The organism is Amycolatopsis sp. NPDC047767, assembly GCF_040704195.1.
Taxonomy (GTDB): Bacteria; Actinomycetota; Actinomycetes; order Mycobacteriales; family Pseudonocardiaceae; genus Amycolatopsis.
In genome coordinates, this window is record NZ_JBEYSJ010000024.1 from 55635 (window position 1) to 140067 (window position 84433).

Sequence of the window (84433 nt, forward strand, 5' to 3'; positions counted from 1 at the left end):
GGGCTTGAGCGGGCCGCGAGTGTGCGGCTTGGCCAGGTTGTTTGTCTCGGGCAGGGCGGGAAAAGCGCGGTCCACCTGGGCTGAGCGGCTGGGCAGTGTGCGAGTGCGTGGCCCGATCCGGGTTGAGTGGCTTGAGCGGGCCGCGAGTGTGCGGCTTGGCCAGGTTGTTTGTCTCGGGCAGGGCGGGAAAAGCGCGGTCCACCTGGGTTGAGCGGCTGGGCAGGGTGCGACCGCGTAGCCGATCCGGGCGAGGGGCAAGCCGGAACGCTGCGAGTGTGCGGTCTGGCCAAAGTTGTCTGCCCCGGGCAAGGCGGGAAAGCGCGGTCCACCTGGGTTGAGCGGCTGGGCAGGGCGCGAGTTCGTGGCCGACCCGGGTTGAGTGACTTGAGCGGGGCGCGAGTGCGCGGCTTGGCCATGTTGTCTGCCCCGGGCAAGGCGGGAAAGCGCTGCCCACCTGGGTTTGAACAGCGCGGGCAGGGCGCGAGCGCGTAGCCGATCCGGGTCGAGTGACTTGAGCGGGGCGCGAGTGCGCGGCTTGGCCAAGTTGTTTGCCTCGGGCAGGGCGGGAAAGCGCTACCCACCCGGGTCGAGCAGCGTGGGCAAGGCGCGAGCGTGTAGCCGACCCGGGCCGAGGGGCGAGCCGGAACGCCGTGAGTGTGTGCGGCGCCGATCTCTACGATCGGTCCCATGCGTGCCGTGGTGATCGAGGAGTTCGGGGTAGTTCCCCAGGTGGTCGAGGTGCCCGATCCGGTGGTGCCGTCCGGTGGGGTGGTGATCGCGGTGGAGGCCACGGGGGTGTGCCGCAGTGATTGGCACACGTGGCAGGGCCACGACGAGGCCGTGAAGCTGCCGCACGTGGCCGGCCATGAGCTGGCGGGGCGGATCGCGGCGGTCGGGGCGGGTGTGCGCGGCTGGGAGGTCGGCGCGCGGGTGACCGTGCCGTTCGTGTGCGCGTGCGGGCGTTGTGCGCAGTGTGCGCGCGGTGACCAGCAGATCTGCGACGACGAGTTCCAGCCGGGCGCCACCCATTGGGGGTCGTTCGCGGAGCTCGTGGCGATCGAGCACGCGCAGGCCAACCTCGTGGCGCTGCCGGACGCGATGTCGGCGGCGGAGGCCGCGGCGCTCGGCTGCCGCTTCGGCACGGCGTTCCGCGCGGTGCTGCGGCAGGGCGGCGTGCGCGCCGGCCAGTGGGTTTCGGTCTACGGCTGCGGTGGCGTCGGGATCTCCGCGGTGCTGCTGGCCGCGGCGGCGGGCGCGAAGGTCGTGGCGGTGGACGTCTCGCCGGCCGCGCGGGCGCTCGCCGAGCGGTCGGGCGCGGTGCTGAGCGTGGACGCGGGTGCGTTCGACGGGCCGGAAGCGGTCGCGGAGCACGTCCGGTCGCTGACCGGCGGCGGCACCCACGTGTCGCTCGACTGCCTGGGCTCGCCGGCCACGTGCGCCGCGTCGGTCGGCAGCCTGCGCAAACGCGGCCGCCACGTGCAGGCGGGCCTGATGCCGCCCGCGCAGGGTGTCGCCCCGATCCCGATGCACCGCGTGATCGGCGGCGAGCTCGAGATCGTGGGCATCCACGGTCTGCAGGCCCACGAGTACCCGGAGCTGCTGAGCGTGGTCGAACGGTCGGGCATCGACCTGGCGGGCCTGATCGGCACGCGGATCGGCCTCGACGACGTGCCGGCCGCCCTGGCCGCGATGAACGACCCTGTGCCCGCGCGGGCCGGGGTCACCGTGGTCGAGATCAACGAGGTCGAGCTCGGGTGACGCAGCGTGATGAGCCTCGGCCGTCGTGTCATGTGTCCATCTTGTAGCTGATCGACACCTGGTCTGTGACACTCGAGTGTGGGAGTGTCAAGACGGCGGTCACGGCGAGGGGTACCGCCGCAGGAGCACCCGGCCAGACCCTTCGGGTGGTCCTGCGGTCTGCCGAACCCCACCGGTGCGGTGCGACAATCGCCTGCGATGGAACTTCTGCCACGTCCCCGTGTCGAACTCGCGCCTGGCGCGGTCCACGTCCCCGACTGGCTCGGCCTCGACGAACAGCGCTCGCTCGTCGAGGCCTGCCGCGGCTGGCGCGGCTACCGCCAGACCCGCCTGCCCAGCGGCGGCGTGATGTCGGTGCGCATGGTCTGCCTCGGCTGGCACTGGCTCCCGTACCGCTACTCCCGCACCCGCGAGGACGGCTCGCCGGTGGAACCGTTCCCGGCCTGGCTCGGCGACCTCGGCCGGCGCGCGGTGGCCGAGGCGTACGGCGACGGCACCGGTTACGACCCCGACGTCGCCCTCGTGAACTACTACGACGCCACGGCCAAAATGGGCCAGCACCAGGACAAGGACGAGCGCTCCCTCGAGCCCGTCGTGTCCCTGAGCCTGGGCGACACGTGCGTCTTCCGCTTCGGCAACACCGAGAACCGCAACCGCCCGTACACGGACCTCGAGCTGCGCTCCGGCGATCTGTTCGTCTTCGGCGGCCCCTCGCGGCTGGCGTACCACGGCGTGCCGCGCACCCTGCCCGGCACGGCCGACCCGGCATTGGGCCTGACCGGGCGGCTCAACCTGACGTTGCGGGTGTCGGGCTTGTGACCTCCAGCGCGAACCGCACCCGCTGACCGGGCCGCAGCTGCGCGGCCACGTCGAGGTCGGGTTCGCACACCACGGCGGGCACGGGATAACCGCCGGTCACGGGGTGGTCGGCGAGGAACAGGATCGGCACCCCCGACGGCGGCACCTGCAGCGCGCCCGGCACGGCGGCTTCCGGAGGGAGCTCGCCCGAACGCGCGCGATCGAGCGGCGGCCCGTCGAGCCGGACACCGACGCGGTCGAGGTCGGCGGTCACCGTGTATGCGGAAGTGACCAAAGTGGACAGTGCGGTCCGCGTGAACCAGTCGAGCCGCGGCCCCGGGGTGACGCGCAGTACCGGCTCTTCCGGAAGCCGGGCCAGCGGAGCCAGGTCGACGACCGGCCGCCCGGCGACGACATCGCCCACCGGCAGCGTCATCCCCGGCGCGAGCGGCGGCGGCCCGAGCCCACCCATGGTGTCCGTGGCCCGCGCCCCGAGCACCGGCTGCACGTCGAACCCGCCGCGGATGGCGACGTAGCACCGCAGGCCCCGCGTGGCCGTGCCCAGCACGAGCTCGTCGCCGGCCCGCAGCGCGACGGGTCCGTTCGGCGCGGCCGCCCGCTGCCCCGCCCTCACGTCCACCTCGGCTCCGGTCACGGCGACCAAAGCGGCTTCGGAGACCCGCAGCCGCAGCCCGCCGAGCGTCACCTCCAGCGCTGCGTGCGTCTCGGGATTGCCGACCAGCCGGTTCGCCAGCCGCAGCGACGAACGGTCCGCCGCCCCCGACCGCCCGACCCCGACGGCGGCGAGCCCGGGCCGGCCCAGGTCCTGAACGGTCGCGAACGGACCGGTCGCGAGCACTTCCACCTTCCCGGTCATCACACCGCCTCGAACCGCACGCGCGTGCCCGGCGTGAGCCGGTTGGGCGGGTCGAGCTCGACCTCCCACATCGACAACGATGTCGTCCCGACCAGGTGCCAGGCGCCGGGGGACGGGCGCGGATAAACGGCCGAGTACTCGCCCGCGATGGCGACCGAACCGGCGGGCACGCGGGTGCGCGGCACCGAACGCCGCGGCAGGTGCAACGCGGGATCCAGGCCCGTCAAGTAGGCGAAACCCGGCGCGAAGCCACAGAACGACACCACGTACGAAGCCGAGCTGTGCAACGACACGACCTCGCGCACCGACAACCCGGAAGCCTCCGCGACGTCCGCGAGATCCGCCCCGTCGTACCGCACCGGCACGGTAACCGAGTCCGCAGCGCCGCCGACAACATCCACAGTGGACATCGAAGACAACAACCGCGTCAACGAACCCACCTCCACCACCGCGGGATCGAACCGCACCAACAGCGTCCGAGCCGCCGGCACGAGCTCCACCACCCCGGCCGGCAGGTCCGCCGCCAACGCGGCCTGCAACCCGAGCACGTCCTGAGCCTCGACGAGAACCGCGGACCCGCCGTAGGGCAACACGGTCATCACACGAACGACTCCACCGTGATCCCCGCCTCCGTCAGCGAAGCCCGGATCCGCCGCGCGAGGTCGACGGCCCCGGGCGTATCACCGTGCACGCACAGGGAAACGGCCCGCAGGTCGAGCTTCCCGCCGTCCACGTCGATCACCGAGCCCGTCGTCGCCATGGCCGTGGCGCGCGCGGCGACCTCGTCGGCGTCGTGGAGCACCGCGCCCGGCAGCTTGCGTGACACGAGCCGGCCCTCCGGGGTGTACGCCCGGTCCGCGAACGCCTCCGCATACCCCGTGATCCCGGCCGCTGAAGCCGCGCGCAGCATCTCCGAGTCCGGCGGGCACAACAGCGCCAGCCCGGTCCCGAACTGCCGCACGCCCTCCACGAGCGCCGCCGCCTGCGCCGGATCCACCGCCGCCGTGTTGTACAGCGCCCCGTGCGCCTTGACGTACTTCACCGAAGATCCCGCCGCCCGGGCGAACGCGTCCAACGCGCCGATTTGGTACAGCACGTCGTCCGTGAGATCCGCCGGTGAGATGTCGAGGGCCCGCCGGCCGAAGCCGGCGAGGTCGCGGTAGCCCACGTGCGCCCCGATCGTCACGCCGCGCTCGGCCGCGCGGGCGCACACCCGCCGCATCACGCCGGGGTCGCCCGCGTGGAAGCCGCACGCGATGTTCGCACTGGTCACGATGTCGAGCATCGCCTCGTCGTCGCCCATCCGCCACGCGCCGAAACCTTCGCCGAGGTCGCTGTTCAGATCCATGTCACTCCCGTCTCGCGCTGGTCCGTCAAGAACATGTACCCCGGCGCGTGCGTGATGGCGAACGGCGGCCGCGAAGCCATCACCGCCGCCTGCGGGGTGACGCCGCAGGCCCAGAACACCGGCACGTCGCCGGGTTCCAGGTCCACGGCGTCGCCGAAGTCGGGCCGCGCCAGATCCGTGATGCCCAGCGCCGCCGGGTCGCCGACGTGCACCGGGGCGCCGGGCAGCGAGGGCGACGCCGACGTGATCCGCACGGCGTCGTCGAGCAGCTCGGCCGGGACCGGCCGCATCGTCACCACCAGCGGGCCGTGCAGCCGCCCGGCGGGCGTGCACGGCCGGTCCGTCACGTACATCGCCACTCCGCGCCCCTGCGTCAGGTTCCGCAGGGGCACCCCGCCCGCGACCAGCGGCGCTTCAAACGAGTACGTGCAGCCGATCGAGAACGCCACCATGTCGCTGCGCCACAGGCCGGTCGCGTCGGTGACCTCGCCGGTCAGCACCCCGTTGTGCCACACACGGTAGCGGGGCAGATCGGTGCGCAGGTCGGCGCCGGGCGCGAGCCGCGAGCTCGGGTCGCCGGGCCGGCTGACGTCGAGCACCGGGCAGGCGCGCGGGTTGCGCGCACAGAACAGCAGCACGTCGTCGGCCCAGTCCTGCGGCACGGCGATCAGGTTGGCCTGCGCGTAGCCGGCCGCCCAGCCCTCGGTGGGCCGCTCGGTGCCCGCGCGGAAGAGCGCGCGGGCCTCGGCGGGCGTCAGCGTGGCGGGGTCGCGGAAGGTGGTCACGACCCGATCCCGGTCAATTCCCGGCCACGGGTTTCGGGCAGGCCCAGCAACGCGAGCGCGGCGATGGCGTACCCGACGGCACCGAGCGCGATCGCGCCGCCCGCGCCCATGAACCCGACCACCGCGGGGAACGCGGCACCCACCGCACGCCCGAAGTTGTACGTGAAGCCCTGGCCCGTCGCCCGCACCTCGGTCGGGTACAGCTCCGCGAGGTACGCGCCGAAGCCGCTGAAGATCGCCGACGTCGAGAAGCCCAGCGGGAAGCTGATCAGCAGCATGAGCCCGTTGGCGCCGTAGGGCAGCTGCACGAACAGCACGATCAGCACCGCCGACAGCACGGAGAACAGCAGGAAGGTTCGCTTGCGCCCCAACAGATCCGTGAGGTATCCGCCGCAGACGTAGCCGATGAACGCGCCGGGGATCAGCAGCGCGAAGTACGCACCGGTGCCGACTACGGACAGGCCGCGGGCGGTCTTGAGGTACTGGGGCATCCAGGTGAACAGCGTGTAGTACCCGCCCTGCACACCGGTCGCGAGCAGCGCCGCGAAGAGCGTGGTGCGCAGTAGACCGGGGCGGAAGATGCCCGCGAGCGAACCCTTCGACTTGGTCTTCAATGTCTTCAGGCGCCGGTCGGTCACGTGCTCGGCGTCGGCCACCCGGCGGCGCACCCACAGCACGAGCAGCGCCGGCAGCACGCCGACCCAGAACAGCACGCGCCACGCGACGGCGTCGTCGAGCACGCTGAACAGCACCGTGTAGACGATCACCAGCAGGCCCCAGCCCACGGCCCACGCGCTCTGCACGAACGCGACGGTCCGGCCGCGGTAGCGCGCGGAGCAGTACTCGGCGACCAGCGCCGCGCCGACGGCCCACTCGCCGCCGAAACCGAGGCCCTGCAGGCCGCGGAACACCAGCAGCGTCTCGAAGTTCGGTGCGAAACCGCAGAGCACCGTGAAGACCGTGTACAGCGCGATGGTCAGCTGCAGCGTGCGGACGCGGCCGATGCGGTCGGCCAGCACGCCGGCGCCGATGCCGCCGATCGCGGAGACGACCAGCGTGGTCGTGCTGAGCAGGCCGGCCTCGCCGGACGAGATGCCGAAGTAGGCCGTGATCGCGGCCAGGCCGAACGGCAGCGTCTGGTAGTCGAAGGAGTCGAGCCCGTAACCGCCGAAGGCGGCGAAGAAGGCGCGCTTGCCCTTCGGCCCGAGGGAGCGGAACCACTCGAACGGCCGGGCCGCACTCGTGGTGCCTGCTGTCACGTTCGTGTTCATGGGTACCTCGCAGGGAGAGTTCTCATAGTGGCACGAGTCACATGGCAGTCACCGTACGGATCGTTCAACAATTCCACAAGTCTCTCATTTTATTGTTCTCAACCCTACGGCTACGCTGGGCGACGTGGTCACCGACGAGAGCCCGCTGGGCCTGGAAGCCGACCGCGGCCTGCTGAGCCGCACGAGCACCGCGGAACGCGTTGCCGGAGTGCTGCGCACGCGCATCTCCGAAGGCTTCTTCCTGCCCGGCGGCCGGCTGTCGGAGCAGGACATCGGCAACGCGCTGGGCGTCTCGCGCAACACGCTGCGCGAGTCTTTCCGCCTGCTCACGCACGAGCGGCTGCTCACCCACGAGCTCAACCGCGGCGTCTTCGTGCGCGTGCCGACGGTCGACGACGTGCGCGACATCTACCGCGTCCGCAAGCTCGTCGAGTGCGCCGCCGTCCGCGCGATCACCGAACGGCCGGCGTCCTACGACAAGATCGCGGCCACGGTCGCCGAGGGTCACCAAGCGGCCGAAACCGGCCGTTGGCAGGACCTCGGCACGGCGAACATCCGGTTCCACAGCGAGCTCGTCGCGTTGACCGGCAGCGAGCGCGTGGTCGAGCTGATGCAGGGCCTCACCGCCGAGCTGCGGCTGGTGTTCCACGTGATGGCCGACCCACGGCGATTCCACGAGCGGTACCTGCCGCGCAACCGCGAACTGCTCGGGCCGCTCGGAGAAGGCGACGGCGGGCGCGCGGAAAAGCTGCTCGCGGCCTACCTTTCCGACGCGGAGGCGCAGCTCGTCGAGGCGTACTCGGAACGTTCGGTGGGCGGCGTCGGTTTGTAGGCCGCGGCAGTGGTCCAAACCGGACCGCCTGCGGTTTCGCGACGGGGTGGGATCCGTGTCAGGGACCCGAAAATCGCCGTGACCCGACGGGAAAGTGTGTGCTGCGCCATGGAAAACGTTTGTCACGAGTTGCGTGTCCGCGACGCAGGAACGGCACTACTTCCGTCGCAAAAGGGATGAAGCACTTGCTTACATAGCGTGCTTCCGCGCGGATGGGCATCCGATTGTGGCCGTTCGGGCCGTCCGCAGTCTGGGTGGTGTCAAGATCGCGGACACCTGATTACCGTCTTCATCAGGCCGCGTGAAGCGAATGGCATCCCTGCCCCGGAACCCCCAGACGGGGCCAGGCGCCTACGCGAAGATCGAATCGGGATGGTCGCCCCCAGTGCCCGATCCGGCGTGCGTGGCCAGGAGATGGTGGAGATGGTGGAGCAACGGCGAACCGTGGTCCCCGGGGGGAGATCACGGTTCGCCGCTGCGTACTGCGCCGATCGGCCGGACCCGTACCTGCGGGTCAGTCCACTTCGGATCCTCAGCCGGCGTACCGGGCGAACACCTTGGTGTAGTCCCACGGCTGCTGCGAGACCTTCGAGCAGCTGTCGTCCGGACCACCCGTGCACGGCCGGTCGCGGTTGGCCGACCAGAACGTGAGCCGTGCCAGGTGGTGCTGGTTCGCGTAACCCAGGATGGTGGTGAAGTCCGCCACCGTCACCGTCTCGTTCTGGTCGGTGATGCCGTTCATGGACGAGATGCCCATGTGCCGGTAGGCGTTGTCGTCGGTGTAGCCGAAGGCGTTCTTGACGACGTTCTTCAGCCCCTCGGCCGCGCGCGTGGTGAGCGTGCCCATGTTCTGCCCGGCGCCGCCGAAGTCGAACGGCATGATGACCCAGCCGTCGGCGGCGAAGCCGGACTGCGCGGCGCGGTTGACCAGGCTCGAGTCCGGACCGCTGGTGCCGGTGCCGAACGTGACGTAGATCTTGATGCCCGGGTTGTTGGCACGCACGGTCTTCAGCGCGTCGACGGTGCGCTGCTGCACCGTCGGGTTGCTGTAGGCGTCGGCCTCGATGTCGATGTCGATCGCCTTGAGGCCGTAGGCGTTGATCACCTTCTGGTACGCCGACGCGAGCTCACCCGCGCTGCCGCACGAGGACTCCAGCTTGTTGCCGCTGTAGCCGCCGAACGACGGGATCACGTCGCCGCCCGCACCGCGCACGGTGTTGATCGTGCCCTGGTCCACGCCGCCGGTGAGCGCCCGTGCGCCGTCCCACTGCGGGTTGCAGTACCCGTTGGACAGCACGAACGCCAGCGTGAACCACTTGACGCCGGTCGCGTTCATGATCGTCGTCGGGTTCGGCGGCGCACCCCAGCCGTTGTAGATGTACGGGGCCACGGCCATCGCGCCGGCCGAGGGCGGCGGGGTCGTGTCGCCGCCGCCGGAAGGCGCGGTCCACTTCTGGTTGGCGGTGCCGGTGCACGTCCAGATCTGCAGCCGGGTGCCGTCGGCCGAGCTCTGGCCGGTGGCGTCGAGGCACTTGTTCGCGGCGGTGTTGACGATGTCGTGGGCGGCGGTGACCGTCCACTGCTGCGCACCGGTGCCGTTGCAGTCGTACAGCTGCACCTTGGCTCCGTCGGTGGTGGCCGCGGACGCCACGTCGAGGCACTTGCCGAGCGCCCGGATCGTGCCGTCGGAGCCGACGTTCCACTGCTGTGCCGTGGTTCCGTTGCAGCCGTAGAGCTGCACGGCGGAACCGTTGGCGCTGTTCGCGCCGGCGACGTCGACGCACTTGCCGCCGAGGCCGGTGATCTGCCCGGTCGCGGCCTGCGCGTTGGCCGGGATCAGGGTGACGGCGGAGGCGGCGAGCAGGCCGCCGAGCGCCGCGAGGACTCTTCTTCTCATCGGGGACTCCTGGGGAGGGTCAGGGTGCGGTCCACTTCTGGTTGGCCGCGCCGGTGCAGGTCCAGATCTGCGTGCGCGTGCCGTTGGCTGAGCTGTTGCCGGTGACGTCGAGGCACTTGTTCGCGGCGGTGTTCACGATGTCGCGGGACGAGTTCGCCGTCCATTGCTGCGCGCCGGTGCCGTTGCAGTCGTACAGCTGGACTTTCGCACCGTCCGTTGTGGACGCAGCGCTGACGTCAAGGCACTTGCCCAGTGCGCGGATCGTGCCGTCGGAGCCGATGGTCCACTGCTGCGCGCCCGTGCCGTTGCAGTCGTAGAGATCGACCGCGGTGCCGTTGGCGCTGTTGGCGCCCACGACGTCGAGGCACTTGCCGGCCAGCCCGGTGATCTGGCCGGTGCGGCCGGTCGGCGGCGTGGTGCCCCCGCCCGCCTGCGTGCCGTTCCACGTGAACGTGGCCGACGTGTGGCCCGGCAGCGTGTAGGTGAACGACTGCCCGCCCCAGTTCACGCGCACGCTCTGGTTGCCCGTGGTGGAGTTGTACGCGATGAGCGCCTTGGACCCGTCGGGGTTCTTCCAGGCGACGTTGCGCACGGCCGAGGTGTCGTTCGAATCGATCCGCACCGCGCCCGGCTTCACGAACTTGGTGAGGTGGCCCATCGTGTAGTACTCGACGGTGTAGTCGACCTGGCCGTTGCGACCGTCTCCATTGTGGACGGTGATGAGCCCGGTGCAGGTGCCACAGCCGCCGTTGTGCGGGTTGTGCGCCTGGTCGACCGCGAGGCTCCACTTCACGACCGAGCGGCTCCAGTTGCGCGTGTAGTCCACGATGTTGTTCATGTCCTCGGCCTGCTGGTTCCCGATCCAGGTGCCGCCGGAGTGCTCGGTCGAGTAGGAGTTCACGTTCGGGTACTTCGCGTGCACCGTCGACTGCTCGGAGACGTTGCCCTCGTACCCGTGCCAGGCGATGCCGCCGAAGTTCGGGTCGTTGCGCACGGCCGCGTCGTCCACCGTCGGCGCCGCGAACTCGTCGTACTTGTCGGGGTTCCAGTCCAGGGCCAGGACCTTGCTGGACAGCCCGGCCGAGTGCAGCGCCGGCAACAGGCTGTTCTTGGTGAAGAACGCCAGCCCCGAGCCGTTCCACTGCGCGGACGGGTAGCCCGGGCAGCAGGTCGGCTCGTTCTGCACCGACAGGTAGTCGATCGGCACGCCGGCGTTCTGGTAGGCCTGCACGTACTTCACGAAATACTGGGCGTAGGCGTTGTAGTACTGCGACTCGAGCCAGCCCTGGCTGTAGGAGTCGTTGTCCTTCATCCACGGCGGCGGGCTCCACGGCGAAGCCATCACCTTCAGCTGCGGGTTGAGCTGCTTGGCCTGCTTCGTCAGCGGCAGCACGTCCACCTGGTCGTGGGCGATGGAGAAGTGCTGCAGGTTCGGGTCGGTCTGCCCGGCGGGCATGTCGTCGTAGGTGTAGCTGGAGCGCGCCAGGTCCGACGCGCCCATGGGGTTGCGCAGGAAGTCGATGCCGATGCCGGCGTTGGGGTCGAACAGCTTCTGCATGACCTGGCTGCGGGTGCTCGCCGACAGCAGGTTGCTGGAGTTCATCAGGTAGGCCGCGCTGTCGGTGAACGACGCGCCCCCGCCCTCGAACTGCTGGTAGGTGGTGTTCTCGTTGACGTTGATCGTCTGCTGGCCGCTGCCGGTGCCGGCCGAGAACGTGATGGGCGTCTGCTGCTGCAGGCCGCGCGTCACATTCACGCCCTTGGCGTCGTCGGTCGTGGTCAGCCAGATGTTCACGGTCTCGTTCGCCGCTTGCGCGACCGGGACGGCCATTGTGGACAGTGTCAGGGCCGCCGCGCCGAGCAGCGGGAGCAGGTGGCGTTTGCGCATGCCTACGACACCGTCCACTTCTGGTTGGCGGTGGCCGCGCAGGTCCAGATCTGCAGGCGGGTGCCGTTGGCGGAGCTGTTGTCCGTGGCGTCGAGGCACTTACCGGAGGCGGCGTTCACGAGGTTGCCGGTCGAGTTCCTGCTCCAGCGCTGGACCGCGCCGCCGGTGCAGTCCCAGATCTGGGCCTTGGTGCCGTTGGCGGTGCCGGCGGCGTCGAGGCACTTGCCGAGTGCGCGGATCGTGCCGTCCGAGCCGACGGTCCACTGCTGCGCGGTGGTGCCGTTGCAGTCGTAGAGCTGCACGGCGGTGCCGTTGGCGCTGTTGGCCGCCGCGACGTCCACGCACTTGCCACCGAGGCCGGTGATCTGGCCGGCGCCACCCGTCGGCGGGTCCGTCTGGCCACCGCCGACCCAGCTGCTCGCCGACGACTCGCCGACGCTCACCGCGGTGTTGTGGTTCTCGATCGGGTTCACGTGCGTGTTGGGGAACACGACGTAGGTGACTGGTCCCTCGGTGCCGCCGGTGCTCGGGTCAGGGTCGATGCCCAGGCTCACGGCTGTGGCGTAGGAGGCCTCGCCGATGATGCTCGTCGGGCCGGTGTCACCCACGACCGCGTAGGTGACTTTGTTGTTGTAGATGACGGCGACCACCGAGCCACCGTCGATCCCGTACTGGCGATAGTCCCAAGTGGACGTTGGCTGCGGCAGCACGATGTAGGGCAGCTGCGCCGCGTTCAACGGCTGGTCGGTGGACGTGTGGAACGCCGTGTCGGGGTAGAAGCAGCAGTCGGTGCTCTCGTTGCACTGCGTCGTGCGCTGGCCGTCGCAGTCGATGTCCATGTCGGCCTTGAAGAACACGGCGCCACCGGCCTGACAGACGGGCACGGTGGCCGCACCGCCTTCGTCGTAGCTGTACTTGCCGTTGGAGATCTGCTGGCACGAGTTGGTCTTGGCGAGCAACTGCGCCGCGGTGGGCGCGGCGGCGGGTGCCGCGGGGGTTGTGGGTGCCGCGTTGGCTGAGGTTGCGGACAGGAAGGAAAGCGTCAGCAGGAAACAACCTGCCAACGCGACGAGGAATCGCCGCACGGTGGGGTTCTCCTTGGGGGGAAGGGAGATTGCGGTTGTCCACAGGCGAGGGTGAGCTGTGGATAACTTGACCCTCCGTGGCCGTTCGGCCACTTTTGGTCATACCTCGCCGGTAGAATGGGATGGGGACGCCCCCCTTGGGAGGGCGGGGGCTGTGTGTCGGGCGGTTGGGGGAATGGAGAAAAGCCCGGTGAGGACCAAGCCGGTGGGAAAGGGAGAGCCCGGTGGGGCCGAGCTCGCGTGGTGAGGTGCCCGGGTTGGCGGGCCGGTGTGGGGCGGATTGCTCGGCTGGCGACCGAGGCGGTGGTGCGGGGTTCTCGGTACGGAAAGGGAAAGCGTCGGTGGGACCGGGCTCGGTGGAGAAGGGGATGGCGGGGACCAGGTCGATAGGGAGCGGAGCTTTTGCTCGGCCGAAGCCAAGCCCGGTGAGGACCAAGCCGGTAGGGAGGGGAGAGCCCGGTGGGGACCAGGCGGATCGAGCGCGTTCGCGGACGCCCCGGCGGAAGCCTCGCGGGTGGAGGCGGGCCGGTGGGGATCCGGGGCGCCGGGGGTGCGATCCGGTCGGGATCGTGTCGCCCGGGCGAACGGGGGGAGCCGGTGGGGACCGGAGTGGAACACCGCGCGGGGCTGCCGGAGGAGGGAGAGGAGGCGAGCAGCCCCGCGCGGCGGCTTTCAGAGGACCGGGAACCCGTTGTGGCGCAACGGGTGTCGCCGGGGTCAGTGGATCAGGGGGCGGTCCACTTCTGGTTGGCCGTGCCCGTGCAGGTCCAGATCTGCAGGCGGGTGCCGTTGGCCGAGCTGTTGCCCGTGGCGTCGAGGCACTTGTTCGCGGCCGGGTTCACGATGTCGTGTGCGGCGGTGACGACCCATTGCTGCGCGCCGGAACCGTTGCAGTCGTAGAGCTGCACGGGAGTGCCGTCCGCCGTGCCCGCGGAGGTGACGTCCATGCACTTGCCGAGTGCCCGCAGGGTGCCGTCGCTGCCGGCGGTCCAGTTCTGCGCCGCGTTGCCGTTGCAGTCGGTGATCTGGATGGGCGTGCCGTTGGCGCTGTTGGCGCCCGCGACGTCCACGCACTTGCCGGCGATGCCGGTGATGCGGCCCGTGCTCCCGCTCGGCGGGGTGGTGCCGCCGCCGGTGCTGGTGGTCACGTGCACGTAGTCGACGACCAGCTGCTGCGGGAACTGCGTGCTGCCGTTGGGGTCGCCGGGCCAGTAGCCGCCCACGGCGAGGTTCATGATGATGAAGAAGTTGTGGTCGTAGACCCAGCGGTTGCCGTTGAGGTCGGCCGGGGTGCGGGTCTGGTAGACGTTGCCGTCGACCGACCAGACGATCTTGTTCGGCGACCAGTCCACGGCGTAGGTGTGGAAGTCGTCGGAGAAGTTCGGGCCGCTGTAGCCGGCGCCGATGCCGCCCGAGCCCGAGTAGCCGGGCCCGTGGATGGTGCCGTGCACGGTGTTGGGCTCGAAACCGACGTTCTCCATCACGTCGATCTCGCCGTCGGTCGGCCAGTTGCCGCCGCCGAGCATCCAGAACGCGGGCCACATGCCCTGGCCGCGCGGGAGCTTCATGCGGGTCTCGAAGTGGCCGTAGGCCTGGCTGAACTTGCCGGAGGTGTTGAGGCGCGCGGACGTGTACTCGCAGCGGCCGTACCAGCAGTTGTAGTTGCCGGGGTTCTCGCGCTTGGCCGTGATCACCAGGTGACCCTGGCCGTCGAGCGCGGCGTTGTTCGTGCCCGACGTGTAGTACTGGCGCTCGTGGTTGTTGACGTTGTCGCCGGTTTCGTAGTTCCACTTCGAACCGTCGGCCGGGCTGCCTGCGGGGCCGTTGAAGTCGTCGGTGAAGCTGGCCGCCGCCGCGGCTTCCCTGGGCGCGAAGACGGCGGGCGTCGCCTGCACGCCGACGGCGAGCAGCGAAGCGGCCGCGAAGAGCCCGGCCCAGCGGGAACGTCTCAGGGAATGTGAGATGGACATCGTTGTCACCTCTTCTTGCGGAGGGGACCGCGCTTTCACGCGCAGCACGAAAACGCGGTGGGGCGGAGGAGAGCACGGCGGGGGGACCGTGCGGTTCTCGGCCGAGCGCTTCGTGTCCACTCCGGAGGTGGACCGCAGGCGGGCGGCAGGGGTCGGACTAATCGGACTACTTTGTTGTGCCTGGCAACAAAGTAAAAGCAGTATGCATGGTCCGTACCACTGCGGCAATGGCGGATGTGAGAATTTTTTCAACCCGCCTTACTGATCCAACCAAAAGTAGGCCGACCCCCCACGCGGCGCGTAACTGTTGCTACGAAGGCATTCGGCCGCGACTGTGGTCGGGTTGGTAACGATCGGCACAGTAGGGCCGCCGGTGGCCACCCAGGTGATCGACGGGAGCGCCGACGATGATCACCGGCGCGCTTTCGCCCGGTCACCTGGGGTTCTCGTCGATGTTCGCCGGGTGACGACGGAAGGTCAGGCGGCGCCCGCGCCCGAGCGGATCGCGGGGGCCGGCTTGACCAGAAGTCGCGGATCGGCGCCCTGTTCCAGCAGGTCGGCGACGGGCAGGGTGGCGGCGCCCGTCGCGACGGCGTCGAGACCGAGGTACCCGAGCTGGATCGTGGTCTCGCCGAACGGGTGGCTCAGTGCGTGGGCCGACGCGGTGGAGCGGATCAGCGGCAGCAGGCGCTCGCCCAGCGCGAGACCGGCCCAGCCGCCGACGACGATGCGCTCGGGGTTGAACAGGTTGATCAGGTTCGCGATGCCGGCGCCGAGGTAGCCGGCCGTCTCCTCCAGGACCTTCTGCGCCGACTTCGAACGGTCGGCCGAGGCGAGGAGGGCGGCGAACTGGTCCTGCTCGGTCTCGCCGGGCACGGGCTTGCCGCGGGCCCGGCGGTAACGCGCGAGCACGGCCTCGGCGCCGATGTAGGCCTCGAGGCAGCCGTGCGAACCGCAGCGGCACGCCTGCCCGCCGTAGACGATCGTGGTGTGACCCCACTCGCCGGCGCTGCTGGTGGAGCCGCGGTAGGTGGCGCCGTCGGCGATCACGGCCGCGCCGACGCCCGAGCCGATGAGCACGATCACCGCGTGGCGCGCGCCGCGGCCGGCGCCGAACCACATCTCGGCCTGGCCCTGGGTTTTGGCGCCGTTGTCGACGAACACGGGCAGCTCGATGCCGGCCGCGCGCAGGTCGTCGGCCAGCGCGACGGAGTCCCAGCCGATGGTGGGCGCGTGCACCAGCACGCGTTCTCCCTGCTCGACCGTGCCGGGCACGCCGACGCCCACGCCGATCACGGCCGACTCCTCGGCCCCGGCGGACGCGATCACCTCGCGCAGCCCGGAGACGACGGCCGCGACGACCGTGGCCGGCTCGGTGCGCGCCGGTGACAGCTCGTGTTCGACCGTGGCCAGCCGCTGCATCGCGAGGTCGAACAGCTCCACGCGCACGCCCGTCTCGCCGATGTCGACACCCGCCACGTAGCCGTACGCCGGGTCCACGCGCAGCAGCACCCGCGGCCGTCCGCCGTCGGATTCGACCAGGCCGGCCTCGGTGATGAGCCGTTCCTCGCCGAGTTCGGCGGTCACGTTGCTGACCGTCGCCGCCGAAAGGCCGGTGAGCTGGCTCAGTTCGTGCCGCGACAGCGGGCCGTCGAAGTACAGTTTCGACAGCAGCAGGGAACGGTTGTGCCGCCGCAGATCGCGGACGGTCGTGCGCTTGGTCGCCATGTGACACCCATCTGGCCTCGAACTCTCCCGGCACCAGGATGCCTGATCACCGTAAGTTGTGGCCATGTATTAACTAGTGAACTAAGTCCCGAACATATGGTCGTCTGGCAGAATCCCCCAGGTGACGAGGGTGCTCCGGCAGACAACCCGTGACCTGAGGCGGCACAACCGAGCGGCGCTCCTGTCGTCGCTCTACCTGCGAGGGCCGGTCAGCCGGCTCGAACTCGTCGCCGAGTCCGGGCTCAGTCCCGCGACCGTGACGAACGTGGTCGCGGAGCTCATCGGCGACGGTGTGGTGGCCGAGGCCGGTTCCGTCGAGTCCGATGGTGGCAGGCCGCGCACGCTGCTGCGCGTCCGGCCCGAGTACGGGCAGGTCGTGGGCGTCGACGTCGGCGAGACCCACGTGCGGGCCGGGCTCTTCGACTGCGCGCTCGGGACGCTCGCGACGGTGCAGCACCCGCTCGCGGGCAGCAACCCTGACCCGGCGGAAGTCGTCGAGCTCGCGCGGGCCGGCGTCGCCGAGGTGCTGGCGGCGGGCGGCGCGTCCCGGGTTCTCGGCGTGGGCGTCGGCGTGCCGGGCGCGGTGCGCGACGGCGGCATCGTGCACGCCCCCACGCTCGGCTGGGCCGGCGTCGCCTTCGCCGACCTGCTGCGCGCTCACGCACAGTTCGCCGACGCGCCCCTGCACCTCGACAACCGCGCCCGCACGCTCGGCCAGGCCGAGATGTGGCTCGGCGCGGGCCGCGGAGCCGACCGCGCCGTGATCGCCCTGCTAGGCGTGGGCGTCGGCGCCGCCTTCGTCACGGACGGTGGGTCTTTTCCCGGCATCACGACCAGTGAGTGGGGTCACACCGTCGTGCAAGCCGCGGGCGCCCCGTGCCGCTGCGGTTCGCGCGGCTGCCTGGAGGCCTACGTCGGTACCGAGGCCGTGGTGCGGCGGTACGCCGAGACCCCGGGCGCGCAGCCCCTGCGCGGCGCGGACAGCGAGAGCCGGCTCGCCGAGCTCGTCGCCCTGGCCGAAGCCGAGGCAGCTGCTGCTCGGGGACTCGGCACCGGCGCACCTGGCGCGGATCTCGCTCCGGCGCCCGGGCGCTCCGGCGCCGCACTCGGCTTCGCTGCCGGTGGCCACGCCGGGTCGGCCACTTCGGCGTCGGGCACGCCTGCTCGTGGCCGCGGCTCGGCCGGTTTCCGACCCGCCGAAAGGTCTGGTCCACCTGCCGAAACACTCGCCGGCCCGGCGGCTCCCGGCCGCGGTCCGGCCGACCCGGGTGCCCTGGCCGAAAGGTCTGGTCCAGCTGCCGAAGCACTCGCCGCGACGGGTGAATACCTCGGCATCGGCATCGCGAATCTGATCAACCTCCTGGCGCCCGACCGGGTCGTGCTGGCAGGCTCGGCGGGAGCGATCATGGGCCCGGCGATCCTGCCGCACGTCCGTGACGCCGCTGCCCGGCACGCGCTCGGCTACCTCGCCGAGGCGACCGTGGTCGAGCTCGGGGAGCTGGGCCCGGAGGCCGTCGCGCTGGGTGCGGCGACGTTGCCGATCGCGGCGCTGCTGGCGTCGGGCGGGCGTTCAGCCGGCTGAATCTCCTTGCCCCGCAAGGAGATCGACAGTCGGACACCGAGCGTGAGCCTTTCTTTCAGTACTTAAACTTAGGCACAAAATGTTACCGCCGTGTTATTGACGTGACCCGAGTCACCCGGGTTGACTCCTCCTGTTGCGCGGCCGGACCGAGCTCTGAAGAGCACGGGCGGAATCCGTAGCACCAGGACCTAGGAGGACGAATGCGAGTGAAGCGTTCCGTCGTCGCAGCGCTCGTCGCCGTGGTGGCAGCCGCGGTGCTCGCCGCTTGCGGCGGCGGCTCGAGCAGCGCGGGTGGCGGCGGCAACGCCGCGGCCGTGCTGAACGTCGGCATGCCGAACGGCCCGCAGGCCGAGAACAACAACCCGTTCCTGGAGACCTCGGCGGCAGCGTCGCTCGGGTACCGCTACGTGATCTACGAGCCCCTCGTGATGCTCAACCGCGTGAAGCCGCAGGAAGCCGGCAAGCCGTGGCTGGCCACGAAGTGGGACTGGTCGGACAACTACAAGAAGCTGGTCCTGACCATCCGCGACGGAGTGAAGTTCTCCGACGGCACGCCGATGACCGGCGACGACGTGGCCTACACGTTCCAGCTGCTGCGCGACAACAAGGCCCTGAACATCGACTCGGTGCCCTACAAGGACATCTCCGCGAGCGGGAACCAGGTCACCCTGGGCTTCGACACCTCGCAGTTCGTGAACCAGGTCAAGATCCTGCAGACGATCGTGGTGCCCAAGCACATCTGGTCGCAGATCAAGGACCCGTCCACGGACCTCGTGAAGAACCCGGTGGGCACCGGTCCGTTCACGCTGAAGTCGTTCACCCCGCAGACGATCACCGTGAGCCAGCGCACCGGCTACTGGCAGCAGGCGCCGGCAGTCAAGGAGATCCGCTACACCTCCTACAACGACAACAACGCGCAGGTCGCCGCCCTCACCAGCGGTGCGGCCGAGTGGAGCTTCGTCTTCATCCCGAACTACAAGTCCGTCTACGTGAACAAGGACCCGCAGCACTACAAGCTGTGGTTCCCGGCCCAGCTCGCCGTGCACGGCCTGTGGTTCAACACGGAGAAGGCGCCGTGGAACAACGCGAAGCTGCGCCAGGCGGTCAACAAGGTCATCAACCGCGACGACATCTTCAACCAGGGTGAGGCCGGCTACTTCTACCCGAAGAACGACCAGGTCACCGGCATCCCGACGCCGGCGGGCGACTCGTTCATCGCGTCGCAGTACAAGGGCCAGACCGTGAAGGTCGACGTGCCGGGCGCCAAGTCGCTGCTCACCGGTGCGGGCTTCAAGTACAACGGCAACCAGCTCGTGGACCCGAGCGGCAAGCCGGTGACCCTCAAGCTCACGGTGCCCTCGGGCTGGTCGGACTACATCACCGACCTCGAGATCATCAAGGACAACCTGTCGCAGATCGGCATCACCGCCACCGTCGAGAAGATGAACCAGGACGCGTGGACGAAGTCGGTCGACACCGGTGACTTCGAGGGTCTGCTGCACTGGACCAACGACGGTGCCACGCCGTACGACATGTACCGCGACGTGATGGACGGCAACCGCTACAAGCCGACCGGCCAGGGCGGCATCAACGGCAACTACGGCCGCTTCAAGAACGACCAGGCGACGCAGGCGCTCGAGACCTACGCCAACGCCGCCGACGACGCGAGCCGCGCCACCGCGATGAACACGTTGCAGCAGATCATGATCGACCAGCAGCCGATGGTTCCGCTCATGGCGGCCAACTCCGGCGGCGAGTACAGCACGAAGAACTGGACGGGCTGGCCCGACGAAGCCAACCCGTACGGCCCCGCGCAGCCGACCCTGCGCAACGCGCTGGACATCGTCATGCACCTGAAGCCCGCGGCCTGATCCATGCCCGAGGACAACGCAGTGGCCACCCGGGAAGCCACCTCCGCCTCGCTCGAGGCGGGGGTGGCCTCCCCGGCCGGCGAGATCGAAACCGGGGCCTCGGACACGATCGTGCTCGAGGCCTCCGGGCTGACCAAGCACTTCCCCGTGCGCAAGCGCGGGCGCGAGGTGCTCACGAAGGGGCGCCGCAGTGTCCAGGCCGTCGACGACGTCGACCTGGTGCTGCGGCGCGGCCGCGTGACCGCGCTGGTGGGCGAGTCCGGCTCGGGCAAGTCGACCGTGGCGCGGCTGCTCGCCCAGCTCTACCCGCGCACGAGCGGCGACATCCGCCTGCACGGCAAGTCGACGACCGTGAAGGGCGGCAAGGCTTTCCGGGCCTACTGCCGCCGGGTCCAGATGATCTTCCAGGACCCGTTCGCGTCGCTGAACCCTGTGCACACCGTGCGCTACCACCTCACGCGGGCGTTGAAGATCCACGACCGCGCGGGTGCCGACCTGGAGCAGGCGCTGCACGAGCTGCTCACGCGGGTGCAGCTGACCCCGCCGGAGCGCTACGTCGACAAGTTCCCCCACGAGCTGTCCGGCGGCCAGCGCCAGCGCGTCGCGATCGCGCGGGCGCTGGGCGCGGACCCCGAGGCGCTGCTGGCCGACGAGCCGGTGTCCATGTTGGACGTCTCCATCCGCCTCGGCGTGCTGAACCTGTTGCGGGACCTGAAGGAACGCCTGCACCTCGCGATCCTCTACATCACCCACGACATCGCGTCGGCGCGTTACTTCGCCGACGAGACGCTGGTGATGTATGCCGGGCGCATGGTCGAGGGCGGCGACTCCGAGACCGTGACGCAGCAGCCAGCGCACCCGTACACGCGGCTGCTGATCGAATCGGCACCGGACCCCGACCGGCTCGACCCGGGCACGGAAGCCGCACCCGGCGAGGCGCCGAAGGAAAAGGGTTCCGGCGAACCGCCGAGCCTGATCGCGCCGCCGTCGGGCTGCCGGTTCCACCCGCGGTGTCCCGTGGCGATGGAACGCTGCAAAACCGACCTGCCGCCGCGGTTCGAGGTGGATGACGCTCCGGGCCACTGGGCCGCGTGCTGGCTGTACGACTCGGCGGTGCGCCCGTGAGGTACCTGCTCCAACGGCTCGGCTTCTACGTCTTCACCGCGTGGGCCGCCGTCACCATCAACTTCTTCATCCCGCGGCTGATCCCGGGTGACCCGGTGCAGTCGCTCATCACGAAGAACCAGGGCACGCTGTCGGCGGACGCGATCCAGTCGCTGTACGTCCTGTTCGGACTCGACAAGAACGAAAGCCTGATCACCCAGTACTTCCACTACTGGGCGCAGCTCTTCCGCGGCGACCTCGGGCTGTCGTTCACCTTCTTCCCCTCGCCCGTGTCCCAGGTGATCGGCGACAGTCTGCCGTGGACGATCATCCTCGTCGGGTTCACCACGGTGGTGGGCTTCCTGATCGGCACCGGGCTCGGCGTCGTCGCCGGGTGGCGGCGCGGGTCCTGGGTGGACGGTCTGCTGCCGGTGACGACGTTCCTGTCGTCCATCCCGTACTTCTGGCTCGGCCTGATCGCGATCACGCTGCTGGCCGGCCCGGGCAGCTTCTTCCCGGCGTCCGGCGGCTACGACCCGGGCCTGGTGCCCGGGTGGGGCGGCGACTTCATCGGCAGCGCGATCCAGCACAGCCTGCTGCCGGCGATCACGATCCTGATCAGCTCGATGGGCAGCTGGATCCTCGGCATGCGCAACATGATGGTCACCGTCGCATCGGAGGACTACATCACCGTCGCGCACGCCAAGGGCCTCAAGGAACGGCGCGTGATGGTGAGCTACGCGGCTCGCAACGCGCTGCTGCCGAGCGTGTCCGGTTTCGCGCTGGCGCTGGGCTTCATCGTGGGCGGCACCCTGCTGGTGGAGATCGTGTTCTCCTACCCCGGCGTCGGTTACGAGCTGTTCCAGGCCGTCGGTTCGCAGGACTACCCGCTGATGCAGGGCATCTTCCTCATCATCACGCTCTCGGTGCTCGTGGCGAACCTGCTCGCCGACGTCGCCTACCTCGTGCTCGACCCGCGCACCCGGAAGGAGGGCTGAGCCGTGGCACTTCCCGCAGCCGATCTCAAGGCGGTCGCACCGCTGCCGGCCGAGGCCGTCGCCGGGCCCGCCGCGAAACGCCGGCGCTTCCGGTTCCTGACCGGTGGCAAGACGGTCACCGGGCTCGTGGTGCTGGCCTTCTTCGTGGTCATCGCGATCATCGGGCCGTGGATCGCGCCGTTCGACCCGTCCGCGCGCAGCAACGACCTGCTCGAATCGCCTTCGGGCAAGCACTGGTTCGGCACCACGCACCTCGGCCAGGACATCTTCAGCCAGGTCATCGTGGGCACGCGCAGCGTGATGCTCGTGGGGCTCACCGCCGGCATCGTGGCGACGATCCTCGCCGTGATCGTCGGCGTCACCTCCGGATACCTCGGCGGGACGCCGGGCGAGGGCCTGTCGGCACTGTCCAATGTGTTCCTGGTGATCCCGGCGCTGCCGCTGATCATCATCATCGGCACGGCGCTGCCCAGCGGCGGCGACTACCTGGTGGCCGTGATCATCGGCTTCACCTCGTGGGCCTGGGGTGCGCGGATCCTGCGCGCGCAGACACTTTCGTTGCGCCGGCGGGAGTATGTCGAGGCGTCCCGCGCGAGCGGCGAGTCGACGTGGCGGATCATCTTCTTCGAGATCATGCCGAACCTCACCGCGGTGATCGCGTCGAGCTTCGTGGGCACGGTGGTGTTCGCGGTGATGTCGGAGATCACGCTGGCGTTCGTCGGCGTCTCCAGCTTCTCGGAGTGGAACTGGGGCACGATCCTGTTCTGGGCGCAGAGCCAGCAGGCGCTGGCGCAGGGTGCGTGGTGGTGGTTCGTGCCGGCGGGGCTCGCGATCGCGATCCTCGGCACCGCGTTGTCGCTGCTGAACTTCGGCATCGACGAGTTCGTGAGCCCGCGGCTGCGTTCGAGCGGCAAGACCAAGGCGAAGAACGCCGAGGGCAAGACGGTGCGCCTGCGCGTCGGCTTCACGCCCGTGCTCGGCCGGGAGAAGGAATGAACGAACCCGTACTCGAGATCAAGGGCCTGGACGTCGACTACGGCCTCGGCGCCGACGCCGTGCACGCGGTGCAGGGCGTGACGTTGACGTTGCACCGCGGCGAGGTGCTCGGCCTGGCCGGCGAAAGCGGTAGCGGAAAGTCCACTTTGGCCTACGGCCTGACCCGCCTGCTCCCGCCGCCCGGCGTGATCCGCGGTGGCAGCGTGGTTTACCACCCCGGCGACGGCGAGCCGTACGACGTGCTGAAGCTGACTCCCAAGCAGCTGCGCGACTTCCGCTGGGCCGAGACGTCCATCGTGTTCCAGGGCGCGATGAACTCGCTCAACCCGGTGCACAAGGTGTCGGTGCAGCTGATGGACGTGATCAAAGCCCACGATCCGCGCAGCACCAAGGTGGCCCGGCTCGCCCGCGCGCGCGAGCTGCTGCGCCTGGTGGGCATCGCGGCCGACCGGCTCGACGCCTACCCGCACCAGCTTTCCGGCGGCATGCGCCAGCGCGTGATGATCGCGATGGCGCTGGCGCTGGAACCGCGGGTGGTGATCATGGACGAGCCCACCACGGCGCTCGACGTGGTGATGCAGCGCCAGATCCTGGCGCAGCTCGTGGAACTGCGCGAGCGGCTGGGTTTTTCGGTCCTGTTCATCACCCACGACCTGTCGCTGCTGGTGGAGTTCTCCGACCGCATCGCGATCATGTACGGCGGCCGGATCGTGGAGCAGGCCCGCGGCGTGGACCTCTACCGCGACTCACTGCACCCGTACAGCGACGGCCTGCTGCACTCGTTCCCCGCGCTGCGCGGACCGCGGCGCGAGCTCACCGGTATTCCCGGTTCGCCGCCCGACCCGCGGTCGCTGCCGGTCGGGTGCGCGTTCTCGCCGCGCTGCCCGCACGCGTTCGACCGCTGCACCACCGAGGTGCCGGTGCTCGGCGTGCCCGCCGACCGTGACGATTCCGCGCGCACCGTGGCGTGCTGGCTGCACCCGGCCGACCCCGTCGCCGCCGTCAAGTCGTAGATAAGGAGACCCCTTGACCGAGACCACCGACGCTGCGACCCGCGAGCAGCAGGCGCTGATCGACTCGCTGCCGCCGGACTTCCGGTGGGGCGTGGCGACGGCCGCGTACCAGATCGAGGGCGCGGTGGCCGAAGACGGGCGCACACCGTCCATTTGGGACACTTTCTGCCGGGTCCCGTGGGCGATCGACAACAACGACAACGGCGACGTCGCGTGCGACCACTACCACCGCATGCCCGAGGACGTGGGACTCGTCAAGGAGCTCGGCGCCGACACCTACCGCTTCTCCGTCGCGTGGCCGCGGGTGCAGCCGCACGGCAAGGGCCCGGTGAACGAGGCCGGGATCGGGTTCTACGACCGGCTCGTGGACGAGCTGCTGGCCAAGGACCTCGCGCCGTGGCTCACGCTGTACCACTGGGACCTGCCCCAGGAGCTCGAAGACGCGGGCGGCTGGCCGGCGCGTGACACGGCCTACCGCTTCGCCGACTACTCGATGCTGGTGTTCGACCGGCTTTCCGACCGGGTGCGGCACTGGACCACGCTGAACGAGCCGTGGTGCTCCGCGATGCACGGGTACGTGCACGGCGTGATGGCCCCGGGCCGTCGCGACTTCGCGGCCGGGATGGAGGCCATCCACCACCTGCTGCTCGGCCACGGCCTGGCCACGCAGCGCATGCGTGAGGCCGCGCCCGAGGGCACGCAGTTCGGCATCACGCTCAACATGGGCACGTCCGACGCGGCGTCGGACAGCGAGCTCGACCGCGAGGCCGCGCGCAACGCCGACGGCATGGGCGTGCGCGTCTACCTCGACCCGCTGGTGCGTGGCTCTTACCCCGCGGATGTTGTCGAGGACATGGCCGTCCGTGGTGCCGCACTGCCCATTGAGGACGGTGACCTGGCGATCATCTCGACCCCGCTGGACTTCCTGGGCGTGAACTACTACTTCGGCCAGCAGTACTCCGGCGTCGACGAGCAGGGCCGCAGCGTCGGCGAGGACGGCTTCCCGGTGCAGCGCGCCGTGCCGTTCGGCGAGCCGACCACGGCGATGGGCTGGGAGATCCTGCCGGGCAAGTTCACCGAGCTGCTCACCCGCCTCGGCCGCGACTACCCCGGTTTGCCCATGTACATCACCGAAAACGGCTCCGCCTTCGACGACGCGCCCGACGCGTCCGGCTTCGTGCGCGACGAGGGCCGCACGGCGTACCTCGCTTCGCACCTGGCCGCGGTGGCCGCCGCGCGGTTGGAGGGGGTGGACATCCGGGGCTACTTCGCGTGGTCGCTGCTGGACAACTTCGAGTGGGCCTACGGCTACGCCAAGCGCTTCGGCCTGGTGCGCGTCGACTACGAGACGCAGGCACGCACGATCAAGCAGAGCGGGCTGTTCTACCGCGACACCGTTCGGCGGGTCCGCGGTTCCTGACTCACCCCGGGGGGTGACAAGAAGGGCGTCCGCGTTCGCGCGGGCGCCCTTCGGCTTTGCGCGAACTTCCTGTCGCGCGGCCGGGTTCCGGTGCCACGATGGCAGCGTCTCGCGTTAAGGAGCCGCACCGTGGACCAGACCCTGCTCGACGCCGAACACCGGCTCCAGGCCGCGCAGCTGGCCGGTGACGTCGCCGCTCTCGACGAACTGCTCGACGACCGGCTGACCTTCACGTTCGGTGAGGTGGTCGCCTCGAAGGCCGACGATCTGGCCGGTCACCGCGGTGGCAGCCAGGTCCTGTCCGAGCTCGTCGAGGAAGATCTGCGGGTGTTCTCCGAGGGGACGACCGGCGTCACGTGGTTCCTCGGCCGGCTGACGGGCTCGCTCGGCGGCGAGCCGTTCACCGCGCGGATGCGCTACACCCGCACCTGGCTGCGCACGGCGGACGGCTGGCGGGTGATCGCCGCGCACGCGAGTTACACGTGACTCAGGAACTTCGCGGCGAATGCGGACAGCTCGTCCAGCCGCTCCTGCGGATCGGCGCCGGCAGCGGAGACGACGACGCGAGTCACGCCTTCGGCGGCCAGCGCGTCGACCGCCTCCGGAGTCAGGTCCGTTGAGCCCCACCGCGTGTAGTCCGGCGCGGGGCGGCCCGACGCGGCCGCGGTCTCCCGGACGAGGTCGAACAGGGCGACGCGGTCCTCCGCGGTGAGGGACCCGCCGGGGAACCACCCGTCACCCCGGAGACCCGCTCGCCGCGCGGCCGCCCGGCTGGACCCGCCCACCCGAATCGGGATCGTCCCGACCGGCTTCGGGTAGCTGCACAACTCGTCGAATTCGACGAACTCTCCGTGATGGCTGACGCCTTCCGGCCCGCCTGTCCACAGTAGACGGAGGACGTCGAGGGCCTCGTCCGCCCGACGGCCCCGCGTCCGGTAGTCGACCCCGGCCGCCGAAGCCTCGTGTGGCAACGCGCCGACGCCCACGGTGACCAGCCGCAGCCGGCCACCGGACAGGACGTCGAGCGTGGCCAGGCGCTTCGCCAACGTGACCGGCTGGTGGTACGGCAGCAACAGCACTCCGGTCCCGAGCAGCAGCCGATCGGTGACCGCGGCGACGTGCGCGAGGCATTCGAGCGGGCCGGCGTACGGCAGCGTCGGCGGGATCTCCCACCCGCCGAGCTCGGCGCCCGGGCGCGACGCGAGGTGCTCGGGCAGGAGGAGGCCTTCGAAGCCGCACGCCTCCGCGTGGCGAGCGAAGGCGACGAGGCCCGCCAGCCCGTGGAACGCCGGGTTGTAGCTGACCGCGAACCGCATTCGTGCCTCCGCTCGAGTGGATGGCGGAGACGCTAAACGTTGCCGTGCGCGGCAAGGCAAGCCCGAAGATCACCCGGGCGAGGGTAAGGCTGTCCCCACCCCGCCGACGCCAGCGCACACCATGGTCGCGGCACCCCCGCCGGACCTACGTTCGGAGAGCATCAGGCGACGAGCGAGGGAGAGTGGCCATGACGGCGGGGACGGATCTGCGACCACCGCGGGTGCCGGCGCAGCAGCCGCGTACGACGAAGAAGCGCCGCCCGTGGATCGGGCTGCTGGGGCTGGTCGTGGTGGCCTTCCTGGCGTACTCGCTGCCGCCGTACCTCGCGCTCGACCCGGCGCAGTCGCGCGTCCCGGCGCCGGCCGGCTTCGGCGCGCACTACTGGTTCCTCGTGGGCCACGTGGTGTTCGGCTCGATCGCCATGATCTGCGCGGTCGTCCAGATCTGGCCGTGGATCCGCCGCCGCTTGCCGGTGCTGCACCGCTACGCCGGCCGCGCCTACGTCTTCGGCGGCGTGCTGCCTTCCGGCGTGATGGCCCTGACGATCGGCGCCGCCAGCCCCTTCGGCCCCGCCACGCGAGCCAGCGACGTCATGCTGGCGGTCATCTGGATCGGCTGCACCTGGGCCGGCTACCGCGCCGCCCGCGACCGCCGCTTCGGCGACCACCGGCGCTGGATGATCCGCAGCTTCGCGCTGACCATGTCGATCATCCTCAACCGCCTCATCTCACCGATCGCGATCATCATCCTGGAACCCCAGCTGCCCACCACCTTCGGCGGCAGCGAGACCGCGCTCATGCAGTCCGTCGCGGCCATCGCCGCGTGGGTCAGCTGGACAGTCGCCCTGGTCGGCGCCCAGCTGTGGCTGGAACGCAAACCGAAGAAGGCCGTCGCCGCCTAGGCCCGGCCCGCTCCACCCGACGAGGAACGCCGGCGAGGACGACTTTCTCGACCTCGCCGGCCGGCTCCGTCCCACACTCGACCTGGTCGTCCACTACTTCCCTTGGCCGTCCGATGTGGACGGGGCCGAGGTCGTCCACCGCGTCGACGCCTCCGCCGGCTCCGGTCGCGAGCTCGCCGCGTGGCCGGCCGAGCGGATCGTCGACCTCGTCGCCCGGGCGGCGCATCCGTCGGCGCAGGACGTGTTCCGGCCGGAGACCGCCTTGCACGCCATCCGCCTCACGGCCGACCTCGAACGGGCCGCCGGGTGCGCCGTCCTCACCGCGACGCAGGTCACGCTGTGGGCCGCCGCCCGCCTCGTCGGGTGGGGCCCGCTGCCGAGGGCGCCGGCCCATTTTCCCGTCCCGCGCCGGCGATCTCCGCCTAACGCGGCAGGTTCTCCGCGAACAGCCCCGCCAACGCGTCCCAGTGGCGCTCGGCGGCCGCGCGGTCGTAGGTGTCGTTGTCCGGCACCGCGAAGCCGTGCTTGGCGGGGTACGTCTCCAGCGTGTGCCGGACACCCGCGCTGACGAACGCCCCGCGCAGCCGGTCGAACTGCTCGGGCGGGAACGCGCTGTCGTTGTCCGCCGCTGCGACCAGCACGGACGCGCGCATCCGGCCGGCCAGCAGGTGCGGGCTGTCGGGGTCGTCGGCGGCGAGGTTGCCGCCGTGGAACGACGCGGCGGCCGCCACCCGCGTCGGGTGATGAGCTGCGGCCCACAGCGAGAACCGGCCACCCATGCAGTACCCGGTCGTCCCCACCAGCGAGCCCGCGACCTCACCGCGCCCCGCGAGGAAGTCGAGGTACGCGCCCGTGTCGCGCACCGCCATCTCCGCCGTCACGCTCTGCGCGAGTCGCGTCAGGCGTTCGCGTTCCTCGGGGACGGTGAACACGGTGGTGACGTCGAACGGCGTGTACGGCGTGCGGTAGTAGCCGTCCGGCAGGAGGACGACGTACCCGAGCGCGCAGAGCCGGTCGGCCATCTCGGCGAAGGTCTCGCGGACCCCGGCCGCGTCGGCATAAAGGATCACCGCGGGCCCTGCGCTCAGCGGCGTGTGCAGCGTGGCCGTGCAGAGGCCGTCCGGCGTGGTGATGGTGACCGCGATCCTCGACATGTCGCCGAAACTACCGGTCACGCGGGCGTCGCGGAGCCGGTATCGCGCTGAGCGGAAACTTCAGGACCGCAGCGACCTCGCGATGATCGTCCGCTGGATCTCCGACGCGCCCTCGTAGATGCGCGGCGCGCGGACCTCCCGGTACAGGTGCTCCAGCAGGTGCCCGCGACGCAGCGCCCGAGCGCCGTGCAGCTGCACCGCCGAGTCGACGACGTACTGCGCCGACTCCGTCGCGAACAGCTTCGCCATCGCCGCGCGGCCGGCCAGGCCCGTCTCGCCCGCGTCGTAGGCCGCGGCCGCGGCGTAGACGAGCAGCCGCGCCGCTTCCGTCCGTGTCGCCATTTCCGCCAGCGTGTGCGCGACGGTCTGCTGCTTCGCCAGCGGCCCGCCGAACGCGATGCGCTCGCCCGTGTACGCCACGGTCGCGTCGAGAGCGGCCTGCGCCATCCCCACCGCGAACGCCCCGACGCTCGGGCGGAACAGGTCCAGCGTCCGCATCGCGACGGCGAAACCGCGGTTCTCCTCGCCCAGTAGCTCGTCGCGGTGCACGCGTACGCCGTCGAACTCCAGCGTGCCGATCGGGTGCGGGCTCACCAGGTCGAGGTGCTCGCCGGTCAGGCCCGCGCGGTCGCCCGGCACCACGAACGCGCTCACGCCCCGCGAGCCGGCGTCCGGTGTCGTGCGGGCGAAAACCGTGTAGAAGTCGGCCTCGGGAGCGTTGGAGATCCACATCTTCTGCCCCGTGAGCCGCCAGCCGTCGCCGTCGGCCTCGGCCGCCAGCTGCAGCGCGGCCGCGTCGGAACCGGCGTCGGGCTCGGTGAGCGCGAACGCGGCCACCGCGTCGCCCGCCGCCACGGCCGGCAGCCAGCGCGCGACCTGTTCGTCCTTTCCGGACTGCAGCACCGGGTAACTTCCCAAGCCCTGCAACGCGAGCGCCGTCTCGGCCTCGGTGTTCACGGACGCCAGGGCTTCGCGCAGCAGGCACAGGTCGAACGCCGCGGCCTGGCGCGTCGGGTTTCCCGCCGAGACGCCGGGGAACAGCCGCGCCAGCAGGCCGTGCGAGCCCATCGCCTTGAGCAGCGGCCGGTTCACCGCGCCTTCCTCGCCGGCCTCGGCGAGCGGCCGCAGCTGCTCCGCGGCGATCGTTCGGACCGAGGCGGTGAAGGCCTGCTGTTCGGGCGTCAGTGCGAAGGCGTTCATCAGTCCCTTTCCGGTCGCCAGCGGGCGTGCGCGGTCTGGTGCCCGCCGGTGCGTACGAGTTCCAGCCGCGGCTCGGGCCCGTCGGTGCGGCCCGTCTGCGGCCGGCGCTTCCCGGCCGCCCACGGCTTCGGCCACGGCATCACGTAGTCCTGCTCCGCAGCCGCGTGCAACGTCCACTGTGGATCGTAGAGGTGCGTCCGCCCCAACGCGCACAGGTCGGCGCGGCCGGCGAGGATGAGCGCGTTCATGTCGTCGTACGAGGAGATCGCGCCGACGGCGATCACGGCGATGCCGTACTTGCGCCCCACCTCGTTGCGGATCCGGTCGGCGTAGGGCGTCTGGTAGCTGCGCCCGAACTTCGGCTTCTCCTCGCTCACGACCTGCCCGGTCGACACGTCGACCGCGGCGGCGCCGTGCTCGGCGAACGCGGCGGCGATGGCGACGGCGTCGTCGGCCTCGATCCCGCCGGCGGACCAGTCGTCGGCCGAGATGCGGACCGTCATCGGCCGCTCGGCCGGCCACACCGCGTGCACCGCGTCGAACACTTCCAGCGGGAACCGCAGCCGGTTCTCCAGCGAGCCGCCGTACTGGTCCGTCCGCTGGTTCGTGAGCGGCGAGATGAACGACGACAGCAGGTACCCGTGCGCGCAGTGCAATTCCAGCAGATCGAATCCGGCGCGAGCCGCCGAGCGCGCCGAAGCCACGAACTGCTCGCGGATCTCCGCCAGCTCCTCGACACTCAGCTCACGCGGCGTCTGGCTGTCTGGCCGGTACGGCAACGGCGACGGCCCGCAGACCTCCCAGTTGCCCTCCGGCAACGGGTCGTCCATGCCTTCCCACATCAGCTTCGTCGAGCCCTTGCGCCCGGAATGGCCCAGCTGCAGGCCGATCTTCGCCGGCGTGCTGCCGTGCACGAAGTCGACGATGCGCTTCCAGGCCTGCTCCTGCTCGTCGTTGTACAGCCCGGGGCAGCCCGGCGTGATCCGCGCCTCGGGCGACACGCAGATCATCTCCGTCATCACCAGGCCGGCACCACCGAGCGCCTTGCCGCCCAGGTGCACCAGGTGGAAGTCGCCGGGCACGCCGTCGACGGCCACGTACATGTCCATCGGCGACACGATCACGCGGTTGGGCAGCTCGAGCTCACCGATCTTCACGGGCTGGAACATCGGCGGCGCGGGTGCCGTGCCCAGCGAGCGCGCGAACCACTCGTCGAGCTCCGTGGCGAACTCCGGGTCACGCAGCTTCAGGTTGTCGTAGGTGACGCGGCGGCTGCGGGTGAGCAGGTTGAACGCGAACTGCTCCGGCGCCTGGTGCGTGTACTGGGCGAGGTTCTCGAACCACTCCAGGCTCGCCTGCGCCGCGCGCTGCGTCGACTCGACGACCGGCTTGCGCTCGGCCTCGTACGCCGCCAACGCCTTGGGCACGGTGTCCTGCTCGTGCAGGCACGCGACCAGCGCCAGCGCGTCCTCCATCGCCAGCTTCGTGCCGGAGCCGATGGAGAAGTGGGCGGTGTGCGCGGCGTCGCCGAGCAGCACCACGTTGTCGTGCACCCAGCTTTCGCAGCGCACGGTGCCGAAGGTGTTCCACTTCGAGTTGTTGGCCAGCACGTGGTGGTCGCCGAGGACGTCGGCGCACAGCTCGCGGATCAGCTCGATGGACTTCTCGTCGTTCTCGCCCGGCCCGAGGTCGGTGGCGGCGATGGGCGCGAACGCCTGCTGCCACACGTCCTCGTGAAGCTCGAGGATGAACGTGCTGCCGTCGCGGCCGTAGGGGTAGCCGTGGATCTGCATGATCCCGTGGGGCGTCTCGAGCACGTGGAACTTGAAGGCGTCGAAGACGAGGTCGGTGCCGAGCCAGATGTAGCGGCAGCGGCGCGCCTCGACCGTCGGGCGGAACGAGTCCGCGAAGCGCCGGCGGACACCCGAGTTGACGCCGTCGGAGGCGATCACGAGGTCGTAGTCGCGCGAGAGCTGCTCCGGGTCGGGGGCCTCGGTGCGGAAGCGCAGGTCGACGCCCAGCTCGCGGCAGCGTTCCTGCAGGATCGCGAGCAGGCGTTTGCGGCTCATCGCGGCGAAGCCGTGGCCGCCGGACGTGTGGACCTCGCCGCGGTAGTGCACGTCGATGTCGTCCCAGCGCGCGAACTCGCGGCTCATGGCCTCGTGAACCTGCGCGTCGGCGTGCTCGATGCCGCCGAGTGTCTCGTCGGAGAACACCACGCCGAACCCGAAGGTGTCGTCCGGCGCGTTGCGTTCCCACACCGTGATCTCGTGGCCGGGCCCGAGCTGCTTCGCGAGGGCGGCGAAGTACAGGCCCGCCGGGCCGCCGCCGAGAACCGATATCCGCACGAGAGCCAGGATATGTCGTCTGACATACGATCGTCAAGAACGCGATACATGAGCTAGGCTTCCGCGCCATGGAGCGCATCAACCCGCCCGAGCTGGGCCGCCCGTCCGGTTTCTCCCACGCCGTGTCCGCAACCGGACAGTTCGTGTTCCTCGCCGGACAGACCGCTCTCGACGCCGAGGGCAAGATCGTCGGCGACGGTGTGGTCGAGCAGTTCTCCCAGGCGCTGGGCAACCTGCTCACGGCCCTGCGCGCGGCCGGCGGCGAGCCCGCGGACCTGTGCAGCGTGACGATCTACATCGTCGACATGGACGACTACAAGGCCCACGCGCGCGAGATCGGCAAGGTCTGGAAGAGCCTCGCCGGCACCGAGTACCCCGCGATGGCCGGCATCGGCGTGAGCCGGCTGTGGGACGTCGAAGCGCTGGTGGAGGTGCAGGGGTTCGCGGTGCTCAGCCGCTGAGGACCTGCAGCAGGTACTCGCGGGCCGGGGCTTCGAGGCGTTCGTGGAGCGCGAAGAACACCTCGGCCGCGCGGATGCCGGACCAGTCGACGGGCAGCAGCTCGGCGGGCAGGCCCGGGTCGAGGTACGGCATGCGCCGCCACCCGGTGAGCACGCGCACGTAGTCGGCGAAGGCCTCGTTGCCGGGCACGGTGCGCCGGCGCTTCCAACGGTCGAGCACGGGGGCGTGCTCGTCGAGGAACGCCGTGTACAGCTCGTCGAGCTGGTCGAGGTCCCACCACTCGCGCACCTTGTCCTGTGCGTTTCCGAACGCCAGGTGTTCGGCTCGGAACAGGTCGGCGTAACTCGCGAGACCGAGCCGGGTGAGCGCCTCGGCCGTCACCTGGTGCAGGTGCGCCGGCGCGATCCACACACCCGACGACGCCGTGCCGAACCCGAGCCGGGCCAGCTGCGTGCGCAGGACGTGGCGCTTGTGGCGCTCGGTCTCGGGCACGGAGAACACGGCGAGCAGCCAGCCGTCGGCCAGCGTCGCGCGGTCTCGGCGGAAGATGCGTTCGTCGCCTTCGCGCAGGATCGCCAGGGCGGTGTCCGACAGCTCGTAGCCGGCGGTCCCGTCGCGCCGCACGGCGTCGAGGATGCTCCGGCGTTTGAGGCGCGAGATCGACGAGCGCACCGCCGGCTCGTCGACGCCGAGCGCCGCGAGCAGGTCGATGAGCGACGCCACGGACAGCCAGCCACCCTCGATGCGGTGGTAGAAGCCGTATACGGACACGATCAGCTGCCGAGGCTGGGCGGCACGCCCGGCGTCGAGCTCGGTTGACTCCGGTACGGCCGTCACCCGGTCACCATAACAACCGCGGGCCGTGACTGCGGGTACCATTTCTCCCGCGATGGTGAACCTGGGTGAAGCACCGCTGTTCGGCCGGTTGACCCGCCGAGGCCGGCTCATGGCGAAACGCACCTGCGACCGCAGGGGCCACGCGTTCGCCCTCGGCCGGTTCCTCTTCCGCACCCCCACCGCCTGGGAATACGCCGCCGCCGTGGCCTCCGGCAGCGACCCGGCCGCCCAGCGCTGGCTCGGCTGGCTCGCGGATTCGGTCATCGCCGAGCCCTTGCGCTCCGAAGCCCTCCGCGTGACACCCGGCACCGGCCCGGCCTGGACCTACCCGGATCCGCAGTCCGTCGACATCGTTGCCATCGACCTCCGGGAGAACCGCTGCGCCGGGCTGGTCAGCGTCCACGCAGGGGAGAACGGCGGCCCCGAGACGGGCGGCTACCTCGCGCCGGCCTACCGCGGCCGCGGCCTGGGGCGGGATCTGTTCACGGCGGGGCTGCTGCTGGCGCACTCGCACCTCGGGCTGCCACGGGTCCGGGCCGGCGCCGAGGTGGGCAACGTGGCGAGCGGGCGGTCGCTGGAGGCGGCGGGGATGCGCCGGGCGGCCGGGCCGCCTCGGTACACGCTGCCGAACGGGCGGGTGAGTGAGGCCTGGTGGTACCAGCACGATGTGCCACGGCCGCATCGGTGTGAGGGACCGCAGGCGGAGTGGTTGTCGGTTTGAGGTGACGGCCAGGGCCCGGCGGCTGGGAAACTTCGGCCCGCACCGACGTTTCGCGGCCCTACCGTCCCAGTCATGGATTCCCGCGAGCTCCTCACCGATGCCCCCGTGCCGCCCGTCGAAGTGAACATGGCCTGGCTGCGCGCGATGGTCGCGAGGTTCAGTAGTGGCGAGGACCACACCAGGCGGCGAAAGCTGGTCATCGAGGAACTCGCCAACGCAGAGCCGGAAACCCTGCGCCAGGCGGCAGCAGCGAAGCCCCACCAAGGGCCGGTGGCAACACTCGCCGAGGTGCTCGGATTCGACGTCGACCCGGCAGACGTCGACAAAGTGGCAAAGGCCTACCAGCCCCACTTCCCCCAGACCGCCGAGGCGGACAAAGCCGTGGCAAGGCTGGTCGAAGCCCTGGGCCGGCCCGACGAACGAACCGCCGCCAAAGTCGGCCTGCTGGTCCAAGCCGCCGCCACCGAGAGCCTGATCGAGAACCCCCAAGGCCCGCCCGTCCCCACCACTCGACGCTCGGTCGACGGCGCCGAAGTGATCGTCGACCTGAAAGACTTCCCCTTCGGCATCGGCCCCCACGCCTGCCCGGGAGAAGCCCACGCCAAGGCCCTCGCCGAAGGAGCCCTCAGCAGCACTCGCCAGTGAACCCCTGCGAGTAGGTCTTCAAAGTGTCGATCACCAGCGCCCGCTCGCCGGGCGACAGTGGCGCCAGCGCGCGTTCCCAAGCGCGGGCGCCCGGGGCCAGCCAGGCGTCGACGGCGGCGCGCTGGGAGGGGCTGATGCTGACGATCGTGCGGCGGCGGTCGGTGGGGTCTTCGGTGCGGGCGAGCACGCCCTGGCGGGAGAGGTCGCCGATCATGAGGCTGGCGGTGGTGGGGGCGATCTCGAGGCGGCCGGCGAGCTCGGTGACGGTCATGGGGCCGTCGAACAGCAGAATGGACAGCAGGCACAGGTGGCGCGGCGCCAACGTCAGGTCCGCGAGCTCGGGGGGCACCGGGGCGCGCTTGCCGCGGCCGGCCAGGCGGGGCATGAGCAGCAGCAGCTCGCGCACGCCGTCCTCGAGGCTCGGTCCGGTGGTCATCCCGCTCCTTCGACCAGAACCACGCAAACACCTTGTCGCGCAAGAGGATACCTCGCGTTGACATCAGTTTTGCAAACAAAGTAAGTTTGGTCGCAAAACCAAACTGGAGGGACCCACCCCATGTCGGACTGGAACCAGCAGATCATCGACGAGTTCCGCGCCAACGAGGGCAAGGTGGGCGGGATGTTCGAGGGCGCGAACATGATCCTGGTGACCCACACCGGCGCGAAGAGCGGCACGCAGCGCGTCGCGCCCCTGGTCTACACCACCGACGGCGACGGCCGGTACGTCATCGCCGCGTCCAAGGGCGGCGCGGACACCAACCCGGACTGGTACCACAACCTCGTGGCCAACCCGAAGGTCACGCTGGAGATCGGCACCGAGAAGTTCGACGCCACCGCCAAGCTGATCGAGGACCGCGCCGAGCGCGACCGCCTCTTCGCCGGCATGGTCAAGCACATGCCCGGGTTCGCCGACTACGAGAAGAAGACCACCCGCCTGATCCCGGTCTTCGTGCTCGAGCGCTGAGCAAACAGCTCAGACGCCGGCCGGCACCGGCTTCGCGTCGGCAGGAACCGCGGCCCGTGCGGCTTTGCGGGCCTGCCGGCGCGTGAGCAGCCGTTTGCCGGTCGCGATCATCGGCTGCTCGACCCAGCGGTGGATCAGGTCGGCGATCGCGAGGTCGACCAGGAACACCGTCACGGCCGTGACCAGCCGGTTGTGACCCAGCGCCGGCACGGCCTGCACCACCACGAAGTGCACCGGGCCCTGCAGCAGGTACAGCGAGTACGACCGCTCGCCGACGAACCGCATCGGCGCCGTCGACAGCAGCCAGCGCGCCGGGCCCGGTGACAGCAGCACGATCAGCAGCAGCATGGTGACCAGCGCGTACGCGAGCAGCACCAGCAGGTTCTGCCGCGTCGCGACCCACAGCGGGTCGAGGTTCGCGTGCAGCACGAGGAACCCCGCGACGATCGGGATCGCGGCCAGCGGGTGCGTGAACGGCCGCAGCACGGCGAAGCTGCGCCGGTAGTGCAGCAGGATCGCGAGCAGGCAGCCGCCGAGCAGGATGGCGTAGTGGATGCTGGAGCGGTAGACGGCGGTCGGCGAGAAGTCGAGCAGCCAGCCGCCCTCGGTGGTCAGCGGCACGAGCGCGAGCAGCACGGCCATCGCCGCCAGCACCAGCGCGAGCTTGCGCCGCGCGGCGCCGATGCCGATCGCGACCAGCAGGAACGGCCACACCAGGTAGAACTTCTCCTCGATGCCCAGCGTCCACGAGCCGGAGAAGAAGTTGTCCGAGCCGTTGCCGTGCGAGCCGGGGAAGAACTCGTTGAGGAACGTCAGATAGTACTTCAGCGCGTGCGGGAAGTCGCGCGCGAGGAACTCGCCGCGCAGCAGCACGAACGCGATGATCCCGCCGAGGATCACCAGGTACGGCGGCAGGATCCGGAACACGCGCCGCACGTAGAACCCGCTCAGCGAGATGCGTCCGGTGCGGTCCTGCTCGCGCAGCAGCAGCGTCGTGATCAGGAACCCCGACAGCACGAAGAAGATGTAGACGCCCACCCAGCCCGACGGCCACACGAACTCCGGCCCGGCGAAGTGGAAGAACACGACGATCGTCGCGGCGATGGCGCGCAGGCCGTCGAGGCCGGGGAACCTGCGCATGCCGAGGTACTCGTCATGGCTCATCGTTCGCAAGAAATCGACCCCAATCGCCTGGCTGCGGTGGGAGTATAGGTGGACGATCATGGGCACCCGCGCGGCGGGCCCACGCCCGTGACCTGCGATTACTCTGGGTGGTGGGTGCTGTGGCGCTGCTGGTGATCCTGGTCGGGGCTGTGCTCGTGGTGATCGGCGTCGCCGCCGCACTCGACCTCCGGGCCCGCCGCCGCGGCCGGCGCGCCGCCGAAGACGGCTGGGACGCGCTCAAGGAGACGCGCCGCGATTTCCACGCCGCCGAGGTCGCGCGCTACCAGAGCAGCGACCTCACTTGGCTCGACCGCGTCCGCCGGAACAAACGCTGACGGCCGGCGGACCCGAGCGGGATCCACCGGCCGTCTGCGAGAGAACTAGCAGCCCTCGCCGATCCGGCCGGCGTAGCGCTGCTTCCACGTCGAGTCGCCCTCGACCGTGATGACCACGTCGTAGTAGCCGTTCTCGGTCGGCCAGTTCACGATCGCCGGCAGCACGCCGAGCACCGTGACGGTCTTCGTCCCGCCGCTGAAGTCGTTCGCCGTCAGCTTGTAGTGCATCGGCTTGAGCAGGTTGTCGTTGTGCAGCGTGAAGCGCACGTGCTGCTCCCGCACCAGCAGCGTCGGCTGCAGCAGGTCGGCGTCCACGCGCGGGTCGTGCCCGGACGAGGTGACCTTGCCCGCGAACGAGCGCACGAAACCGTCGTTGGAGTAGATCGAGAACGCGTACTCGCCGCCGGTGGCGGAGGTGTCCCAGGTGTAGGACTGCGACTTGCGTTCGGTGACCGTGAACGGCGTGCTGGTGAACGGCTTGAGCTTGTCCGGGAAGACCTGGAAGCTCACGGCCTTGCCCTTGTCGCCGCCGGCCAGCGTCAGCTTCGCCGTGACGTGGCCCTTGTGGTCCTGCGTGACCGTGGCGTGCGGGTGGAAGTTCAGCGGCCGCGGCTTCATGTGGCCGGCCGCGACCTTCACCGGCTGCTCGGCCGTCGGGTCCGCGAACGTCGCCGGCCCGGTCTGCGGGTGGGCGAAGTCGAGCGCGCTCGTCAGGTCACCCGCGATCGAGCGGCGCCAGTCGCTGATGTTGGGGCAGGTGAACGGCTTGCCGAGGTGCGCCGCCCACTTCTCCAGGAACTTGATCGTCGACGTGTGGTCGAAGACCTCCGAAGCGACGTAGCCACCGCGCGACCACGGCGAGACGAGCAGCATCGGCACGCGCGGGCCGAAGCCGAGCGGGTACGAGCCGGTGTACTCGCCTTCGGTGCCGGCCTCGGGCCACGGCGGGAGCACGTGGTCGAACTTCCCGTCGTTCTCGTCGTAGTTGAGGATGAACAGCGTGTGGTTCCAGATGTCCGGGTTGCTCTGCAGGATCGAGAGCACCTCCTGGACGTAGCGCTCGCCGTGCAGCGTGTCGGCGTCCGGGTGCTCGGACCAGCCGTAGGGCGCGACGATCCACGAGACGGCCGGCAGCGGGTGCTCGGCGCCCGGCTGGCAGGCGTCGCGGAAGTCCTTGAGGACGGCCTGCAGGTTGGCGTCGGAGTCGTCGTTCGGGGTGGTCTTGCCGGCGTAGTAGGTGGCGTTGCCGCGCCAGATCAGGCCGGTGCCGGGCTGCAGCTTCGGGTCCAGCGGGCTGAGGCCGTTGGGCTCGAAGCCCTTGAAGTACTTGAGTTCGTTGTCGCCGTAGTCGCCGATCCACGAGCTGAGGTAGCCCTGGCGGCCGTTGCCGCTGTTGTCGGAGTAGAGACGCCAGTCGATGCCGGCCTGCTGCAGCTGCTCGGGCACGGTGATCCACGGGCGGCTGTAGTTCGACTCGTCGGTGTTGCCGGTCTCGGTGTTCGACGTACCGCTCCACAGATACTTGCGGTTCGGGTCGGTCGGGCCGAACTCGGAGCAGAAGTTCTGGTCGGCGATCGTGTACTGGGCCGCCACCGAGTGGTAGAAGCTCATGTAGCCGTCGCTGTGGTAGTTCATGCAGCTGGCGCCGTTGTGCTGCACCCACTGGTCCCAGCTGCGGTGCGCGACGTCGCCCCAGGCACCGTGGTCGTTGCCCCACATGCCGTCGTCGACCTTCGGCGTCACGATGGCGCCGGTCTTGTCCTTCTGCTGGAAGACGGTGGTGCCGTCCTGGAACTTCAGCGCCTGCTTGTCGTTGAAGCCGCGCACGCCGGGGAACGTGCCGAAGTAGTGGTCGAGCGAACGGTTCTCCTGCATCAGGATCACGACGTGCTTCAGGTCGGACATGTCGCCTCTGAACCCTCTGGGCAAGCCGTTCTTGCCCAGGGTCGCGGCGCTCGCGGGGCCGGCGTCGGCGATCCCGCCGAACATCAGGGCTCCGGCGGCGACGCCCGCGCCCTGCAGGAACCGGCGGCGGGTGGGGCCGGCTTCGGGCTCGGGGGTGGGGGTGGTGGGGTCGGCGGACAAGGTACAACTCCTCACGCGGGGGTGGTGTCGACCGTCGATCCAATCCAGCCGACACCAACGCCGCGTGAACACCTGCGAAGCGATCACTGGCAGGCGGCCGACGGTTGAGGGCACACGGTCCCACGAGCCCGCGCCGAGTGTCCGAAACCGCACAAAACGCCCAGTTTTGGTCAGGCGTTTTCGGGTGTGCGGATCGAGTGGAGAACGGGCAACCGCCGCGATGAGAAGAACCGGCCGGCGAACTCACCGGGGAAATGAATTCGCCGGCCGCGGTTTCAGGAAATCAGTTGTACCAGTCGAGCAGTGTCGGCAACAGGGAAACGCTCTTCACGCGCACCTGCGGTTCGCCGAGCACATTTCCCCACGGCACGGTCATGTGCCCGGAAACGCCGCAGCCGATGTCGAACCAGCCGCCCTTCGGGTGTGCCGAGTCGAATCCCCAGCCCTGCACGCAGGCGGTCTGGTTGTTCGTCACGGTGAAGCTGTAACCCTGCTTGCGGCCCGGCGAGCCGAACACGCTGCAGCCCGAGTGCGACGCCTTGCTCCAGACCTGCGGCGCGCCGCCCGCCTGGTGGGCGCCCGAACACGCATTGGCCGACTGCGGTGCCGCCTCGGCTGTGGCGCCGGTGAGCAGCACGCCCCCGGCGACTGCGGCCGCGGCGACGACCGCGCCGAGCCGGGAAAAACGGCGCGAAGAATCCTGAATACCCATTCGCGGTGAACCTTCCGAGTAGTGCCAGCCCCCAGAATTCGACTGGCCTGGCGCAAATCTACTCAGAGCGCGAGCGGCGTCGAGGGCTCCGGTGAAAACTTAAGATCGACTTAGGAGAACGGCTGGCCGTACACGAAACTGCGCAGCCGGCCTGTTGCGGTGAGCGGGACGAACAGTTTGTCGTGAGCCGCGCGCACGGGGTCCGGGCCGGATTCGTCCAAAACGGACAGGGCGCGGATCGTGTAACGCGATTCGGGCGTGAAGTCCGGGGCCGTCGACCGGGTGTAGGCGCCGCCGAGGAGGTCGATGATCAGCACGGTCGGCACGGGCGCGCCGGGGCCGGCGTGCTCCAGGATCGCGTCGATCGTGAGGTCGGGCAGCTGCGCGACCACGCGGTTGTCGCCGAGGTACGCGTGGGGGTGCGGCGGCTCGGCGGCGATGGAGCCGGAGTCGGTGAACGGCATGGTGCCGAGCGTGTCCACGAGCGGTCCCAGCGCGCGCAGGGGAGCGACGAGCCGCGGGCCGTCGTCGCCGAGGTAGGCGACGCGGACGTGGGCGATGTGCTTGCCGCGCAACGGTTCCGGCACCATCGGCAGGTCCGGGTAGGGGATCAGGGCGAGCGACGTGGTGAGCGTGTCGGGCTGGTCGGCGGTCCAGTCTCGCCAGGTGCGCAGGACGTCGGCCGGCTTCGGGGTGTCGAAGTAGAGGCCGCCGCCGTACAGGCCGGTCACGGGGACGAGCCCGAACTCCAGTGCGGTGATCACGCCGGCGCCGAGGTCGGTGGTGCGTTCGAGCGTGCCGTCGGCGGTCACGACGTCCGCGGAGCGCACCTGGTCGGAGGCGAGGCCGTAGCGGCGCCCGAGCAGGCTGAAGCCGCCGCCGAGCGTGTAGCCGACCACGCCGACGCCGGGCGCCGAACCGCTGAGCGGCGCGAGCCCGTGCTCGGCGGCGGCTTCGAGCACCTTGCCCCAGGTCGTGCCGGCCTCGACCCGGGCGACGGCGTCGACCGGGTCGATCTCGACGCCGGTCATGCGCCGCGTCGAGATCAGCACGCCGTCGGCCGGGGCGCGCAGGCCGTGACCGGTCGCCTGGACCGCCACGGGCAGGTCGCGGGCCGCGGCGTGGCGCACGGCCTCGGCGACGTCGTCGGCCGTGGTGGCGGCGACGACCAGCTTCGGCGTCGCCTCGATGCCGGTCTGGAAACCGGCGATTTCCTCGCGGTAGCCGTCCTGGCCAGGGGTGAAGGTTTGCATGACCCCAGCGTGGCTCGGGGCGTTCGAGAAGTCCAAGAGATAGTAGTTCCACCAGCTAGAATCAATGCTTATGGAACTGCATCAGCTCGAGTACTTCGTGGCCGTCGCCGAGGAAGCCAACTTCACGCGCGCCGCGGCCCGGATGCACGTCGCGCAGCCCGGCGTCAGTGCGCAGATCCGGCGCCTGGAACGCGAGCTGGGGCAGCCGTTGTTCGACCGGTCGGGACGCGCGGTGCGGCTCACCGACGTCGGCGCCGCCGCGTTGCCCCACGCCCGCGCCGCGCTCGCCGCGGTGGCCGCTGTGCGCGAGACGGTCGCCGAGCACGAAGGTCTGGTCCGCGGGCAGGTGGCGATGGGGATCGTGACGTCGGCGGGACCGGTCGCGTTGCCCGATTTCCTGGCCGGCTTCGCCGAGCGGTACCCGGGTGTCGAGATCACCCTGGGCGAGGCCAATTCCGACGTGATGGTCGAAGCGCTGCGCGAAGGCCGCCTCGACGTCGCCGTGATCGGCCTCGCCGACGGCGTGCCCGCGGGCCTCGCCGCGCAGGTCGTGCTCGACGAGGCGGTCGTCGCCGTCACCGCGCCCGGCGACCCGCTGGCCTCACGCGACGACGTGGCGTTCTCCGACCTGGCCGGCCGCGGCCTGATCTGCCTGCCCAAGGGCACGGGCGTGCGTGGCGTCCTCGACCGCGCCTTCGCGACGGCGGGGGTCCACCCGCGCGTGACGATCGAGGCCAGCGACCCGAACGTGCTGGCCCAGCTGGCGATGCGCGGCCTCGGCGTGGCGATCGTGCCGGAGTCCCTCGCGCGGTACCACGCCACCGAGCTGCACACGCTGCAGCTGCGGCCTCGGCTGCGCGGTCAGCTCGCGCTGGCGTGGCGGGCCGACGGTCCGAGCGGTCCCGCCGCGCGCACGTTGATCGAGTTCGCGCGTTCGGTGCTCTAGCCGCCTCCCTCGGGTCCGGCTTCAGTGTCGGTCTGCTGACAGGTTCAGTCCGTACCGGTCCGGTCGGCAACGTCGAGGTGGCCGATCGGGCGATACCGCCGCACAGTGCTGCCGACAAGGCCCGGAAACGCCTGCGCGACCTGGAACTTCGGTGACGAACCCACGAACCCCGTCTCGCCGAGTGCGTCGAGGTGCGCTGCCTCGCTCACCCACTCCGCGTAGTTCGCGACGCGCGTGCCGTCGGCGCTGAAGTGGAAGTGGGCCGAGATCCCGCCGGGGTGGGGACGGGAGTCGGCGAGGGCCTCGAAGATCGTGTCGACCCACGCCTTCAGCCGGGCTTCGTCGGGGCTGTCGAACGCCACGGAGACGAGCACGACGCAGCCCGCCGGTGGCGCATCGGGCCGCCGGGTGCTGCGGTAGAGGTGGAATTCGCTCCCGTCCGGTTCGGGTTCGTGCGCCCACTGTTCGTAGGTGAACCACCCTTCGTCGCCGGTGAACACCGTGTGACTCAATCGTCCTGCCGCTGGAGCCGGCGCGCTGAGCTCAGGCGAACCGTCGCCCTGGCGGATGCGCACGGCCGCGACGCCCGCGCGGCCCGGGTCGGGAAAGGTCATGGTTGCCTCCTGGTGAAGTTCCCGTCTGGGAGATCCCTGTCTTGGAGATCCCCGTCTTGGCGAACACTGTGGAATTTCAAGGCGTCTTGAAGTCAAGCCGCTCTTGACTCCGGGTAAACAGTCGCGTTTCCTTGATCCACGAGGAGGCGCGATGGGTGACGCACTCGAGAAAGCCATGGTCGGCATCGGGCTGATGGCCGGCAGCGCCAACGTGATCATGCAGCTCGGGCGGGCGCCGGTGGGGTACGGGGTGATGGAGAGCCGCGTCGAGAGCGGGAACCTGTTCCGGCACCCGGTCAAACGGGCGCGCACCACGGGGACCTACCTGGCGGTCGCGGCGTTCGGGACCGACGAGGAGCGTAAGGCCTACCGCAAGGCGGTCAACGGATCCCACCGTCAGGTGCGGTCCACGAAGGACAGTCCGGTCGCTTACAACGCCTTCGACCCCGAGCTGCAGCTGTGGGTCGCCGCGTGTCTGTACAAGGGGCTCGAGGATGTGCACGCGGCGTTCTTCGGTGGGGCCGCGCCCGAGGAGCTGTACGCCGACGCCGTGGTGCTCGGCACGACGCTGCAGGTGCGGCCGGAGATGTGGCCCGAGGACCGCGAGGCGTTCGCGAAGTACTGGGCCGACGGGCTCGACCGGGTGACCATCGACGACCGGACCCGCGCGTACCTCACCGACCTCGTCGACCTGCGGTTCCTGCCGCAGCCGTTCCCACTGGTGTTCGGGCGGTTCCACCGGTTCGTGACGACCGGGTTCCTGCCGGCGTGTTTCCGGGAGCACATGCGGTTGTCGTGGACCGAACACGATCAGCGAACATTCGAACGTCTCACGCGCGGGATCGGACACGTCGTGCGGCACCTCCCGCGCAGCGTGCAGCGGTTCCCGTACAACGCGTACCTGCGTGATCTCCGCAAGCGCCGCTGCGAGGGCCGTCCGCTCGTGTGAAGCGGTTGACCGACGCCCGCGCGGTGGGCGAAGGTAGGCCGATGAGCAGCGACGACGTACGCGAGGGTGTCAAACTGACCAATCTCGACCAGCCGCTGTTCGCCGACGCCGGCGCGACCAAACGCGACCTGCTCGACTACCTCGACGGCGTCTCGCAGCGGCTCCTGCCGGTGCTGCACGACCGGCCGCTGTCGGTGGTGCGCGTGCTGCGCGGGCAGGACGCGTTCATGCAGAAGAACCTGCCGAAGTACACGCCCGAGTTCGTGCCGCGCGTGAAGCTGTGGGCCGAGAGTTCGAAGCGGGAAGTCTCCTACGCGTTGTGCAACGATCGCCCCACGCTCCTGTGGTTCGGCAACCAACGCGCGATCGAATACCACCCCACGTTGACGCTTTTCGACCACACCCAGGGCCCGACCCACCTGATCATGGACCTCGACCCGCCCGAGGGCGCGCCGTTCGGCGTCGCCGTCGCGGGCGCGCGCCTGGTCCGCCAGGCACTCGCCGACGCGGGGCTGGCCGGTGCGCTGAAAACGAGCGGCTCCAAGGGTGTCCACGTCTTCGTGCCGCTCCAGCCCGGCCAGGCCCACGAGGACGTCGCCGCCGCGACCCGCGCGGTCGCGGCCCGCGCCGAGCGCCTCGACCCGGACCTCGCCACCACCGCGTTCATCCGCGAAGACCGCCACGGCAAGGTGTTCCTCGACTCCACCCGCGCCGGCGGCGCCACCGTGGTCGCCGCCTACAGCCCACGCGTGCGGCCCGGCCTCACCGTGTCGTTCCCGATCCCGTGGTCCGCGGCCGACGACGTGACCCCGCGCGACTTCACCGTCCACACGGCACTCGGCCTCCTCGGCGACACCGACCCGTGGGCGACGGAAATGCCCGCACCGCAGGCACTTCCGGACGACCTCGTCGCCGAAGGCCACACCATCCCGATCGCCCGGGTCGCCGCGATGCACGAGGGCAAACGGCGAGCCAAGGCCCGGCGGGAAGCCGACAGCTAAGGCGGCTAAGACTGCGGAGGCAGAGCCAGCAAGTCCTCGTGCTCCACAACCGCCGACTCGAGCTCCCGCCGATATCCCGCCAACTCCAACGCCGGATTCTCCTCCTCGGCCGCGGAAACCCAGCCCGAGAACCACGTCTCCATCAACGCCGCGTCCTGAGCCCCGAGCCGCCACGGCGTCGCCACCCGCCGCACCGTGAACCCACGGGCGGCGAACTCCGCCGCCGCGAACGCCACCGCGTCCGGCCCCAGCCGGCCTTCCCGGCGCTGGTGCGCGTTGAACGCCGCCCCCACCGCCTCGTCGCGCGGATCCGGCGGCGTCAGCGCGACCCGCCCGACCACCGACAACGTCAGCAACGCCGGCACCCGCGCCCCCGCACAAGCGTCGACCAGCCGCCGGATCTCCTCCGGCGTGAACAGGTCCAGCAACGCCGACGCGGTCACCAGCGAGGTTCCCGAAAGATCCGCCGCCGTCAGCCGTGTGACATCTCGAACCTCGCCTGTCGCATTCTCAACACCCGCGACCGCCAGCCGCACCAGTCCCGGATCCTGGTCGTGCAGGATCCACTGCTGCGGCCGTGGCAACCGGCCCGTGAGCCAGCGGCTCATGGAACCGGTGCCACAGCCCAGGTCGCGGACCACGACCGGCGTGGCCGGCTCGAGCGAGTCCACAAGGGACGCGGCGCGCGCGACGGAATCCGCGCCTTCGCGCAGCCGCAACCACTCCGGCGCGTAGCCGGAGGGATCCACCTCGGTCAAAGCGAACGCTCGTACCCGGCCGAAGCGACGTGCGACTCGTGCAGCGTCACCGAAATCCCCGACAGCCCGTGGGCACCCTCGCCGAGCTCCCCGGCGTGCACGGCGTCGGCCAGCCGGTCGGCGATCACCTTCGCCAGGAACTCCGTGGACGTGTTGATGCCCTCGAACGCCGGGTCGTCGTCGAGGTTGCGGTAGTTGAGGTCGGCCAGGACGGAGCCGAGCTTCTGAGTCGCGAGGCCGATGTCGACCACGATGTTGTCGGAGTCGAGGTCGGTGCGGCGGAACGTGGCGTCGACGACGAAAGTGGCGCCGTGCAGCTTCTGCGCCGGACCGAAGACCTCACCGCGGAAGCTGTGGGCGACCATGATGTGGTCGCGGACGGTGACGCTGAACAAGATTTTCTCCTTACGTACCCAGTGGATAAACGATCCGGTGCGCGAGCCCCGGCAGGTCCCCGCCGGCGAGGCGGGAGATGAGGTCCGGCAGGTCCGCGAACGCGGTCTCGCCGGTGACGAGCACGTCGAACGCCGGGTCGGCCAGCAGCCGCAGAGCCGTGGCCATGCGGTCACCGTAGGTGCGCCGCGCCGAACGGGCGGGGGAGACCGTGCCCACCTGGCTGCTGCGGATCGTCAGCCGGCGCGAGTGGAAGTTCTCGCCGAGCGGAACGCTCACGCGCCGGTCGCCGTACCAGCTCAGGTCCACCACCGTCGCCTCGCGGCCCAGCAGCTCCAGCGACCGCGCGAGCCCCGCGTCGGTCGCGCTGGCGTGCACCACGAGGTCGAGGTCGCCCTCGGCGTCCTCCGGCCGCACGTAGCGGATGCCGAACGCCGCCGCGACCTTCTCCCGGGCCGGGTCGGTGTCCACGAGCTGGACGTCCACTCCCGGGAAGCGGGAGAGCAGCCCGGCGACGCTACTGCCGACCATCCCGGCCCCGACCACGGCGATCCGGTCGCCGACCAGGGGCGCGGCGTCCCACAGCGCGTTCACGGCCGTCTCCACGGTGCCCGCGAGGATGGCCCGCGCGGCCGGCACGTCGTCCGGCACCACCGTGACCGCCGAGGCCGGCACCACGAACTCGGTCTGGTGCGGGTACAGGCTGAACACCGTCCGCCCCACCAGCTCGGCCGGCCCGGCCTCGACGCGCCCGACGTTGAGGTAGCCGTACTTCACCGGGAACGGGAAGTCGCCCTCCTGGAACGGCGCGCGCATCACCTCGCGCTGGCTCTCGGGCACGCCGCCGCGCAGCACCAGACTTTCCGTGCCGCGGCTCATACCGGAAAACAGCGTCCTGACCAGCACTTCGTCCGGCCCCGGCGCCGGCACCTCCGCCGCCCGGATCTCGCCGGTTCCGGCGGATTTGAACCAGAAGGCCTGTCCCGTACGTGTCATGGTCGTCCTCCTCTGCCGCGAGATCGAGGCGATATGGCTGTCACCACCACTACACGATCACGTTCCACCGTGGGTTCACTCGTTCGGCAGCAGGCCGCGGGTGCCGGAGCCCAGGTGGCGCTGCTGGGCGTGCTCGCCCTGACCGTCGGCCTCGGCGCCGCCGGCTGGGCCGCGGGCCTGGCGTACACCGTCGGCCTGTGGGCCCTGCTCGCGGGCGCCGCGCGCAAGGCCGGTGCCCGGTCCCTGGGCCCCGCCGACCACGTCACGCTCGCCCGCGCCATCCTCATCGGCGGCGTCACCGCGCTGGTCGCGGACCACCTGAACGGGGGAGCGCCGCTCGCCGTGCTCGTGCCGCTGGCTTCGGTCGCGCTGGCGCTCGACGCCGTCGACGGGCAGGTCGCGCGCCGCACCGGCACATCCTCGGCGCTCGGCGCTCGGTTCGACATGGAGTCCGACGCGTTCCTCATCCTGGTGCTCAGCGTGCTGGCAGCGGAGACGTTCGGCTACTGGGTCCTCGTCATCGGCCTGATGCGCTACGCGTTCGTCGCGGCGACCTGGGCCCTGCCCTGGCTCAACGGCACACTGCCGCCCAGCCGGGCGCGCAAGGTCGTCGCCGCGCTGCAGGGCGTGCTGCTGGTGGCCGCGGCCTCGGGCCTGCTGCCCCACCTCGCCGGCCTGGCCGTCACGGTGGCCGCCCTGGCCACCCTCGTGTGGTCCTTCGGCCGCGACGTCCTGTGGCTGCACAGCGCCCATCGAGCCCACCGAGCCCACCGAACCCATCGCACCGCCGCACTCCCGGAACCCCGCGCCGGCCACGCGACGTGCGTCGTCCGGCGCCGTTCGACCCTGCGTCGCCACCACCACCTGGCGACCCGCAACCCGTAGCCGGAAGAGACGGGGATCACGCGCCCGGGTTGCCCGGTTTTCCCTCGCCACGGGGTCTCGCGGGTAGCTGCGGACACCCTCGCGTCACCCTTCGGCTGACGCGAGCTTCGCCGCCATCCTCTCGGCGTCACCCGTGCGGCCGTGGGACTGGAACAGCTCGCGCGCCCGCGCCCACACCTCGCGCGCGGCGGCCGGGTTGCCGAGGGCGGCGTGGGTGTCGCCGAGGTTGGCGAGGATCACGGGCTCGTCGTAGGCGTCTTCGGTGTCGCGGGCGAGCGCGAGAGCGGCCGTGTAGTGGTCCAGCGCGTCTTCGTGTTCGCCCATCGCCGAGGCGATGTAGCCGAGGCTGTCGAGCGTCACGGTCTCCGCGCGGTGGTGGTCGTGCTTGCGGCACAGCGCGAGCGCCTGTTCGCAGTGTTCGCGGGCTTCGGTCAGGAAGCCGAGCTGCGCGGAGTACCAGCCGAGGGTGTTCAACGCGTCGGCCTGGCGCAAGCCGTTGCCGGTGGCGCGGTAGTGCTTCAGCGCGGCGGCGGTGTGGTGCAGGGCGCCGTCGAAGTCGCCGCTCTGGCCGAGCGCCCAGCCGAGCGCGCGGGACGCGTCGGCGGCGAGATCCGCGTGTCGCGCAAGGGAAAGTGCCTCACGCAGGTGCCGGAGGGCGTGGTCGTGGGACCCGGTGCGCGTGTAGGCCGTGCCGAGGTACATCGCGGCGATGGCCTGCGGTTCCGGGTCGTCGAGGGCGCGGGCGGCGGCGTGGCCGGCCTGCCACGCCGTGAGGTCTTCGACGAGCTGGCCGTGAATCACGTGGTACCCACTGATGCTCCACGCGAGCCGCCAGACGTCCTGGTGCGCGCCGCGCTGCACGGCGGAATCCAGCGTCGCGCGGAGGCTGTGCTGTTCGTCGTCGAACCAGCGCGTCGCGGCCCGGCGGTCGGCGAGCGGCGGCGCGGTCGCCTCCGGGAGGTCGATCGACTGGCGTTCCGGCCGCAGCAGGCGGTTCGCGACGCCGGCCGTGTGCAGCAGGAAGTCGGTGAAGCGCCGGAGTGCCTCGGCGCGTTCCGGCGGGGTGACGAGCTCGTCGGCGTACAGCCGTAGCAGGTCGTGCATCCGGTAGCGGCCGGGCAGGTGCTCCTGCAGCAGGTGCGCGTCGACGAGGCGGCGCAGCACCGCCCGCGGCCGCTCCAGGCCGGCCAGCGCGCCCGCGCCCGCGAGGCTCACGTCCGGTCCCGGCACGGCGCCGAGCAGCCGGAACACGCGCTGGGCGCCCGCGTCGAGGGCGTCGTAGGACCACGAGAACACCGCCCGGACGTTCGTGGCCAGGTCGCCGGCGTCCAGCGCGTCGAGCCGAGCCGACGCGTCCTCGAGCTCGCGCGCCAGCACCTCCAAGCGGAACCGTGGGTTCGCCCCGGCCCGGCTCGCGACGACGCTGATCGCCAGCGGCAGACCGCCGCACCAGCGCACGAGGTCGGCGACGGCCGCCGGCTCCGCCGCCACGCGCCGGTCGCCGAGGTGGCGCGTGAGCAGCTCGCGCGCCTCGCGTTCGGCCAGCTCGGCCAGGTCCAGCAGCTGCGCGCCACGGACGCCGAGGCCGCCGAGGCGGTGGCGGCTGGTGATCATCACGGTGCACGTCTCACTGCCCGGCAGCAGCGGTTCGACCTGTGCTGCGTCGCGCGCGTTGTCGAGCACCACGAGCAGGCGCCGGCCCGCGGCGAGGCTGCGGTACAGCGCGAAGCCGCCTTCGGGGTCGGCGGGCACGGCCGCGGGCGCGACGCCGAACGCGTCGAGGAAGTGGCGCACCACGGCTTCGGGCCGTAGCGGCGAACCGGCCGGGTCGAAGCCGCGGAGGTTCACGTACAGCTGGCCGTCGGGAAACCGCGCGACGTTGCGGTGCGCCCACCGCAGCGCGAGCGACGTCTTGCCGATGCCGCCGGCGCCACCGATCGCCGAGATCGCGACCGTGCCCGAGCCGCCGGCCATCGCGGCGTCGAGTTCGGCCAGCTCGGCGTCGCGCCCGACGAACCACCGCGGCGGCGCGGGCAGCTGGCGCGGCACGGGCGTCTCGCGCGGCGGGCTGAGCTCCGGGTCGGTGGTGAGGATGCGCTGGTGCAGCTCGCGCAGCGCGGGACCGGGGTCGGCGCCGAACTCGTCGGCGAGCCGGCGACGGATCCGGTCGTACTCCTCGAGCGCGCCCGCCTGCCGCCCGGCGCGGTAGCGCGCGAGCATGAGCTGGCCGGCGATCCGCTCGTCGAGCGGGAAGGCCGCGGCGCGCTGGGCCGCGTCGGCGAGCACGGCGTTGTGCTCACCCAGCCGCAGCGCGAGGTCCGTGCGGTCGAGCTGGGCGGACAGGCGTTCGGCAGCGAGCGTTTCGCGGGCGGCTTCGGCCCACGGGGTGTCGAGGCCGGAGAACGCGTCGTCGCGCCACAGGGCGAGGGCCTCGTCGAACAGTTCCGGCCGCCGTTGCGATCGAGCCTGCGCGACGAGCGCGCGGAACCGCTGCACGTCGACGCTCCCGGGCGGCGTGGTGAGCACATAACCGCTCGGGCCGTGCTTGATCTCGACGCCCTCCGCCGCCGCGAGCGTGCGGCGCAGCCGGGAGAGGTAGCTGGCGAGCAGCCGGTGCGCGCGGTACGGCGGCTCGTCCGCCCACACGCGCTCGACGATCCGCTCCGTGGACACGGGCCGGTTGGCGTCGGCGAGCAGCGCGGCCAGCACCCAGCGCTGCCGCGCGTGCCCGAGGTCGACGGGCTCGCCGGCGACGTGCGCCTCCACGGGGCCGAGCAAGCCGAACCGGACCAGGGTCATGGCCCATGCTTACCGCACCCGGGCGGGGGCGTGCGACCGGGAATCCCGCGTGACCTGCGAGTTCGCGATTCCCCAAAAAACTTCCGAACTCACGTGAACCGAACACGACCCCAGCCCCGTGTCACGGGCAAGAGCGGCTCCGGACGGTCCGGGAGCCCCGGTCGAACCCCCTTGGAGTTCCCCCATGTTCCGCAAGCACGCCCTGTTTTTCGCTGCCTTCGTGACGGCGGGCGCGGCCCTTCTGTCGGCCTGCGGCGGTCAGACGGACGGCACCCCGAGCGCGGCCCCGGCCGGTGCGGCGGTGAACGCCGGCGACGCCGGTGGCCTCGACCTGCTGAGTGGCACCGCCCGCAGCAACAACGCCGCTCGGGACACCGGCGACCTCGCCCCGGCCGGCGCGCCCGCCGACGTGCGCACCAAGTGGGTGTCGCTGCGAGCCGGCAAGGCGGGCAACCTGAACCCGGTCGTGATCAACGGCGCCGGGATGACGATCTACCGCTTCGACAACGACTCCCCGAAGCCGCCGAAGTCCACTTGCAACGGTGACTGCGAGAAGAAGTGGCCGCCGGTCAAGGTCACCAAGGGCACCAAGGTCTTCATCGCCGGCATCAAGAAGTCCGCGATCGGCGTCGTGAAGCGCGACGACGGCTCGCTGCAGCTGACGATCGGCAACTGGCCCGCCTACACGTTCTCCGGCGACAAGAACCCGGGCGACACCAACGGTGAAGGCGTCGGCGGCACCTGGTTCGGCATGAGCCCGACCGGTGGCAAGGTGCTCGACGGTTCGGGCTCCGGCACCGCCACCCCGCCGTCGGACAACCCGACCCCGTCGGGCGGCTCGAAGGCCGCCACCAGCACGATCCTGTTCGACGACGCGTTCTTCAGCGACAACGGTGCCTCGCAGGGCCTGTCCTTCGGTTCCGGTGACAACGCCTGCCAGAACCTCGCCCGCCCCGGCGTCACCTCGTCGCTGACCACCGACGGCACCCTCAAGCTGTGGACCGGCCCGAACTGCACCGGCAAGTCCACGGTCGTCGACAGCGACGTGAAGGACCTCTCCACGATCGGCTTCGACGACGCCATCCAGTCTGTCCACTTCGGCGCCTGATCTACTTCGAGCCGGTGCGGCCTCTCGGTCGCATCGGCTCTTTTTCCTTGGAGGAGCAATGATTTCGCGGTTCACGTGGGTGGCGACGCTGGTCGTGGGCGCCGTGCTGGTGGCCGGGTGCACCACGGCCGTCCAGGGCAGCGCGGGCGTCGACCGGCCCGACCCGGCCAAGGTCGCCGGCCTCGCCATCACCGACGGTCCCAGCGGACCGAAGGCCGGCGTCGCGGACACCGACCTGCCCGTGGTCAACACCGACGGCGGCGCGATCGACAAGCTCGCCGCCAACGCCGTCGCCGACGTCCAGCAGTACTGGACCGAGCAGCTGCCGGAGAGCTTCGGCAAGGACTACAAACCCGTCGGGCAGCTCATCTCCTACGACTCGCGCGGCCAGGGCCTGAACCTCTGCGGCTCCAGCACCGCCGGCCTCGTGAACGCGTTCTACTGCCCCTCCGGAGACCTCGTCGCGTGGGACCGCGGCGAGCTGTTGCCCATGCTGAACGACTCCTTCGGCCCGATGTCCGTGGTCGCCGTGCTGGCCCACGAACTGGGCCACGCCGTGCAGACGCGGCTCGGCCTGAGCCCCAACACCCCGTCGATCGTGAAGGAACAGCAGGCCGACTGCTACGCCGGCACCTTCTTCCGCTGGGTGGCCGAGGGCAATTCGCCGCACTTCCAGGTGTCCACCGGCACGGGCCTCAACCAGATCATGGCCACGCTCTTCTTCATCCGCGACTCCGCCGGCTCCAGCTTCGACACCGCCGGCGCCCACGGCAGCGCGTTCGACCGCGTGTCCGCCTTCCAGTTCGGCTTCACCGACGGCCCGAAGCGCTGCGCCGCCATCGACAACGCCGAGGTCGTGAGCCGCACCAGCCAGCTGCCCTTCTCGTCGAAGGACCTCGACACGGGCGACGGCAAGGGCAACCTCGACGTCGTCGACCCGGCGAACCTGCAGGACCTGGAGTCGAGCCTGCGCGCCGCGTTCCCCAAGGGCGCCCCGAAGCTCACCTCCGACCCCGAGTCCTGCTCGGACGCTCGCGTGACCACGCCCGCCGCGTACTGCCCGTCGACCGACACCGTGTCGGTCGACCTGACCTCCCTGCGCCGCGTCGGCACCCCACCGTCGCGCGGCACCTCCGGCGGCTTCGGCGACTTCGCCGCGTTCGCCGAGGTGGCCTCCCGCTACGCGCTGTCGGTCGAAAAGGCCTACGGCCTGCGCTTGGACACGGCCTCCACGGGCCAGCTCACGGCCTGCCTGACGGGCATGTGGGCGGGCACGTTGACGCCGGACAAGAAGGCCACGCTGGAGCTTTCACCGGGTGACCTGGACGAAGCCATCGCCGAGCTGTTGTCGCCCAAGAGCGTCATCGCTTCCGACCCTTCCGGGGCGACGGTACCTTCGGGTTTCGCCCGCGTGGAGGCTTTCCGCGACGGGTTCACGTCGCCGACTGTCGCGACGTGCACCAGTAAGTACGGCGCCTGAGTTCGGTTCCTGCGGCCCTCCCTCGCCGGTTCGGCGGGGGAGGGCCGTTTTCGTCGGTGGCACGAATCCCGCCAAACCCACGGATCACGCCGAAGTTCGTTGCCGGGCAATGATTTCCGCGCGTTCGCTGGTTCGACCATTCGGCAGCCCCGTTCGACGGCTGCCCACGTTGAACCAAGGAGTGCCATGGGCAAGACCGTCCTCGTCACCGGCGCGGGCTCCGGCTTCGGCGCGCTGATCGTGCGCGCGCTGGCCGACGCCGGCCACACCGTCCACGCGGGCATCCGCGACCTCGCCGGCCGCAACGCCCCCGCGGCCGCCGCGCTGGCGACCTACGCGTCCTCCCGCGAAGTGGCGCTGCGCGCGGTGGAACTCGACGTCCGTTCGCAGGATTCGGTGGACAACGCCGTCGCCTCGATCGCCGAGCCGCTGGACGTCGTCGTCCACAACGCCGCGTACCTCGCCCTGGGCCCGGCCGAGGCGTTCACCCCGGCCGACATCGCGGATGTCATGGACACCAACGTCTCCGGCCCCCAACGCGTCAACCGCGCGGTGCTGCCGCGCTTCCGCGAGCGTCGCCACGGTCTGGTGGTGTGGATCGGCTCCTCCAGCACCAAGGGCGGCACCCCGCCGTACCTCGCGCCGTACTTCGCGGCCAAAGCGGCGATGGACGCCTTCGCCGTGTCGTACGCCGCCGAGCTCGCCCGCTTCGACATCGAGACCACGATCGTCGTCCCCGGCGTCTTCGCCCAGGGCACCTCGCTGTTCGCCAACGGCCACGCGGCCTCCGACACCGCCCGCGCCGCCGCGTATGACGCCGCCTACCCAGGCCTCCTCGACCACGTCGCCGCGCGGCTCTCCGACCTGGCCCCACCGGACATCGACGCCGGCGCCGTCGCCACCGCCGTCACCGACCTCGTCGCCCTGCCCCACGGCACCCGCCCCTTCCGCGTCCACATCGACCCGGTCGACGACGGCTCCGAAGCAGTCAGCACCGTCGCCGATGCGGCTCGCACGCAGTTCCTGACCCGCCTGGGCCTTTCCGACCTCCTCCACCCGCACGCGTGGTAAGGACGATCATGGACTTCTCACTGGAACGTCCGATACAACGCCGGGTAGGGGCCATCGGCGTGGGGGCGCAGTGGTGGAAGACGCTGCCCTTGTCGCGGAACGGGGTGGCGACGGGGATGCCCGCGATCACGCAGCGGCTTCCGGGTCGCTGATTCGCCCGGTACGCACCGGCGCCACAGCGAACTTCTCGATCATGAACCGCCAGAACAGCGGCACGGCCTCCGAACTCGGCCGGTAGATCCGATCGTCGTACCCGGTGTGCGAGCGGTGCTCGATGAACACCCCGCCGGCACCGACGAACCCCGACGACGGCGACCGCGCCACGACGACCTCGACCGGGAGCCGGTCGGGCACCGGGCGCGGCGTGACGATCAGGTCGTGCATCGAGGTCAGCCCGGCCAGGCGGGAGGCGCCGTCGCAGTCGAGGACGCTGTCGACGATGTCCGCCATGTGCGCGAACTCCGGGTGCCGGTCCCCCATCTCGCGAAACCTCACGGCGATCTCCGGCCACGGGACCTCGCGGAAGGGGTAGGGGAAGGCTCGCGAGTTGATGAGCATGCGGCCATCATGCCGACCCGGCTGCTCCGCCGTCGATCGGAAATCTGGCCCGCACCGATAACACGATCGGCAGCGGCTCCCCACCCTCACTGAACCGTTCGAGCCCGAACCCCGCGTCCACCAATGCGTTGAGCAGCTCCGGCAACGGCCAGTGCGCCGCGCCCACCTTGTCCCGGATCCCTTGGTCCGTCCAGGAATCCTTCGTCCAGTGGCGCTCGCGGTAGCCCGCCCGGATCACCGCCGCGGCCGGGTCGCTTCGGTCCGCGAAGCTGCCGCAGAAACACGGGTGCACCCCGACGTGCACGAATACCCCACCCGGCCGCAGCACCCGCGCAACCTCGTGCAGCACGGCCGGGTACGCCGGCATGTCGGTGTGCACCATGACAGCGACGACCGCGTCCACGCTGCTGTCCCGCATCGGCAACCGCTGCGCGTCCGCGCGGGCGACGGGCATCCGCTCGCGCCCGTACCGCAGCATCCCGGCCGACAAGTCGACCCCGACGGGTGTCCACCCGAGCTCGCGCAGCACGCCCGCGTGAACCCCCGTGCCGCACCCGACCTCGAGGCACGCGCCCGAGCCTTCCCCGAGCAGCTCCCGCAGTGCGGCCGAGATCCCGAGCGGATCCGACTGCTGCGCGCCCAGGAACTGTCCCTCGTACCAGTCCGCGATCTCGTCGTACGCCGTCCTCACCCGCACCAGTGGACCGCTCGCGCCGCCGCGCCCGCCACCGTTTCCGCTCGAAGCGAATTACGATCTTGACCGAGCGCGAGCAACGAGGAGGTCTCCGTGCCCATCCCGACCCGCATCGCTGTCGTCGCCTTGGCCGCAGCGGTCCTCGCGACCAGCTGCTCCGCGAACACCCCGGCCCCACTCAAGGTCTGCACCACCGGCGACTACCAGCCTCTCACCTACCGCGACCCCGCCACCGGCCGCTACTCCGGCATCGACGTCGACATGGCCCGCGACCTCGCCACCCACCTCGGCCGCGCGGTCACCTTCGTCCCCACGACGTGGTCGACGTTGATGCACGACCTTCCGACGTGCGACATCGCCATGGGCGGCATCTCCGTCACCCCGGCCCGAGAGCAGCAGGCCGACTTCACCGCGCCCTACCTCGCCAACGGCAAAACGCCCCTCACCACCACCGCCCGCGCCGCGGATTTCCAGACCGTCGCCCAGATCAACACCCGCGGCACCCGCGTCCTCGAGGACACCGGCGGCACCAACATCGCCTTCGCGAAGCAGCGCCTGCCCAACGCCACCCTCATCGTCTCCCCGGACAACACGCAGTGCTTCGCCCAGCTCCTCACCGGCCACGCCGACGTGATGATCACCGACGCCATCGAGGCCGAATACCAGGCCCGCAAGAACCCCGGCCTCGTCGCCGTGCACCCCGCCCAGCCCTTCACGTCGGACCACAAGGCCTACCTGCTCCCGAAGAACAGCCCCCTTACCGCGCGGGTGAATGAGTGGCTCAAAGCCGCGCTGCACGATGGGACCTTCGCGCGGTTCTACCGGCAAGCGTTCAGCTGAGAAATCCTCGGGAGTCCGAGTAAGTGGCCGGTCGACGAAGGGTTGTTCCGGGCGTCGCCCGGAAACCCTCCTCGGTCACGAGTCCTTCTCACCAAAGGTGAACCGCGACTGAAGGATCGGCCCCGGAATCGACGGATCCGGCCCCCGGCCGTAGCGCATGCTGAAGACATCCACCGGCGACGTCGTGACGGTCCACCCGGACGAACGAAGAGCACCAGGCGTATCCGGCCTGGGATCCGGATCGAACAGGCTCCCCAAGTGCGACCCGGTTTCCGAGGTGCTCGTGTCGAAGAGCGTGTGGTCGCGGAGGGAGTCCTGGCCGGGGAGGGTTTCCAGGCCGACGCGGCTGCCGGGGGCCGACAGGGTGTTGAGGGTGGTGATGAGGGTGGTCTCGACCGGGGCGGGGAGGTAGAGGAGGAGGCCTTCGGCGATCCACGTCGTGGGGACGGCGGGGTCGAAGCCCGCGGCCAGGAGGACCGAGGGCCAGTCGTCCGCGAGGTCGGCCGTGAGGAGGTGGTGGGGCACAGGCGAAAGAGCGCCCAAGGAGTCCAGGACTTTCGTCTTGAAGGCGAGGACGTCGGGGCGGTCGATCTCGTAGCAGGTCGCCGACGGGGGCAGAGTCAGGCGCAGCGCGCGGGTGTCCAGGCCGGCGCCGAGGATGACGAGTTGCGGGGTGTGCGGGGCGGAGTCGACCAGGAAGTCGTCGAAGGTGCGGGCGCGGACGGCGAAGAAGCGGCCCAGGTGGCCCCAGAAGGGGTCGGCGTCGCCGAGCGGGACGTCGGAGATGCGGGTGGGCAGGGCGACGGGGGAGCTGGCCGAGCGGACGAAGTGCTCGGCGTACTCGTCGCGCAGCAGGCTGTGCGGGTGGTGGGTTTCGATGGCGCGCGCGGCCGCGACCATGAGGGCGGTGGAGCTGACGCCCGCCGCGAGATCTGAGTCCGACACCTGCTGAACACCTTTCGGCCGGGAAGTCGGCGCTCACGGTACCGGCAAGCCCGCCCGAACCGGATACCTCCATCGGGGTGATCAAGTTCCGCGTCCTGCCTGGCCGGACAGGAAAAAAACTCAGCGGCCGTCGATGGTGGCGGCGGCGTCGGGGACCTGCTTGCCCGCGAAGGCGGGGCGGGCGCCGTACGGGTCGGCGTCTGTCCACAGTGTCGTGGGGACTTCCTTGCGCACCACGGGGATCACCTCGGCGGCGAAGCGCTCCAGCATCTCGAGCTGCTGCTCGTGCGGCAGCATCGTGGGCAGGCTGAACGACTGGAGGTCGTGGCCGAACGCGGCGTGGAAGTACAGGATCTTGTCGATGATCTGCTGCGGGCTGCCGACCAGCACGGGACCTTCGGCGATGGCGTGGTCGATGTCGCGGAACACCATCTCGTTGCCCGGCGTGTGGTTGCCCGGCTTGTTGAAGAACTCGACCATCTTCTCGTACACCGGGCCGAAGTGCTCGCGAGCGTCCTGTGTGGAATCGGCCAGGTACAGGAAACCCGCGCCGGCGCCGACGAAGGCGTAGCGGGGGTCGTGGCCGTGGCGGTCGTACTCGGCGCGGTAGTGGTCGATGAGGACCTTGTAGTTGTCGCGCGGCTGGATGGCGTTGGCGCTGAACAGCGGGTCGCCCCACTTCCCGGCGAGTTCGGCGGACGTCAGCGTGGTCGCTGAGCCGTGCCAGACGCGGGGTGCGCCCGCGTACGGGCGCGGCAGGGTGGTGACCCCGTCGAGCGCGCCGCGGAACTTTCCTTCCCACGTCACGTTTTCCTCGCGCCACAGGCGACGGAGCAGCTCGTACTTCTCCGCCAGCTGGTCCCACTGCTGCCCGGGCTCGACGCCGAACATCGGCAGCTGCCGGGCCTCGTTGCCCTTGCCGATCACGATCTCGACGCGGCCGCGGGAGAGCTGGTCGATCGTCGCGAAGTCCTCGGCGATGCGCACCGGGTCCGAAATGGACAGCACGGTGACGCCGGTCTGGATCCGGACCCGGCTCGTGGTCGCGGCGATCGCGCCGAGCAGCACGGTCACGCCGGCCGAGAGGAACGGGCCCGCGTGCCGCTCGCCGAGCGCCACCGCGTCGAAGCCGACCTGCTCGGCGCGCTGCGTGGTGTTCAACGCCTGCGCATACCGGTCGGACGTGCTGACGATTCGGCCGGTGACCGGGTTCTGCAGGTGCGGCAGGATGTCGAGGAGCTGGAATCGCACGGACGTCTCCAAGCGCTGGCAGTTGAACGTTCAGTCAAACGCTACGCCGCCGGACTTGAACCTTCAAGCAATCTCAAAACCGCGCCGGACGCGGTCCAGCAGCCCGTCGAGCGTGTCCAGATCGGCCTCGGAAAACGCGGCGAACGCGGTGCGCAGGTTGCGCGCGTGCACGGTCGCGGCCTGGTCAAGCACCTTGCGCCCGGCGTCGGTGATGGCCGCGTAGGCCACCCGGCGGTCGGTCGGGCACGGGCGGCGCTCGACGTAGCCGGCCGCCTCGATGCGGTCGATCAGCCGCGTGATGCCGCCTGTGGTGAGCGCCACTTCATTCGCGAGCGCGCTCATCGTCAGCTGCCCGCCCTCCGAGCGGGCGAGCCGGATCAGCACCTCGAACCACGTGTGCTGCAGCCCGGTCTCGGCCTGCATGGCGGGACCGAGCCGGCGCTCCAGCTGGCTGCTGGCCTCGACCAGCCTGCCGAACGTCGTGATCAAGCGGTCGTCGATCGGGTCCATGCCGCCAGTGTACGCGGAAAAGGTTGACGCGTCAGCTATTGCATCGGAAGGCATCTTGTGGTTACCGTGTCAGTATCTGAACTGTCAGATATTGAAGGAGCAGATAATCATGCGGATCGCCATCATCGGAGCCGGCAACGTCGGCTCGGCTCTCAGCAAGGCCGCCGTCGACGCCGGGCACGCGGTGACCCTGACCGCGACCAGCCCCGAGAAGGCAGCCGAGGTCGCCGCCGAGACGGGCGCGCGGGCCGCGGCGAGCAACCTCGAGGCGGTGGCCGACGCCGACGTCGTGGTGCTGGCCGTGCCGGGCACCGCCGTCGGCGCCGTCGCCCAGGAGATCGCGCCCGCCGTGCGCGGCAAGGTCGTGGTCGACGCCACCAACCCGCTCAACGCGACCTTCACCGACCTCGACATCGAAGAGACCGCCGCCGTGCAGACGCTGCAGCGCCTGGTCGCCGACGCCGCCGTGGTCAAGGCCTTCAACACCATCTTCGCCGGCCGCCTCGGCACCCCCACCGAGAGCGGCCACCGGCTCGACGCCTTCTACGCCGGCGACGACACCGACGCCAAGAAGGTGGTCGCGGAGCTGCTCACCTCGCTCGGTTTCCGCCCGATCGACGCCGGTGGCCTGCGCATGGCCCGCGCGCTGGAGGAGATGGCGTTCCTCAACATCGCCCTCAACGCCGGCAACAACTGGCCCTGGCAGTCCGGCTGGGCGCTGCTCGGCCCGACCGTCTGAACGCCGGCACTCCGATGAACGAGCCGGTCGTCGAGACCCGGGGTGACGAGGGACCGCTGGTCGTGCTGCTGCACGGCCGCGGCTCGCGCGAGACCGAGATCATCGGGCTCGCCGACGCGTTGCCGAGCGGATTCCGTTACGCAGCAGTGCGAGCACCGATCGCGGAAGGCGGCGGCTTCGCCTGGTTCGCCAACCGCGGCATCGGCCGTCCGACGCCGGAGTCGCTGCGCACCACCATGGACTGGTTCCGCACCTGGCTCGACCGGCAACGCGGGCCCGTGCTGCTGATCGGGTTCAGCGGCGGGGCCGCGTTCGCCGGCGGCCTGATCCTGGCCGATCCGGACCGGTTCGCCGGCGCCGCGATCCTCTACGGGACCTTGCCGTTCGACGCGGGCGTGCCGACCGATCCGGCGCGCCTGGCGGGGCTGCCCGTGTTCCTCGCGCACGGGGAGCACGACCAGGTCATCCCGCGTGACCTGCAGGACCGCACCTGGCGCTACCTCATCGCCGAGTCCGGAGCGCCCACCATCGCGCGGCGCGACCCGGTGGGCCACGGCATCGCACCCGACGCGCTGGCCTCCCTCGGCGGCTGGCTCGCCGAGCGCGCGGACTTCCTCAGGCGGCGCCGGGTGCCCGGACTCCAGCCGGCACGGTGGGCCGCACTCGAAACGCTCCCGCTGCGCGCGGGAAAGCGGCCGGACGTCAGCGTCACCATTCCCCAGCAGCAGCTCACCGGCAACGCCCCGGCCGAGCTGCAGGAAAAGCTGTTCGCCCGCGTCGCCGCGCTGCCCGGGGTGCACAGCACGCAGTCGGCCATCTCCGTGCCGGGCGCGCGCGGGTTCATGGTCGCGGACGGGCAGGCGGGGCCGGCCGACGCGTTCCTCGTGCCGCGGGCCGGTGAGTTCGCTCACCTGCACCCGCGCACCGACGGTTCCCTGCACGTCGCCCTGCCGGTTTCCCTTGCCGCGCAAGCGATCGAACGCGGCTGGGCCGTCGCGCATCCGCTCGCCGGGATCCGGCTCACGCCGGGCATGGTCCTCGTCTACGGGCCTCGCGACGAGGCCGAACTCGACGTCGTCACCGCCATCGTCTCCACCAGCCACGCCTGGGCGACCGGGCGCGAACTCCCCCTGCCAGCCGAAAGAGAGTAGTCATGGATCGCCGTACCGCACTCAAAGGCGGCGCCGCCGCCGCGTTCGGTGCCTTCGCCCTCACCGCCGTCGCCAGTGGGAACGTGGCCGAGGCCGCCGGGCAGCCGCTGCTGCCGGACCCGGCCGCGCACCCCGTGCCCAACCCGCCGTACCCGCGCAACCTCACGCACGACGAGCGCATGCACCTGGAGACGTTCGACGAGCTCGACTTCGACGTGTTCTCCCACGCCGACTGGGAGCGCCTCGGCGAGAGCCACGCGCGCAACATCCGCGTGCACTGGCCCGACGGGCACTACACCGACGGCATCGACCAGCACATCGCCGACCTCGCCGCGATGTTCGTCTGGGCGCCCGACACGCGCATCCACTCGCATCCCTTGCGCGTGGCCAAAAACGAGCTCACCGCCGTCACCGGCGTCATGCAGGGCACCTTCACTCGCCCGATGCCCGACGGCAAGGGCGGCTTCATCAAGCCGACCGGCCGCAAGTACGCGATCAACATGGCCACCGTCGGCATCTGGAACCGCCGCGGCACCATGGACGAGGAATTCCTGTTCTGGGACAACCAGACCTTCAACCAGCAGCTCGGCCTGGCCTGATCGGAGACCTTCGTGAAGCTCGACTTCAACGGCCGGACCGCGCTGGTCACCGGGTCGACGTCCGGGATCGGCGCGGCCACGGCGGCCGCACTCGCCGCCGCAGGCGCCGACGTGGTGGTCAACGGCCGCAACGCCGACCGCGTCGACGAGGTCGCCAAACGCCTTGGCGCACGCGGGATCGCGGCCGACGTCGGCACGGCCGAGGGCGTGGCGTCCCTCGTCGAACAGCTGCCCGACGTGGACGTGCTCGTGAACAACGCGGGCTACTTCGCGCCGGTACCGGTGTTCGAGATCCCCGACGCCGACTGGCTGCGGATCTACGAGGTCAACGTGCTCTCGGGCGTGCGCCTGGCCCGGCACTACACACCGCGGATGGTCGCGCGCGGCTGGGGCCGGGTGATCTTCGTCAGCAGCGAGTCGGCGATCCAGAACCCGACCGAGATGGTCCACTACGGCATGACGAAAACCGCCCAGCTGGCGATTTCCCGTGGCATGGCCCAGGAAGTGGCGGGCGCGGGCGTCACCGTGAACAGTGTCCTGCCCGGACCGACGCTGACCGAAGGCGTGCGCGAGTTCGTGCAGGGTCTGTACCCGGACCTCGACTTCGCCGGCGCGGAGCGGCAGTTCATGACGAACGAGCGGCCGACGTCGCTGCTCGGCCGGCTGATCCGTCCCGAGGAAGTGGCGAACATGATCACCTACGTCGCCTCCGACCAAGCCGCGGCGACGACCGGTGGCGCGCTGCGGGTCGACGGTGGCGTGGTCACCGCCATCATCCCGTGACCGCGTGGAGCCCGCCGGTCAGCGGCCGGCGGGCTCCACGACCGCGATCATGTCCACCTCGACGGCGATTCCCTTGGGCAACGCCTTCGCGCCGACGACCGAGCGGGGATGGCGCCCGACGTCGCCGAAGACCTCGACCAGCAGGTCGGACGCGCCGTTGAGGACCTGCGCGACACCGGTGAAGTCGTCGGTGCACGAGACGTAGCCGACGACCTTCGCGATGCCGCGCACCCGGTCGAGGCTGCCGAGCGTCTGCCGCAGCTGGGCCAGCAGGTGCAGCATGCATTCGCGCGCGGCCGCGTAGCCGTCTTCGGCCGTGAGGGTGTCGCCCACCCGGCCGAACCAGTCCTCGGAGCCCTGCCCGGCGAGGTGGACGAGGGACCCTTCCTGGTACGCGCCGACGTAGTTGCCGGCGGCCGGCCGCAGCACGGGCAAGGTCAGACCGGTGGCTCGCAACCGTTCTTCCGGCGTCGCACCAGGCACGCGCGGGCTCCTCTCGGGGGACATCCGGAACACGCTGGACATCCTCGGCACGCTAGAGGTCGCGCCGGCGGAACGCAGCCGAAGCGTCCGGTCAGGCCGGACTCCTTCTGCCGCACCGGAAGCGCAATTCTCGCGTCCGGTACAGCCGGACGGAGGATCGCGGATCTCGCCCCGGCAGGCGTATTTTCCGCATCGGGGGCGAACGGAGGCAATCATGGTCGTCGCGTCGAAAGGGAACGCGTCCGTCGCGAAGGCGATGGTCGTGCTCAACGCGTTCACCCCCGTTCAGCCGACCCTCAGCGTGCGGCAGCTCGCCGAACGCACGCAGCTCCCGCGCAGCACCACGCACTCGTTGTGCCTGGCCCTGTGCGAGGCCGGGATGCTCGAACAGGTGCCGCGGCGCGGGTACCGGCTCGGCGCCGCGCTGGTCGGGCTCGGCGGGCAGGTGATCGACCGGACCGGCCTGGCCACCGCGTCGGAAGGCCTGTTGCGGCGGCTGCCGCTGGGCACGTGGCAGGAAACGCACCTGGCGCAGTTCGTCGACGGCTGGGTCGTGTACCTCGACCGCATCACCGGCCGGCAGCCGCGACCGATGCGCAACCGCGTCGGCCTGCGTGCGCCCGCGCACCGCACCGGCTGTGGCAAGGCCGCGCTCAGCGTGCTGGAACCCGAGGCGGTGCGGCGGCTCGTCACGCTCACCTGCGACGCGGAACGGTTGCCCGCGCCCGATTTCACCGAGCTGGCCGCCGTGCTGACGGCGGCGCGGCGCGACGGGTTCGTCGTCAGCCAGTCGTTCCAGCGCGGCACGACCTCGGTCGCCGCCGCGATCACCGACCTCACCGGTACCCCGGTCGGCGCCGTCTCCATCGCCGGGTTGAGCGAGACGTTCACCCGCAAAGCCGTGGCCGAGGCCGCCCACCACGTCACCGAGGCGAGCCTCGCCATCAGCCACCGCATCGCCGACCGGCTCGGCACCTTCCGGGCGACGGCGACACTCACGTAACCCGTTCCACGACGTTCTCGTGGAAACCGATCTCGTGGATCTCCGTTTCGAGCACGCAACCTTCGCTGAGCAACAACGGAACCTCGTCGTGTCCGGCCGCGACGACGTCACCCGGCTCGAGTCGCACGCGCTGCGCAACGCGGTGGACCAACGCGGCGAAGTCCAGGTCGCCCGTGTCGGTCTTCTGCACCGGCCGGCCGTCGACGAAGCTGTGCAAGGCCAGCCGGGGCCGCAGGCCGCCCGGCAGCTCGTCGGGGGTCACCAGCGCCGGCCCGAGTGACAACCACCCCACGGTGACCTCGTTCAGGATCGAGAACCCCGCGATGGTGCCGAGCCGCCCGATGACCACCGCGAGCTCGGCTTTCCACGTGGCCGCCACGGATTCCTGAGTCAGCGCGATCGCGTCTCGCGGCCCGGCGAACGACTCCGGCCGGGTCACGCGGAAAGACGCCGCGCCAGGTCGACCCGGACCACCTTCCCCGGGCGGGTCAGCAACGGTGCCCGGTCGCAGAACATCACCTCGTGCACCCGTCGTGCCGGGGCGACCGGCCATTGTGGATCAGCCAGTGGATCAACCAGTGGATCAAGCAGCAGGGCGCCGATGTCCGGGTACGGCAGCTCGGCGAGCGTGCCGTCGCCTTCGGCCCGCGCCGCGCGCGTGCCGCCTCTCGTGCGGATCGTGGTCAGTTTCATGCCGAGCCTCCTGGAAGGTTCGAGCGGATGACGTCCGGGCTGGTGGGACATCGGGGTGGCGAGATTCGGACGGCGAAGGTATGGATTCGTCGTTCCCGTTTATCAGTGGGCGTCCGGGCTCGCGGAACCTTGACAGTCTATATCCAGATTCGTAGGGTTCGACGTCACTGGCCGCTGACCGACGGTGGTCGACACGGTGTCGTGCAGGAGGAGAATCCGGATGGCAAGGATCCTGATCGTAGGCGGCGGCTTCGCCGGGGTGTGGAGCGCCGCGAGTGCCGTGAAGCTCCGCCAGGAACGCGGACTGTCCGAAAAGGACCTTCAGGTCACCGTCGTGAACGCCGGTGACGACATGGTGATCCGGCCGCGGCTCTACGAGGCGGATCCCGACCGCATGCGCGTGCCGCTCGACCGGGTGCTCGGGCCGATCGGCGTGCGCCGCGTCGCCGGCACCGTGGTCGGCATCGACACCGGCGCGCGCACCGCCGAGGCGGTCCGCCGCGACGGGACCACCGCCACGCTGGGCTACGACCGCCTCGTGCTCGCCTCGGGCAGCCAGGTCGTCCGCCCCACGTTTCCCGGCGCCGAGCACCTCTTCGACATCGACACCCTCGCCGGCGCGGCGACGCTCGACTCACACTTGCGCCGGCTGCCCGACCGCGAAGCGGGGCCCGGCCGGTTCACCGCCGTGGTCGTCGGCGCCGGGTTCACCGGGTTGGAGATCGCGACCGAGCTCGTCGGGCGGCTGAAGGAGCTGGCCGACGACGCCAGGGTGGTGCTCGTTGAGCGGCTCGACGCCGTCGGGCCGGAGCTGGGCGAGGGCCCGCGGCCGGCGATCAAGAAGGCATTGGCCGACCTCGGCGTCGAGGTCCGGCTCGGCGTCAGCCTGGAGGAGCTGACCCACGACGAGCTGCGCCTGTCCGACGGCACGGTGATCCCGGCGTCGACGGTCGTGTGGACGGCCGGAATGACGGCCAGCCCGCTCACGTCGTTCATCGCGGCGGAGAAGGACCACCTCGGCCGCCTGGACGTGGACGAGTACCTGCGCGTTCGCGGCGTGCCGGACGTCTACGCGGCCGGCGACACGGCTGCCGCGGTGTCGCCCGCCGAGGGCCGCGTGGTGATGCAGAGCTGCCAGCACGCCCTGCCCCAGGGCAAGTTCGCGGGCCACAACGTGGCCGCGGACCTGCTGGACGAGGCCCTGGTCCGGTTCGAGCCTGCGCCGTACGTCACCTGTCTCTCGCTGGGGCCGGCCGGTGCGGTCGTCACGTCGGGCTGGGACCGCGACGTGCAGATGACCGAGCACATCGCGAAGGACCTGAAGCACACGATCAACGAGCAGTGGATCTACCCTCCGGTCGACGACCCGGCAGAATTGCTGAACCAGGCGGGTCCGCAGTCGGCCTGGCCGGAGTACGAGCCGGCTGGAACAGTGGAGTCGCTGGCGGTGTGAACCGAGGTGGGTCGGAGGTGAGGTCCGGATGGAGCTGCGGCACCTGCGGTACTTCGTCGCCGTCGCCGAGGAGTGCCACTTCGGCCGGGCCGCCGACCGGCTGCACATCGCCCAGCCCGCGCTGTCGCACCAGATCAAGCAGCTCGAGGCCGAGCTCGGCGTCGAACTGCTGACGCGCACCACGCGCAAGGTGCAGCTCACGCCGGCCGGCGAGCGGTACCTCGACCGGGCCCGTGGGGTGCTCGCCTCGGTGGACGCCGCGGGCGTCGAGGCCGGGCGGGTCTCCCGCGGTGACGTCGGCCGGGTGGCCATCGGCTTCACCGGCTCGGCCACCTACGAGCTGCTGCCCTCGCTCGCGCGGGTGCTGCGCCGCGACTTCCCGGGCATCGAGCTGGACCTCAAGGGCGAGATGCTGACCCCCGACCAGGTGACGGCGCTGGTGGAGGAGACCCTCGACATCGGTTTCCTCCGCCCGCCCGTCCGCGAGCCGGGGCTGGTCGTGCAGGTGCTGCGCCGCGAGCCGCTGATCGCGGTGCTGCCCGCCAGCCACCCGCTCACCGAGCGGGACACCGTGCGGCTCGCGGACCTGCGCGACGAGCCCTTCATCTGCTACCCCTCGCGCCACCGTTCGGTGGTCTACGACGCCGTGTTCGACGCGTGCCAGCAGGCCGGTTTCGTGCCGTCCGTGGTGCAGGAAGTCGGCGAGACGTCCACTTTGGTCTCGTTCGTGGCCGGTGGGCTGGGCGTCGCGCTGGTGCCCGCGTCCGTGCGGCACCTGCAGATCACCGGTTCGCAGTACCGGCCGCTGGCGGGCACCACCCGTGAGGTCCAGCTGGCCGCCGCGACGCGCGCGGACGACCTCTCGCCGCACGTCGCCAAGGTGCTCTCTCGCGCGCACTCGCTGCTCGGCGGTCCGCGCTGAGCCAGCGCGATTGATAAGCCGCATCTATCGATCGTGAAGTTGTAAGTATTTCTCATTTCCGAATCCGTCGGAAACAATCGGGAAATGCCAGGTATTCCCTGGTCGAGGTTTTCCCGGACTCAAGGAGGAGCCGTGACCCCGTTCATGCTGGCTGTCCAGTCGTTGCTGGACGGGGAGGAAGCCCCCGTGCCGGCCACCGAACCGGCCGCCCCGAGATCGGTGGCCGTGGCCACCGACGAGCAGGTGATCATCCGTTCCCTCGCCGAGCAGCTGGTGTGCGAAGCCAACGCGATCCTCCGCGAGCACGGGCCGGTGTTCAGCCTCGTCGACGACAGCGCCGACGGCGAACTCGCTTTCACCGTGGGCTTTTCCGACCGCAGCGCGCGCATCCGCACCGCGATGTCCGGCCGGGAAGCGACCGTGCAGCTCGTGATCGCCGGTGAACCCGACGACGCTCCGCGGCGCCTGGCCGGCGACGAGGAGCTCCGGGCGCTGCTGCTGAGCCTGCTGACGCCGGCCCCCCTCCCCGCCCACCACTGACCTGGAAGAGGACTGATGCAATACGAACTGCGGTATCAGGTCATCGAGCCGAAGAGGCAGACCTACCAGAACGTGATCGACCGGTTCGGCGACCAGCCGGCCAGCCGCTACCTCGAGGCGACGCTCGACGTCGAGCCGCGCGAGAACTTCCACTACCGGCCCACGTGGGACCAGCACCGTGCGCTCTACGACGCGGACTACACCGCACTGAAACTCAAGGATCCTTACAGCTACACGGATCCGCGCCAGTTCTACTACACGCCGTACGTCACGAACCGCGCGAACCTGCACGACGAGTTCACCAAGCAGATGGCGTACCTCGAGGAGCGCGAGCTGCTGGCGAAGCTGCCCACGGCGTGGCGCACGGTGCTCACCACGGCCATCCTTCCCCTGCGCCATTACGAATCCGGCGCGCAGATGGTGAGCGTCGGCGGTGCGCGGTTCGCGTACGGCACCTCCCTGGAGCAGTGCTGCACCTACGCGGCGTTCGACCGCATCGGCAACGCGCAGATGCTCTCCCGCGTCGGCATCGCGCTGGGCGCGGGCACCGGTGACCTGCTGCAGGTCGCCAAGCGCGAGTGGCTCGACAGCGAGCACCTGCAGCCGCTGCGCCGCTTCACCGAGGAAGCCATGGTCACGCCCGACTGGGCCGAGGGGCTGGTCGCCATCGACCTCGTCGACTCGCTCGTCTACCCGGTGCTCTACCGAGAGCTGGACGAGATCGCGCTCACCACCGGCGCCGGCGCGTACAGCCTGTTCACGCAGTACCTGCACACCTGGTTCAAGGACCAGCGCAAGTGGCTCGACGCGCTGATCAAGGCGTGGGCCGACGACGAGGAGCACGGCGCGGAGAACCGCGAGCACCTGTCCCGCATCGTCGCGACGTGGAACCCGCTCGCGCACGAAGCGGCCACGGAGCTGGCCCGCGTCGTCGACCACCAGCTGCCCGACGCCGGCACGGTCGCCGCGCTCGCGCGCACCACGGCCGCCGCCGAGCAGCGCTGGGCCAAGGTCACCGGGGGTGCGGCGTGAGCGACACCCTGCGCCAGGTCGGCATCGACATCCAGGAGTCCGAAGAGAACCGCGGCCTCGTCGCCGCCATCCGGGCCGACAACCCGGAGCTGACCGTCCGCCACCTGCCGGGCCTGGTGAAGATCCAGGCCGCGGGCCAGATCGTGATCAACCGGGAGTCGGTGGAGCGCGAGCTCGGGCGGGAGTGGGAGACCGGCGAGTTCCAGCTGGCCATCGTCTCGTTCGCCGGGAACCTCTCCGAGTGGGACGACGACCGGATCATCGTGAAGTGGGAGCACTAGGACATGACTCAGACCGCACCGCGCCGCAAGCTGCCGCTCAAGGAGCGCTACGCGCTGCTCACCCGTGACCTCGACTGGGACCCGAGCTACGTCACCAAGGAACAGCTCTTCCCCTACACCAGCTACGAGGGCATCAAGGTCCACGACTGGGACGGCTGGGAAGACCCGTTCCGCCTCACCGTGGACGCCTACTACAAGTATCAGGCCGAAAAGGACAAGCGGCTCTACGCCGTGCTCGACGGGTTCGCGCAGAGCCAGGGCCACCTCGGTCTCGCGGACGCCAGCTACCTCAACGCCATCAAGCTGTTCATCCAGGGCGTGACGCCGCTGGAGTACGCCGCGCACCGCCACTTCGCTTATCTCGCGCGGTATCTCGAAGGTCCGGCGCCGCGGTTCGCCGCGCTGTGCCAGAGCGTGGACGAGCTGCGCCACTGCCAGACCCAGATCCACACGATCAGCAACTACAACAAGTACTACGGCGGCTTCCACAGCTGGTCGAAGATGCACGACCGCGTGTGGTACCTGTCGGTGCCGAAGTCGCTGTTCGACGACGCCATGACGGCCGGGCCGTTCGAGTTCCTGATCTCGATCTCGTTCAGCTTCGAGTACCTGCTCACCAACCTGCTGTTCGTGCCGTTCATGAGTGGCGCGAGCTTCAACGGTGACATGCCGACGATGTCGTTCGGGTTCTCGGCGCAGTCCGACGAAAGCCGGCACATGACGCTCGGCCTGGAGGCCATCAAGTTCCTGCTGGAGCAGGACGAGGGCAACGTGCCGATCATCCAGGACTGGATCGACAAGTGGTTCTGGCGCGCGTACCGCATGTCCGCGCTGGTCGCCGGGATGATGGACTACATGCTGCCGAAGCCGGTGATGAGCTGGAAGGAGGCGTTCGAGCTCTACTTCGAGGACCAGATGCTCGGTGGCCTCTTCCCGGACCTGGAGTTCTACGGCATCCGCCCGCCGCGCCACGTGCAGGACGCGATCGCGGAGAAGGACAAGCTGTCGCACGAGGTCTACAAGGTGCTGCACAACTTCTCCTTCGCTGCTTCGTTCACCACGCAGGCGCCGAACGAGCAGCACATGAAGTGGCTGGCCGAGCAGTACCCGGAGACGTTCGACCAGCACTACCGGCCCGTGTGGGAGAAGCACCACCGCATCGAGGCCAACGGTGGCCGGATGTTCTTCCAGGGCCTGCCCCAGCTGTGCCAGGTCTGCCAGATCCCCATGGTGTTCACCGAGAAGGACGACCCGGCCAAGACCTCCTTCCGCTCCAGCGAGTTCCGCGGCGAGCAGTTCCACACCTGCAGCGACGGGTGCCAGTGGATCTTCGAGCGCGAGCCGGAGAAGTTCGTGCAGGCGTGGCTGCCCGTGCACCAGATCTACCAGGGCAACTGCGGTGGCCCGTCGGTGCCGGAAGTCCTGGAGTGGTACGGGATCCAGGAAGGCGACAACGGGGAGTACAAGGGCTCGCTCGACCACAAGTCGTGGATCGGCTGGCACAACGGCGACGTGGAACAGGGAGTCTGACATGGCGGTGAAAGCTCTTTACGACTACGACTTCCCGTCGGCCGACCGCGCCGAGCTCTTCGGCGACGACCAGCTGGTCTACGTGCACTGGGAAGGCAACCCGCTGTTCTGCTCGGCTGCGTGCTTCCGCGTGCCGAAGGCCTTGGGCTTCGGCGAGTTCGTGGAGACGGTCGTCGGCCCCTGGGCCGCGTCGGACCCGGACTTCGACCCGGCGGCGGTGCGTGACTGGCGGGTGAACGGCCGGCCACTCGACGGCTCCGCCGACACCTCGCTCACCGAACTCGGCATCGGCCACAAGGCGCTGCTGCAGTTCGCCGCCTGAACGGAGAATTCGTCTTGACGACGCACACCATCCGCGTGGAACCGATCGGTGCCGAGATCCAGTGCCGGGAGGACCAGACCGTGCTCGACGCGTGCCTGCGCGAGGGCATCTGGCTGCCGCACGCGTGCACCCACGGCACGTGCGGCACCTGCAAGGCCCAGATCCTCGACGGTGAGGTCGACCTGGGCGACGCGTCGCCGTACGCGTTGCTGGAGAGCGAACGCGACGAGGGCGCCGCGTTGATCTGCGTGGCCCAGCCGCGCGGCGACGTGGTGCTCGAGGGTGAAGTCGACATGGACGAGGGCGTCGGTGTCCACCCGGTGCGCGACTTCCGCGCCCGGGTGGACAGCCTCGAGGAGATCGCGCCCGACGTCCGTCGGCTGGTGCTCGCCCTCGAGGAACCGATGAAGTTCAACCCCGGGCAGTACGTGCTGCTCGACGTGCCCGGCGGGCACCAGCGGCCGTACTCGATCGCCAGCACGCCGTCGAACGGGTCGCTGATCGAGCTGCACCTGAAGCGCTCGGAAAACGGGATCGCGACCGACGGCTGGGTCTTCGCCGGCCTGAAGGTCGGCGACGAGGTGACGCTGTCCGGTCCCTACGGGCGGTTCTCGTTCCGTCCACTTCGGACTCAGCCGATCCTGCTGCTGGGCTCGGGCACGGGACTGGCGCCGCTGAAGGCGATGATCCGCCACATCGACGAGGACGGTGGCGGCGAGTACCAGGTCACGCTGTACCACGGCGTGGCCACCAAGGACGATCTGTACGACCGGGAGTACTTCGAGGAGCTCGAAGCGCGCGCGGACTGGTTCACCTACCGGCCGGCGCTCTCGCGCGACGACTGGAACGGCCGGTCGGGGCGGGTCCCGGCACTGCTGGCCGAGGACTACCCCCGGGCGGGCGGGAACGTCGCCTACATCTGCGGCAGCCCCGACATGGTGTCGGACACCATGAAGGCGCTGATGAAGGCGCGGTTGTTCCCCCGGGACATCTACCGCGAGGACTTCTTCGACTCCGCCGACCGCGCCGCGGGCACCCACGTGGTGCGCAGTCCGCTGATCAGGCGCTGATCCGGCCCCTGTGAAAGGATCGCGATGAAAGTCACCGAAATCGAGGCGATCCCGTTCGCCATCCCGTACCGCAAACCGCTGCGGTTCGCGAGTGGCGAGGTGGACACGGCCGCGCACATCCTCGTGCGGGTGCACACCGACGAGGGCCTGGTGGGGACCGCCGAAGCCCCGCCCCGGCCGTTCACCTACGGCGAGACCCAGGGCTCGATCAAGGCCGTCATCGACTCGGTTTTCGCACCGCAGCTGCTGGGGATGTCGCCGCTGGCCCGCGAGGCCGTGCACGCCAAACTCGACCGCACGGTGGGGAACCCGGCCGCCAAGAGCGCGATCGACATGGCGCTGTGGGACCTCATCGGACAGAGCCTCGGCGTGTCCGTGACCGAGCTGCTCGGCGGCTACACCGACCGCATGCGCGTGTGCCACATGGTCGGGTTCGCGCAGCCGGGCGAGATGGTCGACGAGGCCGAGCGCGTGCGCGACCTCTACGGCATCACGACGTTCAAGGTGAAGGTGGGCCGCAAGCCGTTCCGCCTCGACGTGGACGTCTGCCGGGCGCTGCGGGCCGGGCTCGGCGAGGACGTCGAGCTCTACATCGACGGCAACCGCGGCTGGACGGCCTCAGAGTCGGCCGCCGCGTTGCGGGCGCTGGAGGACGTCGGGCTGCTGTTCGCCGAGGAGCTGTGCCCGGCCGACGACGTGCTCGGCCGCCGCTGGCTCGCCACGCAGAGCCGGATCCCGCTCTACGCCGACGAAAGCGCCACCCGGCCGGGCGAGGTCACCCGCGAGCTGCTGGCCGGCGCGGCCCACGGCGTGAGCATCAAGACGGCGCGCACCGGCTTCACGTACTCGCAGCGGGTGCTCAGCCAGTGCTCCGGGCTCGGCGTCGAGGTCGTGCTCGGCAACCAGATCGACGGGCAGATCGGCTCGCTGTGCGCGGCGACGTTCGGGGCCGCGTTCGAGCTCACCTCACGGCGGGCGGGTGAGCTGTCGAACTTCCTCGACATGACCGACGACCTGCTCACCGAACCACTGCGCATCGAGCACGGTGAGCTGCGTGTGCCGCAGGGCCACGGCCTCGGCATCCAGCTCGACGAGGACAAGCTCGCGCGCTACCGCCAGGACTGATTCCCACCACGAAGAGAGGTATTTGCCATGACTGAAGTCGTTTCGCCCACAGCCGCAGCTTCGGGTGCGTCGGCGACCGAGCGTTTCCAGGAGCGGGCCAAGGGTTCTGCCTCGGCGGACGCCGCCCGCGTGGACGCGATCGCGACGGACGCGCTGGCCGCGCTGCACGAGGTCGTCCGCAAGCACCAGCTGACCTACGACGAGTACAACGCCTTCAAGGCGTGGCTGATCCGGGTCGGCGAAGACGGTGAGTGGCCGCTGTTCCTCGACGTGTTCATCGAGCACGAGGTGGAGAAGGTCGCGAACGCCAGCCGCGAAGGGACCGCCGGGAGCATCGAAGGTCCGTACTACGTGGAGGGTGCTCCGGAGTTCGGCGCGGAGGGCACGCTGCCGATGCGCGAAGGCGAGGGCGGGCAGCCGCTGCGCTTCTTCGGCCAGGCGCGCTCGGTGTCGGGTGAACCGCTCGCGGGCGCCGTCGTGGACTTCTGGCAGGCCGACGACGACGGCCTGTACTCACAGTTCGCGCCCGGCATTCCCGAGTGGAACCTGCGCGGCCGCTTCACCACGGGTGCCGACGGCAACTTCGCGATCCACACGATCCACCCGGCGCCGTACCAGATCCCGACCGACGGCGCGACGGGCGCGTTGATCGCCGCCGCCGGCTGGCACGCGTGGCGCCCGGCGCACCTGCACATCAAGGTGTCCGCGCCGGGCCACCAGCTGATCACGACGCAGCTGTACTTCTCCGGCGGCGAACACGTCGGCGACGACATCGCCACGGCGGTGAAGGACGCGCTGATCCTTTCGCCGACCGCGGCTTCGTCGGGCGCCGGCGAAGAGGTCCGGTACGACTTCGTGCTCGACCCCGCCTGAGGCCGGCATGTTGTTCGCGGTGCGGATGGACGTCTCTCTGCCGCTGGACCTCGACCCCTCGTTCCGGGACGAGCTGCTGGCGACGGAGAAGGCGTACAGCCAGAAGCTGCAGCGGGAGGGGAAGTGGGTCCACCTGTGGCGGGTCGTGGGTGAGTACTCGAACCTGAGTGTGTTCGACGTCTCGGACAACGGCGAGCTGCACGACCTGCTGTGGAACCTGCCGTTGTTCAAGTACATGAGGGTCAGTGTGACGCCCTTGGCGCAGCATCCGTCTGCGCTGGCGGGCTGAGAGTTCACGGGCGTGCGGGCCGGATTCCCGGCTCGCACGCCCGTCTTGACACCCTTAATCGGGATGATTAATGTCCTGGTTATGAGGAGCTGTGGCTGGTTTGCCCTCGCCGTGTGGCGTGAACCTGGATGTTGAATATCCAGATTTAATCCCGTCCTGGGTGACCGGACGAGTGCGGGTACAAATCGGGCACGCGGTGGCAGGCTGACCGGGGTCAGGGCTCTCGTGGAGAAAGGCTGGGCGCATGGACGGTGATCCGACCAGGGTCGTCATCGTCGGCGGCGGGTTCGCCGGCTACAACGCCGCCCGCGCGTTGCGCCGGGCTTTACCCGAGGCGGCGGGGATCGAGATCGTGATCGTCAACGAGACGGACTACTTCCTGTACCTGCCGTTGCTCCCGGAAGTGGCCGCCGCCGTCGTCGACCCGCGGCGGGTGACGGTGTCGATCCCGGCGACCCTGCCCGGCGTCCGGCTCGCTCTCGGCACGGTGACGTCGATCGCGCCGGACAAAGATCGACTGTCCTATACGGACCCCGAGGGTTCGGTGCACGAGCTTCGGTACGACCGCCTGATCATCGCGGCGGGCAGCGTCACCAAGCTCCTGCCGATCCCCGGCGTCGCCGAACACGCGCACGGTTTCCGCGGCGTCGCCGAAGCCCTGTACCTGCGCGACCACGTGATCCGCCAGGTGGAGCTCGCGGCGACCGCCGATTCACCGGCGGAGCGGGACGCGCGGTGCACGTTCGTCGTCGTCGGCGCCGGCTACACGGGGACCGAGGTCGCGGCCCAGGGCCCGCTGTTCACGCGGGCCGTCCAGCGGCGGCACCGGGAGCTCGACGGGCAGCGGACGCGCTGGCTGCTGCTCGACCTGGCTCCCAAGGTGCTGCCGGAGCTCGATCCGCGGCTGTCCCGGGCCGCGGATCGAGTCCTCCGCAAGCGGGGCGTCGAGGTGCTCACGGGCACCTCCGTCCGCGAAGCCACCACCGAGGGCGTGTGGCTCACCTCGGGCGAGTTCGTGCCGACCCGCACCATCGCGTGGTGCGTCGGCGTCCGCCCCGACCCGCTGGTCGCCGGCTTCGAGACGCAACGCGGGCGCCTCGTCGTCGACACCACTCTCGCCGTCCCGGGCCACCGCCGCGTCTTCGCCTGTGGCGACGCGGCCGCCGTTCCCGACCTCACCCGGCCCGGCGAGGTCACCGCCATGACCGCGCAGCACGCCACCCGCCAGGGGACGCTGGCCGGCCGCAACGTCGCCGCGTCCCTCGGTTTCGGCATCACGCGCGAGTACAAGCACCACGACCTGGGGTTCGTCGTCGACCTCGGTGGTGCGCAGGCCGCGGCCAACCCGCTGCACGTCCCGCTGTCGGGCTGGGTCGCGAAGCTCGTCACGCGCGCCTACCACCTGCTCGCCATGCCGGGCAACCGCGTGCGCACCGCGGTCGACTGGCTGCTGGACGCGTTGTTGCCCCGCCAGTCGGTACAGCTGGGCCTGGTCCGGTCGGCCGCGGTTCCGCTGGACACGACAGCGCCGGGTGATCAGCGATGACGCCGGGGCCCGAGGTCGTGCGGCGGGTGAACGGCCACGCCGTGGTGAAGGACCCGCCGCTGGTCGCGCGGATCGACCGGGTGCTGGCGGTGATCGTCGCGCTGCACTGCGTGGGCGCGGTGGCCCGAGCGGTGGTGCACCCGACCGCGCTGTCCGTCGGCGTGGCCGTGGGGATCGCGGGGCTGTCGGCGGTGGGGGTCTGGCGGCACTTCCGCACGCGCGGGCGGCTGGGCGCGGTGCTGCTCGGCGTCTCGATGGTGGTGTCGTTCGGGTGCGGAGCGTGGTTACCGGCGGGAGTTGTCACAAATGGGGTGCTGTCCGTCGTCGAAGTGTTGGGCGCCGTGTTCGCGGTGGCCGTCCTGCGTAGGCGAGTGAGGATCACATGAACTCACTGACCAGTCCGACCAAGTCCGACCCGGGCGCGCTCAAGGCTGCGGGCGTGGCGGCGAAGGCGGTCGACGACCGCTACCACCTGGCCAAGGGCCTGCGGCACCAGATGAACAAGGTGTTCCCGACGCACTGGTCGTTCCTGCTGGGCGAGATCGGCCTGTACGCGTTCATCGTGCTGCTGCTCAGCGGCGTCTACCTGACGCTGTTCTTCGACCCGTCCATGGAGACGGTCACCTACCACGGCAGCTTCACCAACATGCAGGGTCTGGAGATGTCACGGGCCTTCGCGAGCACGCTGGACATCTCGATGGAGGTCCGCGGCGGGCTGTTCGTGCGGCAGCTGCACCACTGGGCCGCGCTGATCTTCATCGCCGCGATGACCGTGCACATGTGCCGCGTGTTCTTCACGGGCGCGTTCCGCCGGCCGCGCGAAGCGACGTGGCTGATCGGGGCGACGCTGCTGATCCTCGGCATGTTCGAAGGCTTCTTCGGCTACTCGCTGCCCGACGACCTGCTGTCCGGCACCGGCATCCGCGCCACGCTGTCGGGCATCATCCTGTCGATCCCCGTGATCGGCACGTGGATCCACTGGGCCGTGTTCGGCAGCGAGTTCCCGGGCAACCAGATCATCCCGCGGCTCTACACGGTGCACATCCTGATCATCCCGGGCATCATGCTCGCGTTGATCGCCGCGCACCTCGCGATCGTCTGGTACCAGAAGCACACACAGTTCCCCGGCGTGAAGCGCAAGGAAACGAACGTCGTCGGCATCCGCATCTTCCCGGCGTTCGCGTTGAAGGCGCTGGCGTTCTTCACGATCGTGACCGGCGTGCTGTCGCTGCTGGCCGGGCTCTTCCAGATCAACGCGATCTGGAACATCGGCCCGTACAACCCGTCGCAGGTCTCCGCTGGCTCGCAACCCGACTGGTACCTCGCCTGGGCCGACGGCCTCCTGCGCATCTGGCCCGCCTGGGAGGTCTACCTCGGGAACTACACGATCCCGGCTGTGTTCTTCCCCGGCGCGATCGGAATGCCGCTGCTGTTCACGCTGTTGCTGTCCTATCCGTGGATCGAACGCCGGCTGTCGAAGGACACCGCGCACCACAACATCCTGCAACGCCCGCGCGACGCGCCGGTCCGCACGTCGCTGGGCATGATGTCGCTGGGCTTCTTCCTGGTGATCGAGCTGTCCGGTTTCAACGACATCATCGCCGACCAGTTCGACATCTCCCTCAACGCGACCACCTGGGCCGGCCGCATCGGCGTGCTGATCGTGCCGCCGCTGGCGTACTTCATCACCTACCGCGTCTGCCTCGGCCTGCAACGCGCCGACCGCGAAGTCCTCGAACACGGCATCGAGACGGGCATCATCACCCGCTCACCCTCGGGCGGCTACCTGGAGATCCACCAGCCCCTGGGCCCCGTGGACGGCCACGGCCACCCCGTCCCGCTCGACTACCAGGGCGCGACGGTGCCCAAGAAGATGAACAAGCTCGGCGCCGCCGGCCGCGCCGTCCCCGGCTCGCTCCTCACGCCGGACCCACCGGAGGAAACGGCGGCCGTGCAGCACGTCAACCGAGGCCACTGACCACGCCGACCACCACCGCCGCCGGGGCAAACCTCACACAAGGTTCGCCCCGGCGGCTCCCCCCCCGGCGTTCGGTTTACAGCGCAGCGCCGCCGGAGGCTTCGATGCGCTGGCCCGTGACCCAGCCGAACCGGTCGGACAGGACGGCGGCGATCACGGGACCGATGTCGTCGGCCTCGGCCACGCGGCCCAGGGCTGCTTGCGCGCCCAGCATTTCCCGCACGGCGGCGTCGTCGCGGATCGTGCCGTCGAGGAAATCCGTGGCCGCCGGGCCCGGCGCGACCACGTTGACGCGGATGCCGCGTTTGCCCAGCTCCTGGGCGTGGTAGCGGGTGAGCACCTCGACCGCGCCCTTCATCGCCGCGTAGACCGACCAGCCTTCGCCGGCGGAGCGCGCGAGCACGCTGGAGATGTTCACGATCGAGCCGCCGTCGGCGATGCGGGGAGCGAGCTGCTGGGTGAGGAAGTAGACGCCGGTGAAGTGGACGTCCACAAGGGACTGAACGTCGTCGAGAGCCGTGGTCCCGAGCGTGGTGAGAATGCCGTGGCCGGCGTTGTTCACCAGGTGGTCGAAGGTGGTCCGGCCCCATACGTCGCCGAGGAGCTCGCCGAGCTCCCAGTCGAACTCGGTGAAGCGCTCGGCCTGGCTCAGGTCCACGCGGAGGGCACCCGCTTCCCGGCCGAGCGCGCGGATCTCCTTGACGACGGCGTGTGCTTCCTCCACGTTTTCGCGATACGTGATGATCACGTCCGCGCCGTCGCCGGCCAAAGCCAGCGCGGCTGAGCGGCCGAAGCCGCGGTTGCCCGCCGGTGACAAGTGCGATTCTGGTGTCCACGGGCAGGTGACTCCTGGTCGTTCGCGAGACGGGGAAACAAAACCGGGCACGGCTCGGGGAAGGCCCGAACCGTGCCCGGATTCGAGGAACCGGCTACTTCCCGATCCCGAGCGACGCCGCGGTGTCGTTGAGCACGCCGCGCAACTGCTGCTCGTCGAAGCCGGGGACGGCCTTGATCCGGTTCGCCCAGTCACCGGCGCGCACGCGGGGCGCGTCGGTGCCGAGGACGAGCCGGTCCGCGCCGAAGGAATCGGCGAAGAACTTGATCGCGGCGGGGTCGTCGGTCAGGGTCGTGTCGTAGTACAGCTTCTTGAGCTCCTGGCGGGGGTTGTTCTCCAGCCACTGGTCCTGGTGGACCGACTCGGTGATCTCCTCGAAGCGCCGCCAGAGGTAGCCGATCGAGCCGCCCATCGTGCCGATGATCCACCGGATGTCCGGGTACCGCTGCGTCACACCGGACACGACCAGGTGTGTCGTCGCCAGCGTGGCTTCCATGGGGCCGCCGTACTTGGGACCCATCATGAACGCGTCGAGCCCGGTGGAGAAGGTGTCGGGCGTGCCGACCGGGTGCACGAAGATGACCGCGCGGCGGCGGTTGAGCTCGGCCCAGAGTTCTTCGTAGGCGGGGTCGTCAAGCGAGGTGCCGACGGCGGTCGTGCCCAGGCCGATCCCGGCGAAGTGGAGCTCGTCGAGGCAGCGAACGGCTGCCGCGATGGCCTGTTCCGTGTGCGGGAGGGGAATGGCGCCGAAGGCTTCGAGCCGGCCGTCGAAGTCGGCCGCCTCGGCGTAGAGGTCGTTCGCGAACTTCGCGCAGTGCAACGACTTGCTCGCGTCCTCGAAGTACGGCTGGTTGTGGCCGAGCCCGAGCACCTGCAGGTTCACACCGTCGGCTTCGAGCTCCTCGACCCGCGGGATCAGCTCGGGACTGTGCTCGGGCCACACCTTCTTGCCGGCGACTCGGTCGAACTCCTTGGTGAGTGCGGGGGGAAACCAGTGTGCGTGAACGTCGATCACGATCGAGTTGTCCTTTTCAGACGAGGAAGCTGACGGCGGTCGGGTTCTGGTCGAGCAGGGACTTGCCCGCCAGTTCCTGGCTGACGCGGATGTTGAAGGCCGCGTGCCGCGAAGCGACCCCGGCGTCGCGCCAGATGCGCTGCAGCGGGTTCACCTCGGCGAAGGCCGAAGAACCGTGCGCGGACATCAGGAGGTCGACGGCGTGGAAGGTCTGGCGCATCGCCTGCGCCATGCCCACCCGCAGGCCCGTGCGCACGACCTCGGGCGGGTGCTCACCCTTGGCCGCGTAGTCGTCGAGCTGGTCGGCGGCGTCCTGAGTGGTCTTGACGGCGGCGGCGATCATGGCGGAGGCCTCGGCGAGGTCGATCTGGAATCCGACCGACTCCGACTGCGCCGAGTAGGTCGTGGTCGTGATCGACCGCTTCGGCGCCTTCTCGATCACGTAGTCCAGCGCCGCCTGTGCCTGGCCGAGCTGGGCACCGGCGAGCGAAAGCGGGGCCAGGCCCGCGAGGCTGACCCGGTGGCTGGCGTCCGGGCCCGCGGCGACGTTGTCGCCGTTGAGCAGGCCGGTGGCCGAGCGCAACCGGTGCTCGGGCACGAACACGTCACGGGCGACGAGGGTGTTGCTGCCCGTGCCGCGCATGCCGGCGATGAACCAGGTGTCTTCGACCGTGAGGTCCTTCATCGGCACCAGTGCGAGGTTCATGTCACGGCCGCCGGGGACCACGCTGGGGTAGCAGACGCTGGCCCAGTCGCAGTGGTTCGAGCCCGAGGCGTAGCCCCACTTGCCGTTGAGCTTCACGCCGCCTTCGACGACCTCGACCGCGGACGTGGGTGCGAGCACGCCGGCGGTGGTGGCGAAGGGGTTCGTGGACCAGACCTCGTCCTGCGCCTGCTCGGAGTAGCTGGCGGCCCACCAGTTGCCGGTGTTGAGGACCCCGGTCACCCAGGCCGACGACGCGCAGCCGCGACCGAGTGCGATCGTCACGTCGAGGAAGGTGCGCATGCCCGCGTCGAACCCGCCGAGCCGCTTCGGCACGAACAGCTGGATCAGCCCGGCATCGCGAATGGCCTCGAAGTTCGCGGTCTTCAGGCGGCGTTCGCGGTCGACTTCCGGGGCGGCTTCCCACAGCTGAGCGCGCAGGCTGTTCGCACGCTCGACCAGCTCTTCCCGGCTGGGCACCTTCTGCGCGACAGGCGCAGCGGATTCCGTGGTCATGATTTCTCCTTAGTCGCACTGTTCATGGCGTCGTCGACCAGGGTCGCCGTTCAATTTGTCGAATCCGGCTCCGCGTGCGGTGTGCCGATCTGTCGAATTGACGGTGTGCGCGTCCCGGCCACATCCGGACGCCCGGCGTCGGTGCCGGGCGCGAGCAGGAAGACGGGTGCCATGGCGCAGACGCTAGGTGCGCAGGACACCGAAGTCAGTACCGGTGTCCTGCGAGGCCGGACACGACTTCCCGCGATGTGGACGAGGCGGCCGGAAGCGGCCGGCGGTCGGAGACTTACCGTCGCCGATTTCCGGTATCAACGCGGTGTCCAGTTCTGGGGGACGAATACCTGGATTCCCGGCAACGGTCGTGGAACGGTTCTCGCGCTCGGTGCATTTCGGCCGAGTGGCTCGCGATTTGCGTTTCGCCGACGACGGTGACTCTAGTTCGGAGGTACCTGGAAATGAGTGTGACGATGGCCGATGTCGGTCTCTTGCTCCTGCGGCTGCTCGTGGCGTTCATCCTGTACGCGCACGCCACCCAGAAGCTGCGCGGGTGGTTCCGGGGCCCCGGCCTGGACGGGATCGCGGTCGTCTTCACGGCACTCGGGCAGGTGCCGGCGCGGCCGCTGGCGAAACTCGCCGCCTGGTGCGAACTGAGCGCGGCGCTGCTGATCGTCCTGGGTTTCGCCACGCCGCTCGGCGCGGCCATCGGTGCCGGCACCATGCTGGTGGCGGGTTTCGCGATGAGCGCGAAGAGCGGCGCGTTGTGGAATTCCCTTGGCGGCGGCGAGTACCCGCTCACGCTGGCGATCATGGCGATTTCGTTCGCCTTCAGCGGCCCGGGCTCGATTTCGCTCGACGGCGGGCTCGGCCTGCCGTGGTACGGCACGGGTGAGCGCGCGGCACTGATCGGCCTGGCCGCGGTCGTGCTGGCGATCGTGGCCGCGGTGCCGCCGATCTTCCGCACGGTGCGGATCCGGCGTGCGGCCGCGGAGCAGGAGGTCGCGGCCACCGCGTAGCGTGCCGGGGGCGTCGACGAGGTCGGCGCCCCCGGCGAAGTCCCCGGTTCAGTCCGGTGCGCTGCCGAAGGTTCCCGCGAGCCCGTTCGTGATCTCGGCCCGCGCGGCCTGGGCGGACGCGATGCGCTCGTCGAGTTCCGCGAGCCGGCGTTGCTGAAGCTCACGCCAGGTCCGGGGCGCCATCGCCCGGGCCGTCACGAGCTCTTTCGCCTCGATCAGGGAGAACCCGGAATCGCGCAGCAGCAGGAGCAACTTGACGAGCCCGACCGCCGACGCGGCGTAGCGCCGCTGGCCCGAAACGCGCTCCGGCGGGGGCAGCAGGCCGATCTTCTCCCAGTACCGCAGCGCCGACGCGGCCACCCCCGTGGCCCGGGCGAGCGCCCCGATCGTCAGGCGCTCGGCGGGCTCGTCCCCGGTCATCAGCCTTCGAGCGTCGCGTGCGTGCCGAACGAACGGCGGTGGTAGGTGAGCGGTTCGCCCGCGCAGCTGCACAGCGACCGGACCGAACCGAACAGCACGATGTGGTCCCCGCCTTCCACTTCCTGCTCGACGGAGCACGCGAGCCAGCTCAGCGCCCCCGCCAGCCGCGGTACCTCGCCCTCGACGTCCCACTCGACGCCGTCGAACTTCTCCTCCGGCGTGAGGTTGGTGGCGAACGTGCGCGCCAGCTTGGAATGCGACGAGCCGAGGATGTTGAGCCCGAACCGGCCCGACTGCCGGATGACCCCGAGGAGCCGGGACGACCTGACGAGGGACACCAGCACCATCGGCGGTTCCATCGACAGCGAGGCGAACGCGCTCACCGTGCTGCCGTAGGGGGTGTAGTCGGGAGCCAGTCCCGTCACCACGGAAACCGGCGTGGCCACCCGCGCCATCACTTCGCGGAACTGCTGCTGCAGGTCTTCGGACATCGGTCTCTCCTGTTCGTGCTTGCCCGCGACCCGCGTTCGGTCGCGTTCGGGGGGAATGCGGTGCCGGGCGCGGCAGGGGCGGGCGGAACGCCCCTGCCGCACGTCTGGTGAAGCCGGCCGGGATCTCAGACCAGGAAACTGATCTCGTAGGGGTTGAGGCCCAGCAGGGCCTTCGCGTAGATCTCCTGGGAGATGCGGATGTTGAAGGCCGCGTGGCGCGTGGCGATACCCGTGTCGCGCCAGATGCGCTGCAGCGGGCTGAACTCGCCGAACGCCGACGTGCCGTGGGCGGTCACGAGCCGGTCCACTCCTTCGTTGGCGCGTTTCACGGCCCACGCCATGTCCATGCGCAGCCCCGAGCGGATGGTCTCGTCGGGCAGGTGGCTCTGGCCGGCGTGCTCGTCGAGCACATCGGCGGCCTGCTGCCCGATCAGCCGCGCGGCCTTGATCGTGGTCGCCGCCTCGGCGAGGTCCACCTGGAACCCGACCGACTGCGCCTGCACCGAGTACGTCGACGCGGTGATCTGGCGCTTCGGGGCCTTTTCGATCACGAACTCCAGCGCTGCTTCGGCCGCACCGATCTGCGAGCCCATCAGCGACACGGGCAGCACGCCGGCGAGGGCCGTGCGGTGCACGGCGTCGGGCGCGTCGAGGTTGTCGCCGCGGAACATCGGCATCAGCGGCAGCACCCGGTGGTCCGGGACGAACAGGTCGCGCGCGACGATCGTGTTGCTGCCGGTGCCGCGCATACCCGTGACGAACCAGGTGTCCTCGACCTCGACGTCGCTCATCGGCACCAGCGCGAGCATCATCTCGGGCTTGACCGCGTTCGGGCTCGGGTACGCGACGATCGCCCAGTCGCAGTGGTTCGAGCCCGACGAGTAGCCCCACTTGCCGTTGAGCTTGATCCCGCCGTCGACGATCTCGGCCTCACCGGTCGGCTGCAGGATGCTGCACGAGGTGGCCAGCGGGTCGGCGCCCCAGACTTCCCGCTGGGCCTCCTCGGGGAACTGCGCGACCATCCAGTTGCCGGCGTTGAGCACGCCGGCGACCCACGCGGACGACGAACACCCGCGCCCGAGGGCGGCGGTGACCTCGAAGTAGGTGCGCATGTCCGCGGCCAGGCCGCCGAAGCGCCGCGGGGTGAACAGCTGCATCAGCTGCGCGTCGCGCATGGCCGCGAAGTTCCGGTCGGTCAGCCGGCGGGTGCGGTCGACCTCCGGGGCGTCTTCCCAGAGCTGGGATCGCAAGGCTTCGGCTCGGGCGACGAGTTCTACGGAGGTGGGGGTGGTGTTGTTCATATTCGTGTTCCCTTGAACGGGTTTTATCTCGGCTGCTCCGGCGCTGGAGGCGCGTGGGCGCTCTGTTCAGTGGGTGGGGGAGACGCGGAAGGTGAACTCGAGGCGGCGCCAGCCGGCCTCCGGTTCACGGCCGTCGGGCGCCGGGCCGGACTGCTCGGCGAAGTCGACGATCAGCCCGTTCTTGACGCCGAACACGGTGTCGGAGTCGAGGTGGTCGCCGCCGGCCACGAACAGCTGCGTGACCAGCGTGCGAAAGCCCGGCTTGGCGATGAGGAAATGCAGGTGCGGTGCGCGGAACGGATGCCGGCCGGCGGCTTCGAGCATGCCGCCGACGGGACCGTCGACGGGGATGGGGTACTGGGACGGCACGATGGTCCAGAACTTGAGGCGGCCGTCGGTGTCGGTGCGGAAGCGGGCGCGCAGGACGGGGCCGTCGGCGTCGGGGAGCTGGACGTCGTAGAAGCCGTCCTGGTTGGACTGCCAGACGTCGACGATGGCGTCGGGCACCGGGGTGTCGTGGGTGTCGGTGACGGTGACGTCGGTCCACAGGGGAGTGCCGGGTAGTCCGTCGGCGAGGTCGGCGCCTTGGGCGGTTTCGGGTGGGCCTTGG

General features: G+C 70.3%; 84 protein-coding genes and 1 pseudogene. 45 read left to right on the plus strand and 40 right to left on the minus strand.

Going from position 1 to position 84433, the window contains the following annotated elements; all coding sequences use genetic code 11:
* Positions 1 to 687: 687 nt before the first annotated feature.
* Complete coding sequence (locus AB0878_RS33845; protein WP_366584271.1) at positions 688 to 1758, plus strand: alcohol dehydrogenase catalytic domain-containing protein; 1071 nt, start codon at positions 688 to 690, stop codon at positions 1756 to 1758.
* A gap of 198 nt (positions 1759 to 1956) precedes the next feature.
* Positions 1957 to 2577, plus strand: a complete 621-nt coding sequence (locus AB0878_RS33850; RefSeq protein WP_366584272.1) for an alpha-ketoglutarate-dependent dioxygenase AlkB — start codon at positions 1957 to 1959, stop codon at positions 2575 to 2577.
* Here the strand turns inward: AB0878_RS33850 and AB0878_RS33855 are convergent.
* Genes AB0878_RS33855 through AB0878_RS33875 form a run of 5 tightly spaced genes read right to left on the minus strand, consistent with a single transcriptional unit; the run spans position 2546 to position 6837 of the window.
* Positions 2546 to 3433 (minus strand): biotin-dependent carboxyltransferase family protein, encoded by an 888-nt coding sequence (locus AB0878_RS33855; RefSeq protein WP_366584273.1) that lies wholly within the window; start codon positions 3431 to 3433, stop codon positions 2546 to 2548. The two genes, AB0878_RS33850 and AB0878_RS33855, sit on opposite strands and share 32 nt — an antisense overlap.
* Complete coding sequence (locus AB0878_RS33860; RefSeq protein WP_366584274.1) at positions 3433 to 4032, minus strand: allophanate hydrolase subunit 1; 600 nt, start codon at positions 4030 to 4032, stop codon at positions 3433 to 3435. Before AB0878_RS33860 ends, AB0878_RS33855 begins: the two co-directional genes overlap by 1 nt.
* Positions 4032 to 4781, minus strand: coding sequence for a 5-oxoprolinase subunit PxpA (locus AB0878_RS33865; RefSeq protein WP_366584275.1), 750 nt, complete (start codon positions 4779 to 4781; stop codon positions 4032 to 4034). Before AB0878_RS33865 ends, AB0878_RS33860 begins: the two co-directional genes overlap by 1 nt.
* Complete coding sequence (locus AB0878_RS33870; protein WP_366584355.1) at positions 4772 to 5539, minus strand: putative hydro-lyase; 768 nt, start codon at positions 5537 to 5539, stop codon at positions 4772 to 4774. Before AB0878_RS33870 ends, AB0878_RS33865 begins: the two co-directional genes overlap by 10 nt.
* A 23-nt stretch (positions 5540 to 5562) precedes the next feature.
* Positions 5563 to 6837 carry an MFS transporter gene (locus AB0878_RS33875; RefSeq protein ID WP_366584276.1) on the minus strand — a complete coding sequence of 425 codons (1275 nt, stop codon included), beginning with the start codon at positions 6835 to 6837 and terminating at the stop codon, positions 5563 to 5565.
* 124 nt (positions 6838 to 6961) lie between these two features.
* Here AB0878_RS33875 and AB0878_RS33880 point away from each other — a divergent pair, with 124 nt between their 5' ends.
* On the plus strand, positions 6962 to 7669 hold the full coding sequence (locus AB0878_RS33880; RefSeq protein ID WP_366584277.1) for a GntR family transcriptional regulator: 708 nt from the start codon (positions 6962 to 6964) through the stop codon (positions 7667 to 7669).
* Positions 7670 to 8201: 532 nt separating this feature from the next.
* Here the strand turns inward: AB0878_RS33880 and AB0878_RS33885 are convergent.
* From AB0878_RS33885 to AB0878_RS33905, 5 genes are all read right to left on the minus strand, one after another.
* Positions 8202 to 9566, minus strand: coding sequence for a ricin-type beta-trefoil lectin domain protein (locus AB0878_RS33885; protein ID WP_366584278.1), 1365 nt, complete (start codon positions 9564 to 9566; stop codon positions 8202 to 8204).
* Between the two features lie 19 nt (positions 9567 to 9585).
* Positions 9586 to 11454 (minus strand): ricin-type beta-trefoil lectin domain protein, encoded by a 1869-nt coding sequence (locus AB0878_RS33890; RefSeq protein ID WP_366584279.1) that lies wholly within the window; start codon positions 11452 to 11454, stop codon positions 9586 to 9588.
* Between the two features lie 2 nt (positions 11455 to 11456).
* Positions 11457 to 12539, minus strand: coding sequence for a ricin-type beta-trefoil lectin domain protein (locus AB0878_RS33895; RefSeq protein WP_366584280.1), 1083 nt, complete (start codon positions 12537 to 12539; stop codon positions 11457 to 11459).
* A 725-nt stretch (positions 12540 to 13264) separates the two neighbouring features.
* A complete protein-coding gene (locus AB0878_RS33900; RefSeq protein WP_366584281.1) occupies positions 13265 to 14509 on the minus strand; it encodes a family 16 glycosylhydrolase in 1245 nt (414 codons plus the stop codon).
* A 477-nt stretch (positions 14510 to 14986) separates the two neighbouring features.
* Entirely contained in the window at positions 14987 to 16237 is a 1251-nt protein-coding gene (locus tag AB0878_RS33905) for an ROK family transcriptional regulator (RefSeq protein WP_366584282.1), read from the minus strand.
* A gap of 121 nt (positions 16238 to 16358) precedes the next feature.
* Between AB0878_RS33905 and AB0878_RS33910 the strand changes: the two genes are divergently transcribed.
* From AB0878_RS33910 to AB0878_RS33945, 8 genes are all read left to right on the plus strand, one after another.
* Positions 16359 to 17819, plus strand: coding sequence for an ROK family transcriptional regulator (locus AB0878_RS33910; protein ID WP_366584283.1), 1461 nt, complete (start codon positions 16359 to 16361; stop codon positions 17817 to 17819).
* Positions 17820 to 18019: 200 nt separating this feature from the next.
* Positions 18020 to 19690, plus strand: coding sequence for an ABC transporter substrate-binding protein (locus AB0878_RS33915; RefSeq protein ID WP_366584284.1), 1671 nt, complete (start codon positions 18020 to 18022; stop codon positions 19688 to 19690).
* Positions 19691 to 19711: 21 nt separating this feature from the next.
* Entirely contained in the window at positions 19712 to 20815 is a 1104-nt protein-coding gene (locus tag AB0878_RS33920; RefSeq protein ID WP_366584285.1) for an ABC transporter ATP-binding protein, read from the plus strand.
* Entirely contained in the window at positions 20812 to 21792 is a 981-nt protein-coding gene (locus AB0878_RS33925) for an ABC transporter permease (protein ID WP_364049408.1), read from the plus strand. Before AB0878_RS33920 ends, AB0878_RS33925 begins: the two co-directional genes overlap by 4 nt.
* Before the next feature lie 3 nt (positions 21793 to 21795).
* Complete coding sequence (locus AB0878_RS33930) at positions 21796 to 22788, plus strand: ABC transporter permease (RefSeq protein WP_366584286.1); 993 nt, start codon at positions 21796 to 21798, stop codon at positions 22786 to 22788.
* Positions 22785 to 23801: an ABC transporter ATP-binding protein gene (locus AB0878_RS33935; protein WP_366584287.1), complete on the plus strand. Its 1017-nt coding sequence runs from the start codon at positions 22785 to 22787 to the stop codon at positions 23799 to 23801. Before AB0878_RS33930 ends, AB0878_RS33935 begins: the two co-directional genes overlap by 4 nt.
* 13 nt (positions 23802 to 23814) lie before the next feature.
* Entirely contained in the window at positions 23815 to 25221 is a 1407-nt protein-coding gene (locus AB0878_RS33940; RefSeq protein ID WP_366584288.1) for a GH1 family beta-glucosidase, read from the plus strand.
* A 129-nt stretch (positions 25222 to 25350) separates the two neighbouring features.
* On the plus strand, positions 25351 to 25707 hold the full coding sequence (locus tag AB0878_RS33945; RefSeq protein ID WP_366584289.1) for a nuclear transport factor 2 family protein: 357 nt from the start codon (positions 25351 to 25353) through the stop codon (positions 25705 to 25707).
* Here the strand turns inward: AB0878_RS33945 and AB0878_RS33950 are convergent.
* Positions 25698 to 26537 (minus strand): TIGR03619 family F420-dependent LLM class oxidoreductase, encoded by an 840-nt coding sequence (locus tag AB0878_RS33950; RefSeq protein ID WP_366584290.1) that lies wholly within the window; start codon positions 26535 to 26537, stop codon positions 25698 to 25700. The two genes, AB0878_RS33945 and AB0878_RS33950, sit on opposite strands and share 10 nt — an antisense overlap.
* 188 nt (positions 26538 to 26725) lie before the next feature.
* On the opposite strand from AB0878_RS33950, the gene AB0878_RS33955 reads away from it, so the two are divergent.
* Positions 26726 to 27439: a DUF2306 domain-containing protein gene (locus AB0878_RS33955; protein ID WP_366584291.1), complete on the plus strand. Its 714-nt coding sequence runs from the start codon at positions 26726 to 26728 to the stop codon at positions 27437 to 27439.
* A gap of 422 nt (positions 27440 to 27861) precedes the next feature.
* Here AB0878_RS33955 and AB0878_RS33960 read toward each other — a convergent pair whose 3' ends face one another.
* The 3 genes from AB0878_RS33960 to AB0878_RS33970 are packed head-to-tail and all read right to left on the minus strand — an operon-like array spanning position 27862 to position 32141.
* Positions 27862 to 28593, minus strand: coding sequence for a dienelactone hydrolase family protein (locus AB0878_RS33960; RefSeq protein ID WP_366584292.1), 732 nt, complete (start codon positions 28591 to 28593; stop codon positions 27862 to 27864).
* A gap of 60 nt (positions 28594 to 28653) precedes the next feature.
* A complete protein-coding gene (locus AB0878_RS33965; protein ID WP_366584293.1) occupies positions 28654 to 29793 on the minus strand; it encodes an acyl-CoA dehydrogenase family protein in 1140 nt (379 codons plus the stop codon).
* On the minus strand, positions 29793 to 32141 hold the full coding sequence (locus AB0878_RS33970; RefSeq protein ID WP_366584294.1) for a bifunctional salicylyl-CoA 5-hydroxylase/oxidoreductase: 2349 nt from the start codon (positions 32139 to 32141) through the stop codon (positions 29793 to 29795). Before AB0878_RS33970 ends, AB0878_RS33965 begins: the two co-directional genes overlap by 1 nt.
* Positions 32142 to 32209: 68 nt before the next feature.
* Here AB0878_RS33970 and AB0878_RS33975 point away from each other — a divergent pair, with 68 nt between their 5' ends.
* The gene (locus tag AB0878_RS33975; protein ID WP_366584295.1) at positions 32210 to 32602 is read left to right on the plus strand and encodes a RidA family protein; all 393 of its coding nucleotides are present in this window, start codon (positions 32210 to 32212) and stop codon (positions 32600 to 32602) included.
* Here AB0878_RS33975 and AB0878_RS33980 read toward each other — a convergent pair.
* Complete coding sequence (locus AB0878_RS33980; protein WP_366584296.1) at positions 32592 to 33440, minus strand: PaaX family transcriptional regulator C-terminal domain-containing protein; 849 nt, start codon at positions 33438 to 33440, stop codon at positions 32592 to 32594. The genes AB0878_RS33975 and AB0878_RS33980 overlap by 11 nt on opposite strands.
* A 52-nt stretch (positions 33441 to 33492) precedes the next feature.
* On the opposite strand from AB0878_RS33980, the gene AB0878_RS33985 reads away from it, so the two are divergent.
* Both AB0878_RS33985 and AB0878_RS33990 read left to right on the plus strand, forming a co-directional pair.
* Entirely contained in the window at positions 33493 to 34161 is a 669-nt protein-coding gene (locus AB0878_RS33985; protein ID WP_366584297.1) for a GNAT family N-acetyltransferase, read from the plus strand.
* Positions 34162 to 34233: 72 nt separating this feature from the next.
* A complete protein-coding gene (locus tag AB0878_RS33990; protein ID WP_366584298.1) occupies positions 34234 to 34806 on the plus strand; it encodes an oxidoreductase in 573 nt (190 codons plus the stop codon).
* Here AB0878_RS33990 and AB0878_RS33995 read toward each other — a convergent pair.
* On the minus strand, positions 34787 to 35242 hold the full coding sequence (locus tag AB0878_RS33995) for a MarR family winged helix-turn-helix transcriptional regulator (protein WP_366584299.1): 456 nt from the start codon (positions 35240 to 35242) through the stop codon (positions 34787 to 34789). The genes AB0878_RS33990 and AB0878_RS33995 overlap by 20 nt on opposite strands.
* Positions 35243 to 35362: 120 nt before the next feature.
* Here AB0878_RS33995 and AB0878_RS34000 point away from each other — a divergent pair, with 120 nt between their 5' ends.
* Positions 35363 to 35770, plus strand: a complete 408-nt coding sequence (locus AB0878_RS34000) for a nitroreductase family deazaflavin-dependent oxidoreductase (RefSeq protein WP_366584300.1) — start codon at positions 35363 to 35365, stop codon at positions 35768 to 35770.
* A gap of 9 nt (positions 35771 to 35779) precedes the next feature.
* Here AB0878_RS34000 and AB0878_RS34005 read toward each other — a convergent pair whose 3' ends face one another.
* Complete coding sequence (locus tag AB0878_RS34005; protein WP_366584301.1) at positions 35780 to 36934, minus strand: acyltransferase; 1155 nt, start codon at positions 36932 to 36934, stop codon at positions 35780 to 35782.
* Positions 36935 to 37053: 119 nt separating this feature from the next.
* On the opposite strand from AB0878_RS34005, the gene AB0878_RS34010 reads away from it, so the two are divergent.
* Positions 37054 to 37269 (plus strand): hypothetical protein, encoded by a 216-nt coding sequence (locus AB0878_RS34010; RefSeq protein ID WP_366584302.1) that lies wholly within the window; start codon positions 37054 to 37056, stop codon positions 37267 to 37269.
* 45 nt (positions 37270 to 37314) lie between these two features.
* Here AB0878_RS34010 and AB0878_RS34015 read toward each other — a convergent pair whose 3' ends face one another.
* The 3 genes from AB0878_RS34015 to AB0878_RS34025 form a co-directional block, all read right to left on the minus strand.
* Positions 37315 to 39354, minus strand: coding sequence for an alkaline phosphatase family protein (locus tag AB0878_RS34015; RefSeq protein ID WP_366584303.1), 2040 nt, complete (start codon positions 39352 to 39354; stop codon positions 37315 to 37317).
* Between the two features lie 283 nt (positions 39355 to 39637).
* The gene (locus AB0878_RS34020) at positions 39638 to 40066 is read right to left on the minus strand and encodes a hypothetical protein (RefSeq protein WP_366584304.1); all 429 of its coding nucleotides are present in this window, start codon (positions 40064 to 40066) and stop codon (positions 39638 to 39640) included.
* Positions 40067 to 40176: 110 nt separating this feature from the next.
* Complete coding sequence (locus tag AB0878_RS34025) at positions 40177 to 41319, minus strand: FAD-dependent oxidoreductase (RefSeq protein ID WP_366584305.1); 1143 nt, start codon at positions 41317 to 41319, stop codon at positions 40177 to 40179.
* A gap of 70 nt (positions 41320 to 41389) precedes the next feature.
* On the opposite strand from AB0878_RS34025, the gene AB0878_RS34030 reads away from it, so the two are divergent.
* Complete coding sequence (locus AB0878_RS34030) at positions 41390 to 42265, plus strand: LysR family transcriptional regulator (protein WP_366584306.1); 876 nt, start codon at positions 41390 to 41392, stop codon at positions 42263 to 42265.
* Positions 42266 to 42309: 44 nt separating this feature from the next.
* On the opposite strand, the gene AB0878_RS34035 is transcribed toward AB0878_RS34030, so the two are convergent.
* The gene (locus tag AB0878_RS34035) at positions 42310 to 42879 is read right to left on the minus strand and encodes an antibiotic biosynthesis monooxygenase (RefSeq protein ID WP_366584307.1); all 570 of its coding nucleotides are present in this window, start codon (positions 42877 to 42879) and stop codon (positions 42310 to 42312) included.
* A 151-nt stretch (positions 42880 to 43030) separates the two neighbouring features.
* Between AB0878_RS34035 and AB0878_RS34040 the strand changes: the two genes are divergently transcribed.
* Together AB0878_RS34040 and AB0878_RS34045 are read left to right on the plus strand one after the other, a co-directional pair.
* Entirely contained in the window at positions 43031 to 43828 is a 798-nt protein-coding gene (locus tag AB0878_RS34040; RefSeq protein ID WP_366584308.1) for an oxygenase MpaB family protein, read from the plus strand.
* Positions 43829 to 43869: 41 nt separating this feature from the next.
* Positions 43870 to 44829, plus strand: coding sequence for an ATP-dependent DNA ligase (locus tag AB0878_RS34045; protein ID WP_366584309.1), 960 nt, complete (start codon positions 43870 to 43872; stop codon positions 44827 to 44829).
* Positions 44830 to 44834: 5 nt separating this feature from the next.
* Here the strand turns inward: AB0878_RS34045 and AB0878_RS34050 are convergent, their stop codons facing one another.
* The 3 genes from AB0878_RS34050 to AB0878_RS34060 are packed head-to-tail and all read right to left on the minus strand — an operon-like array spanning position 44835 to position 46976.
* A complete protein-coding gene (locus AB0878_RS34050; protein WP_366584356.1) occupies positions 44835 to 45578 on the minus strand; it encodes a class I SAM-dependent methyltransferase in 744 nt (247 codons plus the stop codon).
* 5 nt (positions 45579 to 45583) lie between these two features.
* Positions 45584 to 45982 carry a 6-carboxytetrahydropterin synthase gene (locus AB0878_RS34055; RefSeq protein ID WP_366584310.1) on the minus strand — a complete coding sequence of 133 codons (399 nt, stop codon included), beginning with the start codon at positions 45980 to 45982 and terminating at the stop codon, positions 45584 to 45586.
* Positions 45983 to 45992: 10 nt separating this feature from the next.
* Complete coding sequence (locus AB0878_RS34060; protein ID WP_366584311.1) at positions 45993 to 46976, minus strand: zinc-binding alcohol dehydrogenase; 984 nt, start codon at positions 46974 to 46976, stop codon at positions 45993 to 45995.
* A gap of 69 nt (positions 46977 to 47045) precedes the next feature.
* On the opposite strand from AB0878_RS34060, the gene AB0878_RS34065 reads away from it, so the two are divergent.
* Complete coding sequence (locus AB0878_RS34065) at positions 47046 to 47861, plus strand: CDP-alcohol phosphatidyltransferase family protein (protein WP_366584312.1); 816 nt, start codon at positions 47046 to 47048, stop codon at positions 47859 to 47861.
* Positions 47862 to 47945: 84 nt separating this feature from the next.
* Here AB0878_RS34065 and AB0878_RS34070 read toward each other — a convergent pair whose 3' ends face one another.
* Positions 47946 to 50660, minus strand: coding sequence for a BTAD domain-containing putative transcriptional regulator (locus tag AB0878_RS34070; RefSeq protein ID WP_366584313.1), 2715 nt, complete (start codon positions 50658 to 50660; stop codon positions 47946 to 47948).
* Positions 50661 to 50844: 184 nt separating this feature from the next.
* Between AB0878_RS34070 and AB0878_RS34075 the strand changes: the two genes are divergently transcribed.
* From AB0878_RS34075 to AB0878_RS34085, 3 genes are all read left to right on the plus strand, one after another.
* Positions 50845 to 51768: a hypothetical protein gene (locus tag AB0878_RS34075; protein WP_366584314.1), complete on the plus strand. Its 924-nt coding sequence runs from the start codon at positions 50845 to 50847 to the stop codon at positions 51766 to 51768.
* 58 nt (positions 51769 to 51826) lie between these two features.
* Positions 51827 to 53248, plus strand: a complete 1422-nt coding sequence (locus AB0878_RS34080) for a neutral zinc metallopeptidase (protein WP_366584315.1) — start codon at positions 51827 to 51829, stop codon at positions 53246 to 53248.
* A gap of 186 nt (positions 53249 to 53434) precedes the next feature.
* On the plus strand, positions 53435 to 54319 hold the full coding sequence (locus AB0878_RS34085; RefSeq protein ID WP_366584316.1) for an SDR family NAD(P)-dependent oxidoreductase: 885 nt from the start codon (positions 53435 to 53437) through the stop codon (positions 54317 to 54319).
* Positions 54320 to 54445: 126 nt separating this feature from the next.
* On the opposite strand, the gene AB0878_RS34090 is transcribed toward AB0878_RS34085, so the two are convergent.
* Both AB0878_RS34090 and AB0878_RS34095 read right to left on the minus strand, forming a co-directional pair.
* A complete protein-coding gene (locus AB0878_RS34090; RefSeq protein ID WP_366584317.1) occupies positions 54446 to 54877 on the minus strand; it encodes a hypothetical protein in 432 nt (143 codons plus the stop codon).
* A gap of 7 nt (positions 54878 to 54884) precedes the next feature.
* Entirely contained in the window at positions 54885 to 55568 is a 684-nt protein-coding gene (locus AB0878_RS34095; RefSeq protein ID WP_366584318.1) for a class I SAM-dependent methyltransferase, read from the minus strand.
* Between the two features lie 96 nt (positions 55569 to 55664).
* Between AB0878_RS34095 and AB0878_RS34100 the strand changes: the two genes are divergently transcribed.
* Entirely contained in the window at positions 55665 to 56411 is a 747-nt protein-coding gene (locus AB0878_RS34100; protein WP_366584319.1) for a transporter substrate-binding domain-containing protein, read from the plus strand.
* Between the two features lie 75 nt (positions 56412 to 56486).
* On the opposite strand, the gene AB0878_RS34105 is transcribed toward AB0878_RS34100, so the two are convergent.
* The 3 genes from AB0878_RS34105 to AB0878_RS34115 all read right to left on the minus strand — a co-directional run bounded on the left by AB0878_RS34105 (position 56487) and on the right by AB0878_RS34115 (position 59117).
* Entirely contained in the window at positions 56487 to 57356 is an 870-nt protein-coding gene (locus AB0878_RS34105; RefSeq protein WP_366584320.1) for an SAM-dependent methyltransferase, read from the minus strand.
* Between the two features lie 120 nt (positions 57357 to 57476).
* Positions 57477 to 58607, minus strand: coding sequence for an LLM class flavin-dependent oxidoreductase (locus tag AB0878_RS34110; RefSeq protein WP_366584321.1), 1131 nt, complete (start codon positions 58605 to 58607; stop codon positions 57477 to 57479).
* Between the two features lie 63 nt (positions 58608 to 58670).
* Complete coding sequence (locus AB0878_RS34115) at positions 58671 to 59117, minus strand: MarR family transcriptional regulator (protein ID WP_366584322.1); 447 nt, start codon at positions 59115 to 59117, stop codon at positions 58671 to 58673.
* A 109-nt stretch (positions 59118 to 59226) separates the two neighbouring features.
* Between AB0878_RS34115 and AB0878_RS34120 the strand changes: the two genes are divergently transcribed.
* From AB0878_RS34120 to AB0878_RS34135, 4 genes are read left to right on the plus strand one after another with little or no spacing between them, the layout of a single operon-like run.
* The gene (locus tag AB0878_RS34120; RefSeq protein ID WP_366584323.1) at positions 59227 to 59856 is read left to right on the plus strand and encodes an NADPH-dependent F420 reductase; all 630 of its coding nucleotides are present in this window, start codon (positions 59227 to 59229) and stop codon (positions 59854 to 59856) included.
* 14 nt (positions 59857 to 59870) lie between these two features.
* Positions 59871 to 61007, plus strand: coding sequence for a luciferase family protein (locus tag AB0878_RS34125; protein WP_366584324.1), 1137 nt, complete (start codon positions 59871 to 59873; stop codon positions 61005 to 61007).
* Positions 61008 to 61009: 2 nt separating this feature from the next.
* A complete protein-coding gene (locus tag AB0878_RS34130; RefSeq protein WP_366584325.1) occupies positions 61010 to 61606 on the plus strand; it encodes an ester cyclase in 597 nt (198 codons plus the stop codon).
* Positions 61607 to 61618: 12 nt separating this feature from the next.
* Positions 61619 to 62389, plus strand: coding sequence for an SDR family oxidoreductase (locus AB0878_RS34135; RefSeq protein ID WP_366584326.1), 771 nt, complete (start codon positions 61619 to 61621; stop codon positions 62387 to 62389).
* Between the two features lie 18 nt (positions 62390 to 62407).
* Here the strand turns inward: AB0878_RS34135 and AB0878_RS34140 are convergent, their stop codons facing one another.
* The gene (locus AB0878_RS34140) at positions 62408 to 62914 is read right to left on the minus strand and encodes a RidA family protein (protein WP_366584327.1); all 507 of its coding nucleotides are present in this window, start codon (positions 62912 to 62914) and stop codon (positions 62408 to 62410) included.
* Positions 62915 to 63086: 172 nt separating this feature from the next.
* Between AB0878_RS34140 and AB0878_RS34145 the strand changes: the two genes are divergently transcribed.
* A complete protein-coding gene (locus AB0878_RS34145; protein WP_366584328.1) occupies positions 63087 to 63875 on the plus strand; it encodes an IclR family transcriptional regulator in 789 nt (262 codons plus the stop codon).
* Here AB0878_RS34145 and AB0878_RS34150 read toward each other — a convergent pair.
* Together AB0878_RS34150 and AB0878_RS34155 are read right to left on the minus strand one after the other, a co-directional pair.
* On the minus strand, positions 63868 to 64314 hold the full coding sequence (locus tag AB0878_RS34150) for a fumarylacetoacetate hydrolase family protein (protein WP_366584329.1): 447 nt from the start codon (positions 64312 to 64314) through the stop codon (positions 63868 to 63870). The genes AB0878_RS34145 and AB0878_RS34150 overlap by 8 nt on opposite strands.
* A complete protein-coding gene (locus AB0878_RS34155) occupies positions 64311 to 64568 on the minus strand; it encodes a hypothetical protein (RefSeq protein WP_366584330.1) in 258 nt (85 codons plus the stop codon). The genes AB0878_RS34150 and AB0878_RS34155 overlap by 4 nt, the downstream gene beginning before the upstream one ends.
* A 220-nt stretch (positions 64569 to 64788) precedes the next feature.
* On the opposite strand from AB0878_RS34155, the gene AB0878_RS34160 reads away from it, so the two are divergent.
* From AB0878_RS34160 to AB0878_RS34225, 14 genes are all read left to right on the plus strand, one after another.
* Entirely contained in the window at positions 64789 to 66021 is a 1233-nt protein-coding gene (locus tag AB0878_RS34160; protein WP_366584331.1) for an FAD-dependent oxidoreductase, read from the plus strand.
* Between the two features lie 28 nt (positions 66022 to 66049).
* Positions 66050 to 66943: a LysR family transcriptional regulator gene (locus tag AB0878_RS34165; RefSeq protein WP_366584332.1), complete on the plus strand. Its 894-nt coding sequence runs from the start codon at positions 66050 to 66052 to the stop codon at positions 66941 to 66943.
* Positions 66944 to 67075: 132 nt separating this feature from the next.
* Positions 67076 to 67483 carry a hypothetical protein gene (locus tag AB0878_RS34170; RefSeq protein WP_366584333.1) on the plus strand — a complete coding sequence of 136 codons (408 nt, stop codon included), beginning with the start codon at positions 67076 to 67078 and terminating at the stop codon, positions 67481 to 67483.
* 15 nt (positions 67484 to 67498) lie between these two features.
* The gene (locus AB0878_RS34175) at positions 67499 to 68515 is read left to right on the plus strand and encodes a phenol 2-monooxygenase (protein ID WP_366584334.1); all 1017 of its coding nucleotides are present in this window, start codon (positions 67499 to 67501) and stop codon (positions 68513 to 68515) included.
* Positions 68512 to 68796, plus strand: a complete 285-nt coding sequence (locus AB0878_RS34180) for an MmoB/DmpM family protein (RefSeq protein WP_220244472.1) — start codon at positions 68512 to 68514, stop codon at positions 68794 to 68796. Before AB0878_RS34175 ends, AB0878_RS34180 begins: the two co-directional genes overlap by 4 nt.
* 3 nt (positions 68797 to 68799) lie before the next feature.
* Complete coding sequence (locus AB0878_RS34185; RefSeq protein ID WP_366584335.1) at positions 68800 to 70326, plus strand: YHS domain-containing protein; 1527 nt, start codon at positions 68800 to 68802, stop codon at positions 70324 to 70326.
* 1 nt (position 70327) lies between these two features.
* Positions 70328 to 70648, plus strand: a complete 321-nt coding sequence (locus tag AB0878_RS34190) for a phenol hydroxylase subunit P4 (protein ID WP_366584336.1) — start codon at positions 70328 to 70330, stop codon at positions 70646 to 70648.
* Between the two features lie 14 nt (positions 70649 to 70662).
* Positions 70663 to 71718, plus strand: a complete 1056-nt coding sequence (locus tag AB0878_RS34195; RefSeq protein ID WP_366584337.1) for a 2Fe-2S iron-sulfur cluster-binding protein — start codon at positions 70663 to 70665, stop codon at positions 71716 to 71718.
* Between the two features lie 24 nt (positions 71719 to 71742).
* The gene (locus AB0878_RS34200; protein WP_366584338.1) at positions 71743 to 72843 is read left to right on the plus strand and encodes an enolase C-terminal domain-like protein; all 1101 of its coding nucleotides are present in this window, start codon (positions 71743 to 71745) and stop codon (positions 72841 to 72843) included.
* A 27-nt stretch (positions 72844 to 72870) separates the two neighbouring features.
* Positions 72871 to 73716 (plus strand): catechol 1,2-dioxygenase, encoded by an 846-nt coding sequence (catA, locus tag AB0878_RS34205; protein WP_366584339.1) that lies wholly within the window; start codon positions 72871 to 72873, stop codon positions 73714 to 73716.
* Between the two features lie 7 nt (positions 73717 to 73723).
* Positions 73724 to 74005 (plus strand): muconolactone Delta-isomerase, encoded by a 282-nt coding sequence (catC, locus tag AB0878_RS34210; protein WP_366584340.1) that lies wholly within the window; start codon positions 73724 to 73726, stop codon positions 74003 to 74005.
* A gap of 244 nt (positions 74006 to 74249) precedes the next feature.
* A complete protein-coding gene (locus AB0878_RS34215) occupies positions 74250 to 75551 on the plus strand; it encodes an NAD(P)/FAD-dependent oxidoreductase (RefSeq protein WP_366584341.1) in 1302 nt (433 codons plus the stop codon).
* A complete protein-coding gene (locus AB0878_RS34220; protein ID WP_366584342.1) occupies positions 75548 to 75937 on the plus strand; it encodes a hypothetical protein in 390 nt (129 codons plus the stop codon). The genes AB0878_RS34215 and AB0878_RS34220 overlap by 4 nt, the downstream gene beginning before the upstream one ends.
* Positions 75934 to 77529, plus strand: coding sequence for a ubiquinol-cytochrome c reductase cytochrome b subunit (locus tag AB0878_RS34225; RefSeq protein WP_366584343.1), 1596 nt, complete (start codon positions 75934 to 75936; stop codon positions 77527 to 77529). The genes AB0878_RS34220 and AB0878_RS34225 overlap by 4 nt, the downstream gene beginning before the upstream one ends.
* Before the next feature lie 76 nt (positions 77530 to 77605).
* Here AB0878_RS34225 and AB0878_RS34230 read toward each other — a convergent pair whose 3' ends face one another.
* From AB0878_RS34230 to AB0878_RS34240, 3 genes are all read right to left on the minus strand, one after another.
* The gene (locus AB0878_RS34230; protein WP_366584344.1) at positions 77606 to 78346 is read right to left on the minus strand and encodes an SDR family oxidoreductase; all 741 of its coding nucleotides are present in this window, start codon (positions 78344 to 78346) and stop codon (positions 77606 to 77608) included.
* 112 nt (positions 78347 to 78458) lie between these two features.
* Entirely contained in the window at positions 78459 to 79379 is a 921-nt protein-coding gene (locus AB0878_RS34235) for an amidohydrolase family protein (RefSeq protein ID WP_366584345.1), read from the minus strand.
* 16 nt (positions 79380 to 79395) lie between these two features.
* A complete protein-coding gene (locus tag AB0878_RS34240) occupies positions 79396 to 80598 on the minus strand; it encodes an acyl-CoA dehydrogenase family protein (RefSeq protein WP_366584346.1) in 1203 nt (400 codons plus the stop codon).
* A gap of 455 nt (positions 80599 to 81053) precedes the next feature.
* Between AB0878_RS34240 and AB0878_RS34245 the strand changes: the two genes are divergently transcribed.
* Positions 81054 to 81611: a DoxX family protein gene (locus AB0878_RS34245; RefSeq protein ID WP_366584347.1), complete on the plus strand. Its 558-nt coding sequence runs from the start codon at positions 81054 to 81056 to the stop codon at positions 81609 to 81611.
* A gap of 48 nt (positions 81612 to 81659) precedes the next feature.
* On the opposite strand, the gene AB0878_RS34250 is transcribed toward AB0878_RS34245, so the two are convergent.
* From AB0878_RS34250 to AB0878_RS34265, 4 genes and pseudogenes are all read right to left on the minus strand, one after another.
* On the minus strand, positions 81660 to 82031 hold the full coding sequence (locus tag AB0878_RS34250) for a MerR family transcriptional regulator (protein ID WP_366584348.1): 372 nt from the start codon (positions 82029 to 82031) through the stop codon (positions 81660 to 81662).
* Positions 82031 to 82522: a flavin reductase family protein gene (locus AB0878_RS34255; protein ID WP_366584349.1), complete on the minus strand. Its 492-nt coding sequence runs from the start codon at positions 82520 to 82522 to the stop codon at positions 82031 to 82033. The genes AB0878_RS34250 and AB0878_RS34255 overlap by 1 nt, the downstream gene beginning before the upstream one ends.
* Before the next feature lie 125 nt (positions 82523 to 82647).
* The gene (locus tag AB0878_RS34260; protein ID WP_366584350.1) at positions 82648 to 83823 is read right to left on the minus strand and encodes an acyl-CoA dehydrogenase family protein; all 1176 of its coding nucleotides are present in this window, start codon (positions 83821 to 83823) and stop codon (positions 82648 to 82650) included.
* Positions 83824 to 83889: 66 nt separating this feature from the next.
* Positions 83890 to 84433 (minus strand): annotated as a pseudogene (locus tag AB0878_RS34265) (alcohol dehydrogenase); the annotation flags it as partial.

What these genes read in the sequence shown, in the direction of transcription:
- AB0878_RS33845 (WP_366584271.1), top strand. Translation starts at nt 688, where the DNA reads ATGCGTGCCGTGGTGATCGAGGAGTTCGGGGTAGTTCCCCAGGTGGTC.
- AB0878_RS33850 (WP_366584272.1), top strand. Translation starts at nt 1,957, where the DNA reads ATGGAACTTCTGCCACGTCCCCGTGTCGAACTCGCGCCTGGCGCGGTC.
- AB0878_RS33855 (WP_366584273.1), bottom strand. Translation starts at nt 3,433, where the DNA reads ATGACCGGGAAGGTGGAAGTGCTCGCGACCGGTCCGTTCGCGACCGTT.
- AB0878_RS33860 (WP_366584274.1), bottom strand. Translation starts at nt 4,032, where the DNA reads ATGACCGTGTTGCCCTACGGCGGGTCCGCGGTTCTCGTCGAGGCTCAG.
- AB0878_RS33865 (WP_366584275.1), bottom strand. Translation starts at nt 4,781, where the DNA reads ATGGATCTGAACAGCGACCTCGGCGAAGGTTTCGGCGCGTGGCGGATG.
- AB0878_RS33875 (WP_366584276.1), bottom strand. Translation starts at nt 6,837, where the DNA reads ATGAACACGAACGTGACAGCAGGCACCACGAGTGCGGCCCGGCCGTTC.
- AB0878_RS33885 (WP_366584278.1), bottom strand. Translation starts at nt 9,566, where the DNA reads ATGAGAAGAAGAGTCCTCGCGGCGCTCGGCGGCCTGCTCGCCGCCTCC.
- AB0878_RS33890 (WP_366584279.1), bottom strand. Translation starts at nt 11,454, where the DNA reads ATGCGCAAACGCCACCTGCTCCCGCTGCTCGGCGCGGCGGCCCTGACA.
- AB0878_RS33900 (WP_366584281.1), bottom strand. Translation starts at nt 14,509, where the DNA reads ATGTCCATCTCACATTCCCTGAGACGTTCCCGCTGGGCCGGGCTCTTC.
- AB0878_RS33905 (WP_366584282.1), bottom strand. Translation starts at nt 16,237, where the DNA reads ATGGCGACCAAGCGCACGACCGTCCGCGATCTGCGGCGGCACAACCGT.
- AB0878_RS33915 (WP_366584284.1), top strand. Translation starts at nt 18,020, where the DNA reads ATGCGAGTGAAGCGTTCCGTCGTCGCAGCGCTCGTCGCCGTGGTGGCA.
- AB0878_RS33935 (WP_366584287.1), top strand. Translation starts at nt 22,785, where the DNA reads ATGAACGAACCCGTACTCGAGATCAAGGGCCTGGACGTCGACTACGGC.
- AB0878_RS33950 (WP_366584290.1), bottom strand. Translation starts at nt 26,537, where the DNA reads ATGCGGTTCGCGGTCAGCTACAACCCGGCGTTCCACGGGCTGGCGGGC.
- AB0878_RS33955 (WP_366584291.1), top strand. Translation starts at nt 26,726, where the DNA reads ATGACGGCGGGGACGGATCTGCGACCACCGCGGGTGCCGGCGCAGCAG.
- AB0878_RS33960 (WP_366584292.1), bottom strand. Translation starts at nt 28,593, where the DNA reads ATGTCGAGGATCGCGGTCACCATCACCACGCCGGACGGCCTCTGCACG.
- AB0878_RS33965 (WP_366584293.1), bottom strand. Translation starts at nt 29,793, where the DNA reads ATGAACGCCTTCGCACTGACGCCCGAACAGCAGGCCTTCACCGCCTCG.
- AB0878_RS33975 (WP_366584295.1), top strand. Translation starts at nt 32,210, where the DNA reads ATGGAGCGCATCAACCCGCCCGAGCTGGGCCGCCCGTCCGGTTTCTCC.
- AB0878_RS33985 (WP_366584297.1), top strand. Translation starts at nt 33,493, where the DNA reads ATGGTGAACCTGGGTGAAGCACCGCTGTTCGGCCGGTTGACCCGCCGA.
- AB0878_RS33990 (WP_366584298.1), top strand. Translation starts at nt 34,234, where the DNA reads ATGGATTCCCGCGAGCTCCTCACCGATGCCCCCGTGCCGCCCGTCGAA.
- AB0878_RS33995 (WP_366584299.1), bottom strand. Translation starts at nt 35,242, where the DNA reads ATGACCACCGGACCGAGCCTCGAGGACGGCGTGCGCGAGCTGCTGCTG.
- AB0878_RS34000 (WP_366584300.1), top strand. Translation starts at nt 35,363, where the DNA reads ATGTCGGACTGGAACCAGCAGATCATCGACGAGTTCCGCGCCAACGAG.
- AB0878_RS34005 (WP_366584301.1), bottom strand. Translation starts at nt 36,934, where the DNA reads ATGAGCCATGACGAGTACCTCGGCATGCGCAGGTTCCCCGGCCTCGAC.
- AB0878_RS34020 (WP_366584304.1), bottom strand. Translation starts at nt 40,066, where the DNA reads ATGGGTATTCAGGATTCTTCGCGCCGTTTTTCCCGGCTCGGCGCGGTC.
- AB0878_RS34025 (WP_366584305.1), bottom strand. Translation starts at nt 41,319, where the DNA reads ATGCAAACCTTCACCCCTGGCCAGGACGGCTACCGCGAGGAAATCGCC.
- AB0878_RS34030 (WP_366584306.1), top strand. Translation starts at nt 41,390, where the DNA reads ATGGAACTGCATCAGCTCGAGTACTTCGTGGCCGTCGCCGAGGAAGCC.
- AB0878_RS34035 (WP_366584307.1), bottom strand. Translation starts at nt 42,879, where the DNA reads ATGACCTTTCCCGACCCGGGCCGCGCGGGCGTCGCGGCCGTGCGCATC.
- AB0878_RS34040 (WP_366584308.1), top strand. Translation starts at nt 43,031, where the DNA reads ATGGGTGACGCACTCGAGAAAGCCATGGTCGGCATCGGGCTGATGGCC.
- AB0878_RS34045 (WP_366584309.1), top strand. Translation starts at nt 43,870, where the DNA reads ATGAGCAGCGACGACGTACGCGAGGGTGTCAAACTGACCAATCTCGAC.
- AB0878_RS34060 (WP_366584311.1), bottom strand. Translation starts at nt 46,976, where the DNA reads ATGACACGTACGGGACAGGCCTTCTGGTTCAAATCCGCCGGAACCGGC.
- AB0878_RS34070 (WP_366584313.1), bottom strand. Translation starts at nt 50,660, where the DNA reads ATGACCCTGGTCCGGTTCGGCTTGCTCGGCCCCGTGGAGGCGCACGTC.
- AB0878_RS34075 (WP_366584314.1), top strand. Translation starts at nt 50,845, where the DNA reads ATGTTCCGCAAGCACGCCCTGTTTTTCGCTGCCTTCGTGACGGCGGGC.
- AB0878_RS34080 (WP_366584315.1), top strand. Translation starts at nt 51,827, where the DNA reads ATGATTTCGCGGTTCACGTGGGTGGCGACGCTGGTCGTGGGCGCCGTG.
- AB0878_RS34085 (WP_366584316.1), top strand. Translation starts at nt 53,435, where the DNA reads ATGGGCAAGACCGTCCTCGTCACCGGCGCGGGCTCCGGCTTCGGCGCG.
- AB0878_RS34090 (WP_366584317.1), bottom strand. Translation starts at nt 54,877, where the DNA reads ATGCTCATCAACTCGCGAGCCTTCCCCTACCCCTTCCGCGAGGTCCCG.
- AB0878_RS34115 (WP_366584322.1), bottom strand. Translation starts at nt 59,117, where the DNA reads ATGGACCCGATCGACGACCGCTTGATCACGACGTTCGGCAGGCTGGTC.
- AB0878_RS34120 (WP_366584323.1), top strand. Translation starts at nt 59,227, where the DNA reads ATGCGGATCGCCATCATCGGAGCCGGCAACGTCGGCTCGGCTCTCAGC.
- AB0878_RS34125 (WP_366584324.1), top strand. Translation starts at nt 59,871, where the DNA reads ATGAACGAGCCGGTCGTCGAGACCCGGGGTGACGAGGGACCGCTGGTC.
- AB0878_RS34130 (WP_366584325.1), top strand. Translation starts at nt 61,010, where the DNA reads ATGGATCGCCGTACCGCACTCAAAGGCGGCGCCGCCGCCGCGTTCGGT.
- AB0878_RS34140 (WP_366584327.1), bottom strand. Translation starts at nt 62,914, where the DNA reads ATGTCCAGCGTGTTCCGGATGTCCCCCGAGAGGAGCCCGCGCGTGCCT.
- AB0878_RS34145 (WP_366584328.1), top strand. Translation starts at nt 63,087, where the DNA reads ATGGTCGTCGCGTCGAAAGGGAACGCGTCCGTCGCGAAGGCGATGGTC.
- AB0878_RS34155 (WP_366584330.1), bottom strand. Translation starts at nt 64,568, where the DNA reads ATGAAACTGACCACGATCCGCACGAGAGGCGGCACGCGCGCGGCGCGG.
- AB0878_RS34160 (WP_366584331.1), top strand. Translation starts at nt 64,789, where the DNA reads ATGGCAAGGATCCTGATCGTAGGCGGCGGCTTCGCCGGGGTGTGGAGC.
- AB0878_RS34165 (WP_366584332.1), top strand. Translation starts at nt 66,050, where the DNA reads ATGGAGCTGCGGCACCTGCGGTACTTCGTCGCCGTCGCCGAGGAGTGC.
- AB0878_RS34175 (WP_366584334.1), top strand. Translation starts at nt 67,499, where the DNA reads ATGCAATACGAACTGCGGTATCAGGTCATCGAGCCGAAGAGGCAGACC.
- AB0878_RS34185 (WP_366584335.1), top strand. Translation starts at nt 68,800, where the DNA reads ATGACTCAGACCGCACCGCGCCGCAAGCTGCCGCTCAAGGAGCGCTAC.
- AB0878_RS34190 (WP_366584336.1), top strand. Translation starts at nt 70,328, where the DNA reads ATGGCGGTGAAAGCTCTTTACGACTACGACTTCCCGTCGGCCGACCGC.
- AB0878_RS34200 (WP_366584338.1), top strand. Translation starts at nt 71,743, where the DNA reads ATGAAAGTCACCGAAATCGAGGCGATCCCGTTCGCCATCCCGTACCGC.
- catA (WP_366584339.1), top strand. Translation starts at nt 72,871, where the DNA reads ATGACTGAAGTCGTTTCGCCCACAGCCGCAGCTTCGGGTGCGTCGGCG.
- catC (WP_366584340.1), top strand. Translation starts at nt 73,724, where the DNA reads ATGTTGTTCGCGGTGCGGATGGACGTCTCTCTGCCGCTGGACCTCGAC.
- AB0878_RS34215 (WP_366584341.1), top strand. Translation starts at nt 74,250, where the DNA reads ATGGACGGTGATCCGACCAGGGTCGTCATCGTCGGCGGCGGGTTCGCC.
- AB0878_RS34220 (WP_366584342.1), top strand. Translation starts at nt 75,548, where the DNA reads ATGACGCCGGGGCCCGAGGTCGTGCGGCGGGTGAACGGCCACGCCGTG.
- AB0878_RS34225 (WP_366584343.1), top strand. Translation starts at nt 75,934, where the DNA reads ATGAACTCACTGACCAGTCCGACCAAGTCCGACCCGGGCGCGCTCAAG.
- AB0878_RS34240 (WP_366584346.1), bottom strand. Translation starts at nt 80,598, where the DNA reads ATGACCACGGAATCCGCTGCGCCTGTCGCGCAGAAGGTGCCCAGCCGG.
- AB0878_RS34245 (WP_366584347.1), top strand. Translation starts at nt 81,054, where the DNA reads ATGAGTGTGACGATGGCCGATGTCGGTCTCTTGCTCCTGCGGCTGCTC.
- AB0878_RS34250 (WP_366584348.1), bottom strand. Translation starts at nt 82,031, where the DNA reads ATGACCGGGGACGAGCCCGCCGAGCGCCTGACGATCGGGGCGCTCGCC.
- AB0878_RS34255 (WP_366584349.1), bottom strand. Translation starts at nt 82,522, where the DNA reads ATGTCCGAAGACCTGCAGCAGCAGTTCCGCGAAGTGATGGCGCGGGTG.
- AB0878_RS34260 (WP_366584350.1), bottom strand. Translation starts at nt 83,823, where the DNA reads ATGAACAACACCACCCCCACCTCCGTAGAACTCGTCGCCCGAGCCGAA.